Raw genomic sequence first — 115343 nt, forward strand, 5'->3', positions numbered from 1 at the left:
ATATATATCAAAAGAAAATTGCTAAAAGAGCAAACTGGATTTCCTTGGAGTGCTTGTAAAGGGATAGCTAAATATAGAGCACTATATGATTTTATTAGAATATGTGGTTAACGTCACAATTCAACTATAAGATTACATTTTGAAATTTTTGCGAAGGTAAAAAGAAGGTGAAGTTATGCCAAAAATAAAATTTTCAGAAGATATATTTATAACTAATTCTGAGTGTATAGAAAAAGATACTATTATGAATTTAAAAGAAAATAAAGACCATTTTGCAATTTATTCAAATAGTGGATATATTGCTGGCACGTATGATTATAGTTTAAAAAATGATATTTATAAATATTTTGAGATAATGGATTAGCATTACAATCCAAATATTGGAGGAATAAAAATGATGGTATGTGACTTTTGTGGAAAAAACGAGAATGAGGTTTATAGATTAGTAGCTAATAAAAACAATGCTATATGTAATAAATGTATAATGTTATGTTCAGAAATACTTTTATCAGAATTAGGAGAATTTAAAAAACTTAATATAAATGACTACAATGAAGAATAAGGAGTTTGAATATGAGAGAGATTAAATTTAGAGCATGGAATGAATGCGAAAAAATAATGGAATGTAATATTCAAGATGAGTACGACGGCGACCTATGTTGCTTCGGATGTTATCTAAATAATGAATTTTGGAAAGTTATGCAATATACCGGACTAAAAGATAAAAAAGGTGTTGATATCTATGAAGGAGATATACTTACATTTGCTTTTGAGGAACTAGATGGTACGAAGAAAAAAGGGTTTCTGATTATAGACGATATAACTGATTATGAAACAATGAATATTCTTAATATTGCTAATTTTACTGAAATAATAGGAAATATATATGAAAATTTACAAATTAATTTTTAAATATTATAGATTAGTTTAATGTTTTACATGGAGTTTAGGGGGAGTGAAAAATAATGAATCCATTTAGAATAAGTAAAAGTAATATCAAAGCGTTTATAGATAATTGCAATTATGAATTGACAGGATTACTAGAGACAGGTGAAATAACCATAGCAATTGTATCAGACCTTGAACGGGATACATTAAAAAAGGTAATGGAATCTTCAAATATAAATAAAGAACAAATTATAAAAGAACTAAATAATTTGACTGATAACCATACTAATGAAATTTTAGAGATTTATAAACAACTATCAGCCAATGATACATTAAATATTTGTAAGAAAAATGGTTTAAGGATTAAGGTGTAATTTATTTAAAATAAATAATTGAAAATAAAAAATATTTTGAAATATGCTTGACTTGTAGTACATTATGTACTACAATGATAGCAGATAGAGAGATAATAAATATATAATTAACTCAACATTAGTTATATGGAAAAAATTATGGATTGAATGTAGGAGGTGGTATAGTTTACAATTGTGTTAAGAATAATACACAGTTGGAGGAATTTAGATGCTAGATATAAAAAAGACAAAAGATAAGGCAATTCCTCGTGTGCGTATAACAGCACAAGAGGAAATTGAAATACTAAAAAGAATAAAAGAATTAGGAATAAACAATATATCTAACTATGTAAGGTATTGTATTAATAAAGACCTTAGAGAATCAGAAAAGACTAGGTAAAAACTTAGTCTTTTTTTAAAAAAACTATTGACTTACTTCAAGAAGTACGTTATAATATAATTAAAGGAAAGGGGATATAAAAATGGAAATAAAACTAAATACTAATTTAAAATATAAATTTATAGAGGGAAAAAAAGAGTTATAAAAGAAAAATACTATAGCATTAAAAAAATAAAAAATTTAGGAGTGGTTAATATGAAGATATTAGAAATGATAGATTTAATAGAAAAACATGATATGGCTAAAATAAAAATAGATAAAATAAGAATAAATAAAAAAATAACTAATGAAAACCTGTTAAACGAATGTTTACTTAACAAAAAATACTTTTTAATGTTGCTAGAAGTTAAGCATAGATTTGATTACTTAAAGGATATACTAAAAGCACACAGTAAAGAAGTTTCTGACAAGCAAATCTTATACGCTGTGTATTTAAGTGAAAGTGACCCTTATTTAAAAGATATGACAAGAAATTTTGATACAATAACACAAAAAGAAATGCAAGAACTAATAAGAGATTTTAGAAACTCAGCCGACTTAATTAAATAAAATTTTAATTTACAATTGAGGGAGGTATATAAATGGCATGGTATTATGGAGTTTTTAGTTGTGGACATGAAGGAAGGGTAAATATTATAGGTCCACATAAGAACAGAGAGTTTAAGAGAGAAAATGAGTTTAGAAAAATGTGTCCAGAATGTTACGAAAATTATATACAAGAGATTAAAGAAAGAAAAAATAAAGAAGCTGCAAAAAAGTCAAAAGAAATGGAATTACCATCTTTAGAAGGAACTGAAAAGCAAGTAATATGGGCCAATACATTGAGACAAGAATTTATTGAAAAATCAGAAAAATTAAATAAGGATGAACTAAAAAGATACCAAATGTGGGGCGGTGAGTTAGAAGGGTTAAAAGAAAGTGAAATTAAAGATATAGTAGATTACATTTTAATAAATAGAGATAATGCTAAATACTGGATAGATAACAGAGATAAGATAATTAGAACAATAGTACAAGAAAGAAAAAACTCTATTAAAACAGAGGAAGAAATAATAACCGAGAAACTAGAAGAAGAAGTTAAGTTAGAAAGCACCATTTTTCCAGAAAATAAAATTACAAATGTAGCAGTTGAAATAAATTATAGTAATGAAAAAATAACTCCTAAATTTGAAAAAAATTACGATTTTATAAATTTAGTTAAAGAATTAGGGTATAAATGGGATGGTAAGGAGTGGTCAAGAGAAATATATTATAAAACTGGAGATATAAAAGATAGAGTTGCAGAATTGGGTAATAAACTATTAAACAAAGGGTTTCCCGTTATTATTCTAGATGAAAAAGTTAGAGAAAAAGCTATAAATGGAGTATATGAGCAGGAATGCACTAGATGGATAAGTAAGAGGTTAAAAGGAGATAACAAAGACAAATTATCTATTAATTGGAATGGTATTAACGATAATTTATACAACGTTGCTAGAAAGCTACCAGGAAGTAAATGGGATAAAGGAGTTATAGTAAGAGTAGAATACTATAAAGAAGTTGAAGAATTTGCTAGATTGTATAATTTTAAATTTAGTCCTGGTGCCATGGATATTATTAAAAAATATAAAGAAAAAACTAACAACGTTGAAAAAGTTATACCACTTGAGGTTGAAGAACTTGAAAATAAAGACGGATTGAAAGAAATATTAAATTCTAACTCTGATATATTAGATGACTTAATAGATGATTGAGAAGGTGGATTATGTGCGGTTAAAAACAGATTTATTTAAACATCAAAAGAGGGCGGTTGAAAAATTAGCTAAAATAAAAGTTGGTGCATTATATATGGAAATGGGAACAGGCAAAACTAGAACAGCCTTGGAACTTATAAAAACAAGATTGGAAAATTGCAGGGTAAACCATATAATTTGGTTATGCCCTTGCTCGGTAAAAGAGAGTTTGAAAAGAGATATAAAAAAACACTCTACTGGTGATTTATCTATGTTTACTATTTGTGGTATAGAAACACTTTCTTCTAGTATTAGAGCCAATTCTATATTGTTAAAATTAGTTTTAAGAAAAAATTGCTATCTAATAGTAGATGAAAGTAATTTAGTTAAAAACCATAGAGCAAAAAGAACTGAAAATATAATGCGATTAGCTGAACATTGTAAATATAAATTAATTTTAAATGGCACTCCTATAAGCCGAAACGAAAAGGACTTATTTTCTCAGTGGTATATACTAGATTGGAGAATATTGGGATATCAAGGTTTTTGGTCATTTGCAGCTAATCATTTGGAATATGACAAAGATATACCTGGAAAAATAACTAGATGTCTTAATACAGATTACTTAGTTAGAAAAATATTACCATATACGTATCAAGTTAAAAAAGATGTTTGTTTAGATTTACCACAAAAGACATATGATACTAAATACTATTATTTAACAGATGAGCAGAATAAAAATTATAGATATGTAGCAGACGAATTGATGTTTTTAGTAGACGAAATGGAGCCACATACAATATACAGGCTATTTACAGGATTACAAAATGTTATTTGTGGATTTAAGTTAAAAATAACTAAAGATTTAAAGTTTATAAAAGAACCAATGTTTGAAAATCCATTAGATAATCCTAGAATACAAATGCTGTTAGACATATTAAAAATCTATGAAAAAACTATTATATTTTGTAAATACACAAAAGAAGTTAAAGATATAACAGTTGTATTAAACAAAAAATACGGGGAGGGTTCGGCTGTATCGTTTTATGGAGAATTAAATCAAAAAGAAAGACAAAAAAATTTAGAGTTATTTAAAAATAAAGCACAATTTTTTGTAGCAAATAAAACCTGTGCTGGATATGGATTAAATCTTCAATTTTGTAGTTATATTATTTATTATAGTAATGACTGGGACTATGCTACAAGGGCACAAAGTGAAGACAGGATACACCGAATAGGACAAAGTAAAACTGTGCATATAGTTGATATATGTGCGGCTTATACATTAGATGAAAGAATACTAAATTGCCTATTGAGAAAAGAAAACTTAGTAGACAGCTTTAAAAAAAGAATAGAAATACAAAAAGATGATAACTTTAAGTATATACATAATTTTATATATAAAAGAAATTATAATGGAAATAGATATATAAAACAAATTAATAATTTAGACAAAAGTGATTTAATGGAGGTTTTATAATGCCAAAAATCTACACTGATAAAAACGTTCTAGATGCTTCGCTTGAGCGTTTTGAAATAATGTTTAATGAAACAGATAATATGTATTTAAGCGTTAGTGGAGGAAAAGATAGTTCTATAATGTTGCAGTTGTGTGCAAAAGTTGCTAGGAAATTAAATAAAAAATTTAGTGTACTTTATATAGACTTAGAAGCACAATATAGACATACTATAGAACACGTAGAAGAACTAATGGAGTGTACTAAAGATGTAGTAGAGAAATTCTATTGGTGTTGTTTGCCTTTATCTTTAAGAAATGCAGTATCGGTTATTCAGCCAAAATGGATATGTTGGGATAAAAACGATATGCATAAATGGGTAAGGAAAATGCCAAATTACAAGTGTGTTATAAACGAAAATAATTATCCAAAAGAATGGACTTGGTTTGAGTGTGGAATGGAGTTTGAAGACTTTATTTTACATTTTGCTGAATGGTTTAATCAAACACACAGTGGCATAACATCAACAGGAGTAGGAATAAGAAGCAACGAAAGTCTTAATAGGTTTAGAACTATTATAAGTAAAACAAAGACTAAGTACAAAAATTATAATTGGACTACGCAAATTAAACTTGGTGCTAAATTTTTGAATGTATACAATTTTTATCCTCTTTATGATTGGGAAACTGGCGACGATTGGGGAGCAGTATCTAAATTAAACTTAAAATACAATTACATATATGAACTTATGTATAAAAATGGCGTAAGTATACATCAACAAAGACTTTGTCAGCCATATGGTGACGACCAAAGAAACGGACTAGACCAATTTAGAGCATTAGAACCAGAAACGTGGGAAAAAGTGCTTAATAGAGTTCATGGGGTTAACTTCGGAAATATATATTGTAGAACTTCCTTGTTAGGAAACATTAAATCAGAAAAGCCATTTAATATGACTTGGCAACAATATGCGGTGTTTCTGCTAGAAAGTTTAGGGTTATATGCTCCCGAACTAAGAGACCATTATGTAAAAAAAATAAAAACTTTTATTAAGTGGTATGAAGATAAGGAAGGAATATCACTTGATAAAATACCAGATACAGCAGATAAGAAACTTGAAAGCAGCAAAAAGATAGCTAGTTGGAGAAGGATAGCAAGAGCGATAGAAAAAAATGATTTTTGGATGGGTAGACTCAGCTTTGGACAAACGAAATCAGATGTTGAAAAAATGTTTGAGTTAAAAAAGAAATATAAAAACTTAATATATGGAAAAGATACGGATAGTAAACCACTTAAAAGAATTGCTGAAGAACTTAATAGGAGGTAATTAAAGTGTTGGAAAATTTAATTTGTGAATTAAAAAAAGAAATAAATAAATTAGAAAACATAGAAGATAAAGTTAATGCTTTAAATAGTGTCAGAGAAGCATTAAGGGAAGTAAGTCCATTTAAAGAGCCTGTAGACTGCATAAGATGGATTAAAACAGATTGTATACAGGCAAATGAGTACAATCCTAATAAAGTTGCTTCACCAGAAATGAAACTACTTCATACGTCAATTAAACTAGATGGGTATACACAACCCATAGTGGCATATAAGATTGACAATAATCATTACGAAGTGGTTGATGGTTATCATAGAAACAGAATAGGTAAAGAATATAAAGATATAAATAAAAGAATACATGGTTATTTACCATGCTCTATAATCGACAAGCCTTTAGACGAGCGAATAGGAAGCACAATAAGGCACAATAGAGCAAGGGGAACTCATCAAATAAGAAGCATGTCTGATATAGTAATAGACTTGGTAAAGCAAAAATGGGAAGATGAAGACATATGCAAAAAGCTTGGCATGGAATTAGACGAGGTAATAAGATTAAAACAAATAAGTGGATTAAAGGAAGCTTTTCAAAATCACTCATTTAGTAAATCGTGGGAAGAGTTTGAAAATAAATATTATAAAAATCAACAGAGGTGAAGAAATGGCTAAAATTACATTTAATAAAAGTGGTGGTGGAAGTGTAACCGGAAGATTAAATATACCAATGGTTTTATTGAAATCAATCGGTATAAATTTAATGGAACGTGACGTTGAACTATATGTTAAAGATAATAAAATAATAATAGAAAAGAAGTAATTTAAGTTGGACACATGTCCAACTTATTTTTGTTATAATAAAAATAATCGGAGGTGAAAAAATTTTTTCTATGATTAGTATACAAAGTAAAATATTTAAAATAATAAAAGCGTTAGAGGTAAAGGGGTATATTTATTTAATTAACAACGAACAAGTTTTTAGTTTTAAGAGTAATAAAACATTTAATTTAATAAAGCTATTTTATCTAATGCCAGTCGAGCAATACAACAAACTTTATCCAGAAAATAAGAAAGATGCTAATAAAAAATTGGTAAAAGTTGAGATAATTAAGTCTTTTAAAAAACAAGATATATTATTTAAGTTGATAGATATATATAGACAGGTAGGTGAATAAAATGAGTGAAAGTGCTAAGATTCCTAAATTGACACCCAGACAAAAAGCTTTTTGTGATTACTATATACAAACGGGAATTGGTTCAGAAGCGGCTAGAAGGGCGGGTTATAAGGGAAATAATTTAGATGTAATAGCTGCTCAAAACTTAACTAAACTTAGTATAGTGCGTTATTTAGAAGATAAAATGAAGGAAATAGATAATAATAGGATAGCAGATGCACAGGAAATATTAGAATTTTTAACAAGGATTATTAGAAACGAAGAAAAGGACCAGTTGGGTTTAGATGCAAGTTTACAAGATAGAATAGAAGCTGCAAAGGCACTATCAAAACGTTATCCGGAATTAGATTATAATTACATAATCAAAATAGGAAAACTTAAGCTTGAAGAAAGAAAAGTATCATTGTCAGAAAGACAGGTAGATAATCTGTGTGATGACATAGAATATGTCGTTGAGGATGACGATAATGAAGAAGATAATTAGGCTTAAAAGACCATATATAAATCCTAAATATAAATTTATGTTTGAAAAGGGGTATATACCATACAAATATAATATTTTGTATGGTGGAACAGGTTCATCTAAATCTTTTTCTTTAATAGAAAAGCTTGTAGATATGTGTATTAGATATTCTACTTTTGATATATTAGTAGTTCGTAAATACGCAACTACATTAAAAGATACTGTAGAAATGCCTTGGTTGGATATGATAAGCAAAAGATACATTAATAAAATGTCCGGAATTGGATTAGTAGAAGGTAGGGACTACACTTACAATAGGACACTAAAACACATTAAATTTAGCAGTGGAAGTATTGTAAGATTTAAAGGATATGATAACCCAGAAAAATTAAAAGGTATTGATAATGTAAACACTTTATGGCTAGAAGAAGCAACAGATTTCACACAGTCAGATTTAGAAGATATTCAAGATAGACTTAGAGCAACTCCACCAAACAATCACCCATGGGGAACAGAATTAAAAATATTCTTATCTTTTAATCCTATCTTTAAAACCCATTGGATTAGGACATATTTTTTCAAAGATGCAATAGATATGTCTGACGAAATTCATAAGGATACTGTAAATAATATAGTTACTACATTCGCCTTAAAAACTACCTGGAGAGATAATCATTACTATAATGGTCAATACAAAGATGAAAACCTAAGAAAAAAAATGCAGGAAATTAACCCGAGAAAATATGGCGTTCAGTGCAATGGTAATTGGGGTGTATTGGGTAAGCTTATATACGAGAACTGGGAAGTTATTAACTGTAATAAAGATTTATCCACTTATGATGGCATTAGTTATGGACTAGACTTTGGTTTTGAACATAGCACTGCGTTTCATGAGATAGCAATAAAAGATGGTGACATATATGTGTTAAGAGAATTATATAAGCCTAAATTAACAGCTAATGACATTATGAAAGAAATTAAGCGAATGTATCCCAATGGTTATAGCAATCTAAGGATATACGCTGATAATGCTAGACCAGAAGTTATAGAAGAAATGAAACGTAGCGGATTTAGTGGTATAAGGCCCTGTACTAAAGGAGCAAACAGTGTTCTAGAAGGTATTGAATGGTTACAAGATAGATGTATTTATATAGATGAAAGTTGTGTGGGGGCCCGTAATGAAATAGAAAGCTATCAATGGGAAAAAGATAAAAAGACAGGTGTTAGATTGCCTAAGCCTGTTAAGGTAAACGACGATGCAATGGATAGTATTAGGTATGGAACAGAAGGATTTAAAAACAATACTAATGTACGTATAATGTTTTGTTAGTTTCGATAAACGTAAATTTAGCGAAGTTGGAAATTGCTTGTTTTGTTTTTATTAATTTGCTGTCTTTTAAGTTAACTATAGATTAACCTTTACATTTGCTTGCATTATATAATTTAGTTTGCAATAATTAGATTTCAACCTGCTCAATTTTGAGCGGGTTCAATGTATTTAAAATGTGGTATAATTTACTAAAGAGGATAGTTTTGTTAAATATACAAAACAACACAGGTGCACTCCGAGCCTGTTTCCTCTTTAAATCGGAGAAAATTAAATAAAAATATCGGAGTCACATTAAGTGGCTCTTTTTTTGTGGAGGTGTTTTAATTGGCAAATTTAAGTTTAAACAAAATAGTAATAAGTGGTAATAAGACGATTAATCTTACGAAAAATACAGAACTAACTGTTAGATTTTACAAAAGTATACAGTCTGTTTCTGTAGTTAATCTAAGTAATAACGTTATATTTTTTAGAATTGACGGAGAATTAGCAACTATAGATAATTATAATTGCATTAAATTAGACGCAAATTTCAGAGGTTTTGACCTATATTCAAGCACGTTTTTTAATGAAATGTCTTTTATAAGTTCCTCAGATTCTCAATTTCAACTATTAAACATAAGGTAGGTGGATAATGTGGGATTGTATTTTTCTAACACTCCAGACTTAACAAAAGTTAAAGAAAATGAGTTAATGTATAAAGATACAAACGGAGATTTAAAAGGTACTGGAATATTTATTAAGGATAATATAATTGTATCAACTAAGGACTTAGAACTACCTCCGAACACATTGCATCTAGGTGACAATATAGAAATTCACGAAAATGGTGGGTTTATAGAAAACACTACAAATACACTAAACAAACGATATTTACTATTAGATTACCAAAATAGTAATGTGGGAACATCTAAACCAATTTATTACAAAAGAGAATTTCTAGAAATCAATGTAACAATCCAAGAAGATAACAGCACAATAATGAACAATATAACAGAAATAAATATTACACCAACACAGGATGAAGAAGTAAGCAAAGTATATTTCAGCTTAGTTGAACCAGTTACAAACTTTAAAACTAAGCTAGAGGTTAACGGAAAAGATGTAGCCTATTACCCAAGTAAGAACTCATGGAACGACAATACAATACAGGGATATAATTTAAGCAATGGAATAGTGGGTATAGATTTAAAACCACACTTTTCATTTTTAACAGATTATAATATAAAAATCTACATCAAAGCTGACAACAATATAAATCTAAATGGGAACGGTACAATACCTTATCTTGCAGTAGATAGACAAAAAATAAGTAAATTAGAAGTTGTAACAGAGAATCAGCAATTACTTTCCAATACTCACTATGTCAATCAAAATAAAAACGATATACAAGATGCTATAAATGAAGCATCGTATAGAGACATAATATACGTTGCACAAGGCTTATACGACGGACTAGATATAAACATAAATAATAAAAATGAATTAGCAATAGTATGTCCTTTGGTAGCCGGTTCACCTTCAACACAAATAAACAATAGGGCATTAAATATAACTAATTCTTTAAGAATAAAAATGGGTAACTTAAGAGTAGAGAAGCTAACTACTATTAGAGGGGGAACTGGTAGACACTATTTTAATAACATGAACTTTTTGGGAGGATTAACAATTGGGAATGAAAGTAATTTTATAATATTGCAAGGGTGTGAGTTTTCTGGAACTGTTACAATAAATTCAGATTTTGCAGGAGTGTTATACTGCATAAATTGTAATTTTCAAGATACAAACATAATAAACAACTCAACTCTACAACATGTTATAATTACCCAATGTACCAATTTGCCACCTGCACTTAACAATGTATATTTAGCGGGTTTAAATTCTTTTTCTAATATGTCTAGTAGATTAGATGTAACAAGTATTTACATAAATGGAGTTAATATAAATAATATATTTCAACCTAAACAATAGGGTGCTATCAAGCACTCTATTGCTGTATAATTATACAATTATAAATATTAAATTTGATTATATAACTAAAAACTATTAACTTTGTTACAATAAAATTAAAAGGAGTGATAACGTGAATTTGAAAGATTTATTCAAGATAAGAAAAAATAAATTTACACAAGTAATTAACGCAATTGATATACACTTGCAAACAAGGTATAAAAATAAAAAAATATGCTATTTACATAACTTTAAAGATGTTGTTATGCAAAATAGACTACCAGAAAGTGTACTGAGGTGATATAACAGATGATATTTTTAGCTTGGATAATAGTATATGTGCTACTTCTTATGGGATTTGAGAAGGATGTAATGTTTTTAACATTTTTACTTTACATAGGTATAAGCATGGAAAGTATTTTAAACAAATATAACAAATAACCAACTTCGTTAAAGGTAGATTTAGTGAAGTTGGAGTATAAAATCTAAAAGTGAACAGCAGGTTAATCTGTAATTAACTTTTATCACACACAAAATGCTCTGTATTTAGTTTAAATCTAGTTTAGGTGTAATGGCATATGTTTAGATTTAATCTTCTTAAAAATGATTTAAGGAAGATTTGAAGGGATAGTCATGATTTGTAAAATAAAGTGCATGTGTTGCAAACAAAAATGTAATATGTTAAAAGTAAAAAAGTTAAATTGATAAAAATGTAATTTCTTATATCAACAATATTTTGTTTTAAGTATTAATTTTTTTTAACGCTTAAATAACTAATATATATATTCTTTTTATATATTCTTTTTAAGATGTGTCTTTTTCAGTGTTTGTTTCAGTGTCTGATATAACACTAAAACTATTGATATTGCTACGTTATTCAGTGTCTTTGTCAGTGTCTTTCTCAGTGTCGATTTTGGAGGTGAATAAATGATTTATTTAACAATATTTTTATTTTATATTTATGTATTAACTGGTATTTTCATAAGTATAAAGTTATTTAAAAATACCATTGGTAAAATACTAGGTGGAATTTATTTTGGATTGTTTTGGTTGCCAATATTGGTTGCGGAGCGGATAAGAAATAGAATAGAGTGGTGATTATATGATAAGTTTAGAAAATGTTAAAACTGAACCATATGTAAAAATGGATCAATTAGGGTTTATAGATATTTCTATGGGATTAATAGAAAACAATACAAAACAATTATTCAAAATGATGAAAACTTTTATAGTTATTGATATAAGAGAGAATGTTTATGGCGTTTTAACTTATAAATGTTTGTGCAAAAGGTTTAGAAGTATTGCAGCAGGCGAACAAATACCTAAATATAACGTAATTTACGACACTATTAAAGATTTATGTACTGTTGAAGAAATTAAAGAATAATGGAGGTGGTTAAATGAAATTATCTAATATATTTGAATTAAAAGCTAGAGATAATAATAAAAATATCTACACTAAGATTATGAAAACACAAGGCAATAGCCCTCGTTATAGTGATGTAAATTACACTACTATAGCTAAAGAAGGTTACATGCGTAACTGGATTATATTTAGATGTATGCAAGAGATTATAAAAGGTGCGATACAGTTAAACTGGAAAGTCAAAAGAAAAAATGCCAATGGAGAAGACGAAGAAATATTAAATCATCCAGCTTTAAAAGTGTTGGAAAATCCTAATCCTTTGTACGGACAATCAGAATTAATAAAAAGAGCAATAGTATTTTATTATATACAAGGTGAGTCTCCTTTTTATAAAATACAAACATCGCTTGGAATAAAAGAATTGTATGTATATAGACCAGACAGAGTAAGTTTTACATCGAACGGGGATGTTCAAACACCTTATACAAATATCAAATATAACAAGGAGACTATAAAACCAGAAAATTTCATGTTGTGGAAAAATTTTAACCCAATGGATTCTTGGGATGGTATTGGCCATGGTATGAGTATGCTAGAACCTATACTTAAAAACGGAGACTTGCTAAATGAATTAGTTAATTGGAACATAAGTTTGTTACAGAACGGTGGTAATCTTAGCGGAGTAATTGCTTTAAACGAAAATGTTACTTACGACCAATTTGATAGAGCAGAAGAAAGTTTAAAGAACAAACATCAAGGTGTAGATAACGTGGGTAAATATATGTTATTGCAGGGTGTATCTAATTACATTAATACTGGTACTAATCCTAAAGACATGGATTGGTCACAAGGGAAAAAAGACACAATGATTGATATTTGTATAGGTATGGGAGTTGACCCTATACTTATCGGATTAAATGAAAATAGCAGCTACAACAATAAAAATGAAGCGGAGAAAGGATTATATACCAAAACAGTAATACCCCTCATGAGAGAATTATCCGACCAATTATCATTATTTTTAAACTTAGATACAGAAAAAGGAGAATATATCGACATAGATTATAGCCATATCCCAATTTTACAGGAAGATATTAAAGAAATGTATGATAGATTAAGTAAAGCTAAAGACATGACTATTAACGAGAAAAGAAAAGCTAAAGGAATGGACCCGATAGACGGTGGAGATATAATAGTGCCAGAGGGAATTTTTGCTATAGTAGATGGCAAAGTGTATTTACCTATGAACTTAATTGAGTTAGGGAATGAAAATATACAACTACAAGAAGAAAACAAGTCTTTTCTATACTAGAAAGAAAGGGGGTTGGTAAGGAAGAATTTATTAACAAAAAATTATTACATCAATATGACAGAATAATATTGCCTTTAGAAAAAAGATTTAACAGTAAAATAACAATAGTATTAAACAGGCAAGCAGATGAAATAAGCAAAGCATTTAAAAAGTATATGAATGAACGTAAATCTGATGATATAGATGAAAAAGAGGCAGAACGAGAAGCAGAAGAAATAAGTAACAATATATATAAGACGGATGAAGGTGTACAGACGATAACGAAATCATTATTACCACTTTATATTAATGCTGCCGAATTAGGAAATGAGTTCTTTAACAACATACACTTTACAAACGAAGGTGAAGGTACTCTATTTGCAATAATTAGAGAAGATTATTTACAATGGCTAAATGAGTATGGGGCAGAACAAGTAGTTAATATAAATACTACTACTAAAGAATTAACAAGGAGAATAATTAAAGATGGATTACTTAAGGGTGATAGTATAGATAGCATATCAAAAGAATTAAGCAGTAAAATAAAACAATATTCAAAAGCTAGAGCTGTTAATATTTCCCAAACAGAAATACATAATTCTTTCATGAAAGCTAATTTTTTAACAGCAAATAAAAGCGGGTTTAAATATAAGCGATGGCTAAGTGCGAGAGACGAATCCGTAAGACTTGACCATAAAGCTTATGATTCACTGGGTTGGGTTGAGTTTGGGTATATGTATGCTCCAGGACTGGAATATCCAGGTGATTCTAGGGCAAATGTTAGCCAGGTTGCAAGATGCAGGTGTGTGCTTAGATATGCAGTTGAACGAGAGGGATAGAGTTCCTTCTCGTTTTTGTTAATTTGTAATTAACTTAAAGTTAATTACATCTTGACAAAATTAATCATTAGACGTATAATAAGTATAATAAATAATTTATAGTAATTTTAAAAAAATATTTGGAGGGTAAGGATTATGAATAAGGTACAAAGACATATTGGTATATGTGAGAAACTTAAAGAAACTTATCAATCTAAGAATCATGACTACGGAGACAGTTTCTCCGAAACTTATAAGAAGTTAGGTATAATTTCAGCTATTACAAGGATAACAGATAAGGTTAATAGGTTACAAAGTTTATGTACTAAAGAGCAACTCGTTAGTGATGAATCTATAGAAGATACATTAATGGATTTAGCAAACTATAGCATAATGACTTTGATAGAAATAAAAGAACAATAAAAGAGATTAAATTCATTTCTATCCTATAAATTTAAAAAGGAGACTAATAGAAATGTTGAGTATATTGACTAATTTTGGATGTCATTGGAGTTGTAGATATTGTGTATATAGAGAAAATGGAATAAACATTAAAATAACAGATTATAGAACTTTTGGGTGGAAGGAATTAGAAGAAGAACTAAAACAACATAAAGGAGAACTTGTTAGTATATCTGGCGGTGGAGACCCTTTGTATGATTATAATAAAGATACACACAGAAGTAAAATGTTTTACAATAAATTATTTTTATTATTGGAAAAATATAATTGTATCTTAGAATTACATACATCTATATTAATAGAAGAGTTCCCATATGATAAATGTGAAAGAGTTGTATTTCATTTAACCACACCTACACAAATAGGTCTAATAAATAATAGATTGTTTGAATTACCTAAATTAGTAAGAGTAGTTTTTGTGGTTCAAGATTATTATACAAATAAATTAATACTACAAATAGTAAGATATGTAAATGATAATAATAATGCAGTTAATGAATTATCTTTTAGACAAATGATAGGAAGCAATGGAGAGACAAAATATTATTGCCATGAATTCTTAAAACAAGGGCATATGAAACTTTGGTATTACATAGAGCAATGTGATTATAATGAATATTTTGTAGATGACCATATAGAAAGAGAATATTTAAAAATAAAATAACTATTTTATAACAACTTAAAGTAATTTAAAATAGATTAAAAGGAGATGATTTTATGAAAGGCAAAGATATGATAAAACTAATAAAAGAACGTGATTTAGAAGATATGAATTTGGAATTTGTTATATCAGAAGTTAATGAACGTGGTATACATGTTAAAACATTTGGAATTGATAAATTGTGTGATATAGGCTATTCAGAAAATGCAGTTTCATTTGATGGGGATGAAAAGTAAAATAAAAATTAAAGGAGGAATAAAATATGGATTTAACTTATATAGAAAACTTTAGGAAACAACAAAAAATAACTACAAGAAAGTTTGCTGAAATGTGTAAAATGGAACCTTCACGATATTGTGATTTGAAATTTAATAGAGAAAAGCCTACAGTGCAAGAGGGAAGCAATATAATTAAGGCAGTTGTAAATATAAGAATGAAAGATAGTCCATGTAATACTTGCTGTGAATATAAGGATAGAGAATGTACAAGAGTAGGTATTAATGGAGAAATCGGCGTGTGTTGGATGGAAAAATCGGAGAGTGAATATTAAATTATGTTATCTTTAATGGATATCAAAGAAACTTTAGATTTTTTTAAAAAGTTGCCAAATAGAGTTAAACTTAAATGTTTAACAGATAATTTCATACAAGATTATGATAAAGCATTCAAAACAATAAAAGAATCACTTAAAAAACAAATTAAACTTGAAGTAGAAGAAGGTACAGAAGGTGGATTTGACTTCTATTGCCAGTGCGGAAATTATCTATGTGATGTAAAAAACAAAACTATTAATTATTGTCCAAAATGTGGACAAAAACTTGATTGGGATTAATACACAGCTTGATTACATTCCTAAGGAGGAAAGGTAAAAATGAGAAAATTTAAAGTTGAAGTTATTACTACTAAAGAATATGAAATTAAAATAGATGAAACTAAAATAGATAAGGAGGTTTTAGATAATTTTGAAAGATATTTTTATGACTTAGATGTTGAAGAAGATAGAATAAAATCAATGGCAAATGATTATTGCAGATTAAGGGCAACAGGGTTTGATGGTTCTATTGAGGGGTATGGATTTGTATTAGAAGATGGAAAAGTTCCATTCAGTGCAAGATTTAGTGGTTTAGAAGAAAAAGACATAACAAATGGCATAGATTTTAAAGTGATAGATGATGGTACACAAGGTCTTGAGATAGAAGTTGAAGAAATAATTTAATGTGTATTACAAATAGCAACTACAGTAGCTGAAATTATTGTGAGGGAGGAAATGAAAATAAAACAATGTTCAAAGTGTGGCGGAGAAGGAATTTTAAAAACAACTTACGATACAGAGTGGGTTGAATGTAAAAATTGTGGAATCCGAACTGAAAAAGAAGTCGGCGACTATTACGATGAAGGTTTCATGGATGGAAGTTACGCAATACCAAAATGGAATAAAGGAATAGTAATATAGAAGCTTTAAAAGCTTTTATAATTATTGCTATTGAAAATCAAATTGAAATAGATAGAGATAAAAATAATAATTTGTAATATGAAATCATTATGAGGGAGTGGTATTTATGAAGATTGACTTAACAGAAGAATATAAAGATGGAAATTGTTTAACTATACCTAACAATGCAATATGTTGCTATGCATGTCTAAACTATAAGTTTGATACAGATTATGAATGTGAAAAACATGGACATATAAACAGTTTAGTATCAAGTAGATGTGATGAATATGAAACCATACTTTTAGAAGATGATTAATTTACAATCAAAATAGTAGAAACAGGAATGGAATAATTATGATTTATCTACATCTAGACTTAAAGGAGGGGACAATAATATTCAGTACAACACAAATAATTAATTATTTACTTAATAAACCACATAAAGGGGACAAAGTATTTACAGATACTATAGATCAAATTTTAAGTTATATGTGTTGGAGAGATACAAAAGGAGCTATACTTATATTTAATAGAAATAAAAATTTAAGTAATATAATAAAAAAAATACCTGATTTATCACAAAAACACCCTAATTATAAAAAAGAAATTAATATTCAGCAAGAAACATGGTTTAGATATATTTTTACTCAACCCAATGATAATAATAGAGAAATCTTGTTAACTATAATGGTATTTGATATTCCTGTTGAAAAAAAAGTAATTGAAATAAATGTAAAATTTTACAATAATTAATAAAAAGGCGAGGTTTTCATTAATGAAAGGTATATGCGAATATAAAAATAAAGTAATACAAAATGTAAAATATAAATCAGAAAATAGATGGTTTATATGTGAAAGAAATGGAGAAAGAACTTCAATAAATGGTAGGGAAATATATCCACAAGGAACATTAAAAGAAGCCAAAGAAATTGTAGATAGATTAGATAATAAAAATCATGAATAATAGAGGTGAAAAATATGAAAATATTGCGAAGGAGTGAATTAAAATTGAAAAAGTATGAACTTGTAATTGAAAATCCTACAGATGCTTTTATTTTAGACAAAGAAGAAAATAAAATAGTTGCTTTATGTAATACTAAAAGACCTGACTTAGAATTTAATAAGTTAGAAACTTTAATAGAAAAAGCAAATAAAAATATAAAACAATTATTTCAATTAGGTGATATTGCCTATATGATAGACGAAGATTATAGGTTCTTTGAAAGTGAAGTTTATAGGATAGAATTAGATAATGGTAAGTATTACTATACTGCTGATGATTGCGACTTTGAAGATGGAGATATTGGCAACTGGGTATTTAAATCTGAAATAGAAAGAGAATTACATTTAGAAGCATTAATGTAGTACACAATTCAAAGAGTAGATCCAGGAATGAAATTATTGTGAAGGAGGTAAAGCAATGTTTGAATATATTATAGAAGATGAATTAGAAACATTAAAAGAAATGATTAAAAATAATCAACTATCAAATGATAAAAGCAATAATTTTGTAGTTGATTATGAATTAGAGGACGAACTCTCACATGATACAATATGGGAAATTCAATGCGAATTTATAGAACAGGCTAAAGAATATTTAGAGGAGAATTGTCCTAATAAATATGTAATCTACTGTGATTGGTGTGTTCATATTTGCAGTATAGACTTTGCAAAAGAAAGATTGAAAAATACAAGATACGAAATATGTTAATTCGCAATCCAAAGATATTATAAAGAGGTGATAATTTGTTAAAATACATGGTTGCATTAGCGTTAATAACTTGTTTTTTGGTTATAGAGTTATATAAAATTAATTAGGAGGATAAAAATGAATAAATGTGTTATTACTGGACGTCTTACTAAAGACCCAGAATTAAAGTTTGTTCCAGGTAGTGGGAAAGCAGTAGCAAATTTTACACTTGCGGTTGATAGAAAATTTAAACAAGAAGGACAACAGAGTGCAGATTTTATTCCGGTAGTTGTTTGGGGTAAGCAGGCTGAGTCTACAGCTAACTATATGAGAAAAGGAAGTCAATTGTCTGTGGCAGGTAAAATTCAAACTAGAAACTATGAATCTAAAGATGGAACAAGAATATATGTTACTGAGGTAGTTGCAGATGAAGTTCAGTTCCTAGAGTGGGGAAATAAACAGCAGTCAACTACACCTCAAGGGTATGATTCTAAATATGTGTCTAATACATCGGGTGGATTTAACAACAATTCTTTTGATGAGGATATCACTCCTGTAGATGACGAAATTCCATTTTAAGGGGGTTTAAATGTGAATAGAATAGAAATAATTCCCTACAACAACTTAGACGAAAGGTGGGAATTGTGTAGGGAATTAGAAAAAGAATATAAAAATAAAAGATTTAAAAATTATAAAGATTTAGGAAACTGTTTTATAGTTAAACATTATAACACAAAGCACAACATAAGGATGTAATATATATGGAAAGTACAGATATATATGAATTGGATGAAATATATTATACAGACATAGAAGCAATGCAAGTTGTAACAGAAATTAGAACAAGCTTACAACTCAATATGTTAAATCCAACAATAACAAAAAAAGATTTAATTGATTGGTTTGCTAATATACAAATTAAGAAAAAAGATATTAATTTTTGCAAAAACGTAACCTGTATAGACTTAATTGAAATAGCAAGAGAGTGCGGGCTAAAGATTATTCAATAGAAATAAGATAACTATAAATATAATATAGTTTTATAAAAGGGTAGATTTTTCTGCTCTTTTGTTAATTATAGATTTACTATAAGTTAATTACAAGTTAAAATTATGTTATAATAAGTATATTAAAAGGCGGTGAGTTATATGGAATATAAAAACATTGTGTTAGAAATTAAAGAAATAAACAATAAGGGCATATTCAGTGGAGTCGCCAGTCCTTATAACAATGTAGACTTGGGAGGTGATAGAGTTCTTCCAAGCGTAGCTGATAAAAATAGAAATAAAACTATACCGTATTTATGGCAACATAAGACTACAGAACCAATTGGACAAGTAAAGTTATTTTCTACATCGCAAGGTTTGGAGTTTGAAGGTAAATTATACTTAGATACAAACGAGCAAGGAATACCACTTATACCTAATGCACACAAGGCATATCTTCTTATGAAAAATAAGCAATTAAAAAACAGCATTGGATATAAGACTTTAGATTATGAATATGTAACAGAGGGCAAGAAAACTATAAGAAACTTAAAAGATATTGAAATTATGGAAGTTTCAGCAGTAACTTTTCCCATGAATCCCAAGGCTACTATTACTGATGTAAAGGGGGAAGGAGGTAATGAAAATATGGAATTAAAAGAAAAAGTAGAAAGTTTAGAACAACAAATAATCTCTATAACAGAAATGTTAAAACCTTTGCAAGAGGAAAAAACATTTTCTGATAAAATAGAAGAATTTAAAAGTTTTTTAGAATTAGAAAGAAAGGCAGGTCAAACATTAAGTAAAAGAAACATAGAAAAAATAAATAGCGTACTTAAAGTTTTAAAAGAATTAACAGGAGAGGAAATAGACGAAAATGACAAGGCGTGTGGAATAGCTAAAAAACCTAAAAAACAAGACAATGTACAACTAAAGTCTGATGAAATAGAAGCTTTAAAAGACTTGTTTAACACTGTAAATAAAAAGGAGGAAGATAATTAATGGAAATAAAAGATATGGTAAAGGAAATTAAAAATGCGATTGACCAGAAAGCAGATAGTAGACAGATAGAAGATATAAAAAAAAATATTGAAGAATTAGAACTTAAATTACAAAGACCTACAATATATCCTACTTCACAGGAAATGAAACATAAGTATTTTGATGGACAAAAAGCAGCTAGGTTATGGAAATGTCAAATTTACGCACAGAAAGAAAAAAAGAGTGTTATAGATGCAGCAAATGAAATCTATAATCTCGATGAAGATTTTGTAAATGAAGTTAAAACATTAATGGCAGGTGGAAATGCGGGCCAGTTAATAGAAACACAATATTATTCAGAAATATTGCCATTACTTTATAATAAAACTATCTTTGACAAGATGGGCGTTAGAAGGTTGCCGATGCCAAAGGGAAATTTGACAATTAGAAAAATGATAAGCGGTACAACAGCGGCTTATATTGGAGAAACTAAGGCACCAAAACCAAGTTTTGCAAGGTTTGCAAGTCTTAAATTATCAAGTAAAAAATTATCAATAAAAACTATTCTTTCAAATGATTTAATTAGAGACGCTTCACCAGAAGCTGATAGAATCGTAAGAGACGATATGGTAATGCAAATGAGAATTTCAATGGACTATAACGTATTATATGGACTAGGAACAGAATTTACTCCTACTGGTATAGCTAATGCAGAAGGTGTAACAAAAGTAACTAAATCAGAAGTTATTGACGGTGATAAGTTATACTCTTATATGGTTACACCGTTAAAAAAGGCTAATATACCCATGACAAATTTAGGATGGGTATTTAATCCAGATGTATTTACAATACTTTATAACGAAACTTTCCCTAATGGAAATTATAAATATAGAGATGAATTAAAAAACGGTAGATTACATGGTATCCCATTTGTTGAAACTAATCAGATAGCTACTGGAACAGATGCAAAAGGAAAAGTAGATATATTCTTAGGGGATTTTGACCAATTTATGATTGGAGAACAAATGGCATTAGAAGTTAAAACAAGTGAAGATGCGTCATACTATGATGAAGAAGGAAATTTACAAAGTGCATTTGATAATGATGAAACAGTTATCAAGGGATTAATGATACACGATTTTGGAGTTGCATATGGAAAGGCGTTTACAATTGGTAATTTCCAAACTATAGCCTAGGAGGTATAAAAAATGAAAAAAACAATTATAAATGGTGATATGAAATTAGTACCAGCTACAAAGCCTAGTGATAATTCAGCGATAGTGATTAATAGAAAAAATTATTTAAGTGGTATTTTGTTATTATCCGCTGGAAACGCTACAAGTTCAAACACTGTAAAAGTTAAAATACAGCATGGAAGTAAATCAGATGGCTCAGATATGGTTGATTTTGGAGTTGAAACTACCAAATTGACTGCAACTGATACTTCTACTAATTTATTAATAGACTTAACTGGTGCAAAGCAATATATAAGGATTGCAGCAGTTACAGAGGGAACCGCTCCAACTTATTCTGCACAAATATTGCTAGCTGATGCACAATATGGGGATGAGTTTAATGTATAAAATATTTTGTAGTATATGTTGTAAAGATTTAAAAAATTGCATTTGTAAAAAAGAAGTTGCTAAAGAAACAAAAATAATAGAGCCAGAAGAAATTAAAAATAAAACTAAAAAAAGTAAAAAATAAAAGAAGCGGTCTTTATGACCGCTTTGTTAATCTGTAATTAATTATTAGTTAATTGTAAATTGACAATGCTCACTATAAGTGTTATACTTATCACAGGAGGTGAAATGTTTGAAAAAAAGTAAGCTTCAAAGGAAATACTGGAATACTACTTTTTGTCCCTCTTTAAGAAAGAGAGTAAATGTTACTGCTGCGGAACTAAATACTACTTCTAATATATTGTTAGAAGTAGCATATATTTATATGTTAAAAAATTGGAAGGAGGAAGATATAAAAAAAATATTAAATGAAAGACAATAAAAAATAAAATATATTGTATAGCACACATTGTCAAGAGGTAAAATACCTCTTGTTTTTTTTGTGATAAAATTTAGTTGGGAGGTGTCAATAATGGACTTAGTTACATTAGAAGAACTAAAAGAATGGCTAGGAATTAGTAAAGATGATACAAGTAAGGACACAATACTTAATATATATATAAAAGGTGTTAGTAATACAATTATAAGTTTAATAGGTAGAGATATTTTTCAACAAGATTATTTAGAAAAATACGAAGGCACTAATAGTAATACCTTGGTATTAAAAAATTTTCCTATTAATTTTATAGATAAAATAGAATATGTAAACAATGGAGTTGTTTATAAGACTTTGAGTGAAGATGAATATGATATTAATAAAAAAAGCGGAATATTATATAGGGATTTAGCATGGTGGAAAACAGGTGGAAGTAATCTTATGTCAAGAAACATTAATTTCCCACGAAGGCATATTAAAATACAATATAACGCAGGGTATACAGAAGTACCATATGACTTAAAGTTTATGGCATTAGAATTTATAGGGGATAAATATACAATTGCAAATTCGGAAGGAAATAAAGAATCGTTAAAATCATATAGTATAAGTGATGTTAAAAAAGAATGGAAAGACAGTGTAACGCTAGATAAAGAACAAATTAAAATAATAAACAAATATAGGGGAACAAGTATATGAAAATTAAAAAAACATATAAAACTGATAATGTTAAAAAACTAAATACAATTATAAAAGAACTAAAAAACAAAAATATAAAAATTGGTATTTTTGGCTCTGATGATTCAAAAATATTATTAATAGCAAAGGTAAATGAGTATGGATTAGACATAAATGTTACTCCTAAAATGCGTGCTTGGTTTCATTATAAGGGTTTACATTTAAAAGACAGCACCACAAACATTCACATTCCAGAACGTAGTTTTATACGAAAAACATACGACGAAAAAAGAGGAGAAATAGAAAAAATAGTGAAAAACGGATTAGAAGAACTGTTTTCATTTAAAATAGACATTAATACATTTTTCAATAGAGTTGGTACATATTTAGTAGGTATAACACAAGAAACATTAACAAATGTAACTATTCCTAAAAATCATCCCTTTACACTACAACAGAAGTCTCCCAAAACTAATCCTCTTATAAATACAGGTCATTTAAGAGAAAGTATAACTTTTAAAATAGAATAATAAAGGAGAACAATAAAATTGGATATGATATTGAACTCTTACAAAAAAAAATTTTCATATGATATTTTGACAGAAGGAACATATTTAGATAATGGAGATTATGTACCAGGAAGTAAGACTACAAAGATGCTTGAAGGTGCATTGTTGCCTTTGAATGAAAAAGATATTACGTTTTTACCCGGTGGTGTTTATAGTAGTAAGTATGTTAAATTATATACGGATGTATTACTTAAAGAAAATACAAAAATATTAGATGTGGAAACATCAGAAGTATATACTATATATGCGTACAGAGATTATAATATAATAGACACTTATTTTAAAAGATATTACATGAAAAAAGAAGGTAAAATAAATGGTTAATATAGTTGGTATTTGGAATAAAATTAATAGCATCCTTAATGTTAATCTAAGAGAAATAAATCCTAGCTATAAGTTTATTAAATCAAACAATATAGCTAACTTACCCACATACCCATACTGTGTAACAAACATTATAACAGCATATATTCAAGACAAAGACGATATAAAAGGTACAATAATAGAACACCCTATGGAAAACTCTGTTAAATTACAAAGAATAGAAGAACCGCAAATGACGATTTCTCTTAATTTTTATTCAAATAATAGAGAAGAGTGTTTAACCTTTTTAGATAGTACTGTTAGTTCTTTAAAAACAAACACAAAATGGGGTTTAACGGAAAATGATATAATAATTATAGCGATAACAGGTTTTACAGATAGAACTTTTGTAATGGAAACAGACTACGTGTATCAATATGGAGTAGATATGCGTATAAGAGTATTAGACATTACAGAAATGCAAGTAGAGCAAATTGAAAAAATAAGTTTAGTAGACAAAAATTCAGATAACACAATAATAATCTAAAGGAGGAAAATAAGAATGTCAGATATTGTTGTAAACATGACAGACCAAACTCAAGTTACTAGCCAGGAGGGATTTGGGAAAACACTAGTTATAAGCACAACAAAAGACTTGCAATATAAAGAATATAATATATCAGATAATTTAAGTACGGTACAACAAGATTTTCCAACGGATAGTGAAATGTATAAAATTATAAATACTTTCGCAAGTCAAAAGGAACGTCCTAGCAAAATTTATGTTTTTGGAAAAGACCTAACCGCTTCACAGAATAAAAGTTCTGACTTAATTACTGCTCTTAATACATTAATAACAGAACACAACAACTGGTACAGACTTTTATTAGAGGATAGTACAGAAACAATTATTTCGGCAGTATCAACTTGGTGTGACACAAACTCAAAACAGTTTTATACACAGTTTGATGAAACGGGTTTTTCAACAGATTTTACAGCTAAAAAAAGAACTATATTAGGATATAAAGAACAAGAAGAAAGATTAGATGCTGCAATGGCTGGATATGCATCTACAAGAGTTCCGGGTTCTTTTAACTATAAACATACACCGTTACAATCTATAACACCAGACTCTTTAACACCAGAGGAACTATCTACAATATTATCTAAAAACATGAACCCATATATAAAAGGATATGAAGTTATAGACATTGGAGATAGCTACTTAGGGGCAGGTGTTATGTCTAACGGTAAATATATAGACCATATGGAAAGTATGGACTGGGTAGAATATAGAATTAAACAAGAAATAGCAAAATTGTTTATAACAAGTCAAAAAATTCCATATACAAATTCGGGAATACAACAGGTTGTTACATCTGTTATCGTTGCATTACAAGATGCATATAATAATGAAATAATAGGAGAAAACGAGGATAACACTCCTGCATTTACAGTAGATTTTAAAACTCTTAAAGATATATCTTTAATTGATAGAAGTCAAAGAAAATTAACGGGCATAACATTCAAATATGTAGAAGCGGGAGCAATTGAAAGCACTATAATTAATGGCTCAGTAGTGCTTGAATTATAGGAGGTGTGTAAATGACTACAACATATGATTTTAATTTAGTAAATTTAATAATAAGTTATAGTGCGGGAACGCATTATGTAAGAGGATTTTCGAATGGCTCTCAAATAACAACTGCTCGTAATACAGATAAATACATAGCACATTCTGGGGCAAAAGGGGATACTTCTTTTGCAAAAACAAATGACAACAGTGGAACTATAGTGTTTACATTAAAACATGATAGCCCTTCTAACAAAGTGTTATCTTTATTAGCCAAAAGCGACGAGGAGTTCTCTGTTCAAATGGTAGATGGAAACGACAGCAGTAGGGCAAAGACTGGTGGAAATAGATGTGTAATAATGAAACCGGCAGACATGATTAGAGGGGCAGAAATAAGCGAAAGAGAATGGACAATTGCTGTTCCAAACTTAGAAATAGCAGACGAATAAAAAATTTAAATCGGAGGTAATAATATGGTAAATGCAAATTTTAAATTAAAATTAATTAAAGATGGTAAAGAAAAATACATAGATGTAATTTTACAAGAGGTGTCACCTTTTGTAGCAGGTGATATATTCTCTAGTGCAATAGACATAAAAACTGGTAATTATAAAATGGGAACAGTTGCAGAAAGAGGAATAGAAGAATTGGTTGTAAGTCCTAAAAATCTAAAAGAACAAATATTAGAAGCTGAAAATCCTTTTGAAATAATTGCAAAGCTATTTTCTGAGTTTCAAAAATTTTGCCAAAAACCCAAGCAATACGCATTACTACAAACAGAAAGCCAAACAAAACATAAGAATTTGGAGCATAGTGATTCCTAATTTGACTCTGACAGAAATAAAAAAAATGAGTAGGGATGAGTATTATACAATGTTAGAAGCGGTAGATATAATAGAAAAACATAACGATGATAGGCTTAAAAGAAGGTAGATTATCTACCTTCTTTTTTATACTCATCTTAATTATAATGTTTAAATATGTTATAATTAAATAAAATTGCAAATGGGGGATGTTCGGTAAAATGGGTGAAAAAAAAATTAGGAAAAATTTTATGTTAAATTTAGAAAAAGAAAATAAAATAACACAAACTAAAGTTAAATATTGGGGTGGACATCCAGATGTAATCAGTAATAACGTTGTTTGTGGTGATTTAATAATAAACAATAAATATTTATGTTTTGTAAATCAAAAATTAATTTTCGGGTATCAAATGAAATCATTTAAAATTTTCTTAAATGATTTAGTAAACGTTGAATATAAAAATGAAAAAGATATACAAAAAGATGTTACTTTAACAAGAATGGCCTTTATGGGAATATACGCCTTTGCTGCTAAAAAGAAAAGAGTAACTAGAAATAATTATTTAATTATAACATACAATCAATCTGGAATAGAAAACAAAATATTGTTTGAAACCGAATATATTAATCCATCTATGCTAGTTGGAATAATTTTAAAAGCTAAAAGGGGAGATTATGATATATGTGATAGTAAATACGACAGTAAAATCAACAGTGATGAAAATAATATAAAAAAAGATAAATGTAATTTAATTGAAAAAGATTGGTTTATGTGGTTGCTTATTGTTTTTATGTTTCCTGTCGGGTTATATATTTTATGGAAAAGAGATAGATATGATAGAAACACCAGAATTATAATAACCACTTTAATAATATTTTTGGCAGTAATATCTGTTATAATTCCTAAATAAAACTAGGGTTTAAACCTTAGTTTTTTTAGTTATGTCATTAAATAGTGTTATTATTAGTTTTAAAGGGTGTTAATTTCAATTAATATAATTGCACCTATGCATAATAAAACGTGCAATGTACATCAAATAAATGCTATTTAAAATGGTGTAATCGCATAAAGTTAATTTGTAATTAACTTTTAGTAAATTAACAGTTGAATTTTATTTTTGATAGAGTAAAAAACATTACTATATATTCTTTTTATATATTCTTTTTATATATTCTTTTTAAGATGTGTCTTTTTCAGTGTTTGCTTCAGTGTCTAATGTAATGTTAAAGCTTCTGATTTTTCTAGATTATTCAGTGTCTTTGTCAGTGTCTTTCTCAGTGTCGATTTTATATGTTGAATATTGATATGTATTATGTTAACATATAAGTGTCCAATAAAGTCCATTAATATATTGACAAATACAATAAAGTAATGTACAATTCCTATTGTGGGGTAATCCAGGGAGGTTTTAACTATGGAATTTTTAACAAAAAAAGAAATAGCTGAATTGCTTAAATGTAGTGAAAAGACAATAGATAGATTAAGAAAAGAAGGTTTACCAAGCTATAACTTATCAGAAAATAAAGGTAAGGTTTTATTTCTAAAAGATGAAGTAATCAAATGGATAATGAATAATAAAAAAGAATAAAACAAAACCCCCAAAGGTTACCCTATAGGGAGTTATGTAATAATTATACTCGCAATATGATTATATCATCACTCCTATAAAAAAACAATAGGAGGTATATAATGGAAAAAATGGTTAGGTTATTTAATAACGATATTTTTGAAGTGGCCGTAAAATTAGATAATGAAGAATGGATTTTTGATGCTAAAAAGATTGCTAAATGTTTGGGTATTACTGAAACAAAAAATAGCAAAGAATATGTTATGTGGAGAAGAATAAATCAATATTTAAAACCTTTCGGCACAACTGCCGAAAATAAAGACATACCAGAAATTAAAAAAGGTGATTTTATTCCAGAGTCAGCAGTTTATAAATTAGCGTTTAAAGCTAATAATGAAGTAGCTGAAAAATTTCAAGATTGGCTGGCTATAGATGTGTTACCAGTTTTAAGAACAGAAGGAGCATATATTTCGGATAAATATAACCACAAGATATTAAGAAGCAAAATTGAAAGTACACAGGAAATAACAGAAGCCTTAAATTTAGTATTGCCTTTGTTGGAAAAAGCTTCGGTTAGTCCGGAAAGTATAGCATTAACAGCAAAAGCATTTTATAAAAAGGCAGGAATAGAAATGCCTTTTGAGATTGAATCAGACGATACTTATCTTACAGTAACAGAAATAGCTAAATATTGTGGTATATATAGTTGGCAAGGTAAACCAGCTGCACAAGCTGTATCATGGATAATTAAACAGATAAACATATCTAATTCAGATAAAAAAGTATTGTGGGAACAACGAGGAGGTTGGCAAGGAAATACGATTAAATATAAGAGAAAAATAATTAATTCAATTTCGGAATGGTTAAGAAAAAATAACCATCCTTATGAAAAACAAACTGGTAAAAGTATTATATATGGTAATAAAAGATATAAAATACAACTTAAAAATATAGATTGTAGTATATAAAACAGGGTTAAATCCTGTTTTTTTATTTGTGCTAACATAAAAATAAAAGGTGTAAGGTGGTGATAGTTTTGGATGATTTAAGAAATTTAACTTATAAAATAGAATTTGATACGGACATAAAAAGTTTAAAAGATGCAACAAAATACGAAAACGATATCGATAAAGGCTTAAAAAAAGCAGCACAAAGTGCTGAAAATATGGGAAGTGGATTTAAAAATGCTGCTAAGAAAGCAAAAGACACAGCAAAAAATACAGATAGTATTGGAACAAGTGCAAAGACAAGTGAAGGTAGTGTTAAAAGCTTAGGAAAAGCTATAGCTGGAGCATATGTTACAAAAAAAATTGTTGATTTTGGGAAAAACGCCCTAAAAACATTTACGGACTTTGAGCAGAGCATGGCGGGAGTACACGCTACAATGGGCAATATATCAAAACAAGATTTTGAATCTTTGAAAAATGCAGCAAGAAGTGCAGGTGCAACAACCATATTTAGTGCAAAAGAATCAGCTGATGCATTAAATTATCTAGCCTTAGCAGGGTATGATACTAAAACGTCAATTAAAGCACTTCCGGGAGTTTTAAACTTAGCAATAGCAGGTAACATGGATTTAGCACGAGCAACAGACTTGGCTACGGATGGATTGGCGGCGTTTGGATTAGGAGTTGAAAATATTAATAAATTTAATGACGAAATAGCAAAAACAGCTCAAAAATCTAATACTAGTGTTCAGCAACAAGCAGAAGCAATTTTGCAAGTAGCCGGTACAGCAAAAGGTGCAGGATTTTCGTTAGAGGAAATGAATACACAATTAGGTATACTTGCAAATAGAGGTAAAAAAGGTTCGGAAGCAGGAGTTGCATTAAGAAATGTTATATTAAACTTATTGTCTCCACAGAATGCGGAAATTTTAAAGGATTTACAAGGATATGGTTTTAGTGGTGTAGCAGACAAGTCAACTGGTAAAATTAAAAACTTTAACAGTATAGTTACAAGTTTAAACAAAACGTTAAATAAGTTTAACCCAATTCAGAGGGAAGCAATCAAGTCTCAAATAGCAGGAAAAGAAAACATACAGGCTTTAAATAGTTTATTAGAAGGAAATACAAAAGTATTAGATGGCAACACTACAGAATATAAAAAATTATTTGATGCAATTAATAACGCAGATGGAACAGCACAAGAATTTGCAGATACACAAAGTAAAACAGTAAAAGGAGCCATGAAGGAGTTAAATTCTGCATTTGAAGAAATGCAAATATCCTTATTTGATACAGAAGGTGCAAGTCAAGGAATACAAGATTTTTTAAGATGGTTAGCGTCAAAACTTCCTAAAATAGGAAATGAAATTCAATATGTTTCAAAGATAATTATGAAAATAATTATTTTTATAGAAGAGCATAAAGACGGAATTATAGCAGCAATTGCAGGAATAGGAACTGCGTTGGTTACATATAAAATATTAGACACAATAAAGTCAATTAAAAAATCTATGGCAAGTTTAACCGGAACAATGTCTTTATTTTCTAATCCAGTGTTTCTGGCAATAGCAGCAATTGCCCTCTTAGTAGGTGGGTTTATATATTTTTACGAAACATCAGAACCATTTAGAAAAAAAGTAAATGAAATGACAGATGCAATAGCAGAATTAGCAGAAGAGTTTAGAGAAAATATTACACCTGCTATAGACTTTTTGTCTATAAAAATTTCAGACTTGTGGCAGTGGTTAGAAAAAATATGGAGTTCAATTATGGAGTTTGTAAATGATATTTCTCCAAACGTTATGAGTATAATTGAAAACTTAGGAATATTAATACAAGACTTCAACGAAGATGTGATAAAACCACTCGCAGCAATATTTTTAACAGTTGTATGGCCAGCAATAAAAAATGTGGCAACATGGATAGGAGATACATTCGGAAACACATTTGAATTAATAGGGGAAGTAATAGGTGGAATAATAGAGTTTCTAGATGGTCTAATTGAATTTATAACAGGGGTTTTTACAAATGATTGGGGTAAGGCTTGGGAAGGTGTTAAAAAAATGTTCGGTGGAATTTGGGATGGCATTAAAGGCATCGCAAGAGGGGTTATTAATTCTATGATAGATGGAATTAATTTCTTCATTAGAGGAATAAATGATTTAGCTAATATTAAAATGCCAGATTGGTTGGGCGGAAAGCAATTAGAATTATTCACAATACCAGAAATAGGACATTTAGAAAAATTCGCACGAGGTACATTAAATGCTCCTGGTGGACTTTCACTTGTTGGTGAAAATGGTCCAGAATTAATGAATGTACCAAGCGGTAGCGAAGTTATTCCGAGTAATACTACAAGTAGAATACTTAATTCAAGTCCGAGTTCAACTATTGTAAATAAATTTAATTTTAATATTACTGGTACAGGAAACGCTAGAGAGACAGCACAAATAATAAAAAATTCAGTAAGAAAAGAAATAGAAGATATATTTGAAATGGCAAATATACAGCTTGGATATGTAGATATAGAATCCTCTTAACAGAGGGTTCTATATATTTTTAGTATAATATTTGTAGGAGGTGTTTATATGCCTAATCTATGCAAACTAGGAAAAGTATTTCTTACAGTAGTAGAAGAAGAAGAATATAATTATTCTAATGATATTACGGAAAGAGCAGTAGAAGACGGAACAAACATTTCAGATAATGCGAAGTCTAATTTAACAACAATCAGAATTAGTGGAATTATAACTGGTAAAGACTCATATCCAGAGGAAACACTTACTTTATTAAAAGTATATTGTAAATTAAGAACTGTTTTAACATACACAGGAATACAAAACTTTAGCAATGTAATAATAGAAAGTTTTAATAGTAATCATAACAAAGAATTAGCAAACGGTACGTTCTTCGATATAAATTTAAAACAAATAAAGGTTGTTAGAAAAGTTAGCCTTGCAATAAATACGTCTAAATTAAATGTTCCAGATATAGAAAAAATAAAAAAACAATTAGAAGACCAAAAACAAGCGGAAAAAGATGCTAAAAAATCAGCCAAAGCTAAAGTTAAAACACAAACTAAAGCTAAAACAAAAGTAAAAAGCAAAACTACTAAGGGAAGACAACCAAAAAAAAAGAAACAGAAGCAATCTGCATTAGACAAAGTGCTAACTAAATATTAAGAAAGGAGCAACGTATGGGAACTATAGAAATAGACACAAATTTAATACCGTATTCGTTTGAAGTTGAACTTAGTCAAAAAATTTATACAATTAGTGTAAATTATAACTATATATATGATTTTTTTACAATAGATTTAATGTTAAATGGGGAAATGTTAATACAAGGTGAAAAAATGGTATTAAACGAAATATTGTTTAGAGACGCCTATGAGGATAAAGAACATAATTTGAATTATAAGTTTCCAAATGAACTATTAATACCTATAGCTGTGAACGACAGCATTACAAGAATAACATTTGAAAATTTAGGAAGCGACATAGAATTGTATTATTTTGAAAGAAGTGAAATAGATGAGTGATATGTTTTTTAGAAGCGTAAAGGTAATTATAGGAAATAGGATATGGGACAATGACCCTTTAGATATAGATTTCAATGTGAAGTTTGATACAGACCAAATTCCAGATGAGTCGGAAATAACTATATATAATCTTTCTAGAGATAGCATTAACTATATAAAAGTTGGCATGAACATAACTGTCAATGCTGGATATGACATAGACAGAGGAACAATTTTAAATGGAGTTGTTGCAAAAATAGAAACCACAAGGGATGGAGTAGATAAAAAGACTACGATTAAAGCGTTAAATGTTACAACACAGTATTTAAACAAAAAAATAAACAAGGTATATAAAGGTGGAGTTTCTGCGGAATTTATAATAAGGGATTTGTTAGAAAGTGTTGGAATAAGACCAAACTTATTAAAATTACAAGATAAAATAATATATCAAAGAGGATATAATGCAAATGGAAAGCTAAAAGATGTTATTAATACAATTGTTAGGCAATGTAAAAGTAGATTAATAATAAGAAATTCAGCAATTATTATAACGACAAAGGATACATGGATAGACGAAGGATTTTTACTAAACAAAGATACAGGACTAATATCTATAGAAAAACTAGATAAAGCAGATGGAATTTCTACACATAAAATAGAAATGTTATTAAATCATTCCGTTAATCCATACACGCTATTACGTGTAGAAAGTAGTGTCTTGAATGGATTAGTCTTAGTTGTACAAGGAGAACACAATAGTAACTTTACAACAAGTGTGGAGGTGAGGGTGTTGTGAACAATATTGTATCTGTATTTCAAAATGCTATGTCTAATCTAGGAAATAACTTAAATTGTGTTTTGATAGGAAAAATAATAGAATATCAATCATTACATAATACTGCGACAATAGAACTTCTACACAATGTACCAACTCAGAACATACCATATCAACCACTTATAAATATTCCTATAGGTTTTTTTAGTATTGGAGGGTACTCTATAAAAGTTAGGCCGAATATCAATGATGTCGTTGTCTTAATAGTAAGCGACTACGACATAGATAATCTGCTTATAGATGGTAAAACAAAGAAGTCTAACACAGACAGAGTACACGCATTAGAGGATGCTATAGTATTACCGCTAAGTATTAATTTTTTAAATAATTCTTTTAATGCAACAGAAGACTTAACCATACAAAAAAACGGGACGGAAAGCTATGTAAAAATAAAAAACAACGGTGAAATAGTATTAAATGCGAATAATATAAAGCTAGGAGAAAATGCAAATAAAAAAGTTTTAATTGAAAATGGGAATACATATAGTACATCTAGTAAAGTTTATGCAGAATAGGAGGGGAAATATGAAAAGTATTAAAATAGAAAACGGAGACATTGTAATTACGTCTAAGCGTTTAGAATTAGTAGAAGATACACAACAAAAGATACAAAAAACAAAAGGTATATTATTAACTTCTAAAGGAGAACTATTTTATAATACTACAATAGGTCTGGAGAGAAGTGAAATATTGGAGATAAAAGAAAAAAATATAAGTAAGTCTAGAAACAGAATTGCAATAATGGAAGCTTTGATGCAGGATGAAAATGTAGAAAAAGTTGAAATAATAGACATAAATAATAATAAAGCAAATAGAAATAAAATAATAAATTTAAAATTAAAATATAAGGAAGAAGAAACTATAACCGATTTAGGAGGGATTGAGATTGTCTGAGTACGGTATTGTAGAGTATGGATTTAATAGAAAAACATACAATGTGTTATTAGAACAATATGAAAGTGAACTAAAAAGCCAGAATAATTTTGGTAACGAAATAGATTTTAGCGAGCAAGACCCACTTTACCAAATAACTGTACCATATATTTATATGATATCTGAACTTTGGGAAGTAGCTGAATATATATTTTATGCAACAAGTCCTAAATTTGCGGAAGGTGTTCCACTTTCCAACACAGGTAAATTTATTGGAATATCTCGTAAACAAGCAACAAAGGCAATAGGTAGTGTTATATTTACTGGTTCTCCTGGAACAAATATTCAGCAAGGATTTTTAATATCAACAGAAAGCGGAATAGTATTTCAAACAACCCAAAATGTAACAATTTCGAGCGAGGGAAATGTAACAGTAAATATAGAAGCACAAGAAGCAGGTGAAGAAGGTAATGTACCAGGGGGTACTATAGTAGAAATAATAAATCCAACTATAGGAATTAGTTCCGTTACGAATGTAACAGAAACTACAAAGGGACAAAATATAGAAACAGATACTAATTTTAGGGATAGGTATGAACAAACTACAACATCTGGCCAGGGTTCTACCGCTAACGCTATAAGAAATAATATTTTAACTGTTACAGGTGTTAGAAGTGCAACAGTAAAAGAAAATGATACAAGTGAAACTATTAATAATATACCTGGACACTCTATATATGTTTTGGTACAGGGTGGAGATAATACAGAAGTTGCCAATGCTATTTTTGCTAAAAAACCAGTAGGAATAGGAACATATGGAACAATAAGTATAAATATTGTAGATACACAAGGAATATCACATATTATTAGTTTTTCTAGACCTGTTAATAAAAATGTATGGATAAAAGTTACAATAACAAAAACAGAAAACTATCCAATTGAAGCAGACGAATTAATTAAAGATACAATAATAAAATATATAAATTCACTTAGTATAAGCGAAGATGTTATAGTTTATAAAATTATAAACTTAATAGCACAGCTTGGAATACAAGGCGTAGAAGATATACAAATACAATTAAGTTTAGATGGAACAACATATCAAAATAATAATATTATTATAGAAAATGAAGAAACTGCAATAACGGACAATTCTAAGGTGGTGATTACAGATGGAAACTAAAGATAGGATGATTAATCTTCTACCGTATTATATCCAAAACGGAAAAAATATAAACAAATACTTTGGTGTTCTAGCAAAAATGTATAATGAACTTATAGATATTTTTACTAATATACTTAATAGTAGAAATTTAGATAGTTCGACTCTGTACGGATTAGATATTATAGGAGATATTATAGGAGAAAAAAGATTAGGAAGAAATGATAAAGATTATAGAAGTGCACTTAAAACGAAAATTATAGCAAATAGAAGCACAGGTGACATAGAAACTATAAACAATTACATGAAATCGTTAATGGGTAGTTTTTATATAGGGATTATAGAAGGTAATAATACAAATATTACCCTTAGATATTCATATCCTTCTATAGACAATCCAGTTGCTTATTTAAAAAAAGCTACAGCAGCGGGTGTAAGTATAGATACACAAATACAAACATATGTACCAGTAGTTGGTCAGATGTTAGGTACATTACAATTAAATAAACGACCAACAATTATTTAGATAGGAGGTAAAAAATTGAAAAAACTTGTATTTAAAGATAAAGAATTTTGGGCAGAAAAGATTATTAAAACAAAAACATCTATTATTTTTTATGTTGGAAATGAGGAAGTTAATAGATTACAACCAATAGGTAAGGATGTAAGTCAATATAGAATTTATAACGAAGATGGAAGTTTAGGACAGTTTGACACCATGTCTTTTAATAAAAATGTAGTCACAACAGGAACAGACTTAATGCGACTGCTGTATGCTGTGCTGAAGGAAAATACTTATCTAAAAAAAGAACTACAAAAAATAAAGGGGGGAATTAAATGAGTTTAAGGGATATGTTTGACGAATTAATAAATGAAGGCAAAACAGATAAAAATACATTACTAGACATGTTGGAAGAAATTAAAAAAAGAAATGAAATCACATTAGTTATAACAGATGAGGAATATAATAACATTAAATCTAGAATAGAATCTTTGCCAAACTAGGAGGTGTGTAGATGGCTACAAGAGTAATTTTTCAAGACCCGATTTATCAATTTCCTAACAGATATAGGCTAACGGATTTAGGAAGCGGATTATACGAAATACAATCAGAACCCGGAACTATAACGCAAGAAGGTACTTTACTAAGTGCAAACAATTTAAACGCTACATCAGAAGAAGTTGTGTTTCATGTTGTTGACACTGGAACAACTGCAAATGAATTTATAACTAGTATCAATAATTTAACGGATTATTTTATAGGGTTAAGAATAATATTAAAATCTAATACAACAAATACAGGGGCTTGCACTATAAACATATCGGATTTAGGTAGTAAAAACATTAAAAAAATTAATTTAGATGGTAATAAAATAGATTTGCAAAAAGATGATATTATTAAAAATAAATATGAACTACTTGTATTTGATGGTACAGATTTTATTATATCTAATCCCGCAGCCGACTTATCTACAGTTATAACAGACTTAGAAGAATTAATAATTAAAGTAAATACTATAGAAAAAGATTTAAACACACTAAAAAATAAAATAGTATTTTTTGGAACAACTAGTGGTAGTAATAATAATTACACTATAAATTTAAGTGGAATAACTTCACTATATGCGGGTTTGCAAATTAATTTATTACCAAACTTTAATAATACTGGCAATAGCACAATAACTATAAATAATTTAGGTGCAAAATTAATAAAATTTAATGGAAGCAATCTAGTTGGAGGAGAAATAAAGCTTAACAATATAATAAAAATAATATATGATGGGGTTAATTTTCAATTGCAACCAACCTCCACACAAGTTGCAGATAACAAGAAAAACATAACAGAAACAACTAATAAATTAAACAATGAGTTAGATATAACACAATTAGTTAAAACAAATATATCGACAGGATTCAATACATTAGAAAATATAAGTGGCGGAATTTCGAATATATTAGAAGTAAAAGGAAATACGATTAAAAATTTATTGGGATATACAGGAACTCAAGGGCATACAATAACGAAATCTAATTTTGCAACTTTTAATATAAGTTTAGATGTTGGAAAAACATATACTTTAAACTTAGAAGCTATTACAAACACATCTAGTGGCGAGTATGGTATATTGGGTACAATAAAATATGCAGACGATACGTTTGATTTTTTAACTTTTGGAGATAACAAAGGAAAAAATACAGGAATGCTAATAGATAAGCTATTAATAAATAAGGAAGTTAAATCAATTGCATTGTCACTACACGAAGGAAATCTTGACACAGATAGTGCTACCATAAAGAATATAAATTTATTAGAAGGAGATTACACAAACTATAATATAAGTTATTTCGAAGGATTAAAAAATGTAGATAAATGTTATGTTAAGAGTGTGGGAAAGAACTTATTTAATTGTAATAAAGTAGCTAAAGGAAGATTGTCTAATATTATAGGTGGAGATTTTAAAATAAATGATATGCCTGGATATTGTACTTCTGAATTAATAAAAATTAAAGAGAATACAGATTTAAGAATTTTTGGAAATGTAATTTGGATAGTTTTATATTCTATAGATAAAAAGGTTGTAAGGGTTGTAGATAAAGTAAATTTTACAAATACTTTAAGTGGAGAAAGCTATATAGGATTTTATAGCACAGGTGATGAACAGAATTTGTCAGATGTACAACTAGAATATGGTACAACAGCAACAGCTTACGAACCGTATAAAGAATCATATTGTAATATACGAGGCATAGAGGGAGATAATAGTTTAAAAAGATTAGCTAACGGTGTTCATGATAGCATGGATAATAAGGGGGTTATCACTAGACGAATTGGTAAAATTGTGTTAGATGGTAGTTTGGTATATAGAGACTTCAAAACATATACCAACACTGTAAGAGTATGCTATCGTAATGGTAATATAAAAAATAGTAATGAAGCAATTGTAAATTGTATCTCTGATAAGCTGGATGGAGTGGCAAAGTTGTACCAGACAGACGTAGAAGGTGTTATGGTAGGAAATGCCTTAAATAACATTTGGCTGAGAGTCAACAAAGACAAATTAGAAACACCAGACTTAGAAGGTCTGAAAAAATGGCTACAAGTAAATCCAATCACAGTTTACTACGAACTAGCAGAATATACAACAGAAAATACTAATCAAGTGCTAAGTTTAAATAGCTTCAAGGATGGGTCTGTATATGTAGATACAGACATACCGACAACATTAGATGTTCAATATCCTAAAAATATTGTTAGCAGATTGGCTACAATAGAAACAGATGTAAATAATCTTTCTAATGTTATTAGAGATAACTATATAACAGGTACATATTCAGAGTTTAAGAACTTAAAAGATAATAATTTATTAATATCTGGAAGTAAATATCTACTAACAGATTATAGAACTAAATATATACAACCAACTACAAATACATTAAAGGAAATGAATATAGAAGAACTAATATTAACTGCGAGTTCCCCGAATACATTTGAGCCTATAGTATATAGTCTAAGATATCCAAACGACACAATTTGGTATGATTTTAATAATAATGTCTGTGAAGATAATACAACTAGTAGAAACGGATTTATCGTTAGGCGACTCGATACAATAAATAGTTTAGACACACCGAATGATTTTAGAACTATTACATGGGCAAGATGGACGTTAGATGCAGACAACTATTATATAAAAGACAATGATAATTATAACGTAACTGCTTATTCAGTTTGGACTAGTGGTACAGCTGATTTAAATAAATTATACAAAGCTAATAATGCTATATATTATGTTATTTCAGATACAACAACGCCATCAAGTGCGACAGATAGCAGTGTATTTCAAAAAATCGTAGATTTAAATAGAGCTATACTATATGATGACAAAATAAAATTATTTGGGAATATTTATTTTAAAACAGGCAATTTAGTAGATACTAAAACGTTCGGAGGAGATTGTATAAATATAGAAATTAAAAATAAAAATAATTTTCTAAACAATATAACTATAGATAATGGTTCTAAGAATATAGAATTTGGATTTAATTGTAGCAGTATGTCAATAGGTCAAGACAGTTGGAATAATGTATTCGGAGAAGCGTGTTACAATAATATTATGTTAAATAATTGCGATAATAATAGTTTTGGTAATGGTTGTTATAAAAATAGCTTTGGCAATGATTGTGATAAAAATAGCTTTGGTAATGGTTGTTATGGGAACAGTTTTAGTAATAGTTGTTTTTCTAATAGCTTTGGTAATGCTTGCGTTGATAATAGTTTTGGTAAAGGTTGTTATTCTAATAGTTTTGGTAATAGTTGTGGTTATAATAGTTTTGGTAATAGTTGTGATTATAATAGTTTTGGTAATAGTTGTAGTAAAAATAGCTTTGGTAATAATTGTGATTTCAATAGTTTTGGTAATAGTTGTGATTATAATAGCCTTGGTAATAGTTGTGATTATAATAGTTTGGGTAATTATTGTTTTTCTAATAGTTTTGGTGCGGGAACTTGTTATTTGCTTGTAAAAGATTTAAGGAATAAAAACTTAACTAATTTAACGGATTTAATAGCAAAATCATATTCTATCACTATAGAATATGCCGAAAATGGAGATTTTGTTTATTGGTATATAAACAGAAGTAGAAATATAGTAATAAATCAAATACCATAAAGGAGGTAAAAATGAAAATAATAAAATACTTTTCTAAAGATATAATAGATTGGGAAAATAAAAAAATTAAAGATGATTATACAGGAGAAATAAGAGAAGAAAAAGAAGCTGTTTATGATATAGTTGCTAAAGAGTACAAAACGAATGATAAAGAATTTAATTACTGGCTAGATATTATAGAAAAAACATATGGTAGATATGGAAAAGTAGCTATAGAAGATATTCAAGATGAATTAACACAAGAAGAAATTGTTTCTAAAGTTTTAAACAGTGTTATTATAGATAATAAAAAGAAAGATTTACTTATAGAATGCTTAGCAAGAGAAATTAATTCAATAAATATAAAAATGAAAGGAGAATAATATGTTTGAATTTTATAATCTGTTTTTTAAAGAAGGATATCTTAAAATTGAGGATTTAGAACAGGCATGTAAATATAAAGTAATATCAGAAAGACAGTTTAAAAATATAACTAATAAGGAATACAAACAAGGGGCATAACGCCCCTTTTCTTGTTAAACTATAATTTTGTTATAATATAATAAAGGTAGTCGGAGGTGGAAAATGAAAATTGATAATGCCGCAAAAAAAGAACGTCTATTATTTGTAACAATTATAATTATGTCATTATTATTAGGCGTTTTCATAGGAATTTTTTATAATAAAAACCCAACAACAACACAAACACAGACTGTTAACATTAATTCACAAGGAGAAGAAGAAAAAATAAATTTAAACACCGCTTCTGAAAAAGTATTATCGAGTTTACCCAATATCGGAGATATAAAAGCTAAGGAAATAATTAAGTACAGAAATAAAAATGGAAATTTTAAAAATATTGATGAACTATTAAACGTTGAAGGCATTGGGAAAAACACATTAGAAAATATAAAAGGAAAGGCGGTGGTTAAATAATGCCTTACGAAGTTTTAGCTAAAGTTGGACTCCCAACAGGTATATTGATAATAATGTCGTTTTTAATTTGGGAATGGATAAAATCCAATAAAAATATTCACGAAGACCATAAGCACTTCGTGAATGAAGTAATAAAAAAATGTGATGATAGAGAATGTAAATTAATGCAACATATAGAAAAGCAAGACGATAACATGGGAAGAATAACAGACACATTAGAAAAAGTTGAGGAAAGGCTAACAAGCGTAGACACAAGGCTTAGTAATGTTGAAGTAAATATTAAGCATAGGGGGTAAGATAATAAGAATGAAAATAGGAATAGATTGTGGTCATACAATGTCTGGTGCTGACTATGGAGCAGTAGGAATAAAATCAGAATCAAACTTGACTAGAGAAGTAGGAACAAAAGTAATAAGTAAATTACAAGCGTTAGGACATACAGTTATTAAGTGTTATAAAGATACTTGTAGTAGTTTGAACGATAGTTTAAGTTATAGAACTAATACAGCTAATAATAACAATGTAGATTTATATGTATCTATTCATTTTAACGCTTTTAATAGTAAAGCACATGGAACGGAAATATGGACATATGGAGGTAAAACTTTTAAAGAAGTTAATAATATATTAAACAATATTTGTGATTTGGGATATACAAACAGAGGAATAAAAAATGGAAGTAATCTTTATGTATTAAAGCATACAAAAGCTAAAGCTATGCTTGTTGAATGTTGCTTCATAGATTCTAAAGAAGACATGAGTAAATACAATGCAGAAAACATAGCTAATGCTATAGTAAAGGGATTAGTAGGAGAAACAATAAAAATAAATGATAAAGAGGTGTTTAAAATTAAAAGCATAGTATGTTATAACAATCAAGTAGATAAAAGAGCAGCAGAATATTTGGCGGATTATTTAAATTGTGGAACAATAGATATAACAGCTAGAACAATAGACACAAACGATTATGATAAAATTTATGTAGTAGGTGGAGGAACCAGTCCTACAGAAAACGTCATTAGAATAGGAAGCAACACAGATAGGTGGGGAGTTATAAAGGAAGTATTAAAATTTTCAAAAAAGTTTTAGGAGGAACTTATGGAAATTAATGAATTTTTTAGCGTAGATTATATCTCTACATTCATGGGAACAGTAGTTGTTACTATGCTAATGGTACAATTTTTAAAAGAGTTACCAGGAATAAAGAAGATACCAACCAGATATTTTGCATTTATTATTGCATTTTTAAATATTTTAATCTGTAGTATTCTAACAAATACATTTAATTTTAATAATTTATATTTAATGTTTATAAATGCAATGTTAATTACATTTACTACTACTGGAGGATATGATTTTTCTATAAACACTATTAAATATGAAAATAACATAAAATAAAAAGTGTTGTCTTTAAGTGCAACATGCTGTACCTTCAATAACTGTTTTCAAAAAATATTTACATAGCAAATCTAAAGGAGATAGAATTATTTATTATAATTTTAGGGATAAAGAAAAGGGATGGCTACATTCAGATGTTAAATTAATTACAGAAAATGGAATTAATTATCAATGTGAAAAAACAAAAGATTCATTTTTTAATGGTTTTATATGTGATTTATATTTAAATAATAGTTGTTATGATTGTAAATTCTCGAGTATACCTAGAGTAGGAGATATTACCATAGGGGATTTTTGGAAGTGTCCAGATAGTATACTAGATGAAAAAGGAGTATCTATTATATTATCTAATAATAAAAAAGGAGATGAAATTTTAAATTCTTCAGTAAAAAGAAAGAAAGTTAAAGTTTATAAAAGTTCTATAAAAGAGTGCTTGAAAGGAAATCCAAGAATAACTAACGGCAAACTTAAAATTAGAAGGGAAAGAGAAAATTTTTTAAAAGAGTTAAATAACAGTGATTTTAATTATTTAGAAAAAAAATATATTAATAAATTAAAAAGAAATGTATATGATGAAGATTAAAAACATAAAAGGGGTGCTTAATAAATGGAAGAAAGACTTCAAAAATATATGGCAGCTTGTGGTGTTGCGTCAAGGAGAAAATGTGAGGAAATAATACTTAGTGGTAGAGTAAAAGTTAATGGTATTACAATAAATGAACTGGGTACAAAAATTAATGGCGATATAGATGAAATAACAGTAGATAATAAAAATATTTTTATAGAGGAAAGAAAAGTTTATATTGCACTAAATAAACCAGAGGGTTATATATCTACAGTGAAAGATGAAAGAGGAAGGAAGACTTTGTTGGATTTAGTTAAAGTTAAAGAGAGGATATATCCTATTGGCAGATTAGATTATGATACATCAGGCTTAATACTTTTAACTAATGATGGAAGTATATATAATAAAATAATACATCCACGAGAAGAAAAACAAAAAAAATATATTGCAATATTAAAAGGAATTCCCAGGGAAAAAGAATTAGTAATGTTTAAAAGTGGTATTAATATAGGTGGTTACGTAACGGCTCCAGCAAATATAAATATACTTTCAATAAAAAATGGCAATTCCAAAGTTAGTATTTTTATTCATGAAGGAAAGAATAGGCAAATAAGAAGAATGTGTGATAAAATAAATCATCCAGTTATAGAACTTAAAAGGACTGCTATTGGTAAAATTACATTATCAAATCTTAAAAAAGGGCAGTGGCGTTATTTAAATGAAAATGAAATTAATTATCTATACTCTCTTTAGAGTATTGTGCTGGAAATAAAAAACAAAGTGTTAATTTTCGAAATATTTCTTAAGATTATCATATAAAATTATAGCTAAGAGTTTTAGTCACATAAAGTTATATGAAAATATGTTTTTTATAATCCCGTTCCTTAAACAAATTTAATTACAGGTTTACAAGATAATATGGAATACATTTTAATAATATATAATATAAAAAGATTTATAGCTAAAAATTGAATGAAATATTGATAATATGTTCAATAGATGGTAAAATGAAATAAATATTGCATTACTTTAGGGGATATGGAGAAAGGATTGAATCTAGTATGGAAGATGTAAAGCAAGACTTAATGCGTACAATTCAAACGAAATTTCCTAGACTTAGTAAGGGTCAAAAATTAATAGCAGAATATATATTAAAACATTATGATAAAGCTGCTTTTATGACTGCTGCTAAACTTGGTATAAGCGTTGGTGTAAGTGAATCTACAGTAGTTAGATTTGCAAATGAATTAGGATTTAGTGGCTACCCAAAGCTTCAAAAAGCTTTGCAAGAGTTGATTAAAAATAAATTAACAACTGTACAAAGAATTGAGCTTTCAAATGATTTCATAAGTCAGGAGACTGCACTTAAAAGTGTTTTAAAGTCAGATATGGAGAATATACGTTCAACTTTAGAAAAGATTAATCATAAAACTTTTGAGGATGTTGTAAATAGTATATTTGAGGCAAAAAGAATTTATCTAGTTGGTCTTAGGAGTTCTACTGCTATAGCTGAATTTTTAGGTTTTTACTTAAACTTGATTTTAGATAATGTAAAGGTTATTGGTTACGGTGTAAGTGATATATTTGAGCAAATGCTAAATGTTAGTGATGAAGATTTAGTTATTGGGATAGGATTTCCAAGATATGCTGCAAGAACTATTGAAGCACTTGATTATGCTCAAAGAAGAGGAGCTAATGTTGTTGCTATAACAGATAGTTTATTATCACCTCTTGCGGCAAGGGCAGATCATACGTTAATAGCACAAAGTAATATGGCATCTTTTGTAGATTCTCTTGTAGCACCGTTAAGTGTTATAAATGCTTTAATTATTGCTGTTGGACTTAGAGAAAAGGAAAAAATTTCTTCTACATTTTCTAAACTTGAAAAGATATGGGAAGATTATGAGGTTTATTCTTATAAAGAAAAAAGCAATGATTAATGAAATAAGCGAACCTAAAAGTAGGTTCGCTTTCTTTTTGAAGGAGGAATATAAAGTATATGGCTAAAGTAATTGTAATAGGTGGTGGCCCGGCAGGCATGATGGCTGCTATTGCTGCTGCTGAAAAGCATGAAGTAATTTTAATAGAGAAAAATGAGAAACTGGGTAAAAAACTTTTTATAACTGGAAAGGGTAGATGTAATGTTACTAATGCTAAAGACATAGGAGAGTTTTTTGATTTTATTCCAGGAAATCCAGAATTTTTATACAGTTCTTTGTATGGTTATACTAATGAGGATGTTATAGATTTTTTTAACAATTTAAAAGTACCATTAAAAATAGAACGTGGGGATAGGGTTTTTCCTAAATCCGATAAATCTTCGGATATAATAAATGCATTAGAAAAAGAACTTTTTAAAAAAAATGTTCGTATTGTTTTATATACACAAGTTAAGGATATGGTACTAGTTAATAATAAAATAATTTCTATTAAAACTATAGATAATAAGGAATTAAAAGGAGATTATTTTATAATAGCTACAGGTGGATTGTCTTATCCACAAACAGGATCAACAGGTGATGGATTTAAATTGGCAAAAAAGGTTGGACATAAAGTTACTTTACTGAAGCCTTCATTGGTACCTATTGAAACTAATGAACAATGGGTGAAAGATCTGCAAGGTTTAGCACTAAAAAATGTAGAATTAACTATTAAAAATAATAAGAAAAAAAATATATATAAAGAATTTGGTGAAATGATATTTACCCATTTTGGAATATCTGGTCCTATAGTGTTAAGTGCTAGTAGATTTATTAAAGATAATGAAAAATTCTATGCTGTCATAAATTTAAAACCGGCTCTTTTACCAGAAGAGCTTGATAAAAGAATTCAAAAAGATTTTTCAAAGTACATTAATAAGGATTTTAAAAATTCATTAGAAGAACTTTTACCTAAAAAACTTATAAATATTATAATAAAACTATCTGGTATACCTGAAACTAAAAAGGTCAATTCTATAACAAAAGAGGAAAGGAAAGCTCTTTGTTATTTACTTCAAAATCTAACATTAGAAGTAAAAGGATTAAGACCTTTAAAGGAGGCTATTGTTACTGCTGGTGGAATAAATGTAAAAGAGATTGATCCCTCTAGCATGAAATCAAAAATTATAGAAAATCTTTATTTTGCAGGAGAAGTTATTGATGTAGACGCATACACAGGAGGTTATAATATTCAAATAGCATTTTCAACTGGCTATTTAGCTGGAAAGATGGTAGGTGAAAAATAATGATTGCTATAAGAGGTGCCATTACAATAGAAAAAAATTGTAAGGAAGATATAAAGAAGGCTTCTATTAAATTATTTAGTGAAATTTTAGAAAAAAATAATTTAGATATATCAGAAATTATATCTATAATATTTTCTTGTACAGACGATATCACTAAAGCTTATCCAGGGAAATTTATAAGAGAAGAGTTTAATTTAGATAAAGTAGCATTAATGCATTTTAATGAAATGAAAGTTGAAAATGCACTGAAAATGTGTATAAGGATTTTAATTTTAACAAAGAACCATAAGGAAAATATAAATTATGTATATTTGGGGAAATCACAAAATTTACGTAAAGATTTGTTTAAATAAAGGATTTTATATTTTATTATAGAATATATTAAGTTATATATATTGTGTAATAAAGCTATATGGAAAGGAAGTTTAAAATTGAGGATAGCTGTTGCAATTGATGGACCTGCTGGAGCAGGAAAAAGCACTATAGCAAAGTTGATAGGGGAAAAATTTAATTTAATGTATATAGATACAGGAGCCATGTATAGAGCAGTAGCCTTAATGGCGAAAAGAAATGGAATTTCTGAAAAAGAAGTAGAAAAATTATCTTCTCTAGTAAAGTCTTTAAATATGAAATTTATAAATAATAAATTATTTGTTAACGGTGAGGACGTAAGTAAAAAAATAAGGGAAGTAAAAATAAGTAACATTGTATCTTTATATGCTACTGTTTCAGAAGTGAGAAGTTTGTTAGTATCTCTCCAACAAAGTATGTCTCAAAAATATAATGTAATAATGGATGGAAGGGATATTGGTACGGTAGTTTTAATTGATGCTCCTTTTAAATTTTATTTAGTTGCTTCTCCAGAGGTAAGAGCGAGAAGAAGATTTAATGAATTAAAAAATAAAGATATTGAAGTTAGTTACGAAAGTATACTTAAGGATATAAAAAAAAGAGACTATATAGATTCTACAAGAGAGGTTACACCATTAAGAAAAGCTGAGGATGCTATTGAAATTAATACCTCTAACTTAACTATAGAAGAAGTAGTTAATGAGATTTCTAATCATATATATAAAAAAGTTAATTAATTGTAGGTGGATATATGAATATAGTACTTGCTAAAAATTCTGGTTTTTGCTACGGAGTAAAAAGAGCTGTGGATATGGCATTAAGAACACAAAAAGATTATAAAAGAAATATATATACTCTTGGTCCATTAATCCATAATAAAGATGTTGTTGATTTTTTAAAGCATAATAATGTTTTCCCAATAGAATTAAAGGAAATAGATAGATTAAATAAGGGAGATGTTATTATAATACGTTCTCATGGAATATCTTTAGAAACTTTAAATATATTAAAAAGGAAAAAATTTAATATAATAGATGCTACATGTACATACGTATCTAGCATTCAAAAAAAAGTAAAGGAATATTATGATTTAGGATATTCTATTTTAATAATAGGAGATAAAACTCATCCTGAAGTTATAGGGATTAATGGATGGTGTGAAAATGATGCTATTATTTCTAAAGATGGCGAAAATATAGAAAAACTTCCTCCAAAAATTTGTGTAGTCTCTCAAACTACAGAAAAAGAAGAACATTGGAATAAGGTTTTGAATATTGTGATAAAGCAATGCAAAGAAATAGTTGCATTTAATACTATATGTAGTGCTACTAGTATTAGACAAAAAGCTGCTGAAAGTTTATCTAAAGAAGTGCAAGCAATGGTAATATTAGGGGGTAAAAATAGTTCCAATACTACAAAACTTTATGAAATATGTAAGAAAAATTGTCAAAATACTATTCATGTAGAAAATGCAGGTGAATTACCTGAATATATATATACAAATAAAATATCTAGTATAGGTGTTACAGCAGGCGCATCTACACCTGATTGGATTGTAAGGGAGGCAATTTATAAAATGAGTAATAATGAAAAAAGTGAGCTAAGTGAACAATTAGAATTTATGAACAATAATGATATACAGATTTCAATAGGACAAATAATTGAAGGTGAAGTTACTGCTATAAATAGTAATGAGAAAGAGGCCTTTATAAATATTGGGTACAAATCTGATGCGGTACTTCCTGTAAGTGAAATTACAAAAGAAGAAAATGCTAATATATCAGATTATATTAAAAATGGTGATAAAGTAAGGGGGAAAATAATTAGTATAGGATCAGAGAACTCAGCACCTATACTATCTGTAATAGAATTAATAAGAGAAAGCTCATATGAAGAACTAAAAGAGGCATTTAATAATAAAAAAGTTATAACTGTAAGAATAAAAGAAGCAGTAAATGGTGGGTTATTAGCAACTTATAATAATATATTGAGAGTATTTATCCCTGCATCTCATATAGAATTATACCATGTAGATAATTTGCAAACATATGTAAATCAAATTGTGGAAGTTAATATAATTGAATTTAGTATTTCACGTAATAATACTAAAATAGTAGCATCAAGAAGAGAACTTTTAAAAGAAGAACAACTAAAAATGGAAGAAAAGGCTTGGGAATCTATAAGTAAGGATACAATAGTTACTGGAGAAATTAAAAGATTAACGGATTTTGGAGCATTTATTGATGTAAACGGGATAGATGGTCTATTACATGTATCAGAAATATCTTGGGGTAGAGTGAACAAACCCTCTGATGTTTTAAAAATAGGAGACAAAATTAAAGTTTATATTATTAATGTGGATAAAGAAAATAAAAAATTATCATTAAGTATAAAGAAATTAACAGAAGACCCTTGGGTAGATGTAGATGTAAAATATCCTATGGGGACCATTGTCCTAGGTAAAGTAGTTAGATTTGCTTCATTTGGAGCGTTTATACAATTAGAGCCAGGAATAGATGGACTAGTTCACATATCACAAATAAGTCATAAAAGAATTGAACGAGTGGAAGAGGTATTAGCTATAGGAGAAACTATAAAAGCTAAAATATTAGAAGTGGATAAAGAGAATAAAAAAATTGCTTTAAGTATAAAAGAAGTAAATGATATTTAAGATATAATATAAAAAAATGCGTGTGTTAAAACATACACGTATTTTTTTATTTATATTTATTTTTCTCATATATAATATTAAAAAATGTATACAATGCCCTTATAAAACATTAGCTTTTTTCTTATATCAGTAATATTTTATTCTTTAATTAATATAATTTATTAGATACTTGTAGGAGGTATTTTATGGGGGATAGAAAATTAGTACAGAATATAGATGAGCTTACTGACAAAGAAAAAAAAATGTTAGGAAGAGTTTTAGAAAATTATGATTTCTCTGTTTTTGATATTTCAAAGGTGCGTAGTGCCTATAGAATAGATACTAACTTAGGCCCCATATGCTTAAAAAAAATTAGACATAGTAAAACTAAAGCTGTAAATGGAAATACTTTAGTACAAGATTTACAAAAACATAACTTTCCATATACCGCTAAATTTCTTAAAACAAGAGATGAATATCTTTTTGTAAAGTATAAAAAAGTTTTTTTTTATGCAACTGAATGGATAGATGGAGAAGAATGTGATTTAGATGACATAGAGGAGGCGTGTAATTGTGTGAAATTATTGGCTAAATTTCATATAGCAACTAGTGAAATCAACACTAGAAAGTTGAAAGTTAAGAATAATTTAAAAAACTGGCCAAGGATATTTAATAGTAATTTATTAGATATGCAAAAATTTAAAAGAATAATTGAAAAAAGAAAAATTAAAAATGAATTTGATTTAACATATAAGGAGTATATAGATAGATTTTATAATAGGGGGTTAGCTGCCTTACATTTATTAAATGCATCTGATTATTACAGACTATCAAAAGATGCTAGCAATAAAAAAACTCTTTGTCACGACAGTTTTTATTATCAGAATATAATAAAAAAAGATAATGTATATTATCTTATAGATTTAGATAGTATACTTATAGATCTTCATATTAATGATTTAGGTAAACTTATAAGGAGATTAATGTTTAAAAAGGAGTATCAGTGGAATTTTGAAAAGGCTAGAAAACTAATAGAGGCTTATAATGAAGTTAATAAATTAAGTAAAAGTGAGATTGAGGCTATGTTATCGCTAATAACTTTTCCTCATAAATTTTGGAAATTAGGTAAAAAAAGATATATAAAGCATAAAAATTGGAGTGAATCTAAGTATATGAATAAACTTACAAAGCTTATAAAATATGATGAAGATGAACAGAAATTTTTAGAAGACTACGTTCAATATGTTAATAATTATGATTAGTATATTATTGACTAAAAAATATAAAAGTCTTATACTAATTTATGAATACAAAACTTATACTAACGAGGCAAATTATGTGTAAATGTGTTAAATTGAGTAAAAACAATATTGAAAGATTCTCAATATTGAATAAAAATAGATTAAACTTTAATTATTTAAATTCGGATTATTTTCAAGAATATAATAATAGTGGTTTTCTTAAGAAAATATTTTTAAGAAATGAAGTTGCTATTTTACAAAAGAATAAGGAGTTTTGTGGATATATTTGGGCTTCTATTAAAAATCAAAATAATTATACAATAAACTCATTAAGCGTGGATTTATGCAGAGAGAGTGAAAGTTTTCTTTATTATATATTGAGTAGCTTAAAAAAGGGTTATACTTTTTCTTATATGTGTGAAAATAATGGTTTTAATATAGAATTGTTACAAAAGGTAGGTTTTTATAAAAGTGGTGGCACTGTGGAAATGTTGCTCAATGTATCTTATAATTCTTATTTTAATATTTCAAAAGATATCCAATTTGAAGTATTTAAAAGGGGGAAAGAAGATATTAGGTGTTATATACAAAATGAAGTATTTAAACATGCGTCAAGAATACCTATTACAGTAAAGGATATACTTTTGGATAAATCACAAGAATATTATTTTTCACCTGGTGCTATATTTGTTAAAAAGAATGATAAATATATAGGGTATGGTCAAATAATAATCGAAGATGAAATACCTATAATAGTTAACGTAGGCATATTAAACGAGTACAGACACAAGGGATATGGTAAAGCGTTAATAAATTATTTATTAAACATAATTAAAAATTATAATTTTAAAAATGTGCTTATAAATGTTGATTATGATAATGATATTGCTTTGAATTTATATAGAAATTGTGGTTTTAAAAAAATTAGTGAAAATTTTACATTGAAAATAAAAACATAGAATAGATTACATAACCTACTCTATGTTTTATTGCTATTTATTTAATTTGTTGTAAACTTCAAGTCCTTTATTTAAAAGTTTAATGGATTCTTTTAAGTCTTCGCAATTAATACAATAGGATAGCCTAACCTCATCTACTCCAAGATTAGCTGAACTATAAAAACCCTTTGCAGGAGTTATCATGACAGTTTTATTTTCATAATTAAAATTTGTTAGCATCCACTTAGCAAAATCATTAGAATTTTTTATGGGAAGTTGTGCTATTATATAGAAAGCTCCTTCAGGCTTTTTACAATTTACTCCATTTATATTTATTAACCCATCGTATAATATATTTCTTCTTTTTTCATATTCTATATTAACTTCTTTAAAATATTCTTTTTGTACATTTATTAAATTGGCAGCCCCAATTTGATCTATTGTGGAGACACTTAATCTAGACTGACACAATTTAAGTAGCTGTTTAGATATATCTTTATTTTTTGTAGCTACCATTCCTATTCTGGCACCACATGCGCTATATCTTTTAGATATGCTATCTATTAATATAATTCTATCTAAGATATCCTTCATGTACATAAAAGACACAAAGTTTAATTTATCATAAATAAATTCTCTATATACTTCATCTGCAATTATAAATAAATTATGTTCTTTAGCTATATCTGCAAGCATTCTTATTTCTTCTTTTGTATATACAACTCCAGTAGGATTACCAGGGTTTGAAATTAACATAGCTTTTGTTTTATTACTTATTTTATTTACTATTTCTTCTTTGTTTTTTAAATGAAAACCGTCTTTTCTTAATGTGTTAAATGATACTATATTAACTCCTGCGATTTTAGCTATATTATTATAATTAGTATAATAAGGTTCTGGAACTAATATCTCGTCATCATAGTCACATATAGTCATAAGTGTATGTTGTATACCCTCGCTGGCTCCATTTGTAATATATATTTCATCTTTATTAAAGTCTATATTAATTCCTTTATAATATTTCATAAAACTTTCTATAAGTATTGACATCCCTTGGGAGTTTTCGTATTTTAAAGTTTTGCCCTTATATTTATTAATAGCCTGAAAAAATTCTTCAGGTGTTTTTATATCTGGCTGCCCAATATTTAAGTGATATACTTTAACCCCTTTTTTCTTAGCTTCCTCTGCAAATGGAATAAGTTTTCTTATCTCTGAAAACTGCATTTGTAAAATTCTTTTTGAAATTTCCATAATCCATCCCCCTTAATGTTGAAATTTTCAAAATTGTATATTAGCTTATTATACTATAATAAGATTATATGTGGGTTAATAAAATATATTAATTATATGAATTTATTTTAAATATATTTTATTATTAACACATATTTTAAAAAAGACCCACTGTATTATTAAAAAAAGACCATAGTGGTTTTAAAGTAAGTAAAACTTAGGTAACAAATAATTAATATATGTGCTAAGATAATATTATAGGATATAATATGTGATAGCCACAGCAGGGACAAAGTGGTTACAGTTGGGGAGGGAAACCTCCCTTTATTGGTTTAAATAAGAGGTATTTTACTATTTAGCATAGAAACTTATATAAAATTCAGAGTATAAGTAGTGTAAGAGAATAATGAAGTAAGTATAATTTTGTGCTTATTTGGTTCTTTAATATTATATAGGATATAAAAATTCATTAATGATATATTAATAATGAAATGGAAGTGCATTATTTATGAGTGATAAGAAAATAAAAATCTCAAGACCTAAAATTTGTAATAATTTAGGGATTATTATTTTATCTAAAGATAATATAGTGGATGAATGTGAATTCTCATTTGGAGAAATTACTGATTGTTGCTTAAGAGATTATAAAGCAAATAAAGTTACTTTTAATCAGATAATATTTAAAAATGTTATTTTCAATAAAATTATTTTTAATCATATAGAAATGCTAGATGTAAGATTTGAAAACTGTGATTTGTCAAATACAGATTTTAGTGAGGCCTTGTTGCATAGAGTGGAGTTTATAAATTGTAAAATTATTGGAATAAATTTAAGCGAAGCTACCTTAAGGAATGTAGTTTTCCAAAATTGTAATGCTCAGTATGCGCTTTTTACATACTCTAATTGTAAACAGGTTGAATTTTTACAATGTTATTTACCATCTTCAGACTTTCAAAGTTCAGTATTTTTAAAAGTAATATTTAATGAATCTAATTTACTTAAGAGTCAGATGAACTATACAAGTCTTAAAGGGTTAGATTTTACTAGTTGTAATATCGAAGGTTTAGGAATTAATATTGAGGATGTTTCTGGTGCAATAGTTACTCCAATTCAAGCAGTTTCTTTCTCTACTATGCTAGGTCTTATTGTAAAATAGATTTAGTCTTAAAAATAAACAAAAATCTAGGAGTTTGTTTATTTTTAGCTATTTATTGTGTTATAATACTATAGAATTTAGCACAATTATATTTTGGAGGTAGCAGGATAATATGAATGAAAATACATTGTCAAATATAAAAAATAATAAAGCAGATAAACACTTTTTAATTTATACCTGGGGTTGTCAAATGAATGAAGAGGATTCAGAAAAACTATCAGGAATGTTACAAACTATAGGTTACAATAAAACAGAAGATAAAGAAAAGGCAGATATTATAATTTTTAATACTTGTTGTGTTAGAGAAAATGCGGAATTAAAAGTTTATGGAAATTTGGGAATGTTAAAGGGACTTAAAGAAAAAAATCCTGAACTTGTAATAGCAGTTTGTGGTTGTATGATGCAGCAGGATGGCATGGGGCAGGCTATACTTAAAAGATATCCTTTTGTAGACATTATATTTGGAACACACAATGCTCATAAATTCCCAGAATATTTAAATAGGGTTAAACAGGAAGGAAGATCTATATTAGAAATATGGGATAAAGAAGAGGGGATAGTAGAAGGTATTCCTATAGATAGGAAAAGTGACATGAAAGCTTTTGTAACAATAATGTATGGCTGTAATAATTTTTGCACTTATTGTATAGTTCCTTATGTAAGAGGTAGAGAAAGAAGTAGAGATGTAAAAGATATATTAGAAGAAATAAAATCATTAGTGTCTAAAGGATATAAAGAAATAACACTACTTGGTCAGAATGTTAACTCTTATGGTAAAGATTTAAACCCTAAAATTAGTTTTGCTAAGCTTTTAAAAGAGGTTAATGGTATTGAGGGAGTTGAAAGAATAAGATTTATGACTTCACATCCTAAGGATTTAACAGATGAAGTTATAGATGTTATAGCTAGTTGTAACAAAATTTGTAACCATATCCACCTACCTGTACAATCAGGTTCTTCAAGAATACTTAAGAAAATGAATAGGCATTATGATAGAGAATACTATTTAAATCTGGTAAAAAAAATAAAAACTAAAATACCTAATGTAGCATTGACAACTGATATAATTGTAGGCTTCCCAGGAGAAACAGAAGAAGATTTTAATGATACATTAACTCTTGTTAAAGAGGTAGAATATGATTCTTGTTTTACGTTTATATATTCAAAGAGAAAAGGTACTCCAGCAGATGAAATGCTAGATCAAATAGATGATAAAATTAAGCATGAAAGATTTAATAGATTAATTGATACAGTAAACTGTATTTGTGCTAAAAAAAATAAAGAATATGTTGGTAAAAATGTAGAAGTTCTTGTTGAAGGTATAAGTAAAAATGATGAATCTAAAGTTTCTGGTAGAACAACTACTGGTAAATTAGTTAATTTTATAGGGGATGAGTACCTTATAGGACATTTAGTAAATGTAAAAATAACTAAATCACAATCATTTTCTTTAACTGGAAAACAGATATAAAAAAAGCTCTTTACTAGAGCTTTTTTTATAGAGTTATTAAAGGAGGGTAAATAAAGTGGGTCTTACACCAATGATGCAACAATATTTACAAATAAAAGAAAAATGTAAAGATTGTATATTATTCTTTAGATTAGGTGATTTTTATGAAATGTTTTTTGAAGATGCACAAACCGCTTCAAAGGAATTAGAATTAGTTTTAACAGGTAGAGATTGTGGACTAGAGAAAAGAGCACCTATGTGTGGAATACCATATCATTCAGCTAATTCTTACATAAGTAGGCTTATAGGTAAAGGGTATAAAATTGCTATTTGTGAGCAATTAGAAGATCCTTCTATTGCTAAAGGAATAGTAAAAAGAGATATAATAAAGATAATAACTCCTGGTACATATACAGATTCTAGTTTTATTCAAGAGAATAAAAACAATTATATTATGAGTATGTATTTAGATGAATTTAATGATTTTGGAATTTGTTTTTGTGATATTTCCACAGGAGAATTTTATGTAACATATACACAATTTAATTATTCACTAATTATAGATGAAATCTCTAAATTTAATCCTACTGAAATACTTATACCAGATAATATAGATAAAATTTTAGAAAAAGAAATTTATGAAAGATTTACTACATCTTTTACTACACTACCTTTTGAATATTTTTCATTAGAAGAAGATTTATTAAAGGGGCAATTTATAGATTATAAGGAAAAAGAATATAATAAGTCGATTATAAGAAGTAGTAATGGGCTTTTAAAATATATTGTAGAAACACAAAAAACTTCTTTATCTCATATAGATAAATTCGAGTATTATAATATAGTTGATTATTTATCTTTAGATATAAACTCAAGAAGAAATTTGGAACTTACAGAAACCTTAAGAGACAAAAGCAAAAAAGGATCTCTTTTATGGGTTATGGATAAAACTAATACAGCTATGGGTGCTAGACATCTAAGAAAATGGGTAGAACAGCCATTAATTAATAAAAATATGATAAAATTGAGACTAAATGCGGTAGAAGAGTTAATAAATAATATATCAATTCATGAAGATTTAAAGGAAGCTTTAAAGGAGATTTATGATATAGAAAGAATAGTAGGAAAAATATCTTCAAAAGGTGTGAATGCTAAGGAACTTATATCTCTTAAAAAATCTATAGAGAAAATCCCCATGATTAAGGTTATTCTTCGAAGTTTTGATAGTGATTTATTAAAAATAATGTATAATGATTTAGATGAATTGAAAGATATTTATGCGTTACTTGAAAGGTCCTTAATGGAGAATCCATCTTTATCTGTAAAGGAAGGAAATATTATAAAAGACGGATACCATGAAACTATTGATGAACTAAGAAAAGCTAAATCTCACGGAAAAGAGTGGATAGCTAATTTAGAAAATAGTGAAAGAGAAATAACCAATATAAAATCTTTAAAAGTTGGTTACAATAAAGTTTTTGGGTATTATATAGAAATTACTAAGTCTAATTTATCATCTGTACCAGAGGGTAGATACATAAGAAAACAGACTTTGGCCAATGCAGAAAGATACATAACTCCTGAACTTAAGGAAATGGAAAATAAAATACTAGGGGCAGAAGAAAAACTTATAAATTTAGAATATGAAGTTTTCATAAATATAAGAAACCGTATAGAAGAGCATGTTGAAAGAATGAAAATCTCTGCAAATATTATAGCTGATCTAGATTGTTTAAGTTCCCTTGCTTTTATAGCTCTTGAAAATAATTATTGTAAACCTGAAATATCAGAAGATGATGAAATAATAATTATGGAGGGAAGACACCCTGTAGTAGAGAAGGTAATTCCTACAGGAAACTTTGTAGCTAATGAAACTAAATTAGATGTGATAGATGATCAGCTACTTTTAATAACGGGACCCAATATGGCAGGGAAATCCACTTATATGAGACAGGTTGCTTTAATAGTAATAATGGCACAAATAGGTAGTTTTGTTCCGGCCAACAGTGCTAAAATATCTATATGTGATAAAATATTTACTAGGATAGGTGCTTCAGATGATTTAGCTGCGGGTAAAAGCACTTTTATGGTAGAAATGTGGGAAGTGTCAAATATATTGAAGAATGCTACTAATAAAAGTTTAATACTATTAGATGAAGTTGGTAGGGGGACAAGTACCTTTGATGGTTTAAGTATTGCATGGTCTGTAATTGAATATATATCTAATAATAATAAGCTTAGATGTAAAACTCTTTTTGCCACACACTATCATGAATTAACTCAATTAGAGGGGATAATACATGGAGTAAAAAATTATTCTGTATCTGTTAAGGAAATGGATAATGATATTGTTTTTTTAAGAAAAATTATACCAGGAGGTGCAGACCAATCTTATGGTATAGAAGTAGCTAAACTTGCAGGTTTACCGGAAGAAGTAATTATTAGGGCTAAAGAAATTTTATATTCACTAGAAGGCAATGAAAATAAAGATACTCATATAGAAAAAATATCAGAAAAAAATTGTAAAAATAAAAATGAAATATCCGAAGTTGCTGTGGATAAAAGTGATAATAAATTGGTTGCAGAAAGCATAGATAATACTTTGCAGATTGGATTCTCAGATGTTGAAAAGAATAATTTAGTACGTGAAATAGCTGGCTTAGATATTATGAATATTACACCTATTGAAGGTTTTAATAAGCTTTATGAACTTATTAAAAAAGCTAAATCTATAAACTAAAAGGGTGAGGGTATTTTGAGTAGAATAAATTTATTAAATAAGGATACGTTTAATAAGATTGCTGCAGGTGAGGTAGTAGAACGTCCTTTTTCTGTAGTTAAGGAATTATTAGAAAATAGTATAGATGCAAATTCTAAAAATATAATTGTAGAAATAGAAGAAGGGGGACAAAAGTTTATTAAAATAACTGATGATGGTGATGGAATACATCCAGAAGATATAGAAAAGGCTTTTCTCCCTCATGCTACAAGTAAAATATCTAAAATAGAAGATTTGTTTTTATTAAATACAATGGGATTTAGAGGCGAAGCTTTGGCAAGTATAGCATCTGTATCTAAAGTGCTTTTAAAAAGTAAAATAGACGGATTACAATTTGGAAGTGAAGTATATATAGAAGGTGGCAACATACAACAAATTAAAGAAATTGGTTTAAATACGGGAACTATAATTGAGGTAAGAGATTTATTTTATAATGTTCCTGCTAGACTTAAATTTTTAAAATCTTCTTCAAGAGAAGCATCATTAATTTCTGATATAGTTCACAGATTATCTTTAGCTCACAGTAATATATCATTTAGACTAATTAATAATGGCAAAGTGGTTCTAAATACTTTTGGTAGTAATAAATTAGAGGATACTATAAGAACTGTATATGGTAAGCAAATAGCAAATAATATAATAAATTTTGAAATATATAAAGACATAATTTCTGTTTATGGGTATGTAGGGAATGCCGAAATAGCAAGAGGAAGTAGAAACAACCAAAGTATATTTGTAAATAAAAGATATATTAAAAACAAATCTATTACAGTGGCAGTTGAGAACGCTTTTAAATCATTTTTAACTATTAATAAGTTCCCTTTTTTTATTGTGTTTATTGATATATTTCCTGAATATGTGGATGTGAATGTACATCCTACTAAAACAGAAATAAAATTTAGGGATGATAGACTTATTTTTAGTACTGTATTTAATGCAGTGCATGGAGCTATAAGAAATAGTTTAATAAATTCTTTTAGTATTGAGGAAACATCTTTTAATAAAGAAAACAGTAAATTTAACCAATTAGAAAAACTTAAGGTTGAAAAGGTTCAATTCCCCATAGATTTGAAATGCTCTAGTGAATCTTATAAAAAAGAAGAAAATGATTATAAAAAAAATATTTTGGTAAATAATACTACATGTAATGAAATAAAAGAAGACAGTATAATTTCTTATACCAATAATTCTTCTGTTGTTAAAGGGGAAAATTACTATAACATAGAGGGGAAATTACCAAAAGAGTTAAACGATGGGGAGTTGAAGACTAAAGAACCTTCAATAGAATTACAGCCTAAATTCCCTACATTAAATATTATTGGACAATTTAATAATACATATATATTAAGTGAATGCTTAAATGAGTTGTATATAATAGATCAACATGCAGCTCATGAAAAAGTACTATTTGAAAAATATATGAATGATATAAAAAATCAGGAAGTAATATCCCAAATATTATTAAGTCCTGTGATTATTGAATTATTCCCTGAAGATTTTATTTATTATGTTGAGAATAAAGAAATCTTCAAAAATGCAGGTTTTACCATAGAAGTTTTTGGGGACAATACTATAAGTATAAGGGAAGTTCCATTTTTAATGGGGAAACCAGAAATTAATAATTTACTTTTAGATTTAATAGACAATATAAAAAATATGGGAAGTGGGAAGACATCTGAAATAAAATATGATTCTATTGCTAAAATTGCATGTAAGTCCGCTGTAAAAGCACATGATAAATTATCTTTAAATGAAATGGAAACCTTAATTAAAAAATTAAGGTATATAAATGATCCTTTTACCTGTCCTCATGGAAGACCTACTATAATTAAAATCACATTAAATGAGTTAGAGAAAAGATTTAAAAGAATACAGTAAAAGGAGAGATTTTTTTAATGAAAGACTTATTTATTCTGGCGGGGCCTACAGCTATAGGAAAGACTTCAATATCTATAGATATTGCTAAAAGACTAAATGGAGAAATAATATCTGCAGATTCTATGCAAATATATAAATATATGAATGTAGGATCAGCTAAAGTTACAGAGGAAGAGATGGAAAATGTAAAACACTATCTTATTGATTTTGTTGGTCCCAAAGAAAAGTTTAGTGCTTCAGAATTTAAAGATTATGCAAAAGATGCTATAGATAATATATGGAATAAAAATAAATTACCTATGTTAGTTGGGGGAACAGGACTGTATATAAATTCCCTTATATATAATTATAATTTTACAGAGGCAAATGAGGATAAGGAATTTAGACATTATTTAGAACAATTAGCAAAGGAAAAAGGCAAAGGATACGTCCATAATTTATTAAAGGAAGTTGATATAGAATCTTATAATAACATTCATTTAAATAACTTAAAAAGAGTAATTAGAGCTTTAGAGGTATATCATTTAACAGGTAAAAAGATGAGTGAATATAAAAGTAGTGAAGATATTTATAATATTCCTTATAACCTTAAGTATTTTGTTCTTAATATGGATAGACAAAAACTATATGATAGAATAGACAAAAGAGTGGATATTATGATGGAAAAGGGACTAGTAAAAGAGGTTATAAAATTGAGGGATATGGGTTGCACAGAAGAAATGCAGTCTATGAAAGGGATAGGATATAAAGAGATACTTTATTATCTTCAAGGTAAAATTAGTTTAGATGAAGCTGTGTACTTGATAAAAAAGGGAAGTAGGAATTATGCTAAGAGACAGTTAACTTGGTTTAGAAAAGATAATAGGGTTACATGGGTTGATAAAGATAAATTTAATTCCGATGATGAAGTGGTAAATTTTATATTAAAACAATGTAGTAACATGAAAAAATAAAGGAGTTTATAATAAATTTATAGAATAATAATATAAAGACTTAATGGAGGGTGAATTATATGAGTAAAACAATAAATAATTTACAGGATATATTTTTAAATGGAGCAAGAAAAAATAAGACTGATGTTACTATATATTTAACTAATGGATTCCAAATTAAAGGTAATGTTAAGGGATTTGATAGTTTTACAGTTATATTAGATTGTGCTGGAAAACAAATGCTTGTGTATAAGCATGCAATATCAACTATAACTCCTAGTAGACCAATATTATTTACTGCACCACAAGATAATACAGAAGGATAGGCAAAAATTTTGCCTATTCTTTTTTTATATGGTAATATAAAATAACGTAATAAATAAAGTGGAGGGTTCTTTAAGATGATTGACTTAACTAAACAACAATTGAAAAAAAATTATAATATTAGTGATAATGTATTAGAAATTTATGAAAAGGCATTAAAAGATGTGGAAATAGAATTTAAAAGGTATGACGATATAAGAGAATTTAACCAACTAAAAGTACTAAGTGCATTACAGCAAGAAAGAATAAGTGATTCACATTTTACCAATAGTACTGGATATGGTTATGGTGATATAGGAAGAGAGGCGTTAGATAGAGTATATGCTAAGGTTTTTAATACAGAAAGTGCATTAGTAAGACCTCACTTTGTAAATGGTACTCACGCTTTAGGAGCAGCTTTATTTGGCAATTTAAGACCAAAGGATACCATGCTTTCTGTTGTAGGAGAGCCTTATGATACTTTACATAGTATAATAGGTATTAGCGAAGAAGAAAATATAGGTTCTCTTAAAGAATATGGAGTAAAATATAAGCAAGTAGATTTAAAAAATGGGAAGGTAGATTTAGATAAAGTTGAAGAAATTTTAAAAGAAGATAGATCCATAAAACTTGTACATATTCAAAGGTCTACAGGTTATGGTTGGAGAAATGCTTTATTAGTTTCTGAAATAAAAGAAATTATATCATTTGTCAAAAATATAAAGTCAGATGTAATTTGTTTTGTTGATAACTGTTATGGAGAATTTATAGATACCATAGAACCTACAGATGTAGGAGCGGATTTAATGGCAGGCTCATTAATTAAAAATATTGGAGGAGGTATAGCACCTACTGGTGGGTATATAGTTGGTAAAGAAGAGTACGTAACTCAATCAGCATATAGACTTACCATTCCTGGAATAGGAGGGGAGTGTGGCTCAACTTTTGGGGTAATGAGACTGTTTTTTCAAGGACTGTTTTTAGCTCCACATATTGCAATGGAAGCTGTAAAAGGTGCCATTTTGTGTTCTAGAATGCTTGAGTTAGCAGGATTTGAAGTGTTACCTAAATATACAGATAAAAGAAGTGATATAATACAGGCAATAAAATTTAATGATAAAGATAAGCTTATAAACTTTTGTAAGGGTATTCAGTCAGGATCTCCAGTAGATTCATTTGTGCAATGTGAACCATGGGATATGCCAGGGTATGAGGACCAGGTTATTATGGCGGCAGGAGCCTTTGTTCAAGGTTCTTCTATAGAATTATCAGCAGATGCACCTATAAGAGAACCTTATATCGCTTATTTACAAGGAGGTCTTACTTATGATCATGCTAAAATAGGAATATTAATAGCTCTTAATAAGACATTAAATTAATATAATTAAAACAGGGTAGCTTAATTTAAGCTATCCTAATATTTTCTATATAAACCAACTATCCTTCCAATTATTTTACATTCTTTTACTAATATAGGTTCCATGTTTTTGTTTTCTGGTTGGAGTCTTATATGATTTTTCTCTTTGAAAAATCTTTTAATAGTAGCCTCATTTTCTAATAATACAACAACTATATCACCATTTTCTGCTATATTAGTTTTTTCTAGTATGGCTAAATCATCATTAAAAATGCCAGCATCTATCATACTTTTTCCGTGCACTTTTAATACAAAAAGTTCTTTATTGCTTTTTATAAAATTTATAGGCAAAGCAAAGTTATCTTCTATATTTTCTACTGCCAAAACAGGTTCTCCTGCAGTTACATTTCCTATTATCGGTATGTTTATTATCTCTTCTTTATGTAATGAATTATCAGTAATTTCGATAGCTCTAGGTTTAGTAGGATCTCTTTTTATAAGTCCTTTTTTTTCAAGTCTTTGCAAATGACCGTGAACTGTTGATGTAGAGCTTAATCCTACAGCAGCACAAATTTCACGTACAGAAGGAGGATATCCTTTTATTTTTATTTGCTGTTTGATAAATTCTAAAATTTGCTTTTGCTTATCCTGCCTTGCCATAAAAAACACCTCGCACTTTAATCTTAGTAGCATTATATCATAAAAAAATGGAAATATCAAACTTATGTTCCCACTGTTGAATAAAAACATCTATTTTGTTATAATAGCTTAGCGTAAGATATTATAAGTTTAAATAAAGAGAGGAGCTAAATATGGCAAAATACGAAAAATGTATTTTAAATATAAGTAAAGCATGTGATAATTGCGGTAAATGTGATGAATGTGACTTAAATCCATTAAAAGTCTGTAATAATTGCGGCAAATGTTTAAATGCAGAAGGGGTAGACCTTAGTAGTATTAAAATAGATAGTATACTAGAGGAAAGTGAAGAATTAGATAAAGAAAACAATATAGAATTTGTAGGGGATGAATATACTAAAACACAGGTGGATGATTATTTGAATGAAGATAAAGAGGAGGATATGGATCTTATAGATGACATAGAGGGTCTTAGAGAACTTTTAGAGGATGAAAAAAAATCTAAAGAATTTGTATTTGAGGAATTTCCAGGTCTTATAAGATTAAAAAAGAAATAATATATAAAAGTGCTAAAAAAACCGCATCCAGAACATATGTTCTGGATGCGGTTTTTTTAGCACTTTTACTTACTTTCATCACTTAAAGGATTTGATTTAACTGCTTCCCTTAATTTCTCATCATCTACATGAGTGTATATTTGAGTAGTAGAAACATTTTCATGGCCTAATATCTGTTGAAGACTTCTAATATCTACATTACCGTACTTATACATAAGTGTAGCAGCCGTATGTCTTAATTTATGAGGAGTATATTTATCTTGGCTTAAATTTGCTTTTTTAATATATTTTTTTACTAATAACTCCACTGTTCTTTTATTAATTCTTGTATTATTTCTACTAATAAATAAAGCATCTTTATCTTTGATTTTATCAGCATTTGTATTTCTTATTTTTAAATAATCTTCTAAAGCTTTTATACATGCATTATTTAAATAAATAGTTCTTTCTTTATTACCTTTTCCTACAACTGTTAAAGTATCTCCTTTAATTTTAGATATATTAATACTACATAGCTCTGATAATCTTAAACCACAATTTAAAAATAATGTAACTATGCAGTAATCTCTTTCTTTATTCCTTCCATCTATGACGTTTAAAAGCTGTTTACTTTCGTTTAATGTTAGATACACTGGGTTTCTTTTATTAATTTTAGGTGATTCCAACTCTAGGGCGGGGTTTTCATCTATTGTTTTAGTTTTACCTTGTAAAAACTTAAAGAATGATTTTAAGGTAGCGACTTTTCTAGATCTGGCATAGTTCCCATTATCCCTATAATTTTCAACAAAAGCTATAAATGCGTATAAATCAGCTAATTTAATAGATTTTATCATACTATCATCTATATCATCTATTTTTATATTTTCAAATTCCACATTATCCCTTGTCATACCTTTATATAATTTAAAAAATCTAAAGAACATGGTTAAATCAATTTTATATCCTTTCACAGTATTAACAGATTTTCCTTTAATAGTACCTAAATAGTTTAAAAAATCGTTAACCAAATAGGGTAAGTTAGGGTCATATATATTATTTAATTTGTACTTCATAAAAACCTCCTAAAAATATCTTTAATTTCGCTAAATATACATTTAGCGAATATAGTATTCTATAAAAGGGGCTAGAAATCCTTCTTTTTGTTGATTTTTATAAAATTTATTGAAAATTATTTTTGTATATTATAAAAATATCACTAAAACTACTAACTTGTAGAATAATATTAATAAAGATTTATAATAGTATTATTTGTAGAATATATCCTCTTGTTATTTCAATTGAGAATATTATCAATTACAGAAAAATAGAAAAGTGCATTTACAGTTTGTGGAATAAAAGTGGACTATTGATAAATTATTACCTTTCCACAAACTGGTGATAAAATTGTTAACGCATTTTTTTTGATATTATAATTACTTTGTAATACATACAGGATAATTTATTTTAAATGTCACCTTAAATCGATTTGTTTATAAAAATAGAAAAAAATAGATTAATAGCCCTGCTTTTATACAATGAAAAATTTTTTAAATTTATTTATCGGTAGAAATTTAATTCATATTTTTTCATATTGTATACATAATATTTATAATGTTACTTTATTTTATAAAACAATAAAAAAACCAACTTAAATATTTAAGTTGGTTTTAAAAATACTATTAACAATATGGTTTTATATTAGCTACATGCCTTTGTTCTTCCTTTATTAATTCTGATAGTATTTTCAGAGAGTTCACTATACAAAACATTCATTTGTATTTCTATATCTATAAGTTTATCCATTATGTCTTCTACTGTATACAATATGTCCACCTCTATCTTCTATAATATATAATCATATTTTATTTATATATTTAATAGTTAAAGCATATGTAATAATATGATTTGGTTTACTTTTTATTTTTAATACATAATAAATATTATGACTACCTAAATTTAGAAAAAATAAAATAACGTGGTAAAATACCACGTCTTAATTATACATTTATTTGAACATCTATTCCTAATAATTTTTTGTTTTTTTGTAAAATTGGATTCACACATTCCTGAATAAAATCATCTACCTGCCCAGATGCCCTTCCTGTAAATTTAATAGGATCTATTAATGATAATATTTCTTCATTGCTCATATTAAAACTACTATCTCTTATTATTCTATCTATTAAATCATTATTTAACCCCTCTTGTTTTATACGTTTAGCAGCTTCCATGGAGTAATTTCTTATTTTTTCATGTAATTCTTGGCGATCGCCGCCCCTTTTAACCGCTTCCATTAATATGTTTTCAGTAGCCATAAATGGTAATTCATTAAAAACATGAGAGGTGATAACTTTTTCATATACAACCATATTACTGCTTATATTTATATATAAATTAAGAACTCCATCCAATGCTAAAAATGCTTCTGATACCGAAATTCTTTTATTAGCAGAGTCATCTAATGTTCTTTCAAACCATTGAGTAGAAGCTGTTATGGCTGGATTTAATGAGTTTATTATAATATATCTTGCTAAAGCACTTATTCTTTCACTTCTCATAGGATTTCTTTTATAAGCCATAGCTGAAGATCCAACCTGTTTTTTTTCAAAAGGTTCCTCGATTTCTTTTATGCTTTGAAGTATTCTTAAATCATTACTAAATTTATATGCGCTTTGTGCAATTTCTGATAATGTATTTAAAATTATTGAATCTATTTTTCTAGGATAAGTTTGCCCAGTAACCATATATTCATTCTCAAATCCCATTTTTATTGAGACCATTTTATCTAACAACTTTACCTTTTCTTCATCACCATCAAATAACTCCATAAAACTAGCCTGTGTTCCTGTAGTTCCCTTAACTCCTCTAAATCTTAATCTTTCAATTATAAAATCTAAATTTTCTAAATCTAATATTAAATCTTGTATCCAAAGAGTGGCCCTTTTCCCAACAGTGGTTAATTGAGCAGGTTGAAGATGAGTAAATCCTAGTGTAGGTAATTCTTTATATTTGATTGCAAATTTTGATAGTTCATTTATGACATTTAAAAGTTTTTTCTTTACAACTTTTAACGCTTCTCTCATTATTATTAGATCTGTATTATCACCTACATAACAACTTGTAGCTCCTAAATGAATTATTCCTTTTGCTCCAGGACATTGTACACCATACGCATACACATGACTCATTACATCATGGCGTATTTCTCTTTCTTTGTCTTCAGCAACTTCATAGTTTATATTATAAATATTACTCTTTAATTCTTCTAGTTGTTTTTTTGTTATGTTCAGACCTAATTCTTTTTCACACTCCGCTAATGCAACCCATAATTTTCTCCAAGTTCTAAATTTCATCTCCTCTGAAAATAAATAACTCATTTCCTTAGAAGAATATCTTTTATTTAAAGGTGTACTATAACTACTTTTCATTTTAAGTTACCTCCGTACGTATATAGTTTGTTAAATTTTATTTTTCATTCTCATTATAACATATATTTAACGAGTTTTAAATTAAAAAGTTCGTTTATAAAAACTGTTCTATTTTTATTTATAAATAATATAATTTATTAGGATGTAAATTATATTATTAGGAGGCAATCATTATGTATAAATTTAATTTATTTGACAAAATAGCATTTATATTAGTAATAATCGGTGCCATTAATTGGGGGCTTTTAGGTTTATTTAATTTTAACCTAATAGGATCTATCTTTGGAGAACCAGCTAATTTTTTATCAAGATTAATCTATATATTAGTAGGTGTTGCTGGTGTATATTTAATATTATTAGTATTAAAGATGAAAAAATACTCCAAGGCATAAATAAAAGGCTCCCCTTTGAGCCTTTTATTTTCTTATTCCATTGAAGATATTAATTTACTTACCTCTTCGATAGCTAAAACTTCGTCATCTCCAGATGCTGATAATATTATGTTGGCACCACTTGTAACTGCTAATGATAAAACACCTATTAAACTTTTTATATTAGCCTTTTTACCATTGAATTCCATATAAATGTCTGATTTAAAAGAAGACGCTTTTTTTACTAATAAAGTAGCCGGTCTTGCATGTAATCCAGTAGAACTATTTACTATTACTTCTTTTGATATCATGTATATCACCTCTAAAAATCATTTGTTGTCATATGTCATTATATCATCATTTACTTAGTTGGACAAATTTTTCTATTCTATCTAAACCTTCCCTTATATTTTCCATAGAAGTAGCATATGAAAGCCTTATGAAATTTTCCTCACCAAATGCACTTCCTGGTACTACAGCAACTTTCACTGTTTTTAAAAGTTTATCACAAAAATCTAGCGAATTTTTTATAATCTCTCCATGGATAGTTTTATTAATTAAGTTACTTATATTTATAAATAGATAAAATGCACCTTTAGGTTCTATAAAGTTTAGACCATTTATTTTTAATACTCTACTAATCATATAATCTCTTCTAGATTTAAATTCTTTAATCATAGTATTAAGAGAAAGCTGTTCCCCCTGCAACGCTTCTAGTGCTGCATATTGTGATATGGAATTAGGATTAGACGTAGTATGACTTTGAATATTTGTCATAAGTTTGATAATTTTTTCGTTAGCTGCCGCATACCCTATTCTCCAACCAGTCATAGCATAGGATTTAGATACTCCATTTATTACTATAGTTCTTTCATAAGCGTCTTCATTAATGCTTGCTATACTTATATGCTTTTCATTGTTATCATATACAAGTTTTTCATATATTTCATCTGATATTATTATTAATTCATGTTTTTTTGCAAAATCAGCAATCTTTATTAACTCTTCTTTTGTATATACACTACCCGAAGGATTGTTAGGACTATTAATAACTATAGCTTTGGTCTTTTTAGTTATTGCCTCCTCTAAATTTTTTATTGAATATTTGAAACTATTTTTATTATCTCCCTTAATTAGTACTGGTATTCCATCAGATAGTTTAACAAGTTCAGGATAACTCACCCAGTATGGTGTACATATAAGCACCTCATCTCCTGGATTTAATATAGCCATAAAAACATCTGAAAGACATTGTTTAGCTCCAGTAGATACTATAATCTGTGAATTAGAATACTTTAAATGATTATCCTTTTCAAATTTATTAAGTATAGCTTTCTTTAATTCATTTATTCCTGATGTAGGCGTATATTTAGTATATCCTTTTCTCATAGCTTCTATTGCTGCATTTTGAATATTAGAAGGAGTATTAAAGTCAGGCTCCCCTGCACCAAAACCAATTACATCTATCCCATTTTCCTTCATTGCTTTTGCCTTTGCCGTAATAGCTAAAGTTATAGAAGGAGAAATTTTTTCTGCCTTTTTAGATAATATCATAAGTACACCCCCGGTTATTAAAATTATATAATAATATGATACATAATTTTCTCATATAATGCAATTTAAATATATATTTTTTTCAATTTTTAAAATAATATATTGAAAAAACACTAAAATAAGCTATAATTCTTACATGCATATCTGAAAATTGAATTATAGCTTACTTAAAAATTTATATATTAACTTTTTGAAACAAGTATTACCCCTACTATAATAAATAGTACTCCCATAATTCTTAAAAAATTAATATTTTCTTTAAAAAAGAAATAGGAAAATATCATAACTATTATATAGCCTAAACTCACCATAGGATATGCATAACTTAATTCTACTTTACTTAAAACTTTAATCCATAATAAAAAACTAATTCCATAAGATATTATTCCAGACATTACAGGTAAATTTTTTATTATACTTAAAATACTTTGAAATATATGGGCAGTTGTAAAATCTAAATTAAGGTTGACTGCACCAATTTTTACCAATATTTGTCCTAGTGCTCCTAAAAATACAGATGTTAAAATTAAACCTACCATATAAATATCTCCTTAATTTTTGCAAAAAAGCACACTGTACAATTTATCATAAAAAATATTAACGGGAAAGAATACCTTGCCTGTCCCTCTGTTATAAAATATATGCAAGTAAACATATAAAACATAATACAACAGTATAATAAAAATTTATCTGTATTTTCTTGATTTCTTCTTATTAGACTATATAATACATATAGACTATATAATAACACAAATAGAATTCCAGGATAAAAAGCTACTATTTTAGCTACAGTTGCTATAGTAGTTAAAATATGATTCTTACTATTGTTTAATCCAGATTCAAAAGTTGTATAATAAGTATCTCCTGCTGCAGCATAAGTATTTTTTAGTCTTAAAAATCCTAACTTTATAAATTGTTTTGGGTTTTCTTTTATCCAACTCTTTGCTGCTTTAGATAACATTTTATTTTTCTTAGTCATATTAGCATTTATGTACTCATCAGTTTTTACTATAGAATTTTCTACATCTTCAGCAGGCATCCATAAGCCTGTATTGTTTTGAGAATTATTATTTATATATAAAACTATACCCCCGTTATTAGATACAAAGGTAGGCTGTCCTATTAATTTAGTGTTTCTATAACACCAAGGTGTTATAACTAGAATTGATACTATAAATATTATTAAACTATTTTTAAGTGAATGAAAAAACTTTTTAGAACTAATAGAATCAACTATAAAAATAGCAAGCGACATACAAATAAAAGTTGGTTTCACAATTGTATTTAATCCAACCAAAACTCCTAAAATTAAGTATTTATATTTAATTTCACTTAAATATATATTAGTTACCAGAAGTATTATAGATGTAAAAAATATTTCAGTGGCAACTAGGCTATTATAATAAATATTTAAAGGAAATAATACAAAAAAGGCATATATAACTTTTTTACTTTTTTCCCCTATATCTAGTTTATTTAATATAAGATAAACTAATAAATAGCTTATTATTGTAAGTAAAATGTTGAAAATTTTAGCTACTATAAGACTAGTACCAAATATTTTAAATATAAATCCTAAAACTATACAATATCCTACAGAAGTATATGTATCTCCCCAAGGTTTCCCATTTGCTATATTAGATGATAAATTATAATAATATTCAAAATCCGAAAAAGGCGTAGTTTTTACTAAAGTAATCCATATTATACTTAGAAGTACTCCTATTAATCCTAAAATTAAATAATATTTTTTATTAGTTTCATCATATTTTTTATGACTAATGCTATTCAACATAAATTCAGTCCTCCATATTATAGTTTAAAGTATATAATTACAATTATACTAATAATCCACAAAACTATGTTTACTAAAAAAGGAATATCTTTTGTAAATATATCTTCAGGCTTTCCACCTATATTTTGTTTAATCATAAGATATTGATATCTGAATATACCATATAAAACAAAAGGAATAGTAAACATCATTGTGTTACTTTGAATAGAACTAAAAGTATATAAACAATATGCAATTAGTATTGATGGTGTTACTATTGTAAGCATATTATCTAAAAGTTCTATAGAATATTCCTCTAGAATTTTTCTATGTTTACCACTTTTAGAATTCAAAGTTATAAGTTCACTTTTTCTCTTATTTAAAGCTAAAAATAAGGATAATAATGTGGTACATAAAATTAACCAAGGTGAGATTGTTATTCCTATAGCGATACTACCTGATTGCACCCTTAAAATAAAACCAAATGTTATTATCATAACATCTACAATAACTACATTTTTCAATTTGAAAGAATATGCAATGTTTACAATTATATAGGTCATAAAAATTGCAAATAACTTCATGTTTCCAATAGAAAAATATATTACTGATATAAGCAAAATAATATCTAATACTATAGCAGTACTCTTTGATACCTTACCACTTGGTAATGGTCTATTTTTCTTTTCTGGATGTAACTTGTCCTTCTCTATATCAACTAAGTCATTTAGTATATAAATAGTAGAGGAGGTAAGACAAAATAAAATAAAGGTTTTTATAGCAATAAGTAATAGCGAAGTTTCTACAAATTTACCTGAGAAAACTATTGCAGCAAAAACAAAACCGTTTTTTATCCATTGTTTGGGTCTCATAAGTTGAATTGTTGATTTTAAGTCCAAATTTAATTCCTCCTAAAAATATAATTTTTATTAATTATTAGCTTATAAAGTTACTTCAAATTATAATTTAACATATTTTTATCATTAATTAAAGGACTTGAATAAATTCAAGCCCTTTAAAATTTAAATTATATTCATATTATCTTGGCTGAACAATTAATTTTATAGCAGTTCGTTCTTCGCCATCAATCTCTATATCAGTAAAAGCTGGTATACAAACTAAGTCAATACCACTTGGTGCTACAAACCCTCTTGCAATTGCAACTGATTTAATTGCTTGATTTAATGCTCCTGCTCCTATAGCTTGAATTTCAGCCCCTCCTTTTTCTCTTAAAACTCCTGCTAGTGCTCCTGCAACTTTATTTGGACTTGATTTTGCTGAAACTTTTAATACTTCCATAATAAACCTCCTATATTTTAAACTTAATTTGATATTGTTGTTGCTATTTATAATATTCTACATAAAATGAAAAAATCCTTTTAATCTAGCAAAATTTCTAAATTTTTCTAGACTAAAAGGATTTTTTTACTATTTTATGAGTTATTTAGCGTATTCTATTGCTCGAGTCTCACGTATCACATTCACTTTAATCTGGCCAGGATATTCCAATTCACCTTCTACTGTTTTTACAATATTCCTTGCCATCTCAACTGACCCAGCATCATCTATTTCTTCTGGTTTAACTATTATTCTTATCTCTCTACCCGCTTGAATGGCATATGACTTTTCTACGCCTTCATATGAATTTGCTATTTCTTCAAGTTTTTCTAATCTCTTTATATAAGCTTCTAAAGTTTCTCTTCTTGCCCCAGGTCTTGCTGCTGAAATAGCGTCAGCTGCTTGAACCAATATTCCCTCAAGAGATTGAGATTCTACATCGCCGTGATGAGCTGCTATGGCATTAACTATTATAGGTGATTCATGATATTTTTTTGCTACTTCAGCACCTATAACAGCATGTGGTCCTTCAACTTCATGATCTACTGCTTTACCTATGTCGTGAAGTAACCCAGCTCTTTTAGCTAACGTAGGATCAATGCCAAGTTCTGAAGCCATTAAACCAGCTAAGTAAGCTACTTCTATAGAATGTTTTAAAATATTCTGACCGTAGCTAGTTCTATACTTCAATCTACCTAACAATCTAATTAACTCTGAATGAAGACCATGCACACCAGTTTCAAATGTAGCCTGTTCTCCCTCTTCTCTAATATCACTTTCCACTTCTTTCTTAGCTTTTTCTACCATTTCTTCAATTCTAGCTGGATGAATACGTCCATCTACTATTAATTTTTCCAAGGCTATCCTTGCTATTTCTCTTCTTATTGGATCAAAGCCAGAAAGAATTACTGCTTCTGGTGTATCATCAATAATTAAATCTACACCTGTAAGGGTCTCAAGAGTTCTTATATTTCTTCCTTCTCTACCTATTATACGCCCTTTCATTTCATCATTTGGAAGATTTACTACATATACAGTTGTCTCTGCAACATGATCTGCAGCACATCTTTGAATAGCGTATGTAATTACTTCTCTAGCTCTTTTGTCAGCCTCTTCTTTTGCTTTTGTCTCAACATCCTTTATCATCATAGCAGTTTCGTGTTTAATTTCTTTACTAACTTCTTCTAACAAAATTTCTTTTGCTTGGTCTGAAGTTAGCCCTGATAATTTTTCTAATTCTTCTCTTTGTTTACTATAAAGTTCCTCAATACTTGCTTCTAGGTCATCTAGTTCTTGTTGTTTTTTATTTAAACTTTCTTCCCTTTTTTCAAGCATGTCACTTTTTTTATCTATTGATTCTTCTCTTTGAATCAATCTTCGTTCTAAGCGCTGAACTTCATTTCTTCTATCCCTACACTCTTTTTCAATATCGTTTCTTAACCTATGCGCTTCTTCTTTCGCTTCGAGAATAGCTTCTTTTTTCTTGGATTCTGCTTCCCTTTCAGCATCACCCAATATTTTTTTTGATGTTTCTTCTGCATTAGAAATTTTAGCCGCTGATACATTTTTCCTTATATAAAAATCAATGTATATAGCAATAGCAGCTATTATTACAGTTATTGCTATAATGTACATCGGTTTCATATGAACACCTCCTTTGCTCTTTTGTAATTTTTAATCTATTTTTTCTAAATATAAAGCATAGAAAGGTGTCATATTTATTCAAATGGATGTTTTCGCTAAACCAGATTTTGTATTTATTTTATATTAATTTTATCATTATGTCAAGTTGTATATATTCTTATTTATTTACTTACTGCCCTTTTAGTTTCTTGTTTCTCCCCAGGCTTTTCAGAAGATTTTTTACCGTTTTTAGAGGTATTTTCAGCCAAAGGTAATTCATATTTTTCCCTTATTAAGTTCTCAATTTCTAATAAAATATCACCATTTTCCTTTAAAAATTGTTTAGCATTTTCTCTTCCTTGACCAAGTCTTGTATCCTTATAGGAAAACCAAGCCCCACTTTTTTGAACAATTTCTTCCTTTACTCCTATATCTAAAATATTACCTGTTCTTGATATACCTTCATTATACATAATATCAAATTCCGCTGTTTTAAATGGTGGTGCTACCTTATTTTTAGTCATTTTAACTCTAGCCCTATTACCTAAAAATTCATCACCTTGTTTTATTGAATCTATTCTACGAATATCCATCCTTACGCTGGAATAGAATTTTAAAGCTCTTCCTCCTGGTGTAGTTTCAGGATTTCCAAACATAATACCTACTTTTTCTCTTAGTTGGTTTATAAAAATAGCTACACATTTAGATTTATTTATAGATCCCGCTAATTTTCTTAAAGCTTGTGACATAAGTCTTGCTTGTAATCCAACATGGCTATCTCCCATTTCACCTTCTATCTCTGCTCTTGGTACTAATGCAGCTACTGAGTCCACAACTATAACATCTATAGCATTTGACCTTACAAGAGCTTCTGCAATTTCTAGTGCCTGCTCAGCTGTATCTGGTTGAGAAACTATGAGATTTTCTGTATCCACTCCTAATCTTTTGGCATATGTAGGATCTAATGCGTGTTCGGCATCTATAAATGCAGCAGCGCCACCTTTTTTTTGTGCTTCTGCAATTATATGTAATGCTACTGTAGTCTTACCTGAGGATTCTGGACCATAAACTTCTATAATCCTTCCACGTGGCACACCACCTATTCCAAGAGCAATATCCATACCTAAGCATCCTGTAGATATTGCATCTATATTTAACACATTGTGTTCACCTAATTTCATTATAGAACCTTTACCAAACTGCTTTTCTATTTGTCCCATTGCAGCTTCAATAGCTTTTACTTTATCATTATTCATATTTTCCCCTAAAAGGGCTCACCTTCCTTTCATAATTCGAACATCTGTTCTTTATAATTATATAATACTTTTTCAATAAGGTCAACATATGAATAAAGTCCCTAGATTTCTAGGAACTCTTCATTATTAAAGATTATATACAAAATATATTTTTTTAAACACATAAATAACTTACTTATCAGTTTTTATGGCATCTTTATTTTTAACAAAATAGTCTATTCCAGAAATTATTGTAATTATTATAGCTGCCGCCATAGAAATCTTTGATATTACAACAATATAGTTTGAAGATAAAATATTAGAAATGAAAGAAGTTTTCATAACGCTATCTAAGCTAAGCAATGCAGCCACTATAGCTATTATTTGAGTTACAGTTTTAGCCTTACCCCAAGGACTTGCTGCTATTACTATACCTTCGGAAGCCGCTACAGCTCTAAGACCTGTTACAGCAAATTCTCTTGCAATTATAATCATAGCCGCCCAAGCCGGCAAAACCTGTAATTCAACCAATGAAACTAGTGCAGCTGTAACTAAAAGTTTATCTGCTAAGGGATCCATAAATTTTCCAAACTTTGTTACTTGATTCCTACTTCTTGCTATGTATCCATCTAATTTATCTGTTAATGCTGCCAATATAAAAATAAACGTAGCTATTTCCTTCCCATAGGGAATTCCTTTAATAGCTATAAAAATCAAAAAAATAGGTACTAAAAAGATTCTTATTACAGTAAGTTTATTTGCTAGATTCATAATATACAACTCCTATTAAATCATATTCTAGGCTTTCCTCTATCTTTACTTTTATAATATCACCTACATTTAATATTTTATCATATTTAAAATAAATTGCACCATCAATTTCAGGAGTCATTTCAAAATTTCTTCCAATATAATATTCACCATTATGCTCATCTATCATTACATCATAGACTTTGCCAATTTTATCTCTATTAATATCTCTGGAAATACCTTGTTGCAGAATCATAAGTTCTTTTTCTCTCTTTTCTTTTATATCCTCTGATATTTGATTATTCATATTAGATGCGGGAGTATTTTCTTCTTGTGAGTATTTAAATACTCCAACTTTATCTAGCTTATTATTTATAATAAATTCTTTTAACTCTTTAAAATCTTCTAAAGTTTCACCAGGAAATCCTACTATTATTGAAGTTCTAAGTACTATGTTAGGTATTTTATTTCTTAATTTATTTATAGTATTAATTATTTCTTCTTTTTTACTTCTTCTCCCCATAGTTTTTAAGATATTATTACTTATATGCTGAAGAGGTATATCTAAATATTTACATACCTTTTCATTAACACGTAGTTCTTCTATTAATTCATCTGTCATTTCTTCCGGATAACAGTACAATACTCTTATCCATTTTATTTCATCTATTTGTGATATTTTTTTTATTAATTCCGGCAACATTTTTTTATTGTAAATATCTATTCCATATCTAGTGGTATCTTGAGCTACTAATATTATTTCTCTAACCTCATTTTCAGCTAATGATGATACTTCTTCTAAAATATTTTCTATTTTTCTGCTTCTATATTTACCTCTTATTTTAGGAATTATACAATACGTACAAAAATTATCACAACCCTCAGCAATTCGTACATATGCATAATGTTTAGGAGTTGTTAAAATCCTTTCACCTTCATTTATTGTATTATCACTATAATTACAGCATAGTATTTTTTCTTTTTTCTTTTCTAATACACTGTCAATTGATTCTTCTAATTTATCATAATCATTAACTCCAAGTATCACATCTACTTCTGGTAAAAGACTTTGAAGTTCTTTACCGTATCTTTGACTTAAACATCCAGTTACAACCAATGCTTTACAATTACTTTTTTTATATTGGGACATCTCCAATATAGTATCTATAGATTCCTGCTTAGATGATTCTATAAATCCACAGGTATTAACTATAATAACATCTGCTTCTTTAGCATTATTTGTTAATATCCCACGCTTTGACATTCTATCTATTAGTATTTCAGAATCTATCCTATTTTTATCACAACCTAAACTTATTACTCCAAATTTTACTTTGTCCATTATACTCCTCCTAATTTATATCTTCTTTATTTATAAGCACTTGTCTTGGTTTACTTCCGTCTTTTCCAGAAATAATACCTCTGTCTTCCAATTGCTCTATAATTCTTGCAGCTCTATTATAACCTATTCTTAATTTTCTTTGTAGAAGAGATGTAGATGCTTGATCCATATCTAATACTATTTTTATGGCTTCATCCAAAAGCTCATCTTTATCTTCATTATTGACTTCTGTTGCAGTATTTATTTCTTCTATTATATCATGTTCGTAGTTGGCTTCTCCTTGCTGATTTTTAATATAATTAACAACCTTTTCCACTTCCTCTTCTGAAATAAAAGCCCCTTGTATTCTTAGGGGTTTAGCTTCTCCAGTAGGATAAAAAAGCATATCTCCTTTTCCTAAAAGTTTTTCTGCTCCAGACATATCTAAAATTGTTCTAGAATCTATTTGACTGGATACAGCAAAAGATATTCTAGAAGGTATATTGGCTTTAATTACCCCAGTAATTACATCTACAGATGGTCTTTGTGTAGCAATAACTAAATGCATACCAGCTGCCCTTGCCATTTGCGCCAATCTTCCTATGTAATCTTCTACGTCATTTGGACAAACCATCATTAAATCAGCTAATTCATCTATTATTATTACTATCAAAGGTAATTTGTCTTCTATTTTTCCTTTTTCGGTTAATTCATTATAACTTTCTAAGTTTCTAACATTATTTTCTGCAAATAATTTATATCTTCTAGTCATCTCATTAACTGCCCAGTTTAGAGCACCCGCTGCTTTTTTAGGTTCTGTTACTACAGGAATTAATAGATGGGGAATTCCATTATATATATTTAACTCTACTACCTTTGGATCTATCATAAGTAACTTTACATTTTCAGGAGAATATTTATATAAAAGACTCATAATCAATGTATTTATACAAACACTTTTTCCTGAACCTGTAGCACCGGCAATAAGTAAATGGGGCATTTTGGCCAAATCAGATATTACACAATTACCCCCTATATCTTTCCCTAACGCAAATGCTAAATTTTTATTAAAACCTATAAATTCTTCAGACTCTAAAACTTCTCTTAAATATACCGCCGTAAGTTCTTTATTAGGTACTTCTATTCCTACTGCAGACTTACCAGGTATAGGTGCTTCTATTCTTACTCCAGATGATGCAAGGCTTAGTGCTATATCATCAGATAAATTAACAATTTTACTTACTTTAACACCTGCATGGGGTTGGAGCTCAAATCTAGTTACAGATGGTCCTTTAGTAACTTGTATAATTTTTGCATCTACTCCAAAACTTGCCAAAGTTTCTTCTAATTTATCAGCATTATTTATAAGTTCTTTTTTATCCTCTCTATTTAATTTTGAAGTTTTATTATTGTTTAATAGATTAGTGGATGGGAAAGTATATACTATACTTTGTTTACTATCATCATTTATCTTATAATCTAATTCCTTATTTAAATTTTCCACTTCTTCCTCTATACTTTTCTCATGAGATTTAAATGAATTATCGTTACTAAATTTTATATCTATAGTTCTTTGTTTTTCATCTAATGAAGTATTTTTAATGAAGTCAATGATTTTCCTTTTATTCTTTTGGTTTTTTCCCTCTTTATCTTCTTCTTTGTCAGAAGCAACTAAATCTTCTTTAGTGATTTCCTTATTACGTTTAATATGTTCCTTGTTATTTTTTATATTAGCTCTTACATTTTCTATAACATTGTATAACGAAATTTGACTTATTAATATTATAGAGATTATATACATGGCAGTAAAAATAATAAAGGAGCCTAATTTACCAAATAATTTGTATAAAGGTATATCTATAAGATAACATAAAACTCCCCCATGAAAAACAGAATTAGAGTTATAAATGTTTTCAATTCCTGTAAAAATATTATCTTTATCTATATCAACACCTATGCTTGCCATTTGAATGCATAAAAGTGTGTTAAACAAAAAAAGTATTATACCATAAAATTTTCTATTAAAATTTATTTTCCCTTTTTTCAATATAATACATATTCCTATAAATATAATTAACATGGGAAATATAAATGCCCCTAATCCAAATATAGTAATAAGCATTTTTTTTATTATTTTACCTATAATACCAGAATTAGAATTTGAAAAAACACTTATTAGCATCAATACTCCTACAGTACTTAATATTATACCCTTTATTTCATTTTCAGCATTGTACAAAGTCTTTTTCTTAGCCATATAAATTATCACCCCCTTAAATTTATTTCTATATATTATTTTAATTATCCTTTAACAGCTTGTCTATATAAAAATTAACCATAGGATATACCCATGGCTTTATTTCTTATTAACATCCTTATTTTCCATTAATTCATTTAATTTATCTAATGCGTTTTTTATACCACCCACTTCATTTATAATTCCACATTCTACAGCCTCTTTTCCTATTAAGATAGTACCCATGTCATTTAATAAGTTATCAGTTTTAATCATTAATTTTTCTAAATTTCCTTTTTTTATATTAGATGTTCTTATTATAAATTCATTTATTCTTTTTTGCATCTTATCAAAATATTCAAAGGTTTGTGGCACTCCTATTATAAGTCCATTCATTCTTATAGGATGAACAATCATAGTTGCTGTAGGAGATATAAATGAATAGTCAGAGGATGTGGCTAATGGTACGCCTATAGAGTGTCCTCCGCCTATAACTAAAGAAACTGTTGGTTTACTTACACTATTAATCATTTCAGCAATGGCTAATCCTGCTTCTACATCCCCACCTACAGTGTTTAAAATTACTAATATCCCTTTTATGTTATCATTCATTTCTATGTTTACAAGTTGAGGAATCACATGTTCATATTTAGTACTTTTATTTTGTGGTGGCACTGCAGAATGACCTTCTATTTGTCCTATTATAGGAAGTACATATACTCTTTCATCAGTTTTGGGAAGGTTTAAAATTCCTAATTCTTTTACATTATTTAATTCAGTTTTATTTGCCTCATTCTTATTTTTTTCATCACACATATTATTCCCTCCTAGCATAAACTTATTTTATGCTAGGAGGGAAATAATATACTAATGTTTTTTTGTATTATAAATTTTTTCCTAAATTAAATTCTTCATGAAGAGCATTTATAGATTTTTCCGTAAAACTACCTTCTACTAAACACCATATAGTAGTATGAGAATCCGCTGTTTGTATAACTTTAATATTTTGGTTAGTAAGGCATTTTAATATTTTTGCCATTACTCCAGGAATTCCTCTCATTCTACTTCCTATTATAGCTATTTTACTACAATTATCTATATGAGAATATATTAAATTTAAATTTTTCATTATTTTATTAAACTTCTCAAAGTCTTTACCATCTATAGTAAAAATAAGCTCTTCTGGAAATACATTAATTAAATCTATACTAATAAAATTATCTGCTAATATATTTAGTAAATTAGAATAATTAGAATCATTCTCAGTTTTTTGTAAAGAAGATACTTTTATTTGAACTCTATTCCCCATATGAGTTATACCTGTTATTATATTATCTAGATTTATATCCCCTGTATTGTTTATTATTGTTCCCTGGCAATCACTTAATGTATTCTTTATAACTAACGGTATATTATGCTTCATAGCTATTTCTACAGCTCTTGGATGAATAACTTTTGCTCCCTGATCTGCAAATTGAAATACTTCATTATAACTTATTTCCTTAATTAAATGTGCATCCTTTACTATCCTTGGATCCGCTGTCATAATCCCATCTACATCTGTATATATTTCCACTTTTTCTGCATTTAAAGATAATCCTAAAAGTGCTGCAGTTACATCACTTCCACCTCTACCTAATGTAGTTATAAATCCACTATCATTTATTCCTTGAAAACCTGCTATTATAGGTATTTTATTTTCTTTTAGGGCTTCTATAATATTTTTCCCATCTAAATTTAACACTGTAGCATTGTTATAATTATCATCTGTAAAAATACCAGCTTGACCACCAGTCATAGGAACTGCTTGTATTCCTTTTGTCATCAATTCATCTGTCATTACAACAGTGCTTAGAACCTCACCACAGCTCATAAGCAAATCTATAGCTAAGGTATTTTGTTTTTTTAAGTCTTCGCTAACAAGAGACAACAGTGTATCTGTTGCATAAGGCTCACCTTTTCTACCCATAGCGGATACAACCACTACTGGACAATATCCCGATTTTTTGGCCTTTATTATTTTATCAATTACTCTGGCTCTTCTTTCATGGGTGGAAACAGAAGTACCACCAAATTTTTGGACTAATATTTTCATGTTATACCTCCATTATTATATACGGGTTTTTTTTAATAACCTTTCATCTACATCTATGATTATTGTTCTTGAGCCTATTTTTTTTATATACTCCCAAGGTACCTCTATAAATTCATTCTTACCAAATAAACCAAATTTTAAATTAGCATCATTTAATATTAGTAATTTAAAATTTCCATCTTCGTCAATTATAATATCATTATTAGCTAAATAATTATATTTATCTCCGTCGTTAATATTAATTATTTCATATTTTTCCATTTCACTATACAATTTAATATCTACTTCCATTACACATATAACCTCCTTAATATATTTCATAGAATAATATGAAATATATTAAGGTTTTATTACTATTATATTAATGTAGTCTTACTATTTTTAAATGGTATAGTATCATCTTCTATTATAATTTTTATTGTATTTAAGTCAATATTTTTTCCTACATATGCTGAATTTATTATCCCCTTTTTAAAAGTGTTATTTAAAACTCTATGTATCTTATTAGTATCTATATTATCAATTTTATTAATTATATCTAAAGGCTTATTAATTTTATTTGAAAAAAGCACAGATTTTCCATTATTAAACATTCTACTACTAGTACTTTCTAAGCCTAATATATAACTTCCTTTTAATTGTTCTTTTCCTTTTTTTAATTTAGCTTCTGAAAATTTGGTGTTAGAAAAATACTTAATCTCATCTTTTATAAGATTTACCACTTCTAAAGAATATTTAGGATTAAGTCCAGTATAAATACTTACTATACCTGTATTTTCAAAAGAACTTAAATAAGAATATATAGAATAGCATCTTCCCTTTTCTTCTCTTATTTTTTGAAATAATATAGAGGAAGTACCGCCACCTAGAATATTATTCAAAAGTAATAGAGAATAGATATCATCACTACCCAATTCAGCTCCATATAAACCTAAACTTATATGAAGTTGTTCTATATTCTTTTTTTTAAATAAGTGCTCTTTAATAATATTTGGCTTTTCATAGGTAGTTATTTGTTTATTACTAGATTCCCAATGTCCAAAATATTTTTCTATTAATTTATGTATAGAATTTATGTTAAATTTTCCTGCAATAGATAATACACAGTTTTCAGGTATATAGTGAGAAGATACATAATCTATAATTTTATTTCTATAAAATGAATTAATTGTATCAATAGTTCCAAGTATAGGTAATGCTATAGAATTTTTTCCCCAAATAGCCTCACTATGAAGATCCATTAAAACATCTTCCGGAGAATCTTCTGTCATGTTTATCTCTTCTATAACTACTCCTTTTTCTTTCTCTATGTCTTCTTGTGAAAATTTGCTTTGAAATAGCATATCAGAAATGACATCTAAGGCCAGTTCTAGATGATTATCCAGTATTTTGATATAATAACAAGTAGCTTCTTTTCCAGTAAACGCGTTAAGTTGACCTCCTAAATCTTCTACACTCTCAGCTATATCTTTACTACTTCTATTATAAGTACCTTTAAATAGCATATGTTCTATAAAATGCGATATGCCATTATTATACTCATCCTCGTTTCTTGAACCATTTTTAACCCATAATCCTACACTTACAGAATTGACATAATCTATTTCTTCCAATACTACTCTTAATCCATTATTAAGTCTAATTATATTATACATTATGTTCCTCCCATAAATTTAAAAAATAAAAAGGCTCAAAGCCCTTCTATTTCTGTTATTTTGTTTCTTCCTTTTTTGTTTCTTCCTTTTCTTCTTCTCTCTTTATTGCATCTTTTCTTGATAAATTAATTCTACCCTGATCATCAATATCCGTAACTTTTACAAGTATTTCATCGCCTACAGATACTATATCTTCTACTTTATTAACTCTAGCAAAATCAAGCTTTGATATATGAACTAATCCTTCTTTTCCAGGTAGTATCTCAACAAAAGCTCCAAAATTAGTAGTTCTTGTTACCTTACCAAGATATATTTCTCCTACTTCTACATCCTTAGTTAAATCATTTATTATTTTTAATGCTCTATCTGCACCTACACTGTCATTTGACATAATATATATTTTCCCATCTTCTTTTATATCAATTTTTACTCCAGTTTCGGCTATAATTTTATTTATAGTTTTACCCCCTGCACCAATAACATCTCTTATTTTATCTGGATGTATACTCATAGTATAAACTCTAGGTGCATATGGTGAAAGTTCTTTTCTAGCTTCTGGAATACATTTTTTTATTTTTTCTAGTATAAATTCACGGGCTATTTTAGCTTCATTTAAAGTTTTCTTTACACATGCATCAGACAAACCATGTATCTTTGTATCCACTTGAATAGCAGTTATTCCATTTTCAGTTCCTGCTACTTTAAAGTCCATATCTCCAAAGAAATCTTCTATCCCTTGAATATCTGTAAGTACTTCTTCTTCGGATAAATCTTCACTAGTAACAAGTCCCATTGCAATTCCTGCAGCTGGGCTTTTAATTGGAACCCCTGCATCAAGTAAAGCCAATGTACTTCCACATACACTTGCTTGTGAAGTTGATCCGTTAGAACTTAACACCTCTGATACAAGTCTAACTGTATAAGGAAATTCTTCTTCTGAAGGAATAAGTGGTTCTAAAGCTTTCTCAGCTAAAGCTCCGTGTCCAATTTCTCTTCTTCCTGGTCCTCTAAGAGGTCTAACTTCTCCAACACTATAAGATGGGAAATTATAATGATGCATATATCTTTTAAATTCTTCATCACCAATTCCATCCAATATTTGTACATCTCCTAATGGCCCAATGGTAGCTACAGTCATTACTTGAGTTAATCCTCTCGTAAATAAACCTGTTCCATGTGTTCTTGGCAAAAATCCTACATCGCAACTTATAGGTCTTATTTCATTAAATTGTCTACCATCTGGTCTTCTCTTTTCATTTAGAATCATATTCCTAACTATATCTTTTTGCATTTTATATAGTACTTCTGATATATCTGCAGTGTTTTCTGAATATTCTTCCTCAAAATGTTCAAAAACCTTTTCTTTTACAATATCTATAGACGCATTTCTTTCATCTTTATCTGTAATATACATAGCTTCTTTTATCATGTCAAAAGAAAAGTCCTTTACTTGTTTTTCTAATTCTTCATCTACCTTGTATATAACAGGTACAACTTTCTCTTTTCCAAACTTCTTCATAACTTCTTCTTGAAATTTAATTATATTTTGACATTCTTTAAATCCAAAATTTATTGCATTATACATTACATCTTCATTAACTTCATGTGCTCCAGCTTCAATCATCATGATTCTTTCTTTTGTGGCACAAACTGTTAAAGTTAATTCAGTAGTTTCTCTTTCTTGTTGTGTCGGATTTATTATGAATTTTCCATCAACTAATCCTACAGAAACGGTAGCAACTGGAATATTAAATGGTATACTTGATACGCATAAAGCAAGTGATGCTGCATTCATAGCTAAAATATCTGGTAAATTATCCTGGTCCACAGATAAAACTGTACAAACTATTTGAACATCATTCCTATAGCCTTTTGGGAATAATGGTCTTAATGGTCTGTCAATAGCTCTTGCATGTAATATAGCCTTTTCAGAAGGTCTTCCCTCTCTTTTTATAAACCCACCAGGTATCTTACCTACAGCATATAGCCTTTCTTCGTATTCAACACTTAAAGGGAAAAAGTCTATACCCTCCCTTGGTTCTTTTGACGCATTTACATTTACTAATACTACTGTATCTCCATAACTTACGAACATGGCACAATCTGAGAGCATTCCTACTTTCCCATATTCCACCTTTAATGTTCTTCCAGCTACAGTAGTTTCAAGTATATGATTCATAATTTACCTCCCTTCAAATTGTTCACTATTATTATCCTATTTTATCATTTTTTTATACAATATAGTTCAAAATAATAGAGCGGTCAAAGCCGCTCTAATACTTTATACTACTTTCTTAAACCTAATTCCTTAATAATAGCACGATATCTTTCAATATCTTTCTTTTCTAAGTAATTTAAAAGACCTCTTCTTTTACCAACCATCATCAAAAGACCTCTTCTTGAGTGGAAGTCTTTTTTATGAACTTTTAGATGTTCATTTAAATGATTAATTCTTTCTGTTAAAAGTGCAATCTGCACTTCTGGAGAACCAGTATCTCCCTCATGTCTTGCGTGTTTTGTTAATATTTCGTTCTTTAATACCTTATCCATTTATATACACCTCCGATTGTTATATCCCCTTAATCCAAGAATACCGCCGGCAACCAGTAATCATAGATTAAGGTTCACGAAACTAATTATAACAAATAACCTTTCTGTTGTAAATTATTTTTTACTATTAATTCTAAGTTTTGTTTTTCAACATATTTTTTATCTTCATTAATCCTAATTTTTAATTCATCTAAAGAGTTAAATTTTTTTTCATCTCTTATTCTATCTATAAAATATATCCTTATTTCTTCATTATATACACTTTTATGAAAATTAAGTATATGAGTTTCCAAACTTAACTTGTTGTTTTTTACAGTTGGATTATAACCTATATTAGTTACTCCTTTATAAAAATCATTTTTATATTGTACAATAGTAAAATATACTCCACCTCTTGGTATTATAAAATTTTTGCTATAATCTAAATTCACAGTAGGAAATCCAATAGTCCTACCTATTTGTCTACCTTCTACTACGTTACCTGAAATAGAAAAAGGTCGCGTAAGCATTCTATTCACTTTATTCATTTCACCAGATTCTGAAATTATACGTCTAATATTAGAGCTTGACACAAGTTCATTATTGTATTTTACAGGTTCAATAACATATAAATGAAAATTATATTTGCGGCTTAATTCATTTAATAAAGTTACATCACCTAAATTTTTATATCCAAATCTATAATTAAATCCCACTATTATTCCTTTAGCATTGTAATTATTTATTAAGTTTAATACAAACCCATCTGGTGACACCTTCATAAAATTTTTATCAAAAGTTATAAAGTTTAAAATATCTACCCCTAATTCATCTAAAACTTTTATTTTAGTGTCATTATCCATTAAAAGTTTAGGTGTCATATCTTTATTTATAACCCCACGTGGATGATTTTTAAAAGTATAAACCATGCTTTTAGCATTATTTTCTCTTGAGAGCTTTATAGTTTTTTCTATTAATTGCATATGTCCTGCATGTAAACCATCAAAGCTCCCTAAAGCTATATAAGTATTTGAATTAATATTATATTTATTTCCATCCTCTATTATTTGCATAATTATTACCCCTAAACAAGTAATTTTACAATTTTAAAACCTTTTTCAGTTTTCATTCCAAGTCCTATAAACCTATTGTCTAAATATACTTTTAATAAAATATCATTTTTTATATCTCTTATAATATACTTATTAGTAAGAGTAACTCCATTTAAAAGTAATTTTGAATATTTATTATCTATGAACACATTTTCATAACAATATAAAGCTTTATCTATAGCAATTATAGAGTCTTTTACATTACTGTGATTTAAAGAATTTATATTTATTGCATCATCTATATGAAAAATTCCGGTTTGAAGTCTTTCTAAACCCCACATAGTTCCGCCAACTTTTAATTTATTACCTATATCATAACATAAACTTCGTATATATGTTCCTTTTGAACATTTTACTTTAAATTCAACAAATGGAGTATCTATAGAAATTATATCTATAGAATAAATTTGTACTTCTCTACTTTTTCTTTCAATTTCTATACCCTGCCTAGCTAATTCATAAAGCTTTTTCCCATTTACTTTTAATGCAGAAAACATAGGTGGAACCTGATTTATTTTCCCTTTAAATGATTCTATTGTGTTTATTATTTCTTGTTTTGAAAGATTTATATCTTTTTGTGATAAAATCTTTCCTTCTCTATCATAAGTATCCGTTACTACACCAAGTTTTAAGATTGCTTTATATTCTTTAAAATCATTCATTATGTAATTAACTATTTTAGTAGCATTACCTATACATATTGGCAATACTCCTGAAGCAAGTGGATCTAACGTACCGGTATGACCTACTTTTTTTATATTAGTTATTTTTCTTACTTTTCTAACCACATCAAAAGAAGTCATACCTTCTGGTTTCAAAATATTCAATACACCATTCATTTCATCAACTCTTTTTTTATTAATTTAATTACTATATTTTTCACTTCTTCTAAAGATTTATTATGGACTTTAGCTCCTGCGGCTCTTATGTGGCCACCACCACCAATAGTTTCTGCAATTTTTCTTACATCTACTTTTGATTTTGATCTTAAACTAATTTTTATATCTTTATCCTTTTCTTTGAAAAGCACAGTTACTTCAACAGTTGCAATTTGATTCCCAAATGAAACAATATCTGAAGTATCTGTTTCAGAATCTATTTTTAAATTTTGAAACATTTCATTAGTTAATTCCATAACACATATATTTTGGTTAATTAATTGCATTTTTTCAAATACTAAAGCATATAATTTAAATCTATAAAAATCTTTACTATCAAAAACTTTTCTATGGATTTCACTAAATTCAATGCCAGTATTTATTAGATCACCTGCAATACTATGTGTTCTAGATGTAGTATTTGAATGTCTAAAGGAGCCAGTATCAGTTAATATAGAGGTATATAAGCATTCTGCAATATTTTTATCTATTAAAATATTTAAAGAACTTAACATTTTATACACTATTTCTCCCATGCAAGCAGAATTAGTATCAACAAAGTTTAGATCTCCATAAAATTCATTAGACATATGATGATCTATATTAATCAATGTATAATTTTTTTTTTCTAAATTTAATTCCGCATTGACTCTTTCCAAATTACCACAGTCTAAAACGATAACACACTCAGTATTATCTAAAACCTTTCCTGTGTCGTTGTGAATACAATTACTAAATGACAAAAATTTAAAATTATCTGGAAGTTTTTCTTTTGACAATATATACACATCTTTATTTAACTTCTTCAATCCTTGTAAAAGTCCAAGAGAACTGCCCAGAGAATCACCATCAGGAGAAGTATGGAAAGTAATACCTATTTTATTACTTTCCATTATTATATTTAAAATTTTATTCATTGTCATGAGAGTCCTTCTCCTTTAAATCAGCTAATAACTTATCAATATGCATACCATGTTCTATAGTATCATCTAGTTTTATTATAATCTCTGGAGTATACCTTAAATTAATTCTATGGCCGATTTCTCTTCTAATAAATCCTGCGGAATGTTTTAACGCAGATAATGTGTTTATTTTTGTTTCCTCATCACCAAATATACTAACATAGATTTTAGCATATCTAAGATCTTTTGTTACATCAACTTTTGTTACACTAACCATTGCTCCCATTCTAGGATCTCTTATATCATATTGAATTATATTTGAGACCTCTTTTTTTACCTCTTCATTTATTCGTCCTGCTCTATACTTAGCCATGAAATATCACCTCGATTATAGCTTATCTTTTTTTATTTCTTCCATTACGTAAGCCTCAACAATATCTCCCTCTTTTATATCATTGAACTTTTCTACCATCAAGCCACATTCATATCCTGAAGCAACTTCCTTTACATCGTCTTTGAATCTTTTTAAAGAATCTAATATAGACTCAAATACTACTATACCTTCTCTAACTATTCTTACACTTGAATTTCTTGTTATTTTACCATCCAAAACATAACAACCAGCAACAGTTCCAATATTAGATATCTTATATGTTTTTCTAACCTCTACTCTCCCTAGAACAACTTCCTTATATTCAGGCTCAAGCATACCTATCATAGCCGCCTTTATGTCCTCTATTGCAGTATAAATAACTCTATATGTTTTTATATCTACATTTTCCTTTTCTGAAGCTGATATAGCATTAGAATCTGGTCTAACATTAAATCCTATAATTATTGCATTAGATGCATTAGCCAGAATAACATCTGTTTCAGTTATAGCACCTACTCCACCATGTATAACTCTTACCTTTACTTCATCAGTTGAAAGTTTTTCGAAAGATTGTCTAACCGCCTCTACAGATCCTTGAACATCCGCTTTAACTATTATATTTAATTCTTTAATTTTTCCTTCTTTAATTTGACTATATAAATCTTCAAGAGAGACTTTATGAGTTGATTTTAAATATTCATTTCTACTCTTCTCTTTTCTTTTTTCTGCCATTTCTCTTGCAGTCTTTTCATCTTTAACAACATTAAATCTATCACCTGCAGCTGGAACTTCTGATAATCCTAGTATTTCCACTGGTATAGATGGTCCTGCAGATTTTATTTTTTTACCTTTGTCATCAAACATAGCTCTTATTCTACCATATGTAGTACCAACTATAATTGAATCTCCAACATGTAAAGTACCATTTTGTACAAGTAGTGATGCCACTGAACCCCTACCCTTATCAAGTTTCGCTTCTATAACAGTACCTTTAGCTTTTCTTTGAGAATTAGCTTTGAGTTCTTGCATTTCTGCTGTTAAAACTATCATTTCAAGTAAAGAATCTATTCCTTCTTTTGTATGTGCAGATACAGGTACAGTAATAACATCTCCACCCCAATCTTCAGCCAAGAGTCCTTTTTCTGATAACTGTTGTTTAACTCTATCAGGATTAGCTCCTGGTCTATCCATTTTATTTATAGCTACTATTATTGGTACATTAGCTGCCTTACAATGGTTTATAGCTTCTGCTGTCTGTGGCATTATTCCATCATCCGCTGCTACTACCAATATAACTATATCTGTAATTTGAGCTCCTCTAGCTCTCATAGATGTAAAAGCTTCATGACCAGGTGTATCTAAAAATGTTATTTTTTCATCATTTACATTTACTGTATAAGCGCCTATATGTTGTGTTATTCCTCCTGCTTCTGTGGATGCAACCTTTGCCTTTCTAATAGCATCTAATAGTGAAGTTTTACCATGATCAACATGACCCATTACAGTAACTACCGCAGGTCTCTTTTCACTTTTTTCATCTTCGTCATATAGATCTTCTTGTTCTGCTTCTAAGGATGCATCTTCTTCTTTTTTAACTACTAATGCTTCAAATTTTTCTCCTAATTTTTCAGCAGTTTCAAAATCTATTTCCTGATTTATTCCTGCCATAACTCCCATAAATATAAGTTGTTTAATTACCTCTGCATAAGGTTTATTTAGTTTATCAGAAAACTCCTTAACAGTTATAGTAGTATCCATTTCTATAACTATTTCCTCTTCATTTAGTTCTTCACTATTTTCATTTTTATCCGTTGAACTATTTTTTATTTTACTTTTTTTATTCTTCTTCTTTAATTCTTCCTCTTGTAATTCTCCGTACTTCTCTTCAACATGATCTTCTAAATCATTACCTTCATTTTTTCCTCCACCCAAATATAACTCTTTTATTAACTGGGCATCTTCATCTTCTATAACACTCATATGGTTCTTTACTTCTATATCAAATTCATTTTTTAAAAGGTTTATTAAACTCTTACTTGACATTTTTAATTCTTTTGCTAATTCATATATTCTTATTTTTGACAATACGTTCACCCCCGAAATTAATCTTTCCATAATTCTAATAATCTTTTTCCCATAATTTCATCTGAAATTCCAAGAATATTTATTTCATTTCTACCTAAAGTATTAGATAATACTAACTTACTAAAATCAATAATTATAGGTATATTTCTATCTATACACAATTTACTAAATTTATCTTTTGTATTTTGTGAAGTATCCACGGAAACAACAATAAGATTACATATATTCTTTTTTATGGCTTCTTCACATTTATTATATCCCTCTATACACTTTCCTGCTTTTTTTGTAATTCCTAAAAATCCAAGAAATTTATTATTCATCTTTCATCTGTTCCTTTAATGTATTATATATTTTTTCATCAATACTAGTTTCTAAGTTTTTTTCTAACTTTTTGCTTTTAAAGGCTTTCTGGAGGCAATCTACACTTTTACAAATATAAGCCCCTCTTCCATTTTTCTTTCCTGTTAAGTCTACAGAAACTTCCCCCTCTTTACTTTTTACTACCCTAATAAGTTCTTTTTTGGGCTTCATTTCTAAACATCCAGTACACATTCTTTGTGGAATTTTTTTAATTTTCATTAAAACCACCATCCTTCATTAAGCCTAATTTCATTCAGAAACTTGAGATGAACTTTTTATATCTATTTTCCATCCAGTAAGTTTGGCAGCAAGTCTTACATTTTGCCCCTCTTTTCCTATAGCTAAAGATAACTGATTATCACCTACAACAACCCTGGCAGATTTATTATCTTCATCAACAGTTACATCTAATACTTTAGCTGGACTTAAAGCATTTGCTATGTATTCATCCGGTAATTTACTCCATTTTATTATATCAATTTTTTCATTTCTAAGTTCATCTACTATATTCTGTACTCTTACTCCTTTTGGACCAACGCATGCTCCCATAGGATCTACGTCTTCATCATTTGAATATACAGCTATTTTTGTTCTTGATCCAGCTTCCCTTGATATACTCTTTATTTCTACAATACCATTATATATTTCTGGCACTTCTAATTCAAATAATCTCTTTACTAACCCTGGATGAGTTCTAGATACTATAACCTGAGCACCTTTAGTTGTATTTTTTACTTCAACTATATATAATTTTAATCTTTCATTAAAATTATACTCTTCTCCCTGCATTTGCTCGTTTGGTCCTAATACTGCTTCTATTTTACCTAAATCAACAAAAACATTTGATTTATCTTTTCTTATGATAGTACCTGTTATTATATCACATTCTTTTTCTATGAATTCATTATAAACTAGTCTTCTCTCTTCTTCCTTAATTCTTTGAATTACAACCTGTTTTGCAGCTTGTGCGGCTACTCTTCCAAATTTCTTAGGTGTTACTTCAATATTAACTACTTCACCTAATTCATATCTTGGATCTATTTCCTTAGCATCCTCTAGTGAAATTTCATTTAATTCATCTATAACTTCATCTACTACTGTCTTTCTTGAATATACTTGAATTTCACCAGTCTCCCTACTCATATTAACTACTACATTTTGAGTAGTAGCTCCTTGTTTAGCATAATTTTTTTTATAAGCTGCTACTAATGCATCTTCTATTGTATTAAATATTAAATCTTCAGAAATTCCCTTTTCTTTTACTATCTCCCTTAACGCTTGTATGAATTCTTCATTCATTTTAATTGCCCTCCTTTTAAAAATCCCCTCTTAAATTCACTTTATTAATTTTCTCTTTTGGAATAGAAATTTCTTTTTCGTTAACTTCTATAGTAATAGTACCTTCATCAAAACTTTTTAATTTCCCTTCAAAATTCTTACTGCCATTTAATAATGATGATAATTTTATCAAAACGTTATTGCCTATATATTTTTTTAGATGTTGGTCATTAAATAACTCTCTTTCAATTCCTGGAGAAGATACTTCTAAATAGTAACTATCCGGTATAGGGTCAACTTCATCTAACATTTCGCTTACAGCTCTGCTTACTTTTTCACAATCTTCTAGCTCTATTTCCCCTTGTTTATCTATATACACTCTTAAATAATTTTCTCTATTTTCCTTCACAAAATCTAAATTATATAAATCATAGTTCATATTTTCTACTATAGGTTTTATTAAATCCATAAGTTCTTCAATTAATGCATCCTTTTTCACAATAATACCTCCTTTAAATATATTTTGTTATAAAACATAAAATTAAATACTAAAAAACTAATTAATTTAAAAACGCAACATATGTTGCGTTTCCTAAAAAATACAAATAGAAAGAGCGGGCTTTATACCCACTCTTCTCCGTCAAAATTTATCAGTAAACTTACTAGTTCTCATTGTATCATATCAAATAAGTTATTTCAAGGGAAAGTTAACATTCTATATTTAAAGTTACATATCATAAATTAAATAAAGAAATTTGATTTGTTTCTTGCATTCCTTTAAGACAACCATGTTTTTCCAAAGCCTCAATTACCGTTTTAGTAGCTTTTGATCTTAATCTTAAATCTTCTTTTGATATAAATTCCCCTTTTACTCTTGCTTCTAGAATATTTTTAGCGGCATTTTTCCCAACTCCTTGTAAAGCACTTAGTGGAATTCTTATACCATTTTCCTCTATTAAAAACTTTATGGAATCTGATTTATATAAATCTGCTCTAAGAAATTTTATACCTCTTTTAAACATCTCATGACATATTTCCAATATGGTAAGCAAACCTTTATCTTTTTGGGTGGCATTATTACCCATGGCAATAATTTCATCAATTTTTCGCAGTACTGCTTCATCACCATTTAATATTACATCTGCATCAAAATCATCTGCTCTAACAGAGAAATAAGTAGCATAATATGCCTGAGGATAATAAACCTTATAATAAGCTATTCTAACTGCCATCATTACATAAGCAACAGCATGACCTTTAGGGAACATATATTTTATTTTTTTACAAGATTCAATATACCAGTCAGGAACTTTATTGTCTTTCATTATCTTTTCATGTTCCTCTGAAAGACCTTTTCCCTTTCTAACCTTTTCCATTATATTAAAGGCTATTTTAGGTGGTAATCCCTTAAATATTAAATAGGTCATTATATCATCTCTTGTTGCAATACAATCTTTAAGTGTAGTAAAACCTTCCTTAATATAATACTGGGCATTATTAATCCAAACATCTGTACCATGGGAAAGCCCAGAGATTCTTACTAAATCTGCAAAAGTTTTAGGCTGAGTATCTATAAGCATCTGTCTTACAAATTTAGTTCCGAATTCAGGCAACCCATAGGTTCCAACTTCACACCCTAGTTCCTCTTTAGTAACTCCTAATGCATCTGGTGATGTAAATAAACTCATGACTTTACTATCGCCTAAGGGTATTTTTTTAGGATCTACTTTTGTTAAATCTTGTAGCATTCTAAGTACAGTAGGGTCATCATGTCCTAATATATCAAGTTTAAGTAATCTACCACTAATTGAATGATAATCAAAATGTGTAGTTATTATATCTGTGTCATTATCATCTGCGGGATGTTGTATAGGACAAAAGTTAAAAATTTCATTATCACTAGGCACAACCATAACTCCCCCTGGATGTTGCCCTGTGGTTCTTTTAACCCCGGTACATCCCATTGTAAGTCTCTCTACTTCTGCTTGAGTTACTTGAATATTTTTTTCAGTTATATATTTTTTTACAAATCCATAGGCAGTCTTTTCTGCTACAGTACCAATAGTTCCAGCTTTAAAAACATGCCCTTTTCCAAAAATAACTTCTGTATATTTATGAACTACAGACTGATATTCTCCTGAAAAGTTTAAGTCTATATCTGGTTCCTTGTCCCCCTCAAAGCCTAAGAAAGTCTCAAAAGGGATATCATGACCATCTTTATTTAAATCTTTACCGCATTTAGGACATGCTCTATCAGGTAAATCAGCTCCTGAACTTATAGACCCATCAGTTATAAACTCACTATATTTACATACAGGACAAACATAATGGGGAGGTAATCCATTTACTTCAGTAATATCAGACATAGTAGCTACGAAGGACGAACCAACTGATCCTCTCGATCCTACTAGATATCCATCCTGAATTGATTTTGCCACTAATTTTTGAGCTATTAAATAAAGTACAGCATATCCATTATTAATTATAGAATTTAGTTCTTTATTTAATCTTTTTTCTACTATATCTGGCAAAGCTTCTCCATATATATTATGAGCTTTTTCAACAGTCATTTTTCTTATTTCTTCTTCTGCTCCATCTATTTTAGGTGGAAAAGTTTCATCTGGTATAGGTTTTACTGTGTCTACTATATCAGCAATCTTTACGGTATTTTTTATTACCACTTCGTCAGCTTTTTCCTCTCCTAAATATTCAAATTCTTTTAGCATTTCTTCAGTTGTTCTTAAATATAATGGTGGCTGGTTATCAGCATCACTAAATCCTTGCCCTGCCATTAATATCTTTCTAAAAACCTCATCCTCTGGATCCAAAAAATGCACATCGCAAGTCGCTACAACAGGCTTATTGTTTTCTTCACCAATATCACATATTCTTTTATTTATTTTTTTAAGCTCTTCTTTATCTTTCACTATGCCGTTTCGTATCATAAAGTCATTATTAGCCAGTGGTTGAATTTCTAAATAATCATAGAAACTTAAAATATTTTGTAATTCTTCCTGTGATTTTCCACTTAAAACTTCTTTGTACACTTGTCCTGCTTCACAAGCAGATCCAATTATAAGTCCTTCTCTATATTGTTTTATAAGGCTTTTGGGCATCCTAGGCCTTTTATAAAAATAATCTAAGTGAGATTTTGAAATAAGCTTATATAAATTTTTTAATCCAGTTTGATTTTTTACTAATACTATTAAATGATATGTAGGAAGTTTTTTCATATCCTGATTTTTTAGGTACTCCTTATTTAACATATCTAATTTAAAAATTTCTTTTTTCTTTAATTCTTCAAAGCATCTAAGTAAAATATCTGCAGTAGCTCTAGCATCATCTATGGCCCTATGATGATTTTGTAGCGATATTCCTAAATGTTTAGCTACTACGTTTAATTTATATCTTTTTAATTCTGGAAAAATAAATTTAGCTAAAGGTATTGTATCTATAATAGGATTATTAAAATTCATATTTAACTCTCTACAATTTTTCTTTATAAAAGATACATCAAAATTAGCATTATGTGCAACAACAATAGAATCATTTATAAAGTCTATAAACTTAGGTAGTACAATAGATATATCTTCTGAATTATCTACCATACTATTATCTATGCCTGTTAATTCTGTTATTTTTAAAGGTATATTTACTTTAGGGTTAACAAAAGAGCTAAAGTTATCTACTACTTCTCCATTTTTTATTTTTACTGCTCCTATTTCAATTATTTTATCATTTTCATTTGAAAATCCAGTGGTTTCTATGTCGAACACCACAAAGCTATCAAATATATCCCTTCCATCTTCTCCGAGAACTATAGGTACCTCATCATCTACAAGATATGCTTCTACTCCGTATATGATTTTTATACCATATTTTTTAGCAGCATCCATAGCTTCAGGGTAGGCCTGAACAACTCCATGATCCGTAATTGCTATAGCTTTATGTCCCCATTTAGCTGCCCTTTTTATAATATCTTCTGCAGAAGTCATTCCATCCATAGCACTCATTTTAGTATGTACATGGAGTTCTACTCTTTTATCTTCACTATTGTCCATTTTTTCAATTTTATTTACCTTTAAAATATCTTTAGCCATTATAACTAATTCTTTAGCATATTGATCATTAATTACCTCTCCTCTTATCTTACAATAAAGTCCCTCTTTTATTTCATCAATTATTCTATCTGCTTCTTTCGGTTTAGGGAAAAATTTCACAGTTATTGAACTAGTATAATCAGTAATATAAAGGCTTACAATTTTTCTTCCTGTTTTAGTCTCAATTATTTCCTTTTTGAAAATTTCACCAAATACTGCTACAGTACCTATGGCATCTTTTATTGTATCTATATTTATTACATCCTCTTTAATATTTTTACCTAATATTATACTACTATCATTTTCATCAATTTTTACTGATTTAACTTCACTTTTATTATTTTGTTTATTTACAAATGATATATTCTCATTTTGATTTGTTTTAATTTGAGATAAAGTGTTTTTAATAATTAAAGTTTCTTCTTTATCTTTTAAATCGAAATAATTTTCTTTTTTCAATGATGAATCATATTCTAAAACTACTTTGCACTTTATACCAAACATATCTTTCAAAACGCTGGAAATAGTTTTCTCTATTTTCTTATTTTTTAAAATGTTATATAAAAAATTATTTCCATATGATAAAAACAAAATATTGTCTTCAATTTTTCTAATTGAAGACAATAAGCACTCCTTACTTAACGGGATATAGTTGATAACCCCGTGAACAAGTTCAAACCAATATTTTTCACAAACATCTTCCAAAGATATATTAGAGATATCTTTATAACAAATAATTTCAACATCTGTAAAAGATATCAATCTTTTAAGTAATAAGGTTTTTATTTTTTCCTCTGTATCCTTTTTTATAGGTTTAAAAGCCTTTATTACTATTTTTAATTTATTACTTTTTTTTAAGTATTGAATTCTAAGTATTTTTATTCCTTGGAACAATTCACTGGCCTCTGCACAGTCATTTTTTAGCACTTTGGCAAGATCTATGCTCATATTATTCACCTACATATTTTCTATTTCTTTCAATAATTCATCCACAAGTTTTTCCTCTTGGACTCTTTTTACAATTTCTCCTTTTTTGAAAATAAGACCTTCTCCTTTTCCACCAGCTATTCCTATATCTGCTTCTCTAGCCTCTCCAGGTCCATTTACTACACACCCCATTACAGCTACTTTTAAATTTTTAGGAACATTAGACAACCTATTTTCCACTTCTTCTGCTATTCTTATTAAATTTATTTCTGTCCTCCCACAGGTGGGGCATGAAATAAAATCAATTCCTCCTTTATAAAGCCCTAGGGATTTTAAAATCTCTTTTCCTGTCTTAATCTCATCTATAGGATTGGAAGTAAGAGATACTCTTATTGTATCTCCTATTCCTTCTGATAATAATGCTCCAATACCAATACTTGATTTTATAGTTCCTCTCCAAGGTGTTCCTGCTTCTGTAACTCCTAAATGAAGAGGATAATTAACCTTCTGGCAAATTAATTTATAGCTTTCAATCATATCTATAACATTAGATGATTTTATAGATATAACTATATCATAAAAATTAACTTTTTGAAGTATTTCTATATGTTTTAACGCACTTTCCACAAGAGCTTCTGGGCAAACTTCTCCATATTTTTTTAATAATTCTTTATCTAACGATCCTGAATTAACCCCTATTCTAATAGGAATATTTTTCTCTTTAGCACTTTTAGCAACCTTTTCTACCCTTTCAATACTTCCTATATTGCCCGGATTGATTCTAAGGGCAGAAACACCATTTTCTATTGATTTTAAGGCTAATCTATAATCAAAATGAATATCAGCTACTAATGGAATATCTATCTTAGGTATTATGCTTTTTAAAGCCCTACAAGCCTCTTCATCAGGTACTGCGCATCTTACAATATCACAACCTGCTTCTTGTAGCATTTTTATTTGTTTTAAAGTAGCTTCTACATTTCTTGTGTCTGTATTAGTCATAGACTGCACCGTTATAGGTGCATCTCCTCCTATATATAGATTACCTACTTTAATTTTTTTAGTCTTTATTCGTTGCATTATCTCATCTCCTAGAATTTAATAGGATATAGTATATCTTTTATTGTAACTAGTATCATAAGAGTCATTAAAATAGCAAAACCTATATAATTTATTATGCCTACTTTATTACTATCAACTTTCTTTCTAGTTATAATTTCAAATAGGAATAAAATAATCCATCCTCCATCTAATGCTGGAAATGGTATTATATTAAATATAGCAAGCTGTATACTTAAATAACCTGCAAATGATAACAATGTTAAAATACCTGCTTTAGCTGCTTCTCCAGATACTTTTATTATTGTTAAAGGCCCTCCAAAATCATTAATAGATGCTTTTCCTCCAAATAAAGTTTTAAAGAAACTAAATGTTTGATTAATCAAGGAGTTAGTTTCTATAAATCCATATGATATTGATTGGCCAATACTAGGGTTATCAATATGCTTAGGATAAATTCCAACTATATATGCTTTACCATCTTTGTCTTTAACAGGAGTTACTGAAATTGTATCAAGTTTACCTTCTCTTTCATAAGTTATATCAATAGATTTACCGCCACTCATATATATTTCAGTATAAAAATCTTCCCAAGTAGTTATTTTTTTTTGGTTAACTTTTATTATTTTATCATCTTTTTGCATCTGTACTACTTCAGCAGGACCTCCTTTTATAAGTTCCCCTACTATAGGTGCAAAATATCCTCTAATACCAGCTACCAATGCAAACAAAAATATAGCTAATACTAAATTCATAAAAGGTCCAGCTGCAACTATACTCAATTTTTGCCAAGAAGATTTATTAGAAAAAGCCCTTTTATCTTTGGTGTCTTCTCCATCTTCTCCAAGCATTTTAACATACCCACCAATAGGTAACGCCTTAACTGTATATTCTGTTTCCCCTTTCTTTATTCCAAATAACTTTGGTCCCATACCTAAAGAAAATTCTTCTACTTTTACATCATTTAATTTAGCTAATGCAAAATGTCCAAATTCATGTATTATTACCAATAAACTAAAGGCAAGTAATGCTCCTATAATATATATTATACTCAATTTCGTTTCCTCCTTAAATTTTATAATTTGTAGTTATCATTTACAAATTTTTTTACTTTATCATCTAAAAAAATTAAATCCTCTATTTCATATTTATACTTTACATCAAATTTTATCATACACTCTTCTAATATATTCCCTATCTTCAAAAAACTTATATGTTGTTTTAAAAATAAAGCTACTGCTGCCTCATTAGCGGCATTTAATACTGTAGGCATTGTTCCACCTATTTTTCCTGCGCTATATGCAAGTTTTAGAGGTTTGAAGGTATCTATATCGGGTTTTTCAAAAGTCAATTTATTAATAGAATAAAAATCCAATTTATCTATTACACTTTCTTTTCTCATAGGATAGTTTAATGCATACTGAATAGGTAGTTTCATATCTGTAGTTGCTAATTGTGCTATAACACTACCATCTATATATTCCACCATGGAATGTATTATGCTTTCTTTATGTATAACTGTTTGAATGTTATCATAGTCTACATCAAATAAAAAATGCGCTTCTATAACCTCTAATCCTTTATTCATAAGAGTAGCTGAATCTATTGAAATTTTTTTACCCATACTCCATTTAGGATGATTTAATGCATCCTTTACTGTAACATTTTTAAGTTCATTAGCATTCTTGCCTCTGAATGGGCCTCCAGACGCTGTAAGTAGTATTTTACTAACAGTCTTATCATTATTTCCCCTAAGACATTGAAATATTGCTCCATGTTCTGAATCAACAGGAATAATATTCACCTTGTTTTTTAATGCTTCTCTTTTTATTATCTCTCCTCCCACTACTAATGTCTCTTTATTAGCTAATGCTATATCTTTTCCAGATTTTATAGCACTTAATGTAGGTTTTAATCCAATCATACCTACCACAGAAGTTAAAACTATATCTACCTCTGGTAATTTTGATATAGCAATCAACCCATCCATCCCTTGAAGTATCTCTGTATTTAAATCATTGTCATTACAATAATCTTTTACTTTATCACAAGCATTCTTATTCATTAGAACTGCAAATTTTGGTTCAAATTCTTTTATTATATTAATAATAGCTTCCCAATTATTATTAGCAGAAATTCCTATAAGAGAAAAATCTTCTTTTTCTTTTCTTAGTACATCTAAAGCTTGAGTGCCTATAGAACCTGTTGCTCCAAGTATACATATATTTTTCTTCAAGTTAACATCCCCTTTATGATAATTAGTCTAGTCAATTATTATCCAATATACTCTTACAGATTATAACATACAGTGGTGCAAGTAGCATACCAACTAAACCAAAAGTTTTTAATCCAATGTATATGGACAATATAGTTGGCAATGGATGTAGTTTAAATTTTCGACTAATAAATTTAGTTTCCATTATTTGCCTATTAACTAATAATAATATATATAAACAAAAAATACCAAATGCAATTATGTAGTTTTTAATAGAAATATAATATATTATTAATGGTGCAAATATTAATATAGTTCCTACATAAGGCAAAATATCTAATATTCCACTTAAAATACCTAAAACTAGGTAATTATCTATATTTAAAGCCATAAGACCTAATATAGTTTGAATTGTTGTTAGTATAACTAATACTATTTCAATTTTTAATATATTTTTTGCATCTTGTACTTTTTCTTTTATCATATATATTTTAGTGTTTGGAATGAAAGTTTTAATCCAATTTAATATAACATATTTATCTACCAAAATAAAGTAAGTCATTATATTACCAATAAAATAATTCACTATACTATCGGTAGTATATAAAGCTCCTTTTCTTATAAAATTGCTATTTAATATCATACTATAATATTTTTCTAATTCTTTATTTATTGAAGGTACATTAAAAAAATTACTTAATCCTTCTATAGTTCCTATAAACTTTAAAACTTTTTCTATTAAAATATCTTTTATACTAAATATCCAATTACCAATATAAAATAATAAAGCTATTATAAAAAAATTCACCAGTAATATACTTACTGCTCCCCAAACCCTTTTATTTAAAATGTTAAAATCCGATAAAAAATTATATATAGGAGTAGATAAAAATAACATTAATATTATAACAAAAAATGGTTTGAAATATTTTTTAATTGTAAACGTAAAAAGTATAAATGCTACTAAGGCTATTAAACAATAAATTAATTTATTATATTTAGATGTTTTATAAATCAATTTAATTACCTTTCAATCTAAATTATTATACAATATGTATATTCAAAAAACTGCATTATATTAATATATAAAAGAGGGTTAAATTAATTAACCCTCTTTTATATTCCGATTATAAAGTTTAAATAATAGTAAACTGCTACAGTTGAAAACAGTATGCTATCAAATCTATCTAATATTCCACCGTGTCCAGGTATTAAATTGCTATAATCTTTCACTCCTGCATATCTCTTTATAGAAGACGCTACCAAATCTCCTAACTGGGATAATATTCCTGAAAGAACTCCTAATATAATAAAATGTATTAATAAAATATTTACACCTTTATTTATAATAAAAAAACCAAATATTCCACATCCTATAGCGCTACCTAACAAACCACCTATAGAACCTTCTATAGTTTTCTTAGGACTTACTTTAGGACAAAGCTTATTATTCCCAAAATATTTTCCAGTATAATAAGCAGAAGTGTCTCCTACCCAAGAAGCTATAAATATTAACCATACAAAATAATTACCATTCATTTTATTATTTACAGCTACTATAAAACTAAAAAACACTGGTACATATATACATCCTAATATGGTGGCTGCTGAATCAATAAAATTATATTTAACATCTATAACTGGTATAATTAAAGATATAATTGTAGCTAGTACAATTATATAAAAAATAAACTCTGTATTTATATTTTCACCCATATATATATAATAAATTATACAAAATATGTATCCAATTATACTAAATGAGTTAATTTCCTTTTCCTTTATTACTTTATAAAACTCATATAAGCCCATTAAAGATAAAATAAATACTAAATACTTTAAATAAATTCCTCCTATAAATAAAAATACTAGAAGAGGCGACAAAATAAGTGCACCTATATACCTATTATTCACTAGATCATCTCCTATTTTATTTATGTTTAACTCCACCAAAACGTCTATCTCTATTTTGATAATCATAGATAGCTTTATGTAAATGCTCTTTTTTAAAATCCGGCCATTTTATATCTGAATACCAAAATTCAGCATATGCCGATTGCCATAATAAAAAATTACTAATTCTTTGTTCCCCACTAGGTCTTATTATTAAATCCACATCTGGCATATTTGCAGTATAAAGATAAGTTGAAAAAACTTCATCATCTATATTATCAATAATTATTTTTCCTTCTTGAAGATCTTTATACATTGATTTTATGGCTCTTAAAATTTCATCCCTTCCACCATAATTCAATGCTAGATTTAAAACAAGACCTGAATTATTTTTAGTTTTTTCAAATGCATCTTTTAACTCTTTTTGACAAACAGAGGGTAATTTTTTTATATTCCCTATAGTGTTGATTATAACGTTATTATTATGTAATTCATCTAATTCTTTTTTTAAATATTCTACCAATAAATTCATAAGAGCATTAACCTCTTGAGAAGGCCTTTTCCAATTCTCAGTTGAAAATGCATATAAAGTTAAATACTTAACGCCTAAAGTACTGCATTCCTTTACAATATCTCTTATGGTTTCAACCCCTGCTTTATGTCCCATAGTTCTTGGTAAATTTTTTTCCTTGGCCCATCTACCATTACCATCCATTATTATTCCAATATGTTTAGGTATATTATTCATATTTACAGATATAATACTTGTATCATTTATATTTTCTTTATTGCGAAAAAATTTCCACATATATTTTCTCTCCATTTCGAAATATTAAATTCATTATTAATAAAACCTGCGTTTTCGCAGGTTTTAACAATCATTATACAGCCATAATTTCCTTTTCTTTTTGTTCTATAACATTGTCTACTTCTTTTATAAATTTATCAGTTTTCTTTTGAATATCTTCCTCTGCTTTTTTTATTTCATCTTCTGAAACATCCGCTTCTTTTTTTAATCCTTTTATTTTTTCATTACAATCTCTTCGCACAGCTCTTATAGCTATTTTGGCTTCTTCTCCGGTTTTTTTTACATTTTTAACTATGTTTTTTCTTGTCTCTTCTGTAAGCTCAGGAATCATTAATCTTATAACATTTCCATCATTTGATGGATTTAATCCTAAATCTGATTTTAATATGGCCTTTTCAATATCCTTAATAGCGTTTTTATCCCATGGTTGTATTTGTAATATTCTTGGTTCTGGAACAGAAATATTTCCTACCTGATTCATTGGTGTCATAGTTCCATAATATTCAACTTCTACTCTGTCTAACATTGCTGGATTAGCCCTTCCAGCCTTCATTGATCCTAAATCCTTTTTTAAAACAGAAATAGTCTTTGTCATTTTTTCATCTGCTACATTTAATATGTCCTTTATCATTTATATATCTCCCCCTTATCCTTTACATACTATAGTTCCTATGGCTTCTCCAGTAACTGCTCTCTTTATATTTTCAGGAGAGTCCAATCCAAACACTAGTATAGGAATATTATTGTCCATACATAATGATGTGGCTGTGGAATCCATAACTTGTAATCCTTTATCTAAAACATCTAAATATGTTAATTTATCAAATTTTTTAGCATCACTATATTTATGCGGATCTTTATCGTAAACTCCATCTACTTTTTTTGCAAGTAATATAGCATCTGCTTCAATTTCAGCTGCTCTAAGTGCTGCAGTAGTATCAGTTGAGAAATATGGATTACCTGTTCCTGCTGCAAATATAACAACTCTTCCTTTTTCTAAATGTCTCATAGCACGTCTTCTTATAAATGGTTCTGCAACTTCTCTCATTTCTATAGCTGTTTGTACCCTAGTATTTACTCCTAATTGTTCTAAAGAATCTTGAAGTGCTAAAGCATTTATACAAGTAGCCAGCATACCCATATAGTCTGCAGTTGTTCTATCCATTTCTTCGCCATTTCTTCCTCTCCAAATGTTTCCTCCACCAACTACAGCTCCAATTTCTATACCCATATCTACAAGTTCTTTAATTTCCTTTGCTATACTCTGAGCTACTTCAAAGTCTATACCATAACCCTTTTCTCCTGCCAATGCTTCTCCAGAAAGTTTTAACATTATCCTTTTATATTTAACATTCTTCATATACATTATACCTCCAAATTGTTAAGAATTACATAGTAATTTCAAATTATTGGATTTTTATTTTAAAAAAAGAGAACACGCAGTGTTCTCTTTTTTAATTATTTTCCTTGCTGCATTTGTTTCTTTACTTCTTCTGCAAAGTCTTCTTCCTTCTTTTCGATTCCTTCTCCTCTTTCGTATCTGACAAATCCGGCAATTTTAATTTCTGCTCCAACTTCTTTTGATTTTTCTTGAAGATATTTTGTAATAGTATAATCAGGATTTTTTACCCAAACTTGTTCAACTAAGCAGTTTTCTTTATAATATTTATGAATTCTACCTTCAACCATTTTATCAACAATTTTTTCTGGTTTTCCTTCATTTAATGCCTGTACTCTGTAAATTTCTTTTTCCTTTTCTAATGTTTCATTATCAACCATTGTTCTATCTAAGAATAGTGGATTTATAGCTGCAACTTGCATAGCAACATCTTTAGCAACTTCACTTAATATATCACTTTCTTTTTCACATTCAAGTTTAACTAAAACACCTATTCTTCCTCCAGCATGTATGTAACTTTCTATTACACCACTCTCTACTGAGAAATCATTAAATCTTCTAACAGACATATTTTCTCCAAGTTTAGCAATTAAAGCCACAACAGCATCTTTTATAGTTAAATTTTCATCTGCTATGTATTTTTCTGCAACAAATTCTTCCACAGTAGTGGCCTTTGTAACCATAGCCTGTTTAGCTATATTATTGGATAATACCTTAAAATCATCATTTGCAGCTACGAAATCAGTTTCACAATTTACTTCAACAATAGCTCCTGATTTCTTATCATCTGAAATGCTAGTTACAACTAATCCTTCTGCAGCTACTCTTCCGGACTTTTTAGCTGCTGCTGATAAGCCTTTTTCTCTTAATATTTCCACAGCTTTATCTATATCTCCATTAACTTCTGATAAAGCCTTTTTACAATCCATCATTCCTGCTCCAGTTAATTCTCTTAAATCCTTTACCATCTTAGCAGTTATCATAATTTACACCCTCCTAATTTTAAAGATTTTTTAAAAGGTAAATGAAATTTATATTCATCTACCTTTATAATAATTACTCAGCTAATTGTTCTCCCTGTCTTGCTTCTATAATAGCATCCGCCATTTTTGCTGTTATTAATTTTACAGCTCTTATAGCATCATCATTTCCTGGGATTACATAATCTACTTCATCTGGATCACAGTTAGTATCCACAATAGCTACAACTGGAATACCTAAAATCTTAGCTTCTGATATAGCATTTTTTTCTTTTCTTGGATCTACTACAAATAACGCACCTACATTATTTGCATTCATTTTCTTTATTCCACCTAAGTTCTTTTCTAATTTTTCTTCTTCTAACTTAAGTTTTATAACTTCTTTCTTTGGAAGAACTTCAAATGTACCATCTTGTTCCATTACTTCTAAATCTTCTAAAGTTTTTATTCTTCCTTTTATTGTTGAGAAGTTTGTTAACATACCACCTAACCATCTATTGTTAACAAAATGCATATCACATCTTATAGCTTCTTCTTTTATAGCTTCTTGAGCCTGCTTCTTAGTTCCAACAAATAGAACTTCTTTTCCTTCTGCTGCAACTTCTTTTATAAAGTTGTAAGCCTCTTCTACCTTCTTTACAGTTTTTTGTAAATCTATGATATAGATTCCGTTTCTTTCTGTAAAGATATATGGAGCCATCTTAGGGTTCCATCTTCTTGTTTGATGTCCAAAATGAACACCTGCTTCTAATAATTGTTTCATTGAAATAACTGACATTTAATTATACCTCCTTGGTTTTTACCTCCATTACCATCATATTTACAAATTACCTTGTATAAAAGGCACCATTCATAAATTAGGTAATGTGTGTATTTTTTTCTCACCTAATGTAGTATATCATATGAATTTATTGTGTTCAACAATTATTTCAAATTTTTCTATAATCATAGATAAAAAAACTTTTTTTATCTATATTTATAATATATTTATATTTTAAGCTTTATAAAATTTTTTATACAATAAAAAAAGCAGGATTTTATCCTGCTTTTAATTATTTTATTTTCTTTAACTCATCTAATAATTTATCATTTAAAATTCTTATATGAGTTCCCTTCATTCCTAAAGATCTTGACTCAATAACACCAGCACTTTCGAACTTTCTTAAAGCATTTACTATTACTGATCTTGTTATACCTACCTTATCCGCTATTTTAGAAGCCACTAGTAAGCCCTCACTACCATCTAACTCATTAAATATATGTTCTACAGCTTCTAACTCTGAATAAGAAAGAGTTCCTATAGCTAACTGAACCACTGCTTTCTTTCTTGCTTCTTCTTCTATTTCATCATGTTTTGATCTTAATACTTCAAGTCCAATTATAGTAGCACTATATTCAGCAAGTACTAAATCATCATCTGTAAAAGGATCATCGAATCTAGCAAGTAAAAGAGTTCCTAATCTTTCTCTATTGCCATTTATAGGTACTATTGTAGTAAGTTTATTTTGTACTCCACAAGATGTTCCTTCTTCAAAAACACATTTACCATTATTGGTTAAATTAGCTAAAGTTTCATGTATATTTAATAACTTATTGTTATAAAATTCAGGGAATCTATTTTCAGGCACAATTTTTTCTTTTACTATTTCACACTCGAAACCTGTAGAAAAATCATATCCTAATATTTTACCTTTTTTACTTAATATATAAACGTTACATGTTAAAACTTCACTTAGTAACTTACATATATCTTCAAATACAACTGGCTCCGTTCCTGACTTTTGAAGTATCTTGTTTAATTTTCTTGTTTTATTTAATAATGATGACATGTATATTCCTCCTCTAAAATTCTTACCATCATACTTATTAAAACTATAATCATATATCATATGATTACTGCAAAATTACATATTAAATATATTATATCATTAAATAATATGCTTTATTACATAGTTTGTTAAATTATTATGATTTTTTTTAATTTTTTGAATTGTTTCCTTGCCACGATTATAATAACATACTATATTCTAAATTTCAACTATATTAGAAGAAAAAAAATGTTATTTCTTATATTTCGACAAGTTTTTCTATTAAGTTCTACAATTTGTGTAAGTAACTTGTTAAAATATGTGAAGTTTTATTCACTTTTTTCAGTATTATACACCCTATTTTTACATTCACTATTAGAACATTCTAAATAATTTCCTTTAGCTTTACTATATTTTTTAACCATGTAATTTCCACATATACCACATTTATCATTTACTGGCTCAAACCAACTAACAAAATCACAATTTGGATAATTACTACACCCATAAAATTTTCTGCCTTTTTTACTTTTCTTAACTAGGATATCTCCATTACACTTAGGACACTTAACATCTAATTTTTGTATTATAGGTTTAGTATTTTTACATTCTGGATAACCAGGACAAGCTAAAAAGTCACCAAATCGTCCATGTTTTATAACCATGTTCCTTCCACATTTCTCACATTTTACATCTGTTACTTTATCTTCAATTGTAATCTTAGATATTTCTTTTTCTGCCTTATCTATCAATTCCTTAAGTGGACTGAAAAATTCATCTACAACCTGACGCCAGTTTTCATTACCTACTTCTACACTATCCAATTTATTTTCCATATCCGCAGTAAATTCTACATCTACTATTGGTTTAAAATATTCTGAAAGAATATCATTTACTATAAATCCTAATTCTGAACCTTTTAATGTTTTCTTTTCTCTTTCAATATATTTTCGTTCTAAAAGAGTTGATATTATAGGAGCATAAGTACTAGGTCTTCCTATCCCATTTTCTTCAAGAGTTTTAACTAAAGACGCTTCAGAAAATCTAGCTGGTGGTTGAGTGAAATGTTGCTTGCCATCTATTGATTTTTCAATCAATATTTCACCATTGTCTAAATTGGGTAATTTTGTGTCCTCATTATCATCTTCTGTAGCATATTCATAAACTTTTATAAATCCATCAAAATGAATAGTAGATCCACTGGCTTTAAATAAATAGTCACCATTTACAATTTGAACAGATGTAACGCTAAGTATACAAGAAGCCATTTGACTTGCTACATATCTATTCCATATTAATGTATATAGTTTGTATTGTTCCTCCGTTAGACTTTCTTTAGCATTTTCAGGAGTTATTTCTATATTAGTAGGTCTAATTGCCTCATGGGCGTCCTGTATATTTTTCTTTCCCTTAAATTGTCTCGGTTCTTCAGTTAAATACTCTTTTCCATACTTATTAGTAATAAAATTACGAGCTATGTCTTGTGCCTCTTTAGAAACCCTAACAGAGTCTGTTCTCATATAAGTTATTAAACCTATAGTACCATGACCTTTTATATCTATACCCTCATAGAGTTGTTGGGATATTGCCATAGTTCGTTTAGTTGAAAAATTTAACTTTTTATAGGCATCCTGCTGCATAGTACTTGTAGTAAATGGAGGTAATGGATTTTTGTTTTTCTGTGTATTTTTTACACTTTTAACTATATAATCCTTACCATCTAATTCAGATATTATTAGATCACTTTCATCTTTACTTGTAATTTCAATTTTTTTATTATTTTTTGAAGCTAATTTCACTAAAAAATTACGTCTTTCCTTGTCTTTATGTAGCATGCATTCTATAGACCAATACTCCTTTGGAATAAAATTTTCAATTTCTCTTTCTCTATCGCATATCATTTTTAAAGCAACTGATTGTACTCTTCCTGCACTAAGCCCCCATTTTACCTTTTTCCATAGTATAGGGCTTATTTCATAACCAACTAATCTATCTAATACTCTTCTTGCCTGTTGAGCATTAACTAAATCCAAGTTTATTTCTCTTGGAGTTTTAATCGCACTCTTAATTGCAGTTTTAGTAATTTCATGAAATTCAATTCTACATTTTTTATCTTCGTCTATTTTCAAAGCATTTAAAAGATGCCATGATATAGCCTCACCTTCTCTATCAGGGTCAGTTGCTAAATAAATTTCATCACTTTTTTTAGCCTGTTTTCTTAATTTGTCTAATAATTCACCTTTTCCTCTTATAGTTATATATTTAGGATTGTAATTATTATCTATATCAACACCTAATTGACTTTTTGGTAAATCTCTAACGTGTCCCATAGAGGCTTCAACTACATAATTTTTACCAAGATATTTTCCTATAGTTTTTGCTTTGGCTGGTGATTCAACAATAACAAGTTTTTGTCCCATCTTATTCTCTGATTTATATCAGAGTCTACACCCCCTATACAGTAATCTAAATTTATATTTATTTATAAATATAAAATATACTATGTTATTAATATATTAAAATACTTATATTTATAATACATCAAACACTATTTGCAATTCTAACATAATAATTACCTGAAAGGCAAGTAATTTGATTTTTAAGTTGCAATTCAAATAATACCCCATATAGTTGTTTTATGTCAATATTGCATATTCTTAATATATCGTTAATATGCACAGGATTACTCCCAATTATGCTATAAATGTTCTTTTCTAAGTTATTTGAAAAAGAAATTTTTTCTTCATTTTTATAAATATATTCAATTTTTAATATATTAAACACATCTTCTATAGTTGTCAATGGGTATGCACCATCTTTTATCAAATTATTTGTTCCTATGCTTCTATTAGAAAGTATAGACCCAGGTACTGCCATTACTTCTTTTCCCTGCTGTAATGCATATGATGCAGTTATAAGTGAACCGCTTTTTTTATTGGCCTCTACAATAATAACTAAATCTCCTAAGGCGCTTATTATTCTATTTCTCAAAGGAAAATTATATGCATATGGTTTTGTAGTTGGAATAAATTCAGATAAAACACATCCACTATTACATATTCTATTATACAAATTTTTATTCGCTTTAGGATAGATTACATCAACTCCACAGCCTAGTACAGCACAGGTAAAACCCGAATTATTAATACAGCTATTATGAGCAATAGAATCAATCCCTTTTGCCATACCACTTATAATAGATATTCCCCTTTCAGACAATTCTTTACCTAAAATATTGGTTACATTTTCTCCATAAAAACTCGAATTCCTAGAACCAACTATAGATACAGTTTTAGTAGAATTCAATTTTTCAATATTTCCCCTATAAAAGAGTATACATGGTGAATCTTCGTACACTTTTAATCTAGAAGGATATAGGACGTCGAAATAATTTACTATCTTTATACTATTTATTTTAATAATTCGTTCATAATATTTTATTTTTTCTTCATTCCAATATTTGATTAAAGTATCCTTTAATGGTTTTTCATCTTCTAATTCATTAAATGCTTTTTCTTTACTCATACAATATTTCCATATTGCTTCACTATGTTTAAACTTTTTAAATATTTTTAGTTTTATTTTTGTAGATAGCCTTACAGAAGAAAACCATATATCATATTTACTCATTAGATCCTCTCCTTTAAATTATTTTATCTATAAATTTTCTATATTGCATTGCCTCTATTAAATCACTTTCTTTTATATTTTCTCTTTCTTCAATATCTGCAATTGTTCTTGACACTTTTAGTATCCTAGTATACACACGAGTGCTAAATTTGAATTTATTATACATTTTCTCTAATAAGTTTTCACAGTTTAAATCTAGAACACAAAACTTTTTTAACATACTACCATTCATTTGTGCATTAGTATTTATATTATAATTTTTAAATCTATTTTCCTGTAATTTCCTTGCTTTAATAACTTTTTGTTTAATCTGTTTTGAGCTATATCCTTTTTTAGTATTTTTTAAATCCTTATATTCTATCTCAGCTACTTGAGAAAATATATCTATTCTATCTAATAAGGCACTAGATAATCTAGAAATATATCTCTTCCTTTCATAATCTGAACAGATACATTCACGAATACTACCATAATTCCCACAAGGACATGGATTTAAGGCTCCAATCATCATGAAGTTGCAAGGATATTCTACAGTACCCGAAGCCTTTGATATTTTAACTGTTCTATTTTCTAAGGGTTGCCTTAAAGAATCTAAAACATTTTTATTAAATTCTAATATCTCATCTAAAAATAAAACTCCATTATGTGCTAAGGAAACTTCTCCAGGCATTAAATTAATTCCTCCCCCAATTAAAGAAATTTTAGTTGATGTATGATGAGGATTTCTAAAGGGCCTATTACTAAATATGCCATAGTTTTCATCTAACATATTAGAAACACTATAAATTTGTGTACATTCTAAAGCTTCTTTATAATTTAAATTTGGTAATACACTAGGAACCCTTTCTGCTAGCATTGTCTTTCCAGTTCCCGGTGGTCCATAAAGTATAATGTTATGATTACCAGCAGCAGCTATTTGTATTGCCCTTTTAGTACTTTCTTGACTTATCACATCCTCAAAATCTAAATATTTTGCATCACTACTATTACTTAGTTCACATTTATATGGTTGTAAATCTTTGAATGTTAAATAATGTACAACTTCTTTAAGATTTGTTAATGGAAATATATCAACGTCTTTTAACATTCCACATTCCCATCTATTTTTAAAAGGTATTATGAATTTATAAATATTATTTTTAATCCCACTTATTACTGTAGGTAATGCTCCTCTTATTCTTCTTAAATCTCCATTAAGGGATAGTTCGCCCATGAATATATATTCCTCTAAGATTTCATCACTTATTTGATTTGTAGCAGCTAATATTCCGATTGCTATAGGTAAATCAAATAAGGTCCCCTCTTTTTTAATATCTGCTGGTGCTAAGTTTATGGTGACTCTTGCTATAGGAAATTGAAAACCTGAATTTATTATGGCTGCTCTAACTCTTTCTTTAGATTCTTTAACAGCAGTATCCCCCATTCCAACTATATTAAAGGTAGGAAGTCCTCTACCTATGTCTACTTCTACTGATATCATATTCCCTTGTATACCCGAAAAAGTTGCTGTATTAATCTTTATAGACAATTTAATCACCTCATCTAAGATTGTTGACCAAAAATTTATTTTTATAATAAAACAGCCATATATTACTATAAATATCAAGTAATATATGGCTGTTTTATGTTAAATAATGGATAAATGTATTTTTTTATAGTATAATGCTATTTATAATAGGAAGGAGACTGGTCATGTATTCATACAATAAAAATATAGGTAATCTAGGAGAAAGCCTAGCAGAGGATTTTTTACTAAAAAACAATTATAAAATTATTATAAAAAATTTCAAATGCAAATTAGGCGAAATAGACATTATAAGTAAAAAGAATAATTATATATGTTTTATAGAGGTAAAAGCACGCCTTCAATATTTTTATGGTGCCCCAAGAGAAGCTGTAAACTATAGAAAACAACAAAAAATTCGTAAAGTGGCTCAAGTATATATTTTAAAAAATCAATTTCATAAGTTTAACTATAGGTTTGATGTGATAGAAATAATATTTAATAGAGACTTAATGGATTTTACCATTAATCATATAAAAAATGCATTTTAATTATAATATATTTCCTAAAAAACTTCTTCTGTGAATATTACAGGGACCAAACTTTTTGAGACCATCTATATGTTTTGATGTACCATATCCAAAATTATGCTGAAAATCATAATAAGAATACTCTTTTGAATATTTCTCCATAAGTTTATCCCTATATACTTTAGCTATTATAGATGCACATGCTATGCTAGCGCTTTTGGCATCTCCTTTTATTATAAATTTATTTTTTATCCCAATATTCCTAATTGCATAACCGTCTGATATAACAAAGTTGGGCTTTATTTTTAAATTTAAAGAAGCATTCTTTAAAACTTCATTGTTACACCAAGATATGCCACTTGAATCTATTCCCTTATTATCTATAGCCCAGAGATTATAGCATATAGCTTTCTTTTTTATTATTTCTGCTAACTCTTGTCTATTCTTTGCCGAAAGTTTTTTTGAATCCTTTATTCCAAATATTAAATCTTTATCTGTTAATTTATCCAAATCTAAAATAACAGCAGCAGCTACTATTGGACCTGCTAATGGTCCTCTACCAACTTCATCAACACCTGCTATATATTTAAACTCACCAAAACTTTTATCGAACGCATACATAGTTTTAACTCTTTTATATTCTTTTTCATATTTGTCTAAAAACTTTATAATACTTTCTGATAAACCTTTTACATTTTTTCTTTTGTCTTTATTTAGGTAATGTGCTATATCTAATAAAGTATTTTTATTTTCATTATTATAATGTTTCTTTATCATATCTGTTTTAGATTTTAATTCAGCATAGGTCATTTTATCCTTTAATTGAAAACATTGGTTAATATCCATAAATACACCTCTCTTTTAAAGTTATATTATGGTCTTTCCAGGGAAATATTTCCAATCTTACCACCTCTAAATTCATCTAATAACATAATGGCGACTCTATTATAATCTATTTCTCCTCTTGCTATAACCGCCCCTCTTTTCCTACCTATATTTTCCATGTTAACAAGAGGGTTTTCATCTAAATCATTTAATTTATATCTTTGCATTAAGTTTTCTGGATAATCATTTTGTAACTTTTCTACAAGTTTTAATGCTAATGTTTCTATATCCATTATTTCATCTTTTATAGCTCCTGTAAAAGCTAAATTTAAACCAACTAAATCATCTTCAAATTTGGGCCAAAGTATTCCTGGAGTATCCATTAATTCTATACCTATTTTAGTTTTTATCCAACGTTTACTTTTAGTAACTCCTGGCTTATCCCCAGTTTTAGCTATATTATTTTTAGCCATTTTATTTATAAAAGATGACTTACCTACATTAGGAATTCCAACTACCATAACCCTATCTGTAATTTTAACTAATCCCTTTGCTTTTAATCTAGAATGTTTCTCTAATAGTAAATCATCAATTGCAGGTTTTATATTTTTTATTCCTTCCCCTGTGACACAATTTACGGATAAGACTTTTGTTTTATCATTAGAAAGTTCTTTTATCCATTTATTAGTTATGTTTTTTTCACTTAAATCACTTTTATTTAGTAAAATAATTCTAGGCTTTAATCCACATATTTCTTCCACGTCTGGGTTAGCACTGGATTTTGAAATTCTAGCATCTCTTATTTCTATTACTACGTCAACTAATTTAAGATTTTCCTTTATTTCTCTCCTAGTTTTTGCCATATGACCTGGAAACCAATTTATTGCCATACTATCTTCCTTTCTTAATTTGCCTTTAAACTAATTTTTCCTGCATCCTTAAAAGGATATACTCTAAGTGTAGCTCTTCCTACCACCATATTATAATTAA

The 115343-nt window shown here is 28.2% G+C and carries 136 protein-coding genes (1 of these 136 running past the window's edge); 87 read left to right on the forward strand and 49 right to left on the reverse strand.

Annotated elements, in window-relative coordinates; translation table 11 throughout:
• Positions 1-175 precede the first annotated feature (175 nt).
• The 77 genes from EJL03_RS08915 to EJL03_RS09260 all read left to right on the forward strand — a co-directional run bounded on the left by EJL03_RS08915 (position 176) and on the right by EJL03_RS09260 (position 51539).
• Complete coding sequence (locus tag EJL03_RS08915) at positions 176-364, forward strand: hypothetical protein (protein ID WP_125153629.1); 189 nt, start codon at positions 176-178, stop codon at positions 362-364.
• Positions 365-394: 30 nt separating this feature from the next.
• Positions 395-562: a ClpX C4-type zinc finger protein gene (locus EJL03_RS08920; RefSeq protein WP_125153630.1), complete on the forward strand. Its 168-nt coding sequence runs from the start codon at positions 395-397 to the stop codon at positions 560-562.
• Between the two features lie 11 nt (positions 563-573).
• Positions 574-912, forward strand: coding sequence for a YopX family protein (locus EJL03_RS08925; protein ID WP_125153631.1), 339 nt, complete (start codon positions 574-576; stop codon positions 910-912).
• Between the two features lie 53 nt (positions 913-965).
• Complete coding sequence (locus tag EJL03_RS08930; protein ID WP_125153632.1) at positions 966-1262, forward strand: hypothetical protein; 297 nt, start codon at positions 966-968, stop codon at positions 1260-1262.
• Between the two features lie 208 nt (positions 1263-1470).
• Positions 1471-1641 (forward strand): hypothetical protein, encoded by a 171-nt coding sequence (locus EJL03_RS16065; protein WP_164509050.1) that lies wholly within the window; start codon positions 1471-1473, stop codon positions 1639-1641.
• Positions 1642-1836: 195 nt separating this feature from the next.
• Entirely contained in the window at positions 1837-2190 is a 354-nt protein-coding gene (locus EJL03_RS08935; protein ID WP_125153633.1) for a hypothetical protein, read from the forward strand.
• Between the two features lie 32 nt (positions 2191-2222).
• Entirely contained in the window at positions 2223-3374 is a 1152-nt protein-coding gene (locus tag EJL03_RS08940) for a hypothetical protein (RefSeq protein WP_125153634.1), read from the forward strand.
• Positions 3375-3387: 13 nt separating this feature from the next.
• Positions 3388-4833 (forward strand): DEAD/DEAH box helicase, encoded by a 1446-nt coding sequence (locus tag EJL03_RS08945; RefSeq protein ID WP_243108694.1) that lies wholly within the window; start codon positions 3388-3390, stop codon positions 4831-4833.
• Complete coding sequence (locus tag EJL03_RS08950; RefSeq protein WP_125153635.1) at positions 4833-6137, forward strand: DUF3440 domain-containing protein; 1305 nt, start codon at positions 4833-4835, stop codon at positions 6135-6137. The genes EJL03_RS08945 and EJL03_RS08950 overlap by 1 nt, the downstream gene beginning before the upstream one ends.
• 5 nt (positions 6138-6142) lie before the next feature.
• The gene (locus EJL03_RS08955) at positions 6143-6790 is read left to right on the forward strand and encodes a ParB N-terminal domain-containing protein (protein ID WP_125153636.1); all 648 of its coding nucleotides are present in this window, start codon (positions 6143-6145) and stop codon (positions 6788-6790) included.
• 4 nt (positions 6791-6794) lie between these two features.
• Positions 6795-6950, forward strand: a complete 156-nt coding sequence (locus tag EJL03_RS08960) for an AbrB/MazE/SpoVT family DNA-binding domain-containing protein (RefSeq protein ID WP_125153637.1) — start codon at positions 6795-6797, stop codon at positions 6948-6950.
• 70 nt (positions 6951-7020) lie between these two features.
• Positions 7021-7305, forward strand: a complete 285-nt coding sequence (locus EJL03_RS08965; protein ID WP_125153638.1) for a hypothetical protein — start codon at positions 7021-7023, stop codon at positions 7303-7305.
• Between the two features lies 1 nt (position 7306).
• Positions 7307-7789 (forward strand): terminase small subunit, encoded by a 483-nt coding sequence (locus EJL03_RS08970; RefSeq protein WP_206427357.1) that lies wholly within the window; start codon positions 7307-7309, stop codon positions 7787-7789.
• Positions 7773-9098 (forward strand): PBSX family phage terminase large subunit, encoded by a 1326-nt coding sequence (locus EJL03_RS08975; RefSeq protein WP_164509051.1) that lies wholly within the window; start codon positions 7773-7775, stop codon positions 9096-9098. The genes EJL03_RS08970 and EJL03_RS08975 overlap by 17 nt, the downstream gene beginning before the upstream one ends.
• A gap of 324 nt (positions 9099-9422) precedes the next feature.
• Positions 9423-9722 carry a hypothetical protein gene (locus tag EJL03_RS08980; protein ID WP_125153640.1) on the forward strand — a complete coding sequence of 100 codons (300 nt, stop codon included), beginning with the start codon at positions 9423-9425 and terminating at the stop codon, positions 9720-9722.
• Between the two features lie 9 nt (positions 9723-9731).
• The gene (locus EJL03_RS08985; protein ID WP_125153641.1) at positions 9732-11066 is read left to right on the forward strand and encodes a hypothetical protein; all 1335 of its coding nucleotides are present in this window, start codon (positions 9732-9734) and stop codon (positions 11064-11066) included.
• A gap of 288 nt (positions 11067-11354) precedes the next feature.
• A complete protein-coding gene (locus EJL03_RS16610) occupies positions 11355-11486 on the forward strand; it encodes a hypothetical protein (RefSeq protein WP_279222069.1) in 132 nt (43 codons plus the stop codon).
• 486 nt (positions 11487-11972) lie between these two features.
• The gene (locus EJL03_RS16070; RefSeq protein WP_164509052.1) at positions 11973-12143 is read left to right on the forward strand and encodes a hypothetical protein; all 171 of its coding nucleotides are present in this window, start codon (positions 11973-11975) and stop codon (positions 12141-12143) included.
• 4 nt (positions 12144-12147) lie between these two features.
• A complete protein-coding gene (locus EJL03_RS08990) occupies positions 12148-12432 on the forward strand; it encodes a hypothetical protein (protein WP_125153642.1) in 285 nt (94 codons plus the stop codon).
• Positions 12433-12511: 79 nt separating this feature from the next.
• A complete protein-coding gene (locus EJL03_RS08995) occupies positions 12512-13723 on the forward strand; it encodes a phage portal protein (RefSeq protein ID WP_164509053.1) in 1212 nt (403 codons plus the stop codon).
• 68 nt (positions 13724-13791) lie between these two features.
• The gene (locus EJL03_RS09000) at positions 13792-14541 is read left to right on the forward strand and encodes a structural protein (protein WP_164509054.1); all 750 of its coding nucleotides are present in this window, start codon (positions 13792-13794) and stop codon (positions 14539-14541) included.
• 132 nt (positions 14542-14673) lie between these two features.
• The gene (locus tag EJL03_RS09005) at positions 14674-14943 is read left to right on the forward strand and encodes a DUF1599 domain-containing protein (protein ID WP_125153645.1); all 270 of its coding nucleotides are present in this window, start codon (positions 14674-14676) and stop codon (positions 14941-14943) included.
• 52 nt (positions 14944-14995) lie between these two features.
• Positions 14996-15646, forward strand: a complete 651-nt coding sequence (locus tag EJL03_RS09010; RefSeq protein WP_125153646.1) for a hypothetical protein — start codon at positions 14996-14998, stop codon at positions 15644-15646.
• 53 nt (positions 15647-15699) lie between these two features.
• Entirely contained in the window at positions 15700-15879 is a 180-nt protein-coding gene (locus EJL03_RS09015; protein ID WP_125153647.1) for a hypothetical protein, read from the forward strand.
• 26 nt (positions 15880-15905) lie between these two features.
• Positions 15906-16193: a hypothetical protein gene (locus EJL03_RS09020; RefSeq protein WP_125153648.1), complete on the forward strand. Its 288-nt coding sequence runs from the start codon at positions 15906-15908 to the stop codon at positions 16191-16193.
• 15 nt (positions 16194-16208) lie between these two features.
• Complete coding sequence (locus tag EJL03_RS09025) at positions 16209-16475, forward strand: hypothetical protein (RefSeq protein WP_125153649.1); 267 nt, start codon at positions 16209-16211, stop codon at positions 16473-16475.
• A 39-nt stretch (positions 16476-16514) separates the two neighbouring features.
• Positions 16515-16859, forward strand: a complete 345-nt coding sequence (locus EJL03_RS09030; protein WP_125153650.1) for a hypothetical protein — start codon at positions 16515-16517, stop codon at positions 16857-16859.
• 51 nt (positions 16860-16910) lie between these two features.
• The gene (locus EJL03_RS09035; RefSeq protein WP_125153651.1) at positions 16911-17096 is read left to right on the forward strand and encodes a Lar family restriction alleviation protein; all 186 of its coding nucleotides are present in this window, start codon (positions 16911-16913) and stop codon (positions 17094-17096) included.
• A gap of 106 nt (positions 17097-17202) precedes the next feature.
• Positions 17203-17394: a hypothetical protein gene (locus EJL03_RS09040; protein ID WP_125153652.1), complete on the forward strand. Its 192-nt coding sequence runs from the start codon at positions 17203-17205 to the stop codon at positions 17392-17394.
• Positions 17395-17432: 38 nt separating this feature from the next.
• Positions 17433-17831: a hypothetical protein gene (locus EJL03_RS09045; protein WP_125153653.1), complete on the forward strand. Its 399-nt coding sequence runs from the start codon at positions 17433-17435 to the stop codon at positions 17829-17831.
• Positions 17832-17853: 22 nt separating this feature from the next.
• On the forward strand, positions 17854-18042 hold the full coding sequence (locus EJL03_RS09050; RefSeq protein WP_125153654.1) for a hypothetical protein: 189 nt from the start codon (positions 17854-17856) through the stop codon (positions 18040-18042).
• 44 nt (positions 18043-18086) lie between these two features.
• Positions 18087-18443: a regulator gene (locus EJL03_RS09055; protein WP_125153655.1), complete on the forward strand. Its 357-nt coding sequence runs from the start codon at positions 18087-18089 to the stop codon at positions 18441-18443.
• A gap of 55 nt (positions 18444-18498) precedes the next feature.
• Positions 18499-18789 (forward strand): hypothetical protein, encoded by a 291-nt coding sequence (locus EJL03_RS09060; protein WP_125153656.1) that lies wholly within the window; start codon positions 18499-18501, stop codon positions 18787-18789.
• Positions 18790-18906: 117 nt separating this feature from the next.
• Positions 18907-19347: a single-stranded DNA-binding protein gene (locus EJL03_RS09065; protein ID WP_125153657.1), complete on the forward strand. Its 441-nt coding sequence runs from the start codon at positions 18907-18909 to the stop codon at positions 19345-19347.
• 12 nt (positions 19348-19359) lie between these two features.
• Positions 19360-19524: a hypothetical protein gene (locus EJL03_RS16075; RefSeq protein WP_164509055.1), complete on the forward strand. Its 165-nt coding sequence runs from the start codon at positions 19360-19362 to the stop codon at positions 19522-19524.
• A gap of 5 nt (positions 19525-19529) precedes the next feature.
• Positions 19530-19778 (forward strand): hypothetical protein, encoded by a 249-nt coding sequence (locus tag EJL03_RS09070; RefSeq protein ID WP_125153658.1) that lies wholly within the window; start codon positions 19530-19532, stop codon positions 19776-19778.
• 138 nt (positions 19779-19916) lie between these two features.
• Positions 19917-20756, forward strand: coding sequence for an HK97 family phage prohead protease (locus EJL03_RS09075; protein WP_125153659.1), 840 nt, complete (start codon positions 19917-19919; stop codon positions 20754-20756).
• Entirely contained in the window at positions 20756-21931 is a 1176-nt protein-coding gene (locus EJL03_RS09080) for a phage major capsid protein (RefSeq protein WP_125153660.1), read from the forward strand. Before EJL03_RS09075 ends, EJL03_RS09080 begins: the two co-directional genes overlap by 1 nt.
• Positions 21932-21943: 12 nt before the next feature.
• Positions 21944-22318 (forward strand): hypothetical protein, encoded by a 375-nt coding sequence (locus EJL03_RS09085; protein WP_125153661.1) that lies wholly within the window; start codon positions 21944-21946, stop codon positions 22316-22318.
• Positions 22311-22442, forward strand: coding sequence for a hypothetical protein (locus tag EJL03_RS16615; RefSeq protein WP_279222070.1), 132 nt, complete (start codon positions 22311-22313; stop codon positions 22440-22442). Before EJL03_RS09085 ends, EJL03_RS16615 begins: the two co-directional genes overlap by 8 nt.
• A 108-nt stretch (positions 22443-22550) precedes the next feature.
• A complete protein-coding gene (locus EJL03_RS09090) occupies positions 22551-22739 on the forward strand; it encodes a hypothetical protein (protein WP_125153662.1) in 189 nt (62 codons plus the stop codon).
• A gap of 90 nt (positions 22740-22829) precedes the next feature.
• Positions 22830-23432 (forward strand): head-tail connector protein, encoded by a 603-nt coding sequence (locus EJL03_RS09095; RefSeq protein WP_125153663.1) that lies wholly within the window; start codon positions 22830-22832, stop codon positions 23430-23432.
• Entirely contained in the window at positions 23429-23941 is a 513-nt protein-coding gene (locus tag EJL03_RS09100; RefSeq protein WP_125153664.1) for a hypothetical protein, read from the forward strand. Before EJL03_RS09095 ends, EJL03_RS09100 begins: the two co-directional genes overlap by 4 nt.
• A gap of 18 nt (positions 23942-23959) precedes the next feature.
• Positions 23960-24304, forward strand: a complete 345-nt coding sequence (locus EJL03_RS09105; protein WP_125153665.1) for a hypothetical protein — start codon at positions 23960-23962, stop codon at positions 24302-24304.
• Positions 24297-24830, forward strand: coding sequence for a phage neck terminator protein (locus tag EJL03_RS09110; RefSeq protein WP_125153666.1), 534 nt, complete (start codon positions 24297-24299; stop codon positions 24828-24830). Before EJL03_RS09105 ends, EJL03_RS09110 begins: the two co-directional genes overlap by 8 nt.
• A 15-nt stretch (positions 24831-24845) precedes the next feature.
• Complete coding sequence (locus tag EJL03_RS09115) at positions 24846-25877, forward strand: DUF3383 family protein (protein WP_125153667.1); 1032 nt, start codon at positions 24846-24848, stop codon at positions 25875-25877.
• 11 nt (positions 25878-25888) lie between these two features.
• Complete coding sequence (locus EJL03_RS09120; RefSeq protein WP_125153668.1) at positions 25889-26305, forward strand: phage structural protein; 417 nt, start codon at positions 25889-25891, stop codon at positions 26303-26305.
• 24 nt (positions 26306-26329) lie between these two features.
• Positions 26330-26680 carry a hypothetical protein gene (locus tag EJL03_RS09125; RefSeq protein ID WP_125153669.1) on the forward strand — a complete coding sequence of 117 codons (351 nt, stop codon included), beginning with the start codon at positions 26330-26332 and terminating at the stop codon, positions 26678-26680.
• A 200-nt stretch (positions 26681-26880) separates the two neighbouring features.
• A complete protein-coding gene (locus EJL03_RS09130; protein ID WP_125153670.1) occupies positions 26881-27570 on the forward strand; it encodes a hypothetical protein in 690 nt (229 codons plus the stop codon).
• 504 nt (positions 27571-28074) lie between these two features.
• Positions 28075-28248 carry a helix-turn-helix transcriptional regulator gene (locus tag EJL03_RS09135; RefSeq protein WP_125153671.1) on the forward strand — a complete coding sequence of 58 codons (174 nt, stop codon included), beginning with the start codon at positions 28075-28077 and terminating at the stop codon, positions 28246-28248.
• A 101-nt stretch (positions 28249-28349) separates the two neighbouring features.
• Positions 28350-29195 (forward strand): BRO-N domain-containing protein, encoded by an 846-nt coding sequence (locus EJL03_RS09140; protein ID WP_125153672.1) that lies wholly within the window; start codon positions 28350-28352, stop codon positions 29193-29195.
• Between the two features lie 68 nt (positions 29196-29263).
• Positions 29264-31714, forward strand: a complete 2451-nt coding sequence (locus EJL03_RS09145) for a phage tail tape measure protein (RefSeq protein ID WP_125153673.1) — start codon at positions 29264-29266, stop codon at positions 31712-31714.
• A gap of 48 nt (positions 31715-31762) precedes the next feature.
• Positions 31763-32356, forward strand: a complete 594-nt coding sequence (locus tag EJL03_RS09150; protein WP_125153674.1) for a phage baseplate protein — start codon at positions 31763-31765, stop codon at positions 32354-32356.
• A gap of 14 nt (positions 32357-32370) precedes the next feature.
• Complete coding sequence (locus tag EJL03_RS09155) at positions 32371-32715, forward strand: phage baseplate plug family protein (RefSeq protein WP_125153675.1); 345 nt, start codon at positions 32371-32373, stop codon at positions 32713-32715.
• Complete coding sequence (locus tag EJL03_RS09160; RefSeq protein WP_125153676.1) at positions 32708-33490, forward strand: phage protein; 783 nt, start codon at positions 32708-32710, stop codon at positions 33488-33490. The genes EJL03_RS09155 and EJL03_RS09160 overlap by 8 nt, the downstream gene beginning before the upstream one ends.
• Positions 33487-34044 carry a Gp138 family membrane-puncturing spike protein gene (locus tag EJL03_RS09165; protein ID WP_125153677.1) on the forward strand — a complete coding sequence of 186 codons (558 nt, stop codon included), beginning with the start codon at positions 33487-33489 and terminating at the stop codon, positions 34042-34044. Before EJL03_RS09160 ends, EJL03_RS09165 begins: the two co-directional genes overlap by 4 nt.
• A gap of 10 nt (positions 34045-34054) precedes the next feature.
• Positions 34055-34423: a contractile injection system sheath initiator gene (locus EJL03_RS09170; RefSeq protein ID WP_125153678.1), complete on the forward strand. Its 369-nt coding sequence runs from the start codon at positions 34055-34057 to the stop codon at positions 34421-34423.
• Positions 34416-35585, forward strand: a complete 1170-nt coding sequence (locus EJL03_RS09175; protein WP_125153679.1) for a baseplate J/gp47 family protein — start codon at positions 34416-34418, stop codon at positions 35583-35585. The genes EJL03_RS09170 and EJL03_RS09175 overlap by 8 nt, the downstream gene beginning before the upstream one ends.
• Positions 35575-36090 (forward strand): DUF2612 domain-containing protein, encoded by a 516-nt coding sequence (locus EJL03_RS09180; RefSeq protein ID WP_125153680.1) that lies wholly within the window; start codon positions 35575-35577, stop codon positions 36088-36090. Before EJL03_RS09175 ends, EJL03_RS09180 begins: the two co-directional genes overlap by 11 nt.
• Before the next feature lie 15 nt (positions 36091-36105).
• Positions 36106-36405 (forward strand): hypothetical protein, encoded by a 300-nt coding sequence (locus EJL03_RS09185; RefSeq protein ID WP_125153681.1) that lies wholly within the window; start codon positions 36106-36108, stop codon positions 36403-36405.
• The gene (locus tag EJL03_RS16080) at positions 36402-36569 is read left to right on the forward strand and encodes a hypothetical protein (protein WP_164509056.1); all 168 of its coding nucleotides are present in this window, start codon (positions 36402-36404) and stop codon (positions 36567-36569) included. The genes EJL03_RS09185 and EJL03_RS16080 overlap by 4 nt, the downstream gene beginning before the upstream one ends.
• 11 nt (positions 36570-36580) lie before the next feature.
• A complete protein-coding gene (locus EJL03_RS09190; RefSeq protein WP_125153682.1) occupies positions 36581-40234 on the forward strand; it encodes a hypothetical protein in 3654 nt (1217 codons plus the stop codon).
• Positions 40235-40245: 11 nt separating this feature from the next.
• Entirely contained in the window at positions 40246-40596 is a 351-nt protein-coding gene (locus EJL03_RS09195) for a hypothetical protein (protein WP_125153683.1), read from the forward strand.
• Between the two features lies 1 nt (position 40597).
• Positions 40598-40735, forward strand: a complete 138-nt coding sequence (locus EJL03_RS16085) for a hypothetical protein (protein ID WP_164509057.1) — start codon at positions 40598-40600, stop codon at positions 40733-40735.
• Positions 40736-40798: 63 nt separating this feature from the next.
• Positions 40799-41149 (forward strand): ComEA family DNA-binding protein, encoded by a 351-nt coding sequence (locus EJL03_RS09200; protein ID WP_125153684.1) that lies wholly within the window; start codon positions 40799-40801, stop codon positions 41147-41149.
• Complete coding sequence (locus EJL03_RS09205) at positions 41149-41445, forward strand: hypothetical protein (protein WP_125153685.1); 297 nt, start codon at positions 41149-41151, stop codon at positions 41443-41445. Before EJL03_RS09200 ends, EJL03_RS09205 begins: the two co-directional genes overlap by 1 nt.
• Positions 41446-41455: 10 nt before the next feature.
• Positions 41456-42238 (forward strand): N-acetylmuramoyl-L-alanine amidase, encoded by a 783-nt coding sequence (locus EJL03_RS09210; protein ID WP_125153686.1) that lies wholly within the window; start codon positions 41456-41458, stop codon positions 42236-42238.
• Positions 42239-42247: 9 nt separating this feature from the next.
• The gene (locus EJL03_RS09215; protein WP_125153687.1) at positions 42248-42547 is read left to right on the forward strand and encodes a hypothetical protein; all 300 of its coding nucleotides are present in this window, start codon (positions 42248-42250) and stop codon (positions 42545-42547) included.
• 16 nt (positions 42548-42563) lie between these two features.
• Positions 42564-43130, forward strand: coding sequence for a Coenzyme F420 hydrogenase/dehydrogenase, beta subunit C-terminal domain (locus EJL03_RS09220; RefSeq protein WP_125153688.1), 567 nt, complete (start codon positions 42564-42566; stop codon positions 43128-43130).
• Between the two features lie 24 nt (positions 43131-43154).
• The gene (locus EJL03_RS09225; protein ID WP_125153689.1) at positions 43155-43865 is read left to right on the forward strand and encodes a pseudouridine synthase; all 711 of its coding nucleotides are present in this window, start codon (positions 43155-43157) and stop codon (positions 43863-43865) included.
• A 308-nt stretch (positions 43866-44173) separates the two neighbouring features.
• Positions 44174-45052, forward strand: a complete 879-nt coding sequence (locus tag EJL03_RS09230; protein ID WP_125153690.1) for a MurR/RpiR family transcriptional regulator — start codon at positions 44174-44176, stop codon at positions 45050-45052.
• A gap of 59 nt (positions 45053-45111) precedes the next feature.
• Positions 45112-46338, forward strand: a complete 1227-nt coding sequence (locus tag EJL03_RS09235; protein WP_125153691.1) for a BaiN/RdsA family NAD(P)/FAD-dependent oxidoreductase — start codon at positions 45112-45114, stop codon at positions 46336-46338.
• Positions 46338-46691: a chorismate mutase gene (gene aroH, locus EJL03_RS09240; protein ID WP_125153692.1), complete on the forward strand. Its 354-nt coding sequence runs from the start codon at positions 46338-46340 to the stop codon at positions 46689-46691. The genes EJL03_RS09235 and aroH overlap by 1 nt, the downstream gene beginning before the upstream one ends.
• Positions 46692-46769: 78 nt before the next feature.
• Positions 46770-47426, forward strand: coding sequence for a (d)CMP kinase (gene cmk, locus EJL03_RS09245; protein WP_125153693.1), 657 nt, complete (start codon positions 46770-46772; stop codon positions 47424-47426).
• A 14-nt stretch (positions 47427-47440) separates the two neighbouring features.
• Positions 47441-49360, forward strand: coding sequence for a bifunctional 4-hydroxy-3-methylbut-2-enyl diphosphate reductase/30S ribosomal protein S1 (locus tag EJL03_RS09250; RefSeq protein ID WP_125153694.1), 1920 nt, complete (start codon positions 47441-47443; stop codon positions 49358-49360).
• Between the two features lie 185 nt (positions 49361-49545).
• Positions 49546-50601 (forward strand): CotS family spore coat protein, encoded by a 1056-nt coding sequence (locus EJL03_RS09255; protein WP_125153695.1) that lies wholly within the window; start codon positions 49546-49548, stop codon positions 50599-50601.
• Between the two features lie 74 nt (positions 50602-50675).
• Entirely contained in the window at positions 50676-51539 is an 864-nt protein-coding gene (locus tag EJL03_RS09260; RefSeq protein ID WP_164509058.1) for a GNAT family N-acetyltransferase, read from the forward strand.
• A 33-nt stretch (positions 51540-51572) separates the two neighbouring features.
• On the opposite strand, the gene EJL03_RS09265 is transcribed toward EJL03_RS09260, so the two are convergent.
• Complete coding sequence (locus EJL03_RS09265) at positions 51573-52769, reverse strand: pyridoxal phosphate-dependent aminotransferase (RefSeq protein WP_125153697.1); 1197 nt, start codon at positions 52767-52769, stop codon at positions 51573-51575.
• 487 nt (positions 52770-53256) lie between these two features.
• Here EJL03_RS09265 and EJL03_RS09270 point away from each other — a divergent pair, with 487 nt between their 5' ends.
• From EJL03_RS09270 to EJL03_RS09300, 7 genes are all read left to right on the forward strand, one after another.
• Positions 53257-53904, forward strand: coding sequence for a pentapeptide repeat-containing protein (locus EJL03_RS09270; RefSeq protein ID WP_125153698.1), 648 nt, complete (start codon positions 53257-53259; stop codon positions 53902-53904).
• A gap of 112 nt (positions 53905-54016) precedes the next feature.
• Entirely contained in the window at positions 54017-55375 is a 1359-nt protein-coding gene (gene miaB / locus EJL03_RS09275) for a tRNA (N6-isopentenyl adenosine(37)-C2)-methylthiotransferase MiaB (protein WP_125153699.1), read from the forward strand.
• Positions 55376-55430: 55 nt separating this feature from the next.
• Positions 55431-58094, forward strand: coding sequence for a DNA mismatch repair protein MutS (gene mutS / locus EJL03_RS09280; protein WP_125153700.1), 2664 nt, complete (start codon positions 55431-55433; stop codon positions 58092-58094).
• 15 nt (positions 58095-58109) lie between these two features.
• On the forward strand, positions 58110-60011 hold the full coding sequence (gene mutL, locus EJL03_RS09285) for a DNA mismatch repair endonuclease MutL (protein ID WP_125153701.1): 1902 nt from the start codon (positions 58110-58112) through the stop codon (positions 60009-60011).
• A 17-nt stretch (positions 60012-60028) separates the two neighbouring features.
• Positions 60029-60964: a tRNA (adenosine(37)-N6)-dimethylallyltransferase MiaA gene (gene miaA / locus EJL03_RS09290; RefSeq protein ID WP_125153702.1), complete on the forward strand. Its 936-nt coding sequence runs from the start codon at positions 60029-60031 to the stop codon at positions 60962-60964.
• Between the two features lie 59 nt (positions 60965-61023).
• Complete coding sequence (hfq, locus tag EJL03_RS09295) at positions 61024-61269, forward strand: RNA chaperone Hfq (protein WP_125153703.1); 246 nt, start codon at positions 61024-61026, stop codon at positions 61267-61269.
• A gap of 75 nt (positions 61270-61344) precedes the next feature.
• On the forward strand, positions 61345-62625 hold the full coding sequence (locus EJL03_RS09300) for a methionine gamma-lyase family protein (protein ID WP_125153704.1): 1281 nt from the start codon (positions 61345-61347) through the stop codon (positions 62623-62625).
• 35 nt (positions 62626-62660) lie between these two features.
• On the opposite strand, the gene lexA is transcribed toward EJL03_RS09300, so the two are convergent.
• Positions 62661-63263, reverse strand: a complete 603-nt coding sequence (gene lexA / locus EJL03_RS09305; protein WP_125153705.1) for a transcriptional repressor LexA — start codon at positions 63261-63263, stop codon at positions 62661-62663.
• A 152-nt stretch (positions 63264-63415) separates the two neighbouring features.
• Between lexA and EJL03_RS09310 the strand changes: the two genes are divergently transcribed.
• A complete protein-coding gene (locus EJL03_RS09310) occupies positions 63416-63799 on the forward strand; it encodes a hypothetical protein (RefSeq protein WP_125153706.1) in 384 nt (127 codons plus the stop codon).
• 65 nt (positions 63800-63864) lie between these two features.
• On the opposite strand, the gene EJL03_RS09315 is transcribed toward EJL03_RS09310, so the two are convergent.
• The 3 genes from EJL03_RS09315 to purB all read right to left on the reverse strand — a co-directional run bounded on the left by EJL03_RS09315 (position 63865) and on the right by purB (position 67206).
• Positions 63865-64851, reverse strand: coding sequence for a tyrosine recombinase XerC (locus EJL03_RS09315; protein WP_125153707.1), 987 nt, complete (start codon positions 64849-64851; stop codon positions 63865-63867).
• A gap of 625 nt (positions 64852-65476) precedes the next feature.
• Positions 65477-65602 (reverse strand): hypothetical protein, encoded by a 126-nt coding sequence (locus tag EJL03_RS16620; RefSeq protein ID WP_279222071.1) that lies wholly within the window; start codon positions 65600-65602, stop codon positions 65477-65479.
• Positions 65603-65775: 173 nt separating this feature from the next.
• Entirely contained in the window at positions 65776-67206 is a 1431-nt protein-coding gene (purB, locus tag EJL03_RS09320) for an adenylosuccinate lyase (RefSeq protein WP_125153708.1), read from the reverse strand.
• A 173-nt stretch (positions 67207-67379) separates the two neighbouring features.
• Here purB and EJL03_RS09325 point away from each other — a divergent pair, with 173 nt between their 5' ends.
• Positions 67380-67598 (forward strand): DUF378 domain-containing protein, encoded by a 219-nt coding sequence (locus EJL03_RS09325; protein ID WP_125153709.1) that lies wholly within the window; start codon positions 67380-67382, stop codon positions 67596-67598.
• Between the two features lie 32 nt (positions 67599-67630).
• Here EJL03_RS09325 and EJL03_RS09330 read toward each other — a convergent pair whose 3' ends face one another.
• From EJL03_RS09330 to EJL03_RS09530, 41 genes are all read right to left on the reverse strand, one after another.
• Positions 67631-67888, reverse strand: a complete 258-nt coding sequence (locus tag EJL03_RS09330) for an HPr family phosphocarrier protein (protein WP_125153710.1) — start codon at positions 67886-67888, stop codon at positions 67631-67633.
• Between the two features lie 46 nt (positions 67889-67934).
• Positions 67935-69131 carry a pyridoxal phosphate-dependent aminotransferase gene (locus tag EJL03_RS09335; RefSeq protein ID WP_125153711.1) on the reverse strand — a complete coding sequence of 399 codons (1197 nt, stop codon included), beginning with the start codon at positions 69129-69131 and terminating at the stop codon, positions 67935-67937.
• A gap of 182 nt (positions 69132-69313) precedes the next feature.
• Positions 69314-69670, reverse strand: a complete 357-nt coding sequence (locus tag EJL03_RS09340) for an SMR family transporter (RefSeq protein ID WP_125153712.1) — start codon at positions 69668-69670, stop codon at positions 69314-69316.
• Positions 69664-70926, reverse strand: a complete 1263-nt coding sequence (locus tag EJL03_RS09345; RefSeq protein WP_125153713.1) for a glycosyltransferase family protein — start codon at positions 70924-70926, stop codon at positions 69664-69666. Before EJL03_RS09345 ends, EJL03_RS09340 begins: the two co-directional genes overlap by 7 nt.
• Positions 70927-70943: 17 nt before the next feature.
• The gene (locus EJL03_RS09350) at positions 70944-71804 is read right to left on the reverse strand and encodes a decaprenyl-phosphate phosphoribosyltransferase (RefSeq protein ID WP_125153714.1); all 861 of its coding nucleotides are present in this window, start codon (positions 71802-71804) and stop codon (positions 70944-70946) included.
• 139 nt (positions 71805-71943) lie between these two features.
• The gene (locus EJL03_RS09355; RefSeq protein ID WP_027623485.1) at positions 71944-72204 is read right to left on the reverse strand and encodes a stage V sporulation protein S; all 261 of its coding nucleotides are present in this window, start codon (positions 72202-72204) and stop codon (positions 71944-71946) included.
• A gap of 141 nt (positions 72205-72345) precedes the next feature.
• Entirely contained in the window at positions 72346-73887 is a 1542-nt protein-coding gene (gene rny / locus EJL03_RS09360; protein ID WP_125153715.1) for a ribonuclease Y, read from the reverse strand.
• Positions 73888-74048: 161 nt separating this feature from the next.
• Entirely contained in the window at positions 74049-75122 is a 1074-nt protein-coding gene (gene recA / locus EJL03_RS09365) for a recombinase RecA (protein ID WP_125153716.1), read from the reverse strand.
• A 171-nt stretch (positions 75123-75293) separates the two neighbouring features.
• On the reverse strand, positions 75294-75872 hold the full coding sequence (gene pgsA, locus EJL03_RS09370) for a CDP-diacylglycerol--glycerol-3-phosphate 3-phosphatidyltransferase (RefSeq protein ID WP_125153717.1): 579 nt from the start codon (positions 75870-75872) through the stop codon (positions 75294-75296).
• Positions 75856-77193 (reverse strand): 30S ribosomal protein S12 methylthiotransferase RimO, encoded by a 1338-nt coding sequence (gene rimO, locus EJL03_RS09375; protein ID WP_125153718.1) that lies wholly within the window; start codon positions 77191-77193, stop codon positions 75856-75858. Before rimO ends, pgsA begins: the two co-directional genes overlap by 17 nt.
• A 10-nt stretch (positions 77194-77203) precedes the next feature.
• Positions 77204-79429: an FtsK/SpoIIIE family DNA translocase gene (locus tag EJL03_RS09380; protein WP_125153719.1), complete on the reverse strand. Its 2226-nt coding sequence runs from the start codon at positions 79427-79429 to the stop codon at positions 77204-77206.
• Positions 79430-79528: 99 nt separating this feature from the next.
• Positions 79529-80224, reverse strand: a complete 696-nt coding sequence (locus EJL03_RS09385; protein WP_125153720.1) for a ClpP family protease — start codon at positions 80222-80224, stop codon at positions 79529-79531.
• A gap of 67 nt (positions 80225-80291) precedes the next feature.
• Entirely contained in the window at positions 80292-81503 is a 1212-nt protein-coding gene (gene dapG, locus EJL03_RS09390) for an aspartate kinase (RefSeq protein WP_125153721.1), read from the reverse strand.
• Positions 81504-81518: 15 nt separating this feature from the next.
• A complete protein-coding gene (locus tag EJL03_RS09395; RefSeq protein ID WP_125153722.1) occupies positions 81519-81794 on the reverse strand; it encodes a YlmC/YmxH family sporulation protein in 276 nt (91 codons plus the stop codon).
• 65 nt (positions 81795-81859) lie between these two features.
• Positions 81860-83158: a M16 family metallopeptidase gene (locus EJL03_RS09400; RefSeq protein WP_125153723.1), complete on the reverse strand. Its 1299-nt coding sequence runs from the start codon at positions 83156-83158 to the stop codon at positions 81860-81862.
• Positions 83159-83213: 55 nt separating this feature from the next.
• Positions 83214-85337 carry a polyribonucleotide nucleotidyltransferase gene (locus tag EJL03_RS09405; protein WP_125153724.1) on the reverse strand — a complete coding sequence of 708 codons (2124 nt, stop codon included), beginning with the start codon at positions 85335-85337 and terminating at the stop codon, positions 83214-83216.
• 107 nt (positions 85338-85444) lie between these two features.
• A complete protein-coding gene (gene rpsO / locus EJL03_RS09410) occupies positions 85445-85708 on the reverse strand; it encodes a 30S ribosomal protein S15 (protein WP_125153725.1) in 264 nt (87 codons plus the stop codon).
• An 86-nt stretch (positions 85709-85794) separates the two neighbouring features.
• Positions 85795-86760, reverse strand: coding sequence for a bifunctional riboflavin kinase/FAD synthetase (locus EJL03_RS09415; RefSeq protein ID WP_125153726.1), 966 nt, complete (start codon positions 86758-86760; stop codon positions 85795-85797).
• 11 nt (positions 86761-86771) lie between these two features.
• The gene (gene truB / locus EJL03_RS09420) at positions 86772-87638 is read right to left on the reverse strand and encodes a tRNA pseudouridine(55) synthase TruB (protein ID WP_125153727.1); all 867 of its coding nucleotides are present in this window, start codon (positions 87636-87638) and stop codon (positions 86772-86774) included.
• Complete coding sequence (locus tag EJL03_RS09425) at positions 87635-88600, reverse strand: DHH family phosphoesterase (RefSeq protein WP_125153728.1); 966 nt, start codon at positions 88598-88600, stop codon at positions 87635-87637. Before EJL03_RS09425 ends, truB begins: the two co-directional genes overlap by 4 nt.
• The gene (rbfA, locus tag EJL03_RS09430; protein WP_125153729.1) at positions 88587-88952 is read right to left on the reverse strand and encodes a 30S ribosome-binding factor RbfA; all 366 of its coding nucleotides are present in this window, start codon (positions 88950-88952) and stop codon (positions 88587-88589) included. Before rbfA ends, EJL03_RS09425 begins: the two co-directional genes overlap by 14 nt.
• Positions 88953-88967: 15 nt before the next feature.
• Positions 88968-91037, reverse strand: a complete 2070-nt coding sequence (gene infB, locus EJL03_RS09435) for a translation initiation factor IF-2 (RefSeq protein ID WP_125153730.1) — start codon at positions 91035-91037, stop codon at positions 88968-88970.
• A gap of 17 nt (positions 91038-91054) precedes the next feature.
• The gene (locus EJL03_RS09440) at positions 91055-91357 is read right to left on the reverse strand and encodes a ribosomal L7Ae/L30e/S12e/Gadd45 family protein (protein WP_125153731.1); all 303 of its coding nucleotides are present in this window, start codon (positions 91355-91357) and stop codon (positions 91055-91057) included.
• Entirely contained in the window at positions 91350-91616 is a 267-nt protein-coding gene (gene rnpM, locus EJL03_RS09445) for an RNase P modulator RnpM (protein WP_125153732.1), read from the reverse strand. The genes EJL03_RS09440 and rnpM overlap by 8 nt, the downstream gene beginning before the upstream one ends.
• Positions 91617-91646: 30 nt before the next feature.
• On the reverse strand, positions 91647-92696 hold the full coding sequence (nusA, locus tag EJL03_RS09450) for a transcription termination factor NusA (protein ID WP_125153733.1): 1050 nt from the start codon (positions 92694-92696) through the stop codon (positions 91647-91649).
• Positions 92697-92712: 16 nt separating this feature from the next.
• Positions 92713-93174 (reverse strand): ribosome maturation factor RimP, encoded by a 462-nt coding sequence (gene rimP / locus EJL03_RS09455; RefSeq protein ID WP_125153734.1) that lies wholly within the window; start codon positions 93172-93174, stop codon positions 92713-92715.
• A gap of 235 nt (positions 93175-93409) precedes the next feature.
• Positions 93410-97732 (reverse strand): PolC-type DNA polymerase III, encoded by a 4323-nt coding sequence (locus tag EJL03_RS09460; RefSeq protein WP_423243341.1) that lies wholly within the window; start codon positions 97730-97732, stop codon positions 93410-93412.
• Positions 97733-98782, reverse strand: a complete 1050-nt coding sequence (gene ispG, locus EJL03_RS09465) for a flavodoxin-dependent (E)-4-hydroxy-3-methylbut-2-enyl-diphosphate synthase (RefSeq protein ID WP_125153736.1) — start codon at positions 98780-98782, stop codon at positions 97733-97735.
• A gap of 11 nt (positions 98783-98793) precedes the next feature.
• Positions 98794-99807: a M50 family metallopeptidase gene (locus EJL03_RS09470; protein ID WP_125153877.1), complete on the reverse strand. Its 1014-nt coding sequence runs from the start codon at positions 99805-99807 to the stop codon at positions 98794-98796.
• Between the two features lie 29 nt (positions 99808-99836).
• Positions 99837-100997, reverse strand: coding sequence for a 1-deoxy-D-xylulose-5-phosphate reductoisomerase (locus tag EJL03_RS09475; RefSeq protein ID WP_125153737.1), 1161 nt, complete (start codon positions 100995-100997; stop codon positions 99837-99839).
• A 31-nt stretch (positions 100998-101028) separates the two neighbouring features.
• A complete protein-coding gene (locus tag EJL03_RS09480) occupies positions 101029-101994 on the reverse strand; it encodes an AI-2E family transporter (RefSeq protein WP_243108695.1) in 966 nt (321 codons plus the stop codon).
• Positions 101995-102092: 98 nt separating this feature from the next.
• Complete coding sequence (locus EJL03_RS09485; RefSeq protein WP_125153738.1) at positions 102093-102890, reverse strand: phosphatidate cytidylyltransferase; 798 nt, start codon at positions 102888-102890, stop codon at positions 102093-102095.
• A 16-nt stretch (positions 102891-102906) separates the two neighbouring features.
• Entirely contained in the window at positions 102907-103677 is a 771-nt protein-coding gene (locus EJL03_RS09490) for an isoprenyl transferase (protein WP_125153739.1), read from the reverse strand.
• A 73-nt stretch (positions 103678-103750) separates the two neighbouring features.
• Positions 103751-104308, reverse strand: coding sequence for a ribosome recycling factor (gene frr, locus EJL03_RS09495; RefSeq protein ID WP_125153740.1), 558 nt, complete (start codon positions 104306-104308; stop codon positions 103751-103753).
• Between the two features lie 15 nt (positions 104309-104323).
• Positions 104324-105037 (reverse strand): UMP kinase, encoded by a 714-nt coding sequence (gene pyrH / locus EJL03_RS09500; protein WP_125153741.1) that lies wholly within the window; start codon positions 105035-105037, stop codon positions 104324-104326.
• A 98-nt stretch (positions 105038-105135) separates the two neighbouring features.
• On the reverse strand, positions 105136-106059 hold the full coding sequence (tsf, locus tag EJL03_RS09505; RefSeq protein WP_125153742.1) for a translation elongation factor Ts: 924 nt from the start codon (positions 106057-106059) through the stop codon (positions 105136-105138).
• 73 nt (positions 106060-106132) lie between these two features.
• On the reverse strand, positions 106133-106834 hold the full coding sequence (rpsB, locus tag EJL03_RS09510) for a 30S ribosomal protein S2 (RefSeq protein WP_125153743.1): 702 nt from the start codon (positions 106832-106834) through the stop codon (positions 106133-106135).
• A gap of 274 nt (positions 106835-107108) precedes the next feature.
• Positions 107109-107885, reverse strand: a complete 777-nt coding sequence (gene codY, locus EJL03_RS09515) for a GTP-sensing pleiotropic transcriptional regulator CodY (protein WP_125153744.1) — start codon at positions 107883-107885, stop codon at positions 107109-107111.
• 308 nt (positions 107886-108193) lie between these two features.
• Positions 108194-110284 carry a type I DNA topoisomerase gene (gene topA, locus EJL03_RS09520; protein WP_125153745.1) on the reverse strand — a complete coding sequence of 697 codons (2091 nt, stop codon included), beginning with the start codon at positions 110282-110284 and terminating at the stop codon, positions 108194-108196.
• A 121-nt stretch (positions 110285-110405) separates the two neighbouring features.
• On the reverse strand, positions 110406-111494 hold the full coding sequence (gene dprA, locus EJL03_RS09525; RefSeq protein WP_125153746.1) for a DNA-processing protein DprA: 1089 nt from the start codon (positions 111492-111494) through the stop codon (positions 110406-110408).
• Between the two features lie 13 nt (positions 111495-111507).
• Positions 111508-113022: a YifB family Mg chelatase-like AAA ATPase gene (locus EJL03_RS09530; protein WP_125153747.1), complete on the reverse strand. Its 1515-nt coding sequence runs from the start codon at positions 113020-113022 to the stop codon at positions 111508-111510.
• A 164-nt stretch (positions 113023-113186) separates the two neighbouring features.
• Between EJL03_RS09530 and EJL03_RS09535 the strand changes: the two genes are divergently transcribed.
• Positions 113187-113549 (forward strand): YraN family protein, encoded by a 363-nt coding sequence (locus EJL03_RS09535; RefSeq protein ID WP_125153748.1) that lies wholly within the window; start codon positions 113187-113189, stop codon positions 113547-113549.
• Here the strand turns inward: EJL03_RS09535 and EJL03_RS09540 are convergent, their stop codons facing one another.
• The 3 genes in view from EJL03_RS09540 to lepB are tightly spaced (at most 26 nt apart) and all read right to left on the reverse strand, a layout consistent with a single transcriptional unit that may run on beyond the window.
• Positions 113550-114374 (reverse strand): ribonuclease HII, encoded by an 825-nt coding sequence (locus EJL03_RS09540; RefSeq protein ID WP_125153749.1) that lies wholly within the window; start codon positions 114372-114374, stop codon positions 113550-113552.
• A gap of 26 nt (positions 114375-114400) precedes the next feature.
• Positions 114401-115243 carry a ribosome biogenesis GTPase YlqF gene (gene ylqF / locus EJL03_RS09545; RefSeq protein WP_125153750.1) on the reverse strand — a complete coding sequence of 281 codons (843 nt, stop codon included), beginning with the start codon at positions 115241-115243 and terminating at the stop codon, positions 114401-114403.
• A 14-nt stretch (positions 115244-115257) separates the two neighbouring features.
• Positions 115258-115343: the final stretch of a signal peptidase I gene (lepB, locus tag EJL03_RS09550; RefSeq protein ID WP_125153751.1), read on the reverse strand. 442 nt of this gene lie beyond the right edge of the window; the window shows 86 of its 528 coding nt (coding positions 443-528); the start codon falls outside the window, past its right edge — the gene reads right to left on this strand; the stop codon is at positions 115258-115260.

This window comes from Clostridium rectalis, assembly GCF_900626095.1.
In the GTDB taxonomy this organism is placed as follows: domain Bacteria; phylum Bacillota; class Clostridia; order Clostridiales; family Clostridiaceae; genus Clostridium_AS; species Clostridium_AS rectalis.

Excerpts from the sequence above, each read along its gene's own strand:
- recA (WP_125153716.1), bottom strand. The coding sequence starts at position 75,122 with ATGAATAATGATAAAGTAAAAGCTATTGAAGCTGCAATGGGACAAATA.
- rimO (WP_125153718.1), bottom strand. The coding sequence starts at position 77,193 with ATGGACAAAGTAAAATTTGGAGTAATAAGTTTAGGTTGTGATAAAAAT.
- EJL03_RS09265 (WP_125153697.1), bottom strand. The coding sequence starts at position 52,769 with ATGGAAATTTCAAAAAGAATTTTACAAATGCAGTTTTCAGAGATAAGA.
- hfq (WP_125153703.1), top strand. The coding sequence starts at position 61,024 with ATGAGTAAAACAATAAATAATTTACAGGATATATTTTTAAATGGAGCA.
- nusA (WP_125153733.1), bottom strand. The coding sequence starts at position 92,696 with ATGAATGAAGAATTCATACAAGCGTTAAGGGAGATAGTAAAAGAAAAG.
- EJL03_RS09210 (WP_125153686.1), top strand. The coding sequence starts at position 41,456 with ATGAAAATAGGAATAGATTGTGGTCATACAATGTCTGGTGCTGACTAT.
- EJL03_RS09130 (WP_125153670.1), top strand. The coding sequence starts at position 26,881 with ATGGGTGAAAAAAAAATTAGGAAAAATTTTATGTTAAATTTAGAAAAA.
- codY (WP_125153744.1), bottom strand. The coding sequence starts at position 107,885 with ATGTCATCATTATTAAATAAAACAAGAAAATTAAACAAGATACTTCAA.
- EJL03_RS09425 (WP_125153728.1), bottom strand. The coding sequence starts at position 88,600 with ATGACAATGAATAAAATTTTAAATATAATAATGGAAAGTAATAAAATA.
- lexA (WP_125153705.1), bottom strand. The coding sequence starts at position 63,263 with ATGGCAAGGCAGGATAAGCAAAAGCAAATTTTAGAATTTATCAAACAG.
- EJL03_RS09035 (WP_125153651.1), top strand. The coding sequence starts at position 16,911 with ATGAAAATAAAACAATGTTCAAAGTGTGGCGGAGAAGGAATTTTAAAA.
- EJL03_RS09325 (WP_125153709.1), top strand. The coding sequence starts at position 67,380 with ATGTATAAATTTAATTTATTTGACAAAATAGCATTTATATTAGTAATA.
- pgsA (WP_125153717.1), bottom strand. The coding sequence starts at position 75,872 with ATGAATCTAGCAAATAAACTTACTGTAATAAGAATCTTTTTAGTACCT.
- purB (WP_125153708.1), bottom strand. The coding sequence starts at position 67,206 with ATGAAAAGTAGTTATAGTACACCTTTAAATAAAAGATATTCTTCTAAG.
- EJL03_RS09385 (WP_125153720.1), bottom strand. The coding sequence starts at position 80,224 with ATGTGTGATGAAAAAAATAAGAATGAGGCAAATAAAACTGAATTAAAT.
- EJL03_RS09065 (WP_125153657.1), top strand. The coding sequence starts at position 18,907 with ATGAATAAATGTGTTATTACTGGACGTCTTACTAAAGACCCAGAATTA.
- EJL03_RS16610 (WP_279222069.1), top strand. The coding sequence starts at position 11,355 with ATGATATTTTTAGCTTGGATAATAGTATATGTGCTACTTCTTATGGGA.
- dapG (WP_125153721.1), bottom strand. The coding sequence starts at position 81,503 with ATGAAAATATTAGTCCAAAAATTTGGTGGTACTTCTGTTTCCACCCAT.
- EJL03_RS09400 (WP_125153723.1), bottom strand. The coding sequence starts at position 83,158 with ATGTATAATATAATTAGACTTAATAATGGATTAAGAGTAGTATTGGAA.
- frr (WP_125153740.1), bottom strand. The coding sequence starts at position 104,308 with ATGATAAAGGACATATTAAATGTAGCAGATGAAAAAATGACAAAGACT.
- EJL03_RS09250 (WP_125153694.1), top strand. The coding sequence starts at position 47,441 with ATGAATATAGTACTTGCTAAAAATTCTGGTTTTTGCTACGGAGTAAAA.
- EJL03_RS09155 (WP_125153675.1), top strand. The coding sequence starts at position 32,371 with ATGGGAACTATAGAAATAGACACAAATTTAATACCGTATTCGTTTGAA.
- EJL03_RS09050 (WP_125153654.1), top strand. The coding sequence starts at position 17,854 with ATGAAAGGTATATGCGAATATAAAAATAAAGTAATACAAAATGTAAAA.
- EJL03_RS08995 (WP_164509053.1), top strand. The coding sequence starts at position 12,512 with ATGAAAACACAAGGCAATAGCCCTCGTTATAGTGATGTAAATTACACT.
- rnpM (WP_125153732.1), bottom strand. The coding sequence starts at position 91,616 with ATGAAAATTAAAAAAATTCCACAAAGAATGTGTACTGGATGTTTAGAA.
- EJL03_RS09230 (WP_125153690.1), top strand. The coding sequence starts at position 44,174 with ATGGAAGATGTAAAGCAAGACTTAATGCGTACAATTCAAACGAAATTT.
- EJL03_RS09070 (WP_125153658.1), top strand. The coding sequence starts at position 19,530 with ATGGAAAGTACAGATATATATGAATTGGATGAAATATATTATACAGAC.
- EJL03_RS09040 (WP_125153652.1), top strand. The coding sequence starts at position 17,203 with ATGAAGATTGACTTAACAGAAGAATATAAAGATGGAAATTGTTTAACT.
- aroH (WP_125153692.1), top strand. The coding sequence starts at position 46,338 with ATGATTGCTATAAGAGGTGCCATTACAATAGAAAAAAATTGTAAGGAA.
- topA (WP_125153745.1), bottom strand. The coding sequence starts at position 110,284 with ATGGGACAAAAACTTGTTATTGTTGAATCACCAGCCAAAGCAAAAACT.
- pyrH (WP_125153741.1), bottom strand. The coding sequence starts at position 105,037 with ATGAAGAATGTTAAATATAAAAGGATAATGTTAAAACTTTCTGGAGAA.
- EJL03_RS09215 (WP_125153687.1), top strand. The coding sequence starts at position 42,248 with ATGGAAATTAATGAATTTTTTAGCGTAGATTATATCTCTACATTCATG.
- EJL03_RS09080 (WP_125153660.1), top strand. The coding sequence starts at position 20,756 with ATGGAAATAAAAGATATGGTAAAGGAAATTAAAAATGCGATTGACCAG.
- EJL03_RS09395 (WP_125153722.1), bottom strand. The coding sequence starts at position 81,794 with ATGGAAGTAGATATTAAATTGTATAGTGAAATGGAAAAATATGAAATA.
- EJL03_RS16085 (WP_164509057.1), top strand. The coding sequence starts at position 40,598 with ATGTTTGAATTTTATAATCTGTTTTTTAAAGAAGGATATCTTAAAATT.
- EJL03_RS08920 (WP_125153630.1), top strand. The coding sequence starts at position 395 with ATGATGGTATGTGACTTTTGTGGAAAAAACGAGAATGAGGTTTATAGA.
- EJL03_RS09310 (WP_125153706.1), top strand. The coding sequence starts at position 63,416 with ATGGCAAAATACGAAAAATGTATTTTAAATATAAGTAAAGCATGTGAT.
- EJL03_RS09330 (WP_125153710.1), bottom strand. The coding sequence starts at position 67,888 with ATGATATCAAAAGAAGTAATAGTAAATAGTTCTACTGGATTACATGCA.
- EJL03_RS09535 (WP_125153748.1), top strand. The coding sequence starts at position 113,187 with ATGTATTCATACAATAAAAATATAGGTAATCTAGGAGAAAGCCTAGCA.
- EJL03_RS09160 (WP_125153676.1), top strand. The coding sequence starts at position 32,708 with ATGAGTGATATGTTTTTTAGAAGCGTAAAGGTAATTATAGGAAATAGG.
- EJL03_RS08935 (WP_125153633.1), top strand. The coding sequence starts at position 1,837 with ATGAAGATATTAGAAATGATAGATTTAATAGAAAAACATGATATGGCT.
- EJL03_RS16070 (WP_164509052.1), top strand. The coding sequence starts at position 11,973 with ATGATTTATTTAACAATATTTTTATTTTATATTTATGTATTAACTGGT.
- EJL03_RS09045 (WP_125153653.1), top strand. The coding sequence starts at position 17,433 with ATGATTTATCTACATCTAGACTTAAAGGAGGGGACAATAATATTCAGT.
- EJL03_RS09140 (WP_125153672.1), top strand. The coding sequence starts at position 28,350 with ATGGAAAAAATGGTTAGGTTATTTAATAACGATATTTTTGAAGTGGCC.
- EJL03_RS09060 (WP_125153656.1), top strand. The coding sequence starts at position 18,499 with ATGTTTGAATATATTATAGAAGATGAATTAGAAACATTAAAAGAAATG.
- EJL03_RS09235 (WP_125153691.1), top strand. The coding sequence starts at position 45,112 with ATGGCTAAAGTAATTGTAATAGGTGGTGGCCCGGCAGGCATGATGGCT.
- EJL03_RS09015 (WP_125153647.1), top strand. The coding sequence starts at position 15,700 with ATGAAAGGCAAAGATATGATAAAACTAATAAAAGAACGTGATTTAGAA.
- EJL03_RS08970 (WP_206427357.1), top strand. The coding sequence starts at position 7,307 with ATGAGTGAAAGTGCTAAGATTCCTAAATTGACACCCAGACAAAAAGCT.
- miaB (WP_125153699.1), top strand. The coding sequence starts at position 54,017 with ATGAATGAAAATACATTGTCAAATATAAAAAATAATAAAGCAGATAAA.
- EJL03_RS08915 (WP_125153629.1), top strand. The coding sequence starts at position 176 with ATGCCAAAAATAAAATTTTCAGAAGATATATTTATAACTAATTCTGAG.
- EJL03_RS08930 (WP_125153632.1), top strand. The coding sequence starts at position 966 with ATGAATCCATTTAGAATAAGTAAAAGTAATATCAAAGCGTTTATAGAT.
- rny (WP_125153715.1), bottom strand. The coding sequence starts at position 73,887 with ATGAAACCGATGTACATTATAGCAATAACTGTAATAATAGCTGCTATT.
- miaA (WP_125153702.1), top strand. The coding sequence starts at position 60,029 with ATGAAAGACTTATTTATTCTGGCGGGGCCTACAGCTATAGGAAAGACT.
- EJL03_RS08960 (WP_125153637.1), top strand. The coding sequence starts at position 6,795 with ATGGCTAAAATTACATTTAATAAAAGTGGTGGTGGAAGTGTAACCGGA.
- EJL03_RS16615 (WP_279222070.1), top strand. The coding sequence starts at position 22,311 with ATGTATAAAATATTTTGTAGTATATGTTGTAAAGATTTAAAAAATTGC.
- EJL03_RS09355 (WP_027623485.1), bottom strand. The coding sequence starts at position 72,204 with ATGGAAGTATTAAAAGTTTCAGCAAAATCAAGTCCAAATAAAGTTGCA.
- EJL03_RS09115 (WP_125153667.1), top strand. The coding sequence starts at position 24,846 with ATGTCAGATATTGTTGTAAACATGACAGACCAAACTCAAGTTACTAGC.
- EJL03_RS09490 (WP_125153739.1), bottom strand. The coding sequence starts at position 103,677 with ATGTGGAAATTTTTTCGCAATAAAGAAAATATAAATGATACAAGTATT.
- EJL03_RS09380 (WP_125153719.1), bottom strand. The coding sequence starts at position 79,429 with ATGGCTAAGAAAAAGACTTTGTACAATGCTGAAAATGAAATAAAGGGT.
- rpsO (WP_125153725.1), bottom strand. The coding sequence starts at position 85,708 with ATGGATAAGGTATTAAAGAACGAAATATTAACAAAACACGCAAGACAT.
- EJL03_RS09075 (WP_125153659.1), top strand. The coding sequence starts at position 19,917 with ATGGAATATAAAAACATTGTGTTAGAAATTAAAGAAATAAACAATAAG.
- EJL03_RS09135 (WP_125153671.1), top strand. The coding sequence starts at position 28,075 with ATGGAATTTTTAACAAAAAAAGAAATAGCTGAATTGCTTAAATGTAGT.
- EJL03_RS09225 (WP_125153689.1), top strand. The coding sequence starts at position 43,155 with ATGGAAGAAAGACTTCAAAAATATATGGCAGCTTGTGGTGTTGCGTCA.
- EJL03_RS09340 (WP_125153712.1), bottom strand. The coding sequence starts at position 69,670 with ATGGTAGGTTTAATTTTAACATCTGTATTTTTAGGAGCACTAGGACAA.
- EJL03_RS09120 (WP_125153668.1), top strand. The coding sequence starts at position 25,889 with ATGACTACAACATATGATTTTAATTTAGTAAATTTAATAATAAGTTAT.
- EJL03_RS09415 (WP_125153726.1), bottom strand. The coding sequence starts at position 86,760 with ATGCAAATAATAGAGGATGGAAATAAATATAATATTAATTCAAATACT.
- EJL03_RS09405 (WP_125153724.1), bottom strand. The coding sequence starts at position 85,337 with ATGAATCATATACTTGAAACTACTGTAGCTGGAAGAACATTAAAGGTG.
- EJL03_RS09205 (WP_125153685.1), top strand. The coding sequence starts at position 41,149 with ATGCCTTACGAAGTTTTAGCTAAAGTTGGACTCCCAACAGGTATATTG.
- ispG (WP_125153736.1), bottom strand. The coding sequence starts at position 98,782 with ATGCAACGAATAAAGACTAAAAAAATTAAAGTAGGTAATCTATATATA.
- EJL03_RS16065 (WP_164509050.1), top strand. The coding sequence starts at position 1,471 with ATGCTAGATATAAAAAAGACAAAAGATAAGGCAATTCCTCGTGTGCGT.
- EJL03_RS09180 (WP_125153680.1), top strand. The coding sequence starts at position 35,575 with ATGGAAACTAAAGATAGGATGATTAATCTTCTACCGTATTATATCCAA.
- EJL03_RS09110 (WP_125153666.1), top strand. The coding sequence starts at position 24,297 with ATGGTTAATATAGTTGGTATTTGGAATAAAATTAATAGCATCCTTAAT.
- EJL03_RS08925 (WP_125153631.1), top strand. The coding sequence starts at position 574 with ATGAGAGAGATTAAATTTAGAGCATGGAATGAATGCGAAAAAATAATG.
- EJL03_RS09200 (WP_125153684.1), top strand. The coding sequence starts at position 40,799 with ATGAAAATTGATAATGCCGCAAAAAAAGAACGTCTATTATTTGTAACA.
- dprA (WP_125153746.1), bottom strand. The coding sequence starts at position 111,494 with ATGAGTAAATATGATATATGGTTTTCTTCTGTAAGGCTATCTACAAAA.
- EJL03_RS09095 (WP_125153663.1), top strand. The coding sequence starts at position 22,830 with ATGGACTTAGTTACATTAGAAGAACTAAAAGAATGGCTAGGAATTAGT.
- EJL03_RS09025 (WP_125153649.1), top strand. The coding sequence starts at position 16,209 with ATGGATATCAAAGAAACTTTAGATTTTTTTAAAAAGTTGCCAAATAGA.
- EJL03_RS09085 (WP_125153661.1), top strand. The coding sequence starts at position 21,944 with ATGAAAAAAACAATTATAAATGGTGATATGAAATTAGTACCAGCTACA.
- EJL03_RS09315 (WP_125153707.1), bottom strand. The coding sequence starts at position 64,851 with ATGAAGTACAAATTAAATAATATATATGACCCTAACTTACCCTATTTG.
- EJL03_RS16080 (WP_164509056.1), top strand. The coding sequence starts at position 36,402 with ATGAGTTTAAGGGATATGTTTGACGAATTAATAAATGAAGGCAAAACA.
- tsf (WP_125153742.1), bottom strand. The coding sequence starts at position 106,059 with ATGATAACTGCTAAGATGGTAAAGGATTTAAGAGAATTAACTGGAGCA.
- EJL03_RS09100 (WP_125153664.1), top strand. The coding sequence starts at position 23,429 with ATGAAAATTAAAAAAACATATAAAACTGATAATGTTAAAAAACTAAAT.
- EJL03_RS09170 (WP_125153678.1), top strand. The coding sequence starts at position 34,055 with ATGAAAAGTATTAAAATAGAAAACGGAGACATTGTAATTACGTCTAAG.
- rpsB (WP_125153743.1), bottom strand. The coding sequence starts at position 106,834 with ATGTCAGTTATTTCAATGAAACAATTATTAGAAGCAGGTGTTCATTTT.
- EJL03_RS09195 (WP_125153683.1), top strand. The coding sequence starts at position 40,246 with ATGAAAATAATAAAATACTTTTCTAAAGATATAATAGATTGGGAAAAT.
- EJL03_RS09125 (WP_125153669.1), top strand. The coding sequence starts at position 26,330 with ATGGTAAATGCAAATTTTAAATTAAAATTAATTAAAGATGGTAAAGAA.
- EJL03_RS09540 (WP_125153749.1), bottom strand. The coding sequence starts at position 114,374 with ATGGATATTAACCAATGTTTTCAATTAAAGGATAAAATGACCTATGCT.
- EJL03_RS08975 (WP_164509051.1), top strand. The coding sequence starts at position 7,773 with ATGAAGAAGATAATTAGGCTTAAAAGACCATATATAAATCCTAAATAT.
- EJL03_RS09150 (WP_125153674.1), top strand. The coding sequence starts at position 31,763 with ATGCCTAATCTATGCAAACTAGGAAAAGTATTTCTTACAGTAGTAGAA.
- EJL03_RS09335 (WP_125153711.1), bottom strand. The coding sequence starts at position 69,131 with ATGATATTATCTAAAAAGGCAGAAAAAATTTCTCCTTCTATAACTTTA.
- EJL03_RS09020 (WP_125153648.1), top strand. The coding sequence starts at position 15,906 with ATGGATTTAACTTATATAGAAAACTTTAGGAAACAACAAAAAATAACT.
- EJL03_RS09260 (WP_164509058.1), top strand. The coding sequence starts at position 50,676 with ATGTGTAAATGTGTTAAATTGAGTAAAAACAATATTGAAAGATTCTCA.
- EJL03_RS09270 (WP_125153698.1), top strand. The coding sequence starts at position 53,257 with ATGAGTGATAAGAAAATAAAAATCTCAAGACCTAAAATTTGTAATAAT.
- ylqF (WP_125153750.1), bottom strand. The coding sequence starts at position 115,243 with ATGGCAATAAATTGGTTTCCAGGTCATATGGCAAAAACTAGGAGAGAA.
- rbfA (WP_125153729.1), bottom strand. The coding sequence starts at position 88,952 with ATGGCTAAGTATAGAGCAGGACGAATAAATGAAGAGGTAAAAAAAGAG.
- EJL03_RS08965 (WP_125153638.1), top strand. The coding sequence starts at position 7,021 with ATGATTAGTATACAAAGTAAAATATTTAAAATAATAAAAGCGTTAGAG.
- truB (WP_125153727.1), bottom strand. The coding sequence starts at position 87,638 with ATGAATGGTGTATTGAATATTTTGAAACCAGAAGGTATGACTTCTTTT.
- EJL03_RS09190 (WP_125153682.1), top strand. The coding sequence starts at position 36,581 with ATGGCTACAAGAGTAATTTTTCAAGACCCGATTTATCAATTTCCTAAC.
- EJL03_RS09345 (WP_125153713.1), bottom strand. The coding sequence starts at position 70,926 with ATGTTGAATAGCATTAGTCATAAAAAATATGATGAAACTAATAAAAAA.
- EJL03_RS09255 (WP_125153695.1), top strand. The coding sequence starts at position 49,546 with ATGGGGGATAGAAAATTAGTACAGAATATAGATGAGCTTACTGACAAA.
- EJL03_RS09300 (WP_125153704.1), top strand. The coding sequence starts at position 61,345 with ATGATTGACTTAACTAAACAACAATTGAAAAAAAATTATAATATTAGT.
- EJL03_RS08940 (WP_125153634.1), top strand. The coding sequence starts at position 2,223 with ATGGCATGGTATTATGGAGTTTTTAGTTGTGGACATGAAGGAAGGGTA.
- EJL03_RS09440 (WP_125153731.1), bottom strand. The coding sequence starts at position 91,357 with ATGAATAATAAATTTCTTGGATTTTTAGGAATTACAAAAAAAGCAGGA.
- EJL03_RS09010 (WP_125153646.1), top strand. The coding sequence starts at position 14,996 with ATGTTGAGTATATTGACTAATTTTGGATGTCATTGGAGTTGTAGATAT.
- EJL03_RS09030 (WP_125153650.1), top strand. The coding sequence starts at position 16,515 with ATGAGAAAATTTAAAGTTGAAGTTATTACTACTAAAGAATATGAAATT.
- EJL03_RS08990 (WP_125153642.1), top strand. The coding sequence starts at position 12,148 with ATGATAAGTTTAGAAAATGTTAAAACTGAACCATATGTAAAAATGGAT.
- EJL03_RS08950 (WP_125153635.1), top strand. The coding sequence starts at position 4,833 with ATGCCAAAAATCTACACTGATAAAAACGTTCTAGATGCTTCGCTTGAG.